This window comes from Actinomadura kijaniata NBRC 14229 (assembly GCF_001552175.1).
GTDB classification, from domain to species: domain Bacteria; phylum Actinomycetota; class Actinomycetes; order Streptosporangiales; family Streptosporangiaceae; genus Spirillospora; species Spirillospora kijaniata.
Genome location: NZ_BCQR01000016.1, coordinates 1 through 96,333, shown reverse-complemented (window position 1 = coordinate 96,333; position 96,333 = coordinate 1). Strand labels below are relative to the sequence as shown.

Genomic DNA, 96,333 nt, shown 5'->3' with positions numbered 1-96,333 from the left:
AAAGAAACGCGACGGGGACCAGAGGGTACGGCGGAGGGGTTGCGCGAGGCTGCCAACAGATGTCCTTCCGAGGGCTCGCGGCGGACTGACGGCACGCACGCCGGACGACATCGCAGCCGATGTGAAGGAGGGATGTCGAGGGCAAGCGCGAAAGGGCAGCATAAAGCAATGTGCAGACAAATGTCCACACCTATATTGATTGTCAACCTCGATCCCGTAGTCAGGATCGCATGCCCACATGTAAATCGTCAAGCCGCACCCACAAAAGTCACGTGAAGGAAGACCTGAACCTCTGCTCGGCGGGGAGCGCACCCATCCCGGAGAGCGAGTTCATCCAGCCAGAGCACTCCGGCGTGGGCACGCCGGAGTGCGGCTCGGAGGCCGCCCGGTGAGCTGTCGAAGGGGAATGAGGCGGTCAGGGCCGAGGTGGCGGTGTGGAGCGTGCGATACGGAATCCCACGTCGTCGATCCGGAAGGTCGGATGACTGCGTCGCCGCACCGATGCCCTGCAGCTCCAGTGCTCGTCGGCCCATCCACCACCGCGCAGCACCCGGTAGGTGCCGTACACCTCGGCGTCGTAGACGTCCCAGCACCAGTCCCACGTGTTGCCCAGCATGTCGTACAGGCCCCAGGCGTTGGGTCGCTTGCCGCCGACAGGGTGAATCCGTCCACCCGAGTTGCCCTGGTACCAGGCGATCTCATCGAGCTGGCCGTATCGCGGGCCGGTGGTGCCCGCACGACAGGCATGCTCCCATTCGGCCTCGGTCGGCAGCCGGTATCCGTCTGCGGAGGTGTCCCATTCGGGTATCTGGGCGTCAGCGTGAAGGCGGTATGCGGGCGTCACTCCCTCGCGCCGGGACAGCGCGTTGCAGAACTGGACCGCGTCCCACCATGAGACGCCCTCAACGGGCAGCCGGTCGCCCTGGGCGCTGCTCGGCCGCTGACCGGTCACCTGCGCGTACCATGACTGCGTGACCGGGAACGCCGACATCTGGAACGGCGCGACCTCCACCGACCAGCTGGTCTGCGTCCGCCGGTCCGAGAGGGTCACTCGTCCCGGCGGAACGGCGACCATTCCGCCTCCTGCCCCCGCGTCCACAACAGATCATCCTACCGGCGCTTCCACCGCTCTAACGATCTTCCGGAAGGGGCGGATGCAGCATGGCGTCGGTCTCGTGCCCGCCGAGGCGTTCGTCTCCAACGTCTCGGCCGGCACTGACGACGGCTCACGACACCGCTCGGCTCACCGGTCGAGGCCGCAGGCGCTTCAGGACGCGTTGTACTCGCCGGCGACGTCCACGACCCAGGTGATGCCGAACCGGTCCTTCAGCATCCCGTAGAGGGGCGCCCACCGCGCGGGCGCCAGCGGTTGCAGAACGGTCGCGTCCTCGGAGAGCTTGTGCCAGTACTCGGTGATCTCCTCGGCCGTTTCGCCGCGGAGCGAGAGGAAGAACGCGTTCTCGCCCTGGTTCCACGGCGTGTGCGAGGGCACGTCGTAGGCCATCACGCGAAAACCGTTTCCGGCGGCCACCTGGCCCCACATCACCTGGTCCGCTTCGGAGGGGTCCTCGACGTTTCCGGCTTCCTTGTACGTGACCGTGACCAGGTCCCCGCCGAACACGGACTGGTAGAACGTGAGCGCTTCGCGGGCGTCGCCTCGGAAGTTCAGGTGGGTCACGGCGTTGACGGACATGAGCGCTCCTTCTCTTGCGGTTCCTCTCGCCCGCGCGGTCCTCGCACGAGGCGTTCCGGCCGCGGGGCCGATGGCGATCGGCTCGCCCGGCCCTGCTTGGTGATCACAGTCGCAGGGGAAGCGGCCAGGTCGTGGCCGCTTCTCGGGGCAATATGGCGGTCATGCCGAAGACTTCCGCGCGGTTGCTGCTGTTGTTGTCGCTGCTTCAGGCGCGCCGGGACTGGCCGGGGGCTCTGCTGGCCGAACGGCTGGACGTCAGCCCGCGCACCGTGCGCCGCGATGTGGACCGCCTGCGCGAGCTCGGCTATCCCGTCGTGGCCTTCAAGGGACCTGACGGCGGGTATCGGCTCGACGCCGGCGCGGAACTGCCCCCGTTGCTGTTCGACGACGAGCAGGCCGTCGCCCTGGCCGTGGCGCTCCAGATCGCCGCCACCTCTGGTGCCGGCGTCGAGGAGGGCGCGGCGCGGGCGCTGAACACCGTCCGGCAGGTCATGCCCGCACGCCTGCGCCGTCGTATCGACGCGCTCCGGGTCACCGCCATCGAGCGGCCCGCGCCCCGGCCGGGCCCACACGTCGACAGACGCGTGCTCGTGGCGCTCGGTGCCGCCGTTCACGCCCGTGAAGTGCTGCGGTTCGATTACCGCGCATCCCCACCCGGGGCGGACGACGGTGACGTGCCGGTCCCGCCGCGCCGGGTGCAGCCGCACCACCTCGTCACCTGGGGCGGACGCTGGTATCTCGTCGCCTGGGACCTCGACCGCGAGGACTGGCGCACCTTCCGAGCCGATCGGATCATCCCGCGCTCCCCCACGGGCCCCCGCTTCGCCCCGCGCGCGTTGCCCGGAGGCGAGGTGGCGGCCTTCGTGACCGGCAGGTTCCGGGGCTCCGACGGCTCCGGCGACTGGCCCTGCCGCGGCGAGGTCGTCCTCGGACTCCCCGCCGCCGTCGTGTCCCCTCACATCCGCGACGGAGTCGTCGAGGAACTGGGGCCGGACCGCTGCCGGCTCGTCCTGGGCTCGTGGTCGTGGACCGGTCTGGCCGCCGCCATCGGAAGGTTCGACGCCGACATCGAGGTCGTGGGCCCGGCCGAGCTCAAGGACGCCTTCGCGTCCCTGGCCCGCCGCTACGCCAACGCCGCCAACGCCGCCACCGGCGCGCCCGGTCCAGCCGACGGGTAGCGCGAAGATCTGAGGCGGTGCGGCCGGAGCCGACGGAGCAGGAGTCTGCTCGCGCCGCACCCACCCCATTTCCCCGGGCGGCGAGAGCGTAGGGCGCTTCCCGACGTGCGCGCCGCCCGTCAGCGCGCGGGTGGCGACGAGGACGCCGGACGCGGCGGCCGGGCGGCGGGTTCTTCAGCCTGGTTCCGGCCGTCGCGTTCGGCGTCTCGGGATGTCATGGTCCCGCGCGGATGAGGGCGGCTTCCGAAAGCTCCGCGGTCCCCGGCGCCGCGTGAGGGACGCGCGTCGGGCTCGCGCCGCCGTCGGCCCCTTGTAAGGCCGCAGGTCAGCGAGAGAGCTTCCTACCCGCGTGGAGATGACCCCGAGGTCCTTCGTTCCTTCGCCGTGAAGACGAGCGCTCCCCGCACGCGGGGCTCCCGGACGGCCGGAGCCGCTGAGCGGTGGAGTCCCGCCGGTGAGGTTTCCGAAGGCAGTGGCTCAGAGGAACAGATCGAGGGCACGCTCGACCAGGCGGAGGATGTCCTCGTCCTCCTCGTCGGTGTCCTCCTCGTCGCCCAGTTCGGCGTCGCTGGCCTGGTCGCGAGTGGTGTCGTCCGGTTTGTGGCCGGTCTCGTCCGGGCCGTGGGAGGCCTTGCTCAGGTCGTGGTGGGGCGTGTCCAGGCCGCGGTCGGGGCCGCCCAGGCCGCGGTTGATCCCGTCCAGGGTCTGGTGCAGGGGCCTGTGCACCCCCTCCACCAGGGTGGACATGCACTTCACCTGGTTCTCGTCGACGGCGGGCAGGTCCACCTTCATCGTCCGGTGGAGGTCCTCGGGGAACGCGGAACAGAGCTCCAGCGAGGTGGATGGGTCGACGGAATCGGCGGCCGCCGGCGCGCTCAGCGCGCCGAGCGCCATGGCCGTCGCGGCCACCGTGATTCCTGCTGTCCTGGCGACCTGGCCCGTCAAGGCCGGTTTGATCACACTCATGGGTACCTCCGGTGATCGACGTTCGTGCCGCCACCATAGATGATCATGCGCGATCGGTTGATCACTCTCCGTGCCGACGGCGTGTTGTCGTCCGGTGAGCCGTTCGCGCCCCCGCGGCAACCTCACGACCAGGCCCTTTCGGGACGGGTTCCGCCTCTGGCGCGGACCCCGGACCCGGTCCGGCACCGCGGCGGACAGCATGCGGTCACCGCCATGTCGCGGGGCTTCCCGGATCTTGAGGCCGGGTTCACCGGCCCGCGGTGGGCCGACGTCACCGTGCTCGGCGGCGAAACCCGGGGACCCGCGCGAGGGCCTGAGTGGGGTCGCGGTCCTCACCGTCCCCCCAGGCCGTCCTGCTGAGCCTGCGATTGAGCGTGCGATGGGTCGGGGCGACGGCGCGTTCCGCGCGGTGGCCGATCACTGCCGGGTCAGCGAGTCCAGGAGCTCCCGGCCGTGCGGCCATGCGCCCAGGCCGCTGGCGGAGTTGAGGTGCCCGCACGCGCCGGCCAGGTGCCATCGCGCCGTCCACCGGGCCGCGAGGTCGCGGGCCGTCTCGGGTGTGCAGTACGGATCGTCGGCGCTGCCCACCACCAGGGCCGGGCACGGCAACGGTCGTGCCGACACCTCGGCGAACGTCGCGGCCGCCTCGCGCGGGAACGCCGGTCCTCGCGGATCGGGCGGCGCGACCAGGAACGCGCCCGCCGGGCTCGACGGGTTGGCGTTCAACCAGGTGGACGCCGCCCAGCAGCCCAGGCTGTGGGCCACCAGCACGACCTGGCCGTCCCGCCGGGAGGCATCGTCGTAGGCCCTCTGGACGGCGCCGACCCAGTCGTCCAGATCGGGGGCGGACCACGAGGCGGGAGCGATCCTGACCGCCGCGGCACCCCACCGCCGCTCCCACAGGGTCTGCCAGTGCTGTTCGCCGGAGCCGTCGATGCCGGGGATGATGACGTACGCGACCATGGACTGCCACCGTTTCATTCGCCGCCCCCTGCGGTTCCGGGGACGCCTGGAGCAGATTGTGCGGGAAGCGGCGGAACGGTGACAGCGGCGCAAGTGATCTCAAAGAAGACGGCGGGCACAACGATGGAATCACTCGACCGGATCGACCGGGACATCCTCGCCCTGCTCCAGGCCGAGGGACGGTTGACCGGTGCCGAGGTGGGCCGCCGTGTCGGGCTCTCGCAGCCCGCGGCCAGCGCGCGCATCCAACGGCTGGAGAAGAGCGGCGTCATCACCGGCTACAGGGCCGTCGTCGATCCGGTGGCGCTCGGTCTGAACATTCACGCGGTCGTCCGGCTGCGCACCACGCACGCCCAGCTCGCCCGCGCCCTGGACTTCGCTTCCCGGACCCCCGAGGTCGCCTCCGTCCTGCGTGTCACCGGGGAGGACTGCCTCATCTTCGAGGTCCACTGCCCGCAGGCGGGACGGCTTGAGGAGGTCGTCGACGCGCTGGCCCGTTACGGTCCGGTCACCACGTCGCTCGTGCTCCGCGCCTACCCCGGGAAGCCGCTGACCGGCACCACGACAGCGACGCGATGCCCCACGAGACCGGCCGGACGACCGACCTGAGCCGCACCGTCACCGCCCAGCGCCCCGCCGCCCCTCCCCCGCGGGTTCGGATCCGGTGCGCCACGATGGCCGCGGCTCCGGCCTGCGGCCGGTCCTCTGCGGCGGCCCGCGCCTTCGCGAGGGTGTCCTAGCTGATCGCGGTGTCGTCCAGTGACTCCAGGAGACCGCGCAGCAGGCCGGTCAGCAGGTCCCGTTCCCGTGGGGCCAGCGTGGCGAGCAGGCGCTTCTCGTTCGCCACGTGCGGCTCCAGGATCTCGTCGACCATCGCGCGGCCCTCGTCGGTCAGGCGGACGCGCACGGAACGCCGGTCCTCCTCGTCGGGCACGCGTTCGACGAGTCCCCGGGCCGCCAGCCGGTCGATCCGGTTGGTGATGGCGCCGGAGGTCACCATGGCGGCCCGGTTGAGCGCGCCCGCCGTCAGCTCGTAGGGCGGCCCGGACCGGCGGAGGGTGGCCAGAACGTCGAACTCCCAGCGTTCCAGGCCGTACCCGGCGAAGAAGTCCTTCAGCTCCCGGTCCAGCAGCCGGGCCAGCCGGGTGATCCGCCCGACGACGCCCATGGGCCAGACGTCGATGCCGGGGCGTTCCTTCTGCCACTGGGCGAGGATCTGGTCCACCGCGTCGCTCATCGGCGGCCTCTCTCAGCGTAAACAATCTCAACGTTGACCAACTTGACGATGAGCATACTCCCATGCTGTTATCTCAATGTTGAGATTCTTAATGAGGAGTGATCTGTTGGACGTCTTCAAGGCCCGGCGCGGCGGTTCCCCGCCGAACGTCCGTGACCTGGCCCTCACCGCGCTGGCCCCGCTCACGTGGGGTTCGACCTACGCCGTCACCACCGAGTTCCTGCCGCCGGGGCGTCCGCTGTTCACCGCGGTGATGCGGGTGCTGCCGGCCGGTCTGGCGCTGTTCGCCGTCACGCGGGTCCTCCCGCGCGGCGCGTGGCTGTGGCGCTCGGCGGTGCTCGGCGCGCTGAACATCGGGGCGTTCACCCCGCTGCTGTTCCTGGCCGCCTACCGGCTGCCCGGCGGGGTCGCGGCGGTGCTCGCCGCGGTCGGTCCGCTGTTCGCGCTGGCGTTCGCGGCCCTGCTGCTCGCCGAACGGCCGACCCCGCGCGGGCTGCTGGCCGGTCTCACGGGGCTGGCCGGGGTGGCGCTCGTGGTCCTGCGCGCCGACGCGCGGCTCGACACCGTCGGCGTGCTGGCCGGGCTGGCCGGGGCCGCGCTGCTGTCGGCGGGCACCGTGCTCACCAAGCGCTGGGGCCGTCCCGAGGGGGTGGGCCCGCTGGCCTTCACCGCCTGGCAGTTGACCGTCGGTGGGCTGCTGCTCGTCCCGGTCGCGCTGCTCGCCGAGGGCGCGCCCCCCGCCCTGGACGGACGCGCCGCCGGCGGCTACCTGTACCTCGGAGCGATCGGCACGGCCGCCGCGTACTGGCTGTGGTTCCGGGGCATCTCCCGCCTGCCCGCCACCTCGGTGGCCTTCCTGCTGCTGCTCAGCCCGCTGTCCGCGGCCGTCATCGGCTGGGCCGCGCTCGGCCAGGCCCTGACCCCGCTGCAGCTGCTCGGCATGGCCCTCGCCCTCGGCGGCACCCTGGCCGGCCAGCGCCCGGCCCGGCCGCGCCCCCGGCCGCCGGGCCCGGGGACCCCGACCACCGCGGACGCTCTCGTCACGACATCGAGGAGTTCATGATCATGCGTATCACCGTGTTCGGAGCGGCCGGCGGCGTCGGCGCCCGGGTGGTGGCCGAGGCGCTGTCGCGCGGCCACCAGGTCACCGCCGTCGTACGGGACCCGGCCCGGTTCCGGGAACTGCCCGCCGCGGCCCTCCACCGCACCGGAGACGCACGCGACCCCGAGCAGGTGGCCGCCCTCGCCGCCGGCCAGGACGTGGTGGTCACCGCGACCCGGCCGGTGCCGGGCCGGGAGCCCGAGCTGGCCATGGCCACCAAGGCGCTGCTGGCCGGGCTGGCCGGGACCGGCGTGCGGCTGCTCGTCGTCGGCGGCGCCGCGACCCTGACCGTCCCCGGCAGGGGCGGCATGACGGTGGTCGAGGACCCGGCGCTCCCGGCCGAGATCCGCGACATCGCGCTCGCGTGCGCCGACCAGCACGCGGTCTGCCGCGCCGAGACCGAGGTGGACTGGGCGTACCTGAGCCCCCCGGCGCTGCTGGAACCCGGCGAGCGCACCGGCGCGTACCGGCTGGGAGCCGACGAGCTGCTCGTCGACGCCCGGGGCGAGTCCCGGATCTCCATCGAGGACTTCGCGGTCGCCCTGCTGGACGAGGCCGAGCGGCCCCGGCACCACCGGACCCGTTTCACGGTCGCCTACTGACCCCCTGCTAACCCCCCTCCTAACCCCCTACGACCTCGCGGAGCAGAGGAGAACGCATCATGCGACGCCACAAGACGACGGCCGTGCTGGTGCTCGGGCTGGTCGCCACGATGAGCGCACCGGCGCGGGCGGACGCCGACCGCCCCGCCCCCGACCGGCACACCCCCGGCCCGCGCCCCGGCCCGGCGGTCGCGCCGACCACGATCCGGCTTCCGAACGGGTTCCGTCCCGAGGGCATCGCGATCGGGCCCGGCCCGGTGGCCTACTTCGGCTCCATGGCCGACGGCTCCCTCTACCGCGCCGACCTGCGCACCGGACGCGGCGCGATCTTCAGTCGCGGGCCCGGCACACCGTCCCTCGGGATGAAGACCGACGGGCGCGGGCGGCTGTTCGTGGCGGGCGGCACGGGCGGTGACGCGCGGGTCGTCGACGTCCGCACCGGCCGGGTGCTGGCCTCCTACCGGCTGGCCAGCGGCCCGGCGTTCGTCAACGACGTCATCATCGCCCGGGGCGCGGTGTGGATCACCGACTCCACCAACCCGGTGCTCTACAAGCTGCCGCTGCGCGGGGGGCGGCTGCCCGCCGCCGCGGTGCGGATCCCGCTGACCGGCGACCTGGTGTACGGGCCCGGCTTCAATGCCAACGGCATCACGCCGACCCCGGACGGCCGGGGCCTGCTCGTCGTGCAGTCCAACACCGGCGGGCTGTTTCGCGTCGACCCGGCGACCGGCGCGACCCGCCGGGTGGACCTGCGCGGCGAGTCGCTGCCGGAGGGCGACGGCCTGTTGCTGCGCGGCCGGACGCTGTTCGCGGTGCAGAACCGGCGCAACGTCGTGGCCGTCCTGCGGCTGAACGCGGCGGGGACCGAGGGACGCGTCGTCCGGCGGGTGGGCGATGACCGGTTCGACGTGCCGGCGACCGTGGCCGCGTTCGGCTCCCGGCTGTACCTCCCCAACGCCCGTTTCGACGCGCCGGACCCCCAGCGCACGTGGTACAACGCCGTCGCCATCCCCGACCCCGAGCGGTGACCGGTCCGCGGGGGTCTTCTCGGTCCCCGTCCGGCGGTGACGCGCGCCGCCCGCCCGCCACCGGTTTCACCGGCGGGTGAGGCGGTTTCGGATGGCGTAGAGGGCGGCACCGAGGGCGATGACCGCGGCGCCGGTGAGGATCGACGGCCAGGGCAGGGTGAGGGCCAGCAGCAGGCAGCCGAGGAGGCCGATGGCGGGGATCGCTCGCGGCGGCCGGTTCTCGGCGGGGGTCAGGGTCCAGGCCGAGGCGTTGGCGATGGCGTAGTAGAGCAGGACGCCGAAGGAGGAGAACCCGATCGCCGAACGCAGGTCGGCGGTCGCGGCGGCGACGGCGACGACCGCGCCGACGGCCAGTTCGGCGCGGTGGGGAACCTGGAAACGGGGGTGCACCGCGGCCAGCGCGTGCGGCAGGTGCCGGTCGCGGGCCATGGCCAGGGTCATGCGGGACACCCCGAGGATCAGCGCGAGCAGCGACCCCAGCGCGGCGACCGCCGCCGCGACGCGGACGGCCGGTTCGAGGGGGCCGAGGCCGGTGGCGTGCGCCAGGTCCGACAGCGGCGCCGTCGCCGCGGCCAGCCGTTGCGGGCCCAGCACGCTCAGCGCGGCCACCGCGACCGCGGCGTACACCACGAGGGTGATCCCCAGTGCGAGCGGGATCGCCCGGGGAAGGGTGCGTGCCGGGTCGCGGACCTCCTCGCCCAGGGTGGCGATGCGCGCGTATCCGGCGAAGGCGAAGAACAGCAGCCCGGCGGCCTGCAGGACGCCGGTGGCGGTGGTGCCGGCGCCGACCTCCAGGCGGGTCCAGTCGGCCCCGCCGGTGGTGAACGACGCGACGGCGACGGCGGCGAGGACCGCGAGGACCACGGCGACGATGGCCTGGGTCAGCCGGGCCGACTTCTGCACGCCGCTGTAGTTCACCGCGGTCAGCAGCGCCACCGCTCCCACCGCGACGGCGTGCGCGTGCTCGGGCCAGAGGTAGGTGCCGACGGTCAGCGCCATCGCGGCGCAGGAGGCGGTCTTGCCGACCACGAAGCTCCAGCCCGCCAGATAACCCCAGAACGGGCCCAGGCGTTCGCGGCCGTAGACGTAGGTTCCCCCCGAGGCGGGGTAGCGGGCCGCCAGCCGCGCCGAGGAGGTCGCGTTGCAGTAGGCGACCACCGCCGCGATCGCCAGCCCGAGCAGCAGTCCCGACCCGGCCGCGCGTGCGGCGGGCGCGAACGCGGCGAAGACCCCCGCGCCGATCATCGAGCCCAGCCCGATGACGACGGCGTCGGCGAGGCCGAGCCGCCGGCCCAGTGCGGGCGGAGCGCTCGCCGCCCCGTTCGGTCCGGCCGAGACGTTCTTGGTCAAAGGGGACTCCTCACAGCCTGCGTTCTCGGGGAGGACGGGCGCGCCCTCGCGGTGTTTCCCGGCGGCGTCGGACGCTGTCGGCGAACCGCGGGACCTGGTGTCGTGCCATCTGCGGTTGCAGGTCGGGCTCGGATGCTTGACCTGACGGGACCTTCGGCGCTGGATTCTTCGACGCCGAGACGAGCGCCGGGCAGCGAGCGGGAGCATGGCCACCGGGGCGGCGGTCGTCCTTCGGGCGGCTTGGCGGCATGGGGTTGTCAGCGGGGCGCGGGCTGGAACAGCTCGATGAGGTTGCCGGCGGGGTCGGCGAGCAGGATCTGGCGTCCGCCGGGGCCGGACACCGGCTCGCTTCGGAAGGTCAGCCCGGCGCCGCGGAGGCGGTCGATCTCGGCGTCGAGGTCGTCGACGACGAGGTGGATGCGGTTGCGGCCGGCGGTGGCGGCGTCGCCGGGCGTGGCGCGGGCGCCGGAGGAGGCCGGCCCGGACAGCAGCAGCCGCAGCGCGCCGCGCCTGACGTCGGCGAAGGCGGGCGTGGCGTCGAAGGCGAGGGTGAAGCCGAGGTGGGTGGTGTAGAAGTCGACGGCCGCCCGCACGTCCTCGGTGAGGTAGCGGACGCTGGCCGGTTCGCGCGTCGGGGTCGTCATGGTCAGCCCTCCTTGTCGCGGTCACAGGGGCAGGAATGCGATACGGGTGTCGAGTTCCTTGGCGACACGCTGGAACTCGGGGTAGGTCGCGCGGTCGGTGTCCCCGGCGGCGGACGGGTCGGGCAGGCTCCAGTGCGCCGTGGCGGCCGGTCCGTGGTCACGAGGGATCTCGCGGATCCTGTCGCACAAGGTGATCACGTGGTCGAAGCGCCGTCCGGCGAGCGCGTCCAGTGACCGCGGCCGCCGGGGCTGGAGGTCGATGCCGTAGTCCTCGCGCAGGACCCGCACCGCGTTCGGGTGCAGCCGCGGCGCGGGGTGGCTGCCCGCGCTGGTGACCCGGACGCCCTCGACGCGGTGCCGCAGCAGCGCCTCGGCCATCGGGGAACGCGCGCTGTTGCCGGTGCACAGGAACAGCACCGAGCCCTTCTTCGCCACCGCGCGGTTCGCGGGCGCCAGCGCCGGGTGCAGGGCGGTGGCCGCGTCGCCGAACGCGCTCGCGCAGCGGGCCAGGTCGAGGTGGTAGTAGGTGTCGCGGCCGTCGAAGTTGCTGCGGCGCGCGGTGACCAGCCCGGCCTTGCGCAGCAGCCGCAGGTGGTAGGAGACCAGGTTCTGTGGTTCGCCGACGGCGGCGACCAGCTCCCGTACCCGCCGGTCGCTGGACGCCAGCTCGGTCATCAGGGCCCAGCGCAGCGGGTGCGCCGCCATGCGCATCAGCAGCGGGATCGGCACTCGGTCGGGCGTCCTCACCTCCACCACATTACATCAAGCCAATTTGATTCAAAATAGTTTGATGTGTTTCCGGGCGGTGGCCGCCGGGGGCACTACGCTGCCGTGTCGTGGAGACGCGCCTCGACACCGCCCGGATCCGGGCGGCCCGCCAGATGATCGATCCGCTTTTCCTCGACACCCCGCTGTACCGCTGCGAGGCGCTGGAGCCCGACCTCGGGTGCGCGGTGAGCATCAAGCTGGAGACGGCGAACCCGGTCCGCAGTTTCAAGGCCCGCGGCACCGAGGTGGTCACGAGCCTGCTCGCCGGCAGCGGCTCGCGGGCCGCGGTGTGCGCCAGCGCGGGCAACCTCGGCCAGGCCCTCGCCTGGTCCGGCCGCCGCCGGGGTCTCGACATCACCGTCGTTGCGTCCCGCTCCGCGCCGACGGCCAAGCTCGAGCGCATCCGCGCGTTGGACGCCGGGTTGGAGCTGGTGGACGGCGACTTCGACATGGCCCGCGAGCGGGCGGCGGAAATCGCGCGGCACGAGGGCGTCCGGCTGGTCGAGGACAGCCTGGACATCGAGACCTGCGAGGGCGCGGCGACCATCGGCCTGGAACTGGTGGACGCCGCGCCCTCGTTCGACGCCGTCCTGATCGCTCTTGGCGGCGGGGCGCTGGCCACCGGCGTGGGGCATGTGGTGAAGGCCCTGGCCCCCAGGGTCGAGGTGATCTGCGTCCAGCCGCTGGGCGCACCGGCGATGACGCGCTCGTGGCGTCAACGGCGCGTCGTCACCACCGACTCGACCGACACCATCGCCGACGGTGTCGCCGGCCGGCGTCCCATCCCGGCCGTCCTGGACGACCTGCTGCTGGTCGCCGACGACGCCGTTCTGGTCCAGGAGGCGTCGATCATCGCCGGTATGCGGATGCTCCTCGACCGCGCGGGCCTCGTCGTCGAGCCGTCGGCCGCGCTCGGCGTCGCGGCGATCCTGGAGGACCGTGACCGCTTCGCCGGCCGGCACGTGGCCACCATCGTGTGCGGCGGCAACGTCGACATCGACGCCTATCACCGCTGGATCGGCGTGGCTCCCATCCGCGAGCCCTGAGGCCTGCCCCTCGTTGGCGCCGGGGCAGGGCCGGAGATCACCGCTGGCCGCCGCCTCCTGTCCCCCCCAAGAACGCCCGTGGGTTCTGCACTGGTATACCCATTCCGGATTCCAGGCGCTGGCCGCCGTCGGCCTGACCGTGGCCGCGGTCACCGACGTTCACGGAAACCCGGCCCCCGCCGACGCCGCCGACCTGTGCTTCCATCTCCGTCCCATCGCCTGAGCGCTTCCGCCTCCAAGGCGCAGACGTCGCGGTGGGCTGTACGACGAAGAGGAGCGACCCGGGTACGGCGAGTCAGGCGGGTGCTCCCCGCCCGTCGTGGTCCAGCAACCAGGCGATGATTTCGACGGGCTGGCTCTGGGCCGTGACCAACGTGCGGCCGTCGGGCGTGAAGGCGGCCGCCTGGACGTCCGGGTCCTCCGGCCGACGCCGCCACAGCGCCCTGCCTTGACGGTCGATCACCACGGCGGTCTCCCCCGAGGTGAACAGGGCGCGCGGACCGTCCGGTGACCAGACCACGGCCCGGCATCCGCCCTCGGCCGCCACGCGCCCGGCGGACCGCCCGAGGAGCTCGATGCCGCCGTCGCCGCCGACGGCGATCGTGTCGCCCTCGGGAGAGAGCGCGAGCGCCCCGACGCCGGGCAGGGTCGTGGGGTACCGCTCCACGATCTCCCCGCCGGGCAGCCCGCGCACCAGCACCTCGCCCTCGGGGCCGACAAGGACGAGCCGGGTGCCGGAACGATCCAGCGCAGCGCCCCTCCTGGCGGTCGTGACCGCCGTGGAGACGAGGTCGCCGGTTCGGGCGTCGGCCACCACGACGGTCCGTTCCGCCGGTCCGTCCCGGAAGGCAGCGGAGCCCACCGCCACGACCAGCCTCCCGTCCCCGCTGAAGCCGACATGGTCATACCCCTGCTCACCGGGGCCGTCCGGCCACGATCCCGCGGCCCACACCCGTTCCGTCCCCGGGAGACGCCGGACGACCACCTGCCGGTCGAAGTAGGGCTCCCACTCGCCCCGGCGGCGCCGTTCCCACCAGCGCAAGGGCATGGGGCGCCGTCCCGGCCAGCCGGCCAGGTCCTCGACCAGCGCCCGGACCTCGACCAGCGCCCGGACCTCGTCCCCCGGCAGGGTCTCGGCGTGACGCGTGATCTCCCGCCACGCCTCGAAGGCGCGATCGTCGCCGGCCATGGCCCGCCACTGCTCGATCACCGGCGATGTCTCCTGGGGTGCGCGGATCCGTCCGGCTCCCAGCCTTCCACGCAGATGATCCCCGGAGTTCCACCATCGCCCTCATCCGGAATGAACGTGCGGAGCGGGCCGCTTCGCGCCGAAGACGGTGGGGCCGAAGACGGTGGGCCGGGCGTCGAACGTGGCGATCGTGTCGCGCTCGCGAACCGGTCACCGGCGTGTGCTGGCTCTGCGGACGATGGACCAGGGCGCGGTCCGGGAGTCCGGTTCCTGCCCGAGCGCGGCGTGCGCGCACGCCGCGCCCTGGTCGCGCAGTGACTGCGCGACCGTCGTCAGCCCGAGCCGCGCCGCCACCGCCGCGTCGTCCCATCCGGTCACCGCCACCTCCTCCGGGATGGCGCGACCGGCGGCGCGGATCGCGTGGACGACCCCGGCCGCCTGCTGGTCGCTCATCGCGGCGATCGCGTCGGGCGGCTCGGCGGACGCCAGCAGGGCCGCCGCGGCCCGCTCGGCCTCGGCCGCGTCGTTGCGGGCGCACACCGCGACGGCCACGTCGCGCCAGGCGATGCCGGCGTCCTCGGCCGCCCGCCGGTAGCCCTCCAGCCGCTCCCGCGTCACCGGGAACCGCACCTGCGTGATGTCCGCGCCGCCGACGATCGCGCTGGTCCGGTCCCGGGACAGCGGGAAGCTCACTATCGCCGGGCGTTCGGCGCCCGCGAACGCGACGGCGCCCACCGCGTGCGCCGCGGCGCGGTTGTCGATGCCCACCAGCCCCATCCCGTGGACGGCCGGTCCGCCGTGGACCACCGCGGGACGCTTCATCGCCCGGACGGCCGCCAGGACCGGATCGTCGTCGGATGTGGTCCAGACGATGAACCCGTCGACGGCGGCGCTTTTGATCCGCTGGACGTCGTCGGCGGCGCCGGTGATCGGCAAGATGGTCATGCCGTAGCCGTGACCCGCGCAGACGTCGGCGATCCCGGCCAGGAAGGACACCGCCTCGGGGTCCTCGAACGCGTAGCTCAGGTGCTCGCCCATCACGACACCGAGCGTGCGGGTGCTGCCCCGGCGCAGCGACCGGGCGCTGGGGTCGGGGCCGGCGTATCCCAGCTGGGCGGCCGCGGCGAGCACCTTCGACCGGGCCTGGTCCGATACCCGGCTCGGCCGGTTGTAGGTGTAGGAGGCGGTCATGACCGACACGCCGGCCAGCTCGGCCACCTGCGCGAGGGTCACCCGCTTCGGGCCCGCGGACGATTCCATGAGGGCCAGCCTAGCGGGTTGTGTATCGTTACACACATGAAGTGGACTCCTGTCGGCCCGTCGCGCCGCATGGTCGTTTCGTCGGTGGTGGCCTTCGCCGCCTTCGGCGCGTTCTGGGGGGTGTGGGGCGCCTCCGTGCCGCGGGTCCAGCACCAGGCCGGCGTCGATGACGGCCGGCTCGGGCTGGCGCTGCTGTTCGTGGGCGCGGGGGCCCTTCCCGCGATGCTGCTGGTGGGCCGGGCGCTCGACCGGTGGGGGCTGCGGGTCACGGCCGTGGCCATCGCCGCCCTCGGCGGCGCCGGCGCCGCCTTGGCGCTGAGCGCGGTGAACCTGGTGGTCCTGTGCGCCGGGCTGGCCCTGGTCGGCGCCACCAGCGGAGCGGCGGACGTGGCCATGAACGCGGTCGCCGGACGGGCCGAGAAGGTCGCCGGCCGGCCCGTCATCACCCGCGCCCACGGCGTCTTCTCCAGCCTGGTGGTCCTGGCGAGCCTCGCCACCGGGCTGGCGTCGGCCGCGTCGCTGCCGTTGGCGGTCCCGTTCGCGGCCGTGGCGATCGTCTGCCTGGTGGCGGGCGTCCTCCTGGTCAAGGCGCTGCCCGCCGGTGCCACCGAGCCGGGACACGAGCGCGCTCCGGCGGCGGATCCGGCGCCGTCCGACCGGCGCAGGACCGTCCCGTTCCTGCTCATCGGGGCGCTGGGCGCGCTGGCGTTCGCCGGCGAGAACGCGCACCAGAGTTGGAGCGCGGTCTTCGCGCATGGCGAGCTGCGGTCCGGGACGGGGCTGAGCGCCGTCGCGCCCGCGGTGTTCGCCGGGACGGTGGCGTTCACGCGGTTCGCCCTCGGCGGTCTCCAGGCCGCCCACGCCCGCGCCGTCCTCCTGGCGGGTGCGGCGACCGCCGCGGCCGGGGCGGTCCTCATCGCCGTCTCCCCCACGCTGTTGGTCGCGGGCCTGGGTCTCGCGGTGGCCGCCGCCGGGACCGCGGTGCTGTTTCCGACCCTGCTCGGCATCGTCTCGCGCAACGTCGAGGAGTCCCGCCGTGGCCGCGCGACGTCGGTCGTCACGACCGTGTCCTACCTGGGGTTCCTCCTTGGCCCGGTCTATGTCGGGCTGTGGGCTGACGCCGTGGGACTGCGCGGGGCCATGGTCGCGGTCGCGGGCCTCGCGGTCGCCTTGTTCGTCCTCGCTCCGGTGCTGCTCCGCCTCAGCGGCTTCGGCGGTCCGGCTGAACGCGGAGCGGCGACCGACGACGAGGAGATCCGCCGGGCCGCCCTGCGCGGGTAGGCCGCTCCTCGTCAAGGCGTGGCGACGACGGTCTGCCCGTCGCTCGCGCAGCCCGCGCCGGCACGTTTTCGTCTGCTGCGCAGCAGGCTCGTGCGGAGCCGGGGTCCGCGTCCCGCCAGCCACCGAAGCGGCGGGTTCGGCGAGCCCCTCCCCTGGCCTTCCGCAGGGAGCCCACACCGCCCGCACGGTATGGTCCGCGGTCCCGTGGCGCGCGATCGCCAGCCGGTCTGCCCCCGGCGCCGTCGTGCGTCGTCCACCGGGGGCAGTGCGCTCACCTGCTAGGTCCCGTTTCCTCGGTACCGGGATCGTGGTCGTCCGGCACGTTGGTTCGGTTGTGCGCGGGGGCGCACGTCTGGGGTGCGTTCGCCCGCTTGGGGAGCAGGAACATGAGTGCGGCCGCGGCGATGTAGCAGGTGGCCTGCCAGGGCAGAATCGTGGTCAGGGCGTCGCCGTAGGCGATGCGGCTGGGGGCTCCACCGGCCATGGAGTCCTCCAGCCGGGTGAAGAACACGATGCCGAGCACGGCGACACCGAGCGCGTTGCCGATCTGGGTGACGGTGGTGAGGACCCCGCCCGAGGCACCGGCGTCCTTGGCGGGGACACCGGCGAGCACCACGTTGATCAGGGACGGGGCGGTGAGCCCCAGGCCCAGGCCTCCCAGGAACAGCGGCGCGGCCAGCGCCCAGTAGGAGGGGTCGGCGCCGGCGCGGACCACGAGGAGCAGGACGAGCTGGGACGCGGCCAGGACCAGCGCGCCGGACACCAGCAGCGCGCGGCCGACGCGGTGGGCGAGCTGGACGCCGATCCCCGAGGTGATGATCGAGCCGATGGCGTAGGGCAGGATCACCAGACCGGTGTCGAGCGCGGTGCGGGCGGTGCCGAGCTGGAGGTAGAGGGACAGCAGCAGGAAGTAGGAGCCGAGCGCCCCGAAGAACAGCAAAGAAGCGAGCAGGCCACCGGCGAAGGCCCGGACGCGAAGCAGGGCGGGGTCGAGGATGGGCTGCCCTCCGGCGGCGGCCAGCCGCCGTTCCCGGACCAGGAACAGCGCCGTCACCGGCACCACCAGCGCCAGGAGGGCGAAGCCCCACCAGGGCCAGCCCCACTCGCGCCCCTGCACCAGGGGCAGGAGCAGCAGCACCGCGGCGGTGGCGGCCAGGGCGGCGCCGGGCAGGTCCAGCCGGGCGCCGCCGGGCGCGCGGGACTCGGGCATGAAGCGGGCTCCCACGATCAGCCCGATGACCGCGATCGGCACGTTCACCCAGAAGATCGCCCGCCAGCCCAAGCCGAGCAGGTCGGCCTCGACCAGGACCCCGCCGAGCAGCGGCCCGGCCACCGAGGCCAGGCCGAGCACGGCGCCGTAGGCGCCGAGCGCCCTGGCGCGCGCGCCGGGTTCGAACGAAGCCCGGATGATGCCGAACACCTGCGGGATCATCAGCCCGCCGCCCAGTCCCTGCGCGACCCGCATGCCGATCAGCGCGCCGGGGTCGGGCGCCAGCCCGCAGCCTGCCGAGGCCAGCAGGAACGCGGCCAGCCCGAGCAGGAAGACGCGGCGGCGGCCGAACTGGTCGCCGATACGGCCGCCGGTGATCAGGCCGGCTCCGACGGCCAGCGTGTACCCGGCGACGATCCATTGCAGCGCGGCCTCGCCGGCGTGCAGGTCCGCGGCGATCGCCGCGGCCGCCACACTGACGATCGTGGCGTCGAGGAGCTCCATGAAGGCCGCGAGGAGGATCACGGCCAGGACGGCGGCCGCCGCGCGTCCCGACAGCGGGGCGGGGGCCGTCGCGTCGCGATGGAGTGGTGGGGAGGTGGGCATGCTGGGTCGCGCTCCTTGGAGGGAAGGGGATGCGGTAATATCGCTGCATCACACAGATGCTGCGCCACACAGAGAACATAGCGCAAAATCTCTGCGCGACGCAGCAAGTTGGAGAGGCGAGGGACCACCATGACGAAGCCGGACCCGACGAGGGAGACACTGCTCGCCGAACTGCTCACCGAAGCGGTGCCCGGCTGGGCGATCCGGGTCGTGCAGCTCAACAGCCTCGTCGCCGACCGGCTGGGCGTCACCGACACCGACGTGCAGTGCCTGCACGTCCTGGGACGTCACGGCCCGACGACCCCGGGCGTTCTGGCCAAGCACGTGAACCTCACGACCGGATCGGCCTCACGCATGATCGACCGGCTCGTCGCCGCAGGCTGCGTCCGACGGGTACCCGACCCCGACGACCGCCGCCGGGTCCTCATCGAACCGACCCGGGAAGGCCTTGAGCGAGTGACCGCCGCCTACTCCGGACTCATCTCCCGCACCCGGGACGACCTCGACGACTTCGACGAAGCGGCGCTCACCACCCTCCTGCGATTCATCAGAAGCGCCGAGCACAGCACCGCCGCCGAGATCCACCGCCTCCAATCCACGCCCGACCAAGATTCGAAGTAGCTGCGCGTCACGGCCTGCGGCTCGCGGCACCGGCGCCTGGAGAGCCCTCCAACGAGACCTCGACGCAGGCCAGACGGTGCGATGACGCACGCCGCACCCCGACTGCGGCCACCGGAACGGAGACATGCCCCTGCTGGCCGATAGGGCGAGTCTCCACCCCGATGTCGTGCGATGAACGGCATCAGATGAGACGCGCGCGTCCACGCCCAGAACGCCTACCGCTGGGGCTCATCTGCGTGAGATCGTCATGCAGAAGTGGATGCCGCGAGGTCGTTGAGGGCGGCGATGGCATGAAGGTCGTACTGGCGTCGGTGGTGATTGCGGCCTTCGCGATCCTTCACCTCCAGGACTACGACGACGACCGGTTGCCCATCGACTCAGTCACCGCCGGCGACCGCCCCTCACCCACCCTGTTTCCCGACGGACCAGGATTCACCTATCGGATGTCGGCCGGACAGGCGATCGATTCCACCTACAGGATGCCGCGCCTGAAACGGCGGTGGGCTGATCGGCTCAACGCCCGCTCCTACTACCTGTACGGCGCCGTGGAATTCCGCACCGACCGGCCCTGCGCGTCCAACGCCCGTATCGAGTGGCGGCTGAGCAGACAGCAGGATCGGCTACCGCTGACCCATCAGGTTCAGTTCACCGCCCTCAGCGTGGACCGGGAATCCCTGCGACTGACCGTGCGCCTGAACTCGCCCGACCCGTGCACCGGAACCCTGCGGTTCCGCCGCCCCATGGTGGCGAACGCCCCGCCCTACAGAGACGGCGAGACCCGACAATCCCCCACGCTCAAAACCGTTGACCTCAGCCGTTGGGGCGGACCCTCCGCATGACCTGCTCCAGTCAGCTTGCTCACCACTGGCGGCAGGGTGAGTTGGCGCAGGCAATCGACCCACACATGCGGAGACCGGGCGCTCATGGCGTTCATGAGGGACCCCTGCCAGCCAGAGATGGGATGTCCCAGAGCCCGTCCTCACAACCGGGTGAGCGACTATCCGCGTACTTTGGTCCTGCTCACGATGGCTGGCCCTTTCAGAGCAGCACAACGGGCTCCATGTCGCACAACCTGGACCAATGCGAAGATCAAGTCCATGAATCCGTTCGCCTGGGATCACAACGCGTACTACCAGCGGTTGCTGCTTCGTGAAGTTCCCGAGGGTGCAGCACGTGTGCTGGACGTCGGATGCGGTGCCGGCTCACTGGCCACCCGCCTGGCGCGTCATGCGAACCATGTGGACGCAATCGACTCCTCAGCCGAGATGATCAAGGCGGCCCGGCGGCAGACACCCGCCAACGTGCGATGCGAGCTCGCCGACGTCATGGAGCACCCTCTCCCAGAGGCCGAGTACGATGCGGTGCTCTCACTGACGGTGCTGCACCACCTACCACTGGAACAGGCACTGGAACGGCTCTCCCGAACAGTGCGGCCAGGCGGGATCCTTGCGGCTGTGGCGTCGCCGCGGACAGACCTCCCGCGAGACCTGCCGGTCGAGCTCCTGGCTGTCACCAGCCAGCAAGCTTTCGGCCTTGCGTTCACCACTCTGAGACGGCTCACCAGCCGCGAGTGGTACCGCTTCGAAGACACCCACGACCAGATGCCCAAGTGCTTCGGCCCCACCCTCTCAACGGCACAGGTTCGGTCGGTAGCCGCCAAGGTGCTACCCGGAAGCCAGGTACGCCGCCTGGTCTACTGGCGGTACCTGCTGCGGTGGCGACGGCCCCAACTCTGAAAAGCGCACCACGAATCCAGGAAATCGGTGCCGTACGGTTCATACTGTGGGGACCGCTACTTGGCGTTCAACACACCCTTGAGCCCTCCCCCTGGGCCAATCAACGGCTCCCTGAACTGACAGCGAGCCGGGCACGCCTCAGCCGATGAGGTCCGCGCGGCGCGCCGCTTGCGCGACCAGCGCACCGGCCAGGCCACCACGCCGAAACGGAAAGTTGTGCGCCCCCGGCACGGTGACGGACCAACCATCCGGAGCGGCCGCGGTGAGCTGATCAACCCACATCTGCGGCGCAAAACCGTCATGCTCACCACGAACCAGCAGGACCGGGCAGCCGACACTCGCTATGGTCCGCTCAGGCGCATCCTGCCACGCGGACCTCAGAAGCCGAGCCAACTGCCGATAACCACCACGCACGTAATACGGCACCGTGGCCGGCAGCAGCCTGGGCGTCTCATGACGAAGCGCACCAGCACATCCGCGCAGCACGCCCAGAACCCGCCGCTGTTCCGGTGGGAACGTCGGCCCCATCAGCACCAAAGCCTGCACCCGCTCCGCACGCCGAGCAGCCACCTGCAGCGCGACCTGGGCACCGGTGGAGTGACCGACGAGAACGACCGGCTCGTCCTCCGCCACCACCTCGAGCCACGCGGCCACCGTGCCGGCGATCGAGCCGATCTCGGCAGGACAGGGACGTGGCGGCCCATGCCCGAAGCCAGGCACATCCAGCAGAAACGAGCGAGCCCAGCCAGCGCAACCGGAGAGCGCGTCCAGCAAATAGCCCAGCGCGCCCAACCCCGGCACTATGACCACCAGCGGCCCGCCGGAATGCTCTCGACCGCTCTCCAGGCTACGAACGCCGCCATCCCACCGAACGCGATGCGGCCGCCGCCCCTCCCCCACCGATCGAGCTCCTTTCAACGATTCGCATGAGCTACCTCGGGCAAGCTCACTCAAACCTGCCGAGTGGTCAGCTCACGCTTTTGCCGGTCGTTGGAGAGGGCTGTGGTCAGGAAGCGATTTGGCTTTAGAAACAAGCACCTTGACATTGTAAGGTAGACACTGAAAGCCCAGTCACCTTCTCTCGCCGTGCTCGCCCACGCCTTCCTCACCCTGGGATCGCTTCGACAGGACAGATCGACCAGGCAGCCGCAGCCACTCAGGCTCCTCCCCTGGCCCGAACCGCCACCACAGTGGTGTCATGAACCGCCTCGTTCTGGTGCGGCTGCCCATGCCCCTCCCCTAACTCCTAGCCGTCGAGTTGGGGCGTCTCAGCGGTCGGCGACCTGCTTGACGTAGCGGTGGCTGGGGACGGAGATGGGGCCGGTTGGGCCGGGTGCCTTGTGGTCGAACAGGCCTTGGTCGGTCCACCCCTGCCGTTCGTAGAAGCGGCGGGCGCGCCCGTTGCCGGCCACGACCGCCAGCCACGCCTGGTCATGGCCGTTCTCGCGGACCAGCCGTTCGGCTTCGGCCAGCAGCACCGTTGCCACCCTCGACCCACGGTGGTGGCTCGCGACATAGACCTGTTCCACTTCGTCATCGACGACCATGACGAATCCGGCGACCTGGTCGTCGATGACCGCGACCACCGTGTCCTCAACGCGCTGGGCGGCGCGTGCAGAGAACGACTGCGGGGTACGCGCCGCGGTCAGCTCATCGGGGACATTGCCGAGATGGGCGTCGCGCCAGCCCTGTCGCCAGATGTCCGCCACCGCCTCGGCGTCGTTGGGAACCGCAGGACGGAGCGTGATGGGGTATTCGGGGATAGACATTGCTTCACCGTAGCCAGTTTCACAATGGCCCCACCGACCTGCGCGAAAGCGAACGGCGGGTCATGTGTCGGGCGAGTCGCCATCTGATGGCGGACGTGGCCGTCGCCGAGCGGTTCCGGTGCCGCAGGTGTGCCTGGGCCTTTGAGGCTCGGTGCTCGTCACGCTGGCTGCCGCGACGAGCACCGCGGTCACTGCTCGTCGTCCTGCCCCATGGAACCTGGACCGCTCGCGCCGGTCCCGTCGGCGTCGTCACCGCCTCCCCCGGCACCGCCCGCGCCGCCGTCGGGCTGGACGGTGTCACGGACGGGCGGCTGCGCCTCGCCACCGACGAGTCCCAGTTCGTTGTCGTCGGGCTCCTGCGGCCGCCGTTCCATCGCATGCTCCTTCGTCGGGCCGGCCCCTGGACGAGCCGGTCGCGGAGGCCATACCCGCGGCACCCCAAGGCAGGGCAGGGTGCGGGGATCGGTCCTGCCACCAGCGGGCAAACACCTCTGCCGGGTCGCGAGGCGGTGCTCAAGCGCCGACGGCACCCGGTTGGAGGAGAACGCGCCGCTCGCGACTCGTCTCAAAACCTTGTCTCAAAATCAAGTTTTGAGAATGCGGTAGGCAGTGGCGCGGGAGACACCGAAGCGGGCGGCGATCTCCTCGGCCGTGTGACCCGACGCGTGCAGGGCGCGCGCCTGCTCGATCTGGTCCTCGCTCAACGCCGCCGGCCGCCCCCCGCCGCGCCCTCGCGACCGGGGCGGCGGAGGCGGCGAGTCCAGCAGCGCCCACGCGCCGTCCAGAATGAGGCGCCGGAGCTTTTGCGCCGGCACATGGTGGAAGGCCACGATCGGATCCCCCAGGCCCGCCACCACCTGCGCGGCGCGGACGCGCTGCTCCAGCCGCCGGTCGGGTCCGCAGACCAGGTCGTTCGCCAGCAGCAGGATGGCCTTGAAGCGCTCGGCCACGGGGGCCTGGACCAGCAGCGTCATGTCCCGGACGAGCATGACCAGGGTGTGCCGGTGCCGGAGGCTGACGTCCACGTACCCCTCGATGGCCTTCCGGCGAACGGTCTCCGGATCCCCGTGCCGCTCCGCCTCGGCGAGCGTCGCCTCCAGCTCGTCCAGTACGGGGAGCGTGAGGTTCTGCAGGATCTCGTCCTTCGACGCGAAGTGGTAGTAGAGGGCGGCCTTGGTGATGCCGACCTTCTGCGCGATCGCCTGCATCGAGGTCGCGCGGTAACCGTGTTCGGCGAACAGCTCGCCCGCCGCGTCCAGGATCCGTCGTGGCGTCTCGTTCATCATCCTCCCTTACCGGGAGTCTAGCGAGCTGCTAGCCTGCTGACCGTCGGTAAGTGGATGAAGGGAGCGGTCATGGGCGATCGCGTAACGTTCGGTTCCGGATGCGTGGGACGCCTCTTCACCCCGGGAGACGGTATGCAGCGGGTTCCCTGCGTGGTCCTCTGCCACGGGTTCAGCGGAACGATGGACCGCCTCCTCCCCCACGCCGAGAGCTTCGCCGCCGCCGGGCTGGCGGCCCTGGTCTTCGACTACCGCAACTTCGGCGAGAGCGCCGGGGAGCCCCGGCAGCTCGTCGACATCGACGGCCAGCAGGAGGACATCCGTTCGGCGGTCGCGTTCATCCGCGGACACGGGCGGATCGACCCGGACCGCGTCCTGCTCTGGGGCAACTCGCTCGGAGGAGCACACGCCATCAACGTCGCCGCCGACGATCCGCGCATCGCCGCCGTGGTTGCGCAGATCCCGTTCAACGGTTTCCCCCGCAAGGTCGAGGGCCGGTCGGCCTGGTCCACGTTCCGGCTCCAGGCCGCCATCCTGTGGGACGCCCTGCGCGGCCGGCTCGGGTTGAGCCCGTACTACATTCCCATGATCGGCGCGCCCGGCGAGATGGCCGTGACCGCGACGGCCGAGGCCGAGCAGCACATCAGGACCCTCGCCGGGGAGAACGGGCAGACCCTCTGGCGCAACCGCGTCGCGCCCCGCGCGTTCCTGCGCATGGCGCGCTACCGCCCGGCGCCCGAACGTCTCCGCGCGCCGCTCCTCGTCTGCATCGCGGCCGAAGACCACGAGACGCCCGAGGAGACGACCCGCGTCCTCGCCGACCGTGCGCCCGCCGGTGAGCTGAGGCGTTACCCGGGAACGCATTTCAGCTTCTACAACGACCCCGCGATCAGGGACAAGGCCCTGGCTGACCAGATCGCGTTCTTCGTCGCTCAGACCGGCTGACGCGCCATGCCACGCGGAGAGCCGCGACACGGGTTTCTTGGGCCCGTCAAAGGCGGTCCGCGAACGCGCCACCACGGCCATTCAGGTCGGACAGCAAGTTTCCCCTGGTAGGTGGTCACCCGGAGACAGTGGCGCACGGCTGGTGGATCAACAAGCGGGTGCCGGGCGGCTCTACTCGCCGGTAGCTCCGTCGATCCGTTCGCGGAGCAGATCGGCGTGGCCGTTGTGGCGCGCGTACTCCTCGATCATGTGGGTGAGAACGTAGCGCAGCGAGAACCGCATATCGCGATAGCGCCCGACGGACTCCAACGATTCGGCGGCGTCCACGATCTCGCGGGACCTTTCACACGCCGCGTTCCACACCTCGAACGCTTGCGCCGGATCGGCCCCCTCCACATCGAACTCGGCGCCTTCGCCCTCGGCCCACCGCCCCCAGTAGCCGCCGGCGTCCTCGCCGTTCATCACGAGCTGGAACCAGCCGCGCTCGACCTCGGCCATATGCCGCACCAGTCCGAGCAGCGACAGGGCGGACGGCGCAACCGCCCGCTGCCTGAGCTGTTCGGCCGTCAGCCCCGAGCACTTCATCGCCAGTGTCTGCCGCTGGTACTCCAGGAAGCGGGTCAGCGAGGTGCGCTCATCAGCTCCTTCGTATGGAGGCGTGACTCTCTCAGGACCGTCCATCGCATTATCGTGCCAGGTTCCGAAGCCGCACTGCACCCGTTCCAGACGGACCTTACGACCATGGGACAAGAGGCTCACTCAGCCTGGTATGGCGGTAAGGGCCCTCACCTCATCGGTCGGTTGAGCTGCGCAGGCACCGAAGGCGATTTTGGTCGAGTCACAGCACGTGACGCCGTCGGAATGCGGGCGGGTCCGCGTTCCGACGGCGTCGGGGGGTGAGCGGTCAACGGGCGCGTGCTGCACGGGCACTTATGAGCGTCGTGATGCCCATCGCGAGCAGCCAGTAGCTGAGCACGGCGCCCATGAGAGCGGTGGTGCCCCATCCGTTGGCGGCGTAGAAGTTCGCGGGCGTGTTGCCGAAGAACAACGATGGGACGAACGCGATGTTGACCGCCGCCAGAACGTAGGCGGAACGTGAGGTCCAGCGCGGCAGCGCACCGGTGCGCGCGATCGCGTAGCCCAGCGCCGTCAGGAAGAGGGCCAGCAGCATTCGGCTGATCGACCCGTACAGGATGTAGGTGCCGTGAACGGTGATCGTCGGGTCGATCGGCTGTTCCGCCGCGATGACGTCGCCCGCTTCCAGGCCATGGGACACCAGCGTGATCGTGGTGTACGCCAGGCCGGCGGCGAACGCCAGCGTTCCGGCCCATTCGTACTCCGGATTCACCGTTTTGATGATCTCGCGGAATCCGGTCACGAAGACGAGCAGGAATCCCATCGAGAAGATGCCGATGAGGAGGCGGCTGAGGATGTTGGAGTCCGGTGGCGCACCCGAGTAGACGAAGTAGAGAGGCACCTCCAGGATCAGCGCGACGGCCGCCGCCACTCCGGCGGTTCCGGTGAAACGGCGGGCGAGGGGCTCGTTCACGGCGTTCTCCGTTCCTTGGTTGGCACCATCCTGTGCCGTGGAACGCCCCTGTTCAGGGGAGGTGAGGAGCTTCTCGCGGTGGGCCTAACACCACTGTGCGCCCGATTTCACCGAGGAACGAATAAGCGTGTCCTTTTCGCAAGGAACGGCACTTTCTTCCTTCTTGGCTGGTTCATGGAGATCAGAGGAAGACAACCGGCGCGCAGGTCAGAGGGCGAACAGTGACTTCGCCTGCGGCGGGTTCAACACATGTTCGGCGTGCTCAACGCCTCATCTGGTCCGCCCAGCAGGTTGGCGAAAACGAGCTGTGCTCTATCGCCGAACAGGCTGATCAGCGTAGAACGGCCACCACGACCGCGCCCACCACGCTCAGCACCAGAACGCCCTGCACCATGATCGCGGGCAGCGGAACGGTGCGGTGGACCGGCACCGGCCTACGGCTGCCGCCGGGCATGCGGCTGAGGTCGTTCAGAACGGCGTCGAAGCGCGGAGTGTGCACGAGCAGGCCGGTACGGGGCGCGGCCAGGCTGACGCGGGGGCCGCCGCGTTCCTCCAACTGCACGTAGCGGCCGAACAGGGTGCGAATGACCAGGAGGCGGTCGGCCTGCTCCCAGGTGGCTTCGGCGCGCTGTCCGGCGAGCTGGTTGACCAGCCCGTCGGGCCAGACCTCCAGCCGTCCCTGGTACAGGATCAGCAGGTTGCGCAGCGTGTAGATGGTCATCCCGAAGCCGAGCAGGGAGGCGGTGGCCGACGGCTGGGTCCAGCCGACCAGCAGCAGCGCTGGCCCCGTGACGAGCACCGGAACGACGATCAGGGGACTCCGCCCGTTCGGGCGCAGCCGCAACGCGCCGCTGGTTCCGCTCATCCCGTCTCCGCTCCGAACAGCATCACCGGATGAGCACATCGTCGCGAATGGCAAACCTTGCCACAAGGCGATCGGGGGCCCAGAAGACCGGATCCGAGCCCCACTACCAACAACGGTGAACGCGGCTCTCGCGCGGTGACCTCACGCGCTCGCCTCCATGAGCATTAAGAACAGCCGCACGTCCGGTGAAGTCACCCACAGACGACTCGAACGGCGTCATGGGCGCAGCGCTGACTACGTTCATCGACCCTACTGAAACGTCGATCGTTCCCCGGACCACTGGACTGAGAAGAAACGTGGGGATCGCGTGAGTGGCGATCCGGCTCGGGTGTGGCTCGTTTTCAGTGGGGCGTCCGCCCACACCCCGGGCACGGCACCGCCACAGACATCGCCGACCCGCGGATCGGGCAGAACCGTCCCATCCAGGCCCGTCACTGTTATCCCCGGCATCGCCGCCCGGCGCAGCGGAAGAGAAACCTTCCAACCGGAAGTCGTGAGGAACACCTATAGGCGACAGTGCCCCGATTCTCTAGCTTGAGGACAGTCCTCAACGGCCAAGAGAGCATCATGCACCTCGCCAGACGGCTCATCCTCACCCTTGCCGCAGCGGCGCTCGCGGGACCGCTGGCATCTGTCCCGGCGGCGCACGCGGCAGGCTCGTACACCTGTTTCTACGGCAATCGCACAGCCGCTCAAGACGGCTACCAGATCTCCGCCCAAAGCTGCGACGGCACAGGCTATGTCGATGTCGCAGTCACCGTACTGGGCGGCTCAGCCGCCGGCAGCCACCGCTGCCGCACGGCCTTCTCCTGGAACGGCTTCCTGACGGCGACCGGCTGCACGCAGCAATGACCACAAGCCAACGGCGCGGCTCACCCTCGACCAGCCCTCTGCCCAGCTCGGCAAGGTCCCTAGAGAGGAGCCGCACCCAACCTCGTCAGCGATGACGGGGCCGTCATACCGTTGCACCGGTTCTTCCTTGCTGGTCGAGGTCGATTGGTCGCACTTTCGAACCTGGCAGCAAGGAAGAACCGCCGCCAACCATCCCTACGGTGAGGAGGCGGTGCCAGTTCCCCGAACCCTGTTGGGTGAGCTGGTGTCGCACGCTCTTGACCAGCGTGAACATCCCCGGCTCGTCCTCAACCAGCCAACCGCGCTCGGTCAGCCGCTTGAGCTTGCCGCACAGCCCCTGGACCTTGGCCGCGGCCTCGCCCCGCCCCGCCCCGACGCCGGCGAGATCTTGCCCGCCCGCATCGCGCCGTCGGCATCGGCCAGCACTTCCCACACATCCCGACACGCCCGCGGCAACACCGACACCCCTCTCCCCGGCTCCCACCGCGGCACCAACATCACACCCGCCGTATCGCCTCGGCTTCCGGCCCGGCCCATGGAGCGTCCGCCGGAGGCTTTACGCTCCCCGGTTCCAGCTCGGCCACCTGGGACGCCTCACCCACAACCGTGTTCACCGTCTTGTGTGTGAGCTCCAGCGCCGACAACCAGCCTTCCTTAGCCTCCAACCACTCCTGCACCTGGGCAAACTGCCGGCGAAACTCCTCGATCTGCTGCCGGGCCTCCACTTGCCCTCGCGTCAACTCCTCCTGCCACAACACCACCCCCACCACCGCCTGCACCCATGGTGGAAGCCAATCCCGCGTTCAAACAGCCCAGGCACCAATCCCCAGCTCAGCAGCCCCTTAGAGGAGAGCCACACCCATCGGCGATAGCGACTGCGTTCCCAGTCCGCCTCGCACCCGCATCCCGGGCACGCCGCCGGGCCACCCCACGTCTGCGCGGCAACGACCACCACACCATCGGCCACGGCAACCGACTCGACCACCACCGCCTTCAACCGAGGTAGCAACAGGAACAGGTCCTCCTCACACACGACCCAGCATCCCGCCACACGACCACACCGTCACATCCCCGCAACAGACGATCAACGGCTACGAAAACCTTGTAAGAACCACGAGCCGCGCCCAACCGCGACAGCGACCCCAGTGTCGACTGGAGAGGCGCCTTGACCGATGAGTCGGACGGGTGAGTCCTCACGCTTGAGGGACGTCCTGCATGGCCGACAGCCGTTACGCGCTCGTCTCGACCTCCTGGAGGGGGTGTCCGCCTTCGCAGCAGTCGCCTTCCGGGAGCAGTACGATCAAGGTCCACGGTCGCCGGTGTGGAAGGGAAACATGTCCGAGCAGTATGAGCGGGTGTTCGCTCAGTACGACACCGATGGGGATGGGCAGCTCACCGTGGACGAGGTGACCGCGGCGATCGCGGGGATGTTCCCGGCCTCCGAGGTGAACGACCTGTCCGGGGTCGTCAAGGCGCTGTTCGTCGAGTACGACACTGATCAGGACGGGTTGCTGTCGGTGGCCGAGTTCGTGCCGCTGGCGAAGAACCTTCCCGAGCTCGGTACCGGAGACTGAACGCCGGGCCACCCGAACGGGCCTCATCACGGCCCCGCACACAGCTGCTGTCGCAAAAAACAGCCGAGCCTCTAGGAACATGCTGTGCCCATCCCAGGTGGGTGCGGCACGTTCGCGGGGAGCTGTTCATCGGCTCAGCGAAAACACTGCGGAAGAGTCGTACCCAACAGCTCGCGCCCGCTCAGTCGTCGAACTCGAAAGCCGCTGGCTGTCGCTGGCCCGGGCTTTGCTGTGCGCGCGGAACATGCAGGCTTCTGGATCGTATGCGTGGGTCGCCGGCGGTTCTTCCCGTTCGGTGTTCAGCTGCTCGGCAAGCTGATTCAGGCCGCTTCGCCCTCGGGGTCTGGGAGCATCCGGAACTCGTGCGGCGTTCGTGGCGCGACTTTGGTCTGTTCCGCCGAGGTTTCCGATCGCTGATGAGGCAAGCTCCCGTTGCGCTGCCGGGCGTAAGCGGGGCTCGTCGTGGTTGGGTTGTTGGTCACGCCCAGCTGGCGATGGCCCCAGGTCGTCGATGTCCCCGCCCTCACCGGCGTACATGAGCTCGCCCTCGGACAGCTGGTCCTCACGGCCCCGCTCGTTGTCGAGGTTCAGGGCGTTGGGGTCCCGCTCAGGCGTCATGAACCGGCGTTGACGAGGACCCACCCGCTGCCGCGACGCTCTGACACCACGCTGACCTGCGGTTTCTCCGGGTGTCTGCCCTAGCCTGGAGGCATGGGGGGACATCGGAGGCTGCCGCGTGCCGATCGCGGGGGCGAACTGCTGGAGTGGTTCGTCCTCGCCGGGATCAGCGCCGTCCTGCTGACCCGCGGCTATCTGGAGGTGACGGGCTACCCGCAGATCGGTGGTGGCGGGCTGCACATCTCGCACGTGCTGTGGGGCGGTCTGCTGATGCTGGTCGCGCTGGTGCTGACGCTGCTGTACGACGGCCGCCGCGCCCGCCGCTGGGTGGCGCTGCTCGGTGGCGTCGGCTACGGGCTGTTCGTGGACGAGGTCGGCAAGTTCATCACCAACGACAACGACTACTTCTACCAACCGGCCGGAGCGGTCATCTATCTGTCGTTCGTGGTGCTGGCGGTCGTGCGGCTGCTGGTGGCCCGGCGTTCCGGCGACGGCTCGCCCTCCTCCCCCGCTCACCACGAGGTCACCGCGCCGGTGCGGTGGGCCCGCCGTGCCTCTGATGCCGCCGCCCGGCTGCTCCAGCGCCGCTGGGTGGTGGCGCTGGCGGCGTTGGTGTTCGTCGCGCAGGCCGTGCCCGGCATCACTCTGGTGGTGGCCTACCTGGGGCGAGTCACTGATCCGCCCGCGCTGATCGCCTCGTTGGACACCGTCTCGGAGGTCACCTCGATCGGCACGGCGGTGTCGGCGCTGGTGTCGGCGGGCTTCGCGGCTGCGGCCGCGTTCGCGCCGCGCGGTCAGCCGCGGGTGCTGCTGGATCGGCTGCGCTGGGCGGTGCTGACGGATCTGCTGATCACCCGGATGTTCGGCTTCACGTACGGGCAGTTCGCCTCGACGGCGTGGCTGGCGTTCGACCTGGTCCTGTACGGCATGGTCGCGCGCGAGCTGCGACGTAGCCGGTAGTGGTCCAGGTGCGGGGCGATGTCACGGTCATCCACCCGCGGGAACCGAGCCCACGCCGGCAGCTGAACGACAGCAGCCCATCCATCCCTGCGCCCTGAACAATCCTCGACCAGCCCGGCAACGCCTGGCCGACGGTAGCGACAGCGACTGCCGACGACATGCCACCTTGCAAGGGTCTCCGCCCGGCTCAGCGAGTTCCTGCGAACGAGCCGTACCCGGGGGGAGGTCCTTCCCCGCTGCCAGACTCCGGCAGCATTCAGGCGCTGACGACCGGTACGAGAGTCAGATACGCGATGCCGAGGACGTTGCGGTAGCCGTCGGCCCAGGACGACCGCTGGCGGTCGACTCGTTCGCGGGTCTCGGCGGCGAGGGGGTGGTCGGGGTGAGTGGCGAGCCAGAGCTCTGTGTCATGGCGGTAGCCGGACTCGAACTCCTCCCACTCCTCACGGCTCGCCGACTCGATCCAGGCCGGCCGGAAGCCCGACTCGATAGCGAGGTCGACAAGCGGTCCGAGCCCCAGGTGGTCGCCTGCGTGCGCCCCGGGCCACATCGCCGCGAGTTCCTCGTCCGTCGGGGAACGTTCCCAGAAACCCTCGCCGAGGAGCACACGCCCGCCTGGACGGACCAGGCGGCGCAGCTCGCGCAGAACGACTCCGGGATCGTACGGCTGCTCCGGGTCGCACAGCGCTTGGCCGGACCCCAGGCAGAGCACCACGTCCACGGGGCCACGTAGCGTGCCGAGGGCCGACTCCTCGACGAACTCGACCCGTTCGGCGAGTCCGCGTTCCTTAGCGAGGTCCCTGCCCCTGGCGAGGTCTTCGGCGTTGATGTCGAGGCCCACGCCTGTCGACCCGGGAACGGCCTCCAGAACACGGAGCAGTAGTTCGCCCCAGCCGCAGCCGATGTCGAGGACGGTGGCGGGTGAGACGTCGGCGAGCCGCGCGACGATGCGCCGGGTGCGGTCTTCGGAGAACGGTCCGTGGAAGGTCAGACTGCCGAGACGCGGGGGAAGATCGGAAACTGTCATGGGGCGGACGCTAGTTGATCCTGAGTGATGCGCCGAACGATTTAGCTGCGGCTCGTCCGTTCCAGGCAGAGCCTCGAACGCCCTGGCTGGTTCTCCCACTCGACGTGTGATGCCGAGCGGCCCGGCCCGCATCTGGCAGGAGCGGCGCTCGCCATCAGGCGACCTCTCCGGCCTACGGGGTGGCGACTACTCAGGCTTCATTGCGTGCAGCTCGTCCTCAGCGAGCCATCTGCCCAGTTCAGCCGGTCACTACATTCGAGCCACACCCGGTCCCTGTCGTAGGCATGATCAACCCCTCCCCTCCTCCGGCCATGGTTCGGTCGCAACGCCTGCCTTGGCTGTGGCCGAGGAAGGGCTGCCCAGATGGTGAGCGATATGGGCTCTGTGCCGGGTCTGATGGGTATCGGGTCCTCGACTGCGTGTACGGGGAGGTGTGGGGGTGTCGACGTTCATCGATCTGGTCGTCATCGACCTGTACCCGGGGCCGGGCCGGGAACTGGTCCTAGCTGACTGTGAAAGCCGCAGGAACCAGCCTCGATCTGTGAGTCGCATGGAGATGGGGGCCGGGATCGGGTTGATCGAGCAGGTCTTCGCTGAGGCGGGCGCGCACGTCGCCCGGATCCTGGTGGAAAGCAACAGCGACGAGTACGGCGCTGAGCATGTGGTGCTGACCAACCGCGACGGCCTGCTGACACGGACCCAGCACATCAACGTCGACGCGCAGCGCACCGATGAAGGCGTCCCGTACGCCTTCATCGAACTCATCACCACCCCGCCTGCGGATCTGCCCGACGACCTGCTCGATGGCTACCCTGCCGAGATCCTCGCCGATCCGATCACCGTGGTCGACCTTCCTGAGTTCCACCACGTCCTGCGGTCTGGTGATGGGGCGTACGGGGCTTTCCCGTGGATGAGGGCCTGTTCAACGAGTCCGACGATTGGAACGCCGTGCTGGACGGACCGCAGGCCAGGCTGTGCTGCTGCTCAGCCTGTCAGGAACGCCCGCATTTCTTCCTGGAGTTTGCCGTCGGGCTCGACCGCCGCGATGGCGCTGACCCAGGCTCGCAGGTTGCTCGGATGATGCTCTGGCGGCCAGGTCGTCAGTATTCGGAAAGCACGGCGTCTCGTCGGCGCCACTCGAGCGGACAGGCAGAGTCGAAGCAGCTCAACGCCGGCCCCGGGATGCTCGTCCAGGTTATTGATGACGGCCGGCAGCACATGGTCGGATAGGTATTCGGGTCCGAAGCCCAGACTGGTAGTGGGGCCGTTGGTGAGCACGTCGATCGGGAGGACCCGCAGGGCCAGCTCGATCACAGAACCGATGGTCTCGCTGCCGGAGTGGCCGACCACCCAACTCCAAGCGTAGGCGTTGGACGGATCTCGTTCCAGACGGTGTAGCGCCAGGGGGAGCACCGGCATGTCGAGACGGCCGGCACAGGACAGCGCGATGGAGAAGTCATACGGGCCGGGGGCGTCCGGATCGCTCAGGTGTGCCAGCACCAGTTCCCGCCAGACGGGCCTGGCCAGCAGTTCTTCGTAGCGGCGTGTCAGATGTTCGAGCTCGCCCTGGGGCCAGGCGATGCCCGCGTCGGGCTGCAACGCGCACCGGCTGATGGTCAGCAGGTGATCCAGCATGTCCAACGTCGGTTCGGCCGCGCCGACGAGTTCCGCGTAGCGGTGCATGGCGGGCACGGCATCGTCGTAGTCGGTCATGTCCTTGGCCGGGCCGCCGATGAGGGCCAGCGTGGCCAGGATGTCCCCGGCGCCTTTCAGCAGGGCCTGGTCCACGTCGGGTTCAAGGAGGGCGGGGTAGAGGTCCCCGGTTGTTGCGGCCAGGTGTGCCAGGTACTCGCCCATGATGCCGTTGCGGAACCCCTCACGCAGCAGCCATGCCTTGATCTCGGGGTCATCGCTGCCCTCAAGGCGTTCCACCGCGTGGATCCGCCCCCAGTCCCTGACCCGCTGCGCCAGCTCATAGGCGGCGCGGTACCGGTCGGGTTGGGTTTTCACCAGGGCTACCACGGCATACAGGGTGAGCTCTTCGAGCGTGCCGAGCAGGAGCAGCAGTTCGCGGTCGCGTTCGTCGCCGCATTCCCCCAGCACCACGATGCCCAGCTTGACGGTGTTGCGCGCCCAGCCGTGCTCGGTCAGATACCGCGCCACCTCGTGCAGCGGTTTGCGGGGCAGGTTCCGTGACCTCAACTCGGTGACCAGGTCGTCGGCGAGGTCGACCGCGGGTTGCCTGGCGAGGACTTCATGCAGATGGGCCAACGACGCGGGGCAGGGCGGCGTGGACACAGCCGCTTGGAGGAGGTCGGCCACTTCCGCGACGGCCGTCGGCTTTGGCACGGTGCCGAAGTGGTGGATCCGGACGCCGTCGAGCACCACGCTGGTCATGACGGGCTCGTCCTCGCCGCTGCGAGGGGACGGTTCGTCGGGGAGCGGGAAGCCGCCGCCGGGCCAAGGGCCAGGGCCGTGCAGTGCGTTCAGAGCAAGAGCGTGGGCCAGGAAGGTGGTCCGGTCGCCGACGGGACCACAGTCCAGCTCCCACTGGCCGGGCTTCACCGGCTAGGGGGCAGGACGCCCTTTCCATGGAACATCATGCAACGATCATGGCATTGACCCGGCAGAGCCGCAAAGGGACCCGTCCTGCAGGACCTCATCCGACCAGTCCAAGGGATGTGAATGCAGCAGCTGCACTGGGTGGATCCCTGCGGACACACTGCGCCTATCAGGTATGGGCGCAGTGCGTTTGCAGGGGCCTGTGCGTCCAGTTCGGCGGATCCCTACGGGTGAGTGACGTCGGAAGGGCAACACGATTCTCCGCTTGCGTCCTCCCTCAACCCGGAGCAGTTCAGCCACCCGCCGTGTGTTCTCGCTGTGCACTGCATGCGCGCGGCACGGACCCGGTGTGAGGCCGCGATGGGGGCAGCGCGGCCTCGGACGGCGGGTCAGGGACGGCAGGTCGGGTTGGTGGTGGGGAGGGTTCCGGTGGCCAGGTAGGCGTTGACCTTGGCGTCCACGCAGGTGTTGCCGTAGGTGCCGTAGATCCCGTGCGCGGTGGTGCCGCGCAGGGTGAGCAGGCGCGAGCCGGTCAGCGCCCGGTGCATGGCCTTGCTGCCCTCGTAGGTGGTGGAGGTGTCGCCGGTGGCGGACACGATCAGCGCGGGGGTGGGGTTGCCGATGCGCGTGGGGTGCTCGCGCGGTGGGTTCGGCCAGGAGGCGCAGGGCCAGATGTTGTTCTTGAGGGGGCCGAAGAGGGAGTGGCGCGCGCGGCTGCGCTGGATGTCGTTCCAGTAGGTGTCAGGGTCGCGGGGCGCGGCGCGCTCGCCGCAGACGATCGCGGCGGCCGGGCTGGCCAGTGGGGAGCCGTCGCTGGTCAGGACGAACGTGAGGAGCCCGTTGAGCTTGGGGTCGGGGTCGGCCGGGCGGCGGTGCGCGGCCTCGTTCAGGGTCCGGACGGTGGTGGCGAACTCCGCGCGGCCCGCGGGGCGGTCGTCGCCGGAGCCGACGGAGACGATGTACGGGACCGCCTGCTCGTCCACCTCGTGGGGTCCGACGCGCAGCGGGCGCTTCTCCGCGGCGGCGACGATCGCGTTCACGGTGGCGAGCACGCGGGCGGGGGTGGCGCCGAGGCCGTAGGCGCCGTGACGTTTGGCGGCCCAGGCCGCCCAGCCGCGCAGCGCGCGTTCCGCCTCCTCCTCGGTGCCTTGCGTCGCCCTGGGGCCCCACGCGTGCGGGTCGCCCGCGCTGTCCAGGACGACACGGTCGGCGCGGCCGGGGAACATCTGGGTGTAGACCGCGCCCAGGTAGCTGCCGTAGGAGTAGCCGAGGAAGGAGATCCGGCGCTCCCCGAGGACGCGGCGCACGAGGTCGATGTCGCGGGCCGTGTCGCGCGTGTTCGCGTACGGGAGCACGTCGGCGTGGCGCCGGGCGCAGCGCTCGGCCAGGTCGCGCTGCACCGCCACCTGGTGGTCGAACCGGGCGCGGGTCGTGCCGGCCGAGCGGAGCCACAGGCCGATGGGCCAGCCGCAGTCGAGCGGCGTGCTGCGTCCGACGAAGCGCGGGTCCAGGCCGATGAGGTCGTAACGGCGGGCGACGTCCTTCATCGCCGCGCGCGTCTGGAGAGGCATTCCCAGCGTGCTCTCGCCGGGGCCGCCGCTGTTGAGGACCATGGTGCCGATGCGGTGGGCGCGGTCGGTGGCGGGCAGGCGGGACACCGCGAGCGTGATGGTGCGGCCGCCGGGCCTGGAGTGGTCGAGCGGGACGGTGAGCCGCGCGCACCGTGCGCCCGCCTCGTCGAGCTCCCTGCCGACGGCGTCGTCGGAGATCTGGACGCAGGGTTTCCAGTCGAGCGGTGGGCGCGGGCTCTCGTCGGCCCTGGTCAAAGGCGCGACGGCGGCGGACAGGGAGATCAGGGCGAGGGCCGGGACCAGGCGTCGGGTGGTCCACGCGAATGTCGGCTTCATGACCGAGGACGCTAGGGAGGCCGGACGTCCGGCACGATACAGCCGGCCGCACGCGCGTTGGTACAGCCCGCTGTAGTGCCCGGCGGGGACCGGCGGCGAATAATGATCTCCATGCCGATGTCGCGGGGAGTGCGCATGCGTGAACGGGCCTTCTCCGCCTCGGCCTATCTGCTGGGCACGCTGGCCACGGCCGTGGCCACGGCGCTCGCGTCGCCGGTGCTGCTCGTGCCGGCGGCGGCGCGGGGCTGGGCGGGCCGCCACCGTCAGCGGGCCGGAAGGCTGCTCGGTGTTCCGGTCGGCGGGCGGCCGGGCGGATGGCGCAGTCTCGCCTGGGCGCTCGCGCACGTCGCGGTCGGGTTCCCGCTCGGGCTGGCCGCCCTGATGTGCCTGGGCAACATCCTGGTCGCCGCGGTGGCGTTGTCCCTCTGGTGGGCGTTTCCCGCCGACGCGCGTCCCACCCTGTTCTCCTTTTTCGATGTCCATGTGGACGACTGGGCGACCGCGCTGGTCGGGGGCTCTGTGCAGATCGCCGTCCTCGGCGCGGTGGCCTGGTGGGTGCTCCCGATGCTGGCGCGGCTCCACGCGCGGCTGTGCCTGGCGGTGCTCGCGCCGTCGGCCCGCGAGCGGCTCACCGAGCGGGTCGACGTGCTGACCAGGAGCCGGGTGGGGGTCGTCGACGCCCATGGCGCGGAGCTCCAGCGCATCGAACGCGACCTGCACGACGGGACGCAGGCGCGCCTGGTGGCCATCGCCATGCAGGTGGGTCTCGCCCGGGAGTCGCTCGCCGACGACCCGGACACGGTGGCGACGCTGCTCCGGCAGGCGCACGAGACGGCGGAGGAGGCGATGGTCGAGCTCCGCACGGTACTCCAGACGATCTATCCGCCGATCCTCGCCGACCGCGGGCTCGACGGGGCGCTGGCGGCGCTGGCCGCCCGGTCGGGGGTGCCGGTCCGCATCGAGCTCGCCGAGCTGGGCGCGCTCCCGGCGGCCGTGGAGGCGGTGGCCTACTACGTGATCGCCGAGGCGCTGACGAACGTGACCAAGCACGCCGCCGCCGCCCGGGCGGCCCTCCGGGTCGAACGCGCCGACGACGTGCTGTCCATCGAGGTCACCGACGACGGAAGAGGCGGCGTCGACGAGACGCGCGGCACCGGGATCGCCGGGATACGCCGGCGGGTCGCCGCCCTGGACGGGGCGGTCCGCCTCGACAGCCCGGCGGGCGGGCCCACCACGCTCACGGTCCGGGTGCCGTGCGCCAAGTGATCGTTCAGGAGGTTCCGTGCGGGTCGTGATCGCCGAGGACAACGTCCTGCTGTCCAGCGGCCTGGAGCTGCTGCTGGCGGCGAAGGGCTGCGAGGTCGTGGCCGTCGTCGGCGACGGCGAGGCGTTCCTCGACGCCGTCGCCGAACACCGCCCCGACATCGCCATCGTCGACGTGCGGCTGCCGCCGTCGTTCCGCGACGAGGGGATCCACGCCGCGCTGCGGGCCCGCCGCGAGCACGGCGCGCTGCCGATCCTGGTGCTGTCGCAGTACGTCGAGCGCGAGTACGCCGGTGAGCTCCTCTCCGACGGCCGCGGCGGCATCGGTTACCTCCTCAAGGACCGCATCGGCCGGGTGGCCGAATTCGTCGACGCCCTGCGGCGCGTCGCGGCCGGCGGCACCGCCATGGACCCCGAGGTGGTCGCCCAGCTCCTCGCGCGCCGCACCGGCGATCCGCTGGACGCCCTCACGCCCCGCGAACGGGAGTCCCTCGCCCTCATGGCGCAGGGGCACGACAACGCCACCATCGCCGAGCGGATGCGCATCTCCGACAACGCCGTCCACAAGCACGTCGGCAACATCTTCGCCAAGCTCGGCCTGGCACCGGACGACTCCGGCCACCGTCGCGTGCGGGCGGTGCTCGCCTACCTGGACGGCGCGCCCCGGGCGGCCGAGCGGGGCCCCGGGCGCGGGGACCCGCGCTGATCCGCGTCCAGACCTCCTCCGCCGTCCGCGGAGGGGCCGGGGTCAGCCGCCGCAGCCGCAGCCGCCCCCGTCGCCGCAGCTCGCATCGCGGCTCCCGTCTTCGCAGCCGCCGCCCGGACCGAAGGGGTCGGGACGGCTCGCGGACGAACCGCCCCCGACGGCGGGGTTGCCGCCGCTGGAGAACAGCGACGCGACCCCCGCGAAGACGACCCCGATGACGAGCAGGGCGCCGATGACGGCGGCGATGGACCCGAAGATGACGAGCAGGAACAGCAGGGGGCCTGGCATGTGAGCTCCTCTCGGTCTGTCACCGCGAACTGGATCGGGCTCGGCTCCGCCGCTCCCGGGACCGTCCCGGACCACCGCCGTGAGCGCGGCGCTAGCAGGTCTCGCGGTAGTCGACGTCCTGGACGTGGACCGCCCACTCCCGTTCGGTCAGCGGCCCGGAGATCTTGCACAGCTTCTGCTTGAGCAGGTCGGGAGCGACGAGGTGGCTGAGGAGCCTTCCGTCGTCCCTGCCCACGCTGTGAACGCGGGAGCCGTCGGCGCTGAACGCCAGCGAGCCGATCAGCATGCTGCTTCCGGAGTCGTAGGTGTGGCCGGTGAGCGGGAGCCCGACGCGGCGTTGCCTCTCGACGTCCCAGATGTCGATCCTTCCTTGGGCGTCGGTGGTGGCGGCCAGCCGGCCGTCCGGCGAGAACGCGGTGATCGGGGTGCCGCCGGCCGGAAGCCAGATGGGGTTGCCCTTCTGTCGGAGGGTGCGGGCGTCCCAGAAGACCAGGGCGCGCTGGTCGATGGTGGCGAGAACGCCGTCCGCGCTGAGGGCCTGCACGGACCGCAGCACCGTGGATCCCAGGGCGCCGGGCGGGACCAGCGTCCTCCCGGACGGGAACTCCACCACGCCGAGTTCGGTGGCGGAGATGACCCGGCGGCCGTCCTGGCTCCAGACGGTGCGGATCTCGGAGCCGCCGTAACCGGCGGCCTCCGGCGTGCTCCGGGCCTGGCCGAGGGATCGTCCGGAGGCGGTGTCCCAGAACGTCAGCACGGTCGGGATGTTGTTCTTCTGGCCGGGAGCGAGAACGGCCACCGCCTTGCCGTCCGGGGAGAACGACGGTGTCGGCGCGATGCTCGATGGCCGCAGCCCCGGGTTCAGGGTGAGGCGTCTGGTGCGCGCCTTCACGTCCCAGATCTCGACCGAGCCGTTCTGGCGGGCCACACCGAGCAACCGCCCGTTGGGCGACAGGAACATCGTGGGGTTCTCCGGGGCCCCGAGTTTGTAGGGAAGCGTGATCGTCTCGCGGCGGGCCCCGGTCGCGGTGTCCCAGATCTGGACGGTGCCGGAGCCGGTGTCGCCGGTGGCCAGAGTGGTCCCGTCGAGGCTGATCGCCGACTGGTTGAAGAGGTCGGCGACCTTCCGCGGGCGGACGAACGCGGCCACGTCGATCGTCTGGAACCGTCTCCAGCCGTCGAAACAGGACAGGCTCGTCCCGCTGGCGGTGAAGCGGGTGCCGCTGCATGGGATGTCGGTCCGGTGGCGCAGGTAGGGCCGCGAGAGGCCGCTGGGCTCGGTGCTCCACAACGTCATGTTGGAGGCGAGGTACTCGCCGTCGCGGCTGAACGTCATGGACTGGTCGGAGCTCGACCGGTCCGCTCGGGGGATCTCCAGCGTCGTTCGGATCTCATGGGTGTGGGCGTTGAAGACGGCGATCTGATCGCCGTAGCGGGTCGCGACGAACCGTCCGTCGGGGCTGAACGTCGTGTTGGTGAACACCTTCGGCTTCCGCGGGATCCCCCGGGGCATGCGCGGTGTCCTCAGTTCCCTGCCGGTGGTCAGGTCCCACCAGGCCAGCCGCTGCTTGTCCTTGCCGTCGGCGACGGGTACGAGCATGAAGCGGTCGTCGGGGGACAACGCCAGGCCGTCCGGCTCGTGGTCGACCTTGATGCTGCTCAGTTCCCTGCCGGTGGCGGTCTCCAGCACCCTGATCGTCCCCTTGCCGCCGGTCACCAGTTTCGCGCCGGTCGGGCTGAGCCAGAAGTGGTCCGCCCGCTCGGGGGACAGCTTGTGGGGCAGGGGGCCGGGGGCGCCGGAGGCGACGTCCCACAGCACCAGGGTCCCGTCCTGCTGGCGGGTGAGGATCCGCCTGCCGTCCAAGGTCAGGTCCATCCCCGTCAGCTTGGGGCCGGTGACGGTGATCGTGCGTCCCCTCCGCCGGGCCTCGGGGTCGATCAGGGTGAGGGTGTTGCCCTTCAGGAAGATCTGCGGACCGGCGCCGCCGGGCGGGACGGTGAACCACGAACCGTCGATGCCGGGGGCCGGCCAGATGTCCTGCTCCCACTGCGACGACACGGTGAGCAGCGCATGGTGGGTGTCGTGGGTGTCCCCGGCCAGCGCCGCGGCGGCCACCGCCAGGCGGCGGGCCAGGCCCGGGTCGGTGCGCCGCACCTGCAGGGCCTGGGCCGCCAGCTGCCTGCTGATGGCGGCGTCGCGTTGCCGGGCGACGGTCCGGCTCTGCAGGAGGATCAGGGTTCCGGCGCCCATCGACGCCACCAGCAGCAGCGCCATCCCGCCGAGGACGGCCCTGCGGCGGGTGGAGCGGCGGCGGGCGGCGGCGTCGAGGAAGGCGCGCTCGGCCGTGTTGACGGTGAGGTGGCGGCGGCCTTCGGCGACCCAGGCCGTGGCGCGGTCGAGCCGGGTGCCCTGGAACAGGTCGCCGCTCTTGCGTCCGTGGGCGTCCCACAGCCGGGCCCCGTCCGCGAGCTCCCGGTGGGTGGCCAGGCCGGCGCGTTCGGCTTCGGCCCAGTCACGCAGCCGGGGCCAGGCCCGCAGCAGCGCGGCCGTGGCGATCGTGAAGTGCCGGCCGTCCCAGGTCAGCACGCCCGCGCGGGTGAACGAGGACAGCACGGTCTCGATCGCGTTCTCCGGTGTCCGGCCGTCGGTGAACTCGGCGCGCGCCGCGGGCCGCAGAAGGTCGGCCCCGTCCGACACCATGCGCAGCAGCACCGGCGGGACGGCCGCCTGCGCGGCCGCGTCCAGCCGCCGGAACGCGGCCTCGGCGCGTTCACCGAGCGTCGGCGCGACCGCGCCCCGCGGGCGGACCGCCGCGGCCGCCCGCACGCCTTCCTGGAGCAGGTCGGTGTCCGGGGTGGCCATCAGCAGGTCCATCAGCAACCGCTGCGCGGTCGGCCGCTGGGCGGGGTCCTTGGCCAGCGCCGCGGTGACGACGGGTTCCAGCACGTCGGGCAGCACGGAGGTGTCGGGTTCGGAGTTCCGCACCGCGTGCATCAGCTGGGGCAGGGTCTCGCCCTCGAACGGGTACCGTCCGGTCGCGGCGAAGAACACGGTCGCGCCCCACGCCCAGACGTCGACGGCGAAGGTGGGCTTGTGGCCGCCGAAGACCTCCGGCGCCATGTACCGGAGCGTTCCCTTCACCCCGGTCGTGCTGCGCGAGGTGTCGTCGGTGCGGGCGACCCCGAAGTCGATCACGCGCGGTCCGTCCGGCCCCAGCAGCACGTTGGCCGGCTTGAGGTCGCGGTGGACCACCCCGGCCCGGTGGATCGCGGTCAGCGCCGTGGCGATCCCGATCGCCAGCCGGTACAGCTCACCTGCCTGGCAGGGGCCGTTCGCCTCCACCGCCTGCTTGAGGGTCGGTCCCGGGATGTACTCGCTGACGATGAACGGCGGCGTCGACTCCAGATCGACCGCCAGCACCCGGGCCGTGCAGAACTGCGCCACCCGCTGCAACGCCTGCACTTCCCGGGCGAACAACTCGCGGTGCACGGCGGAGTGGTCGGCGTGCAGGGCCTTGACCGCGACCCGTTCCCCGTTCGGCCCGTATCCCTCGTACACCACCCCCTGTCCGCCCGCGCCCAGCCGTCCGGCCAGCCAGTAGTCGCCCAGCCGCGACGGCTCGCCGGGCACCAGGGGTTCGATCGCCACCGAGACGCTCCCTACTCCAAAAAGACATGATCGTCTCTATTGGATGTGCCGGACGCGCCATCGGTTGGTGGCCGATCCCCGATCCCGGCGACGGGCCGGCGCCGACCTCGGACTCGTCCAGCACGGTGTGGGAGACGACACAGCCCGCCTGCGCGCCGGGCGGAGCGTCCTTCACGACGGCCACGGCACGCGGATTCCAGGGGGTGACCGGCGGCAACGCCGCTGACCGCACCATCTTCACCGTGGTGCGGGACCTGGGGGCGAGGCGTCCTCACGGGGTGAAGGCCCACCGGCTTTCGACGCGGAGCGCTCCACGCCGCAACGCGGTGGAACGCCGCTCCAGCCAGCTCACGCGCTGGCGCGGTGTCGCCACCCGCCACGGCAAGCTCGCCCTATCGCTGTGTCCGTGAGTTTCGACGACAGACCCTGGACGTGGTGCTTCGAGTTCATCGCCGTGGCATCTGCGAACGCAGGCGGTCGGCGTGCCGGGTCTGGTTGTCCAGCGCGCGATGCAGGAACGTCTCGATGACGTCCAGCTCGGCGAGGGTGAACCTGTGCAACTCGGCCAGGGCGTCGGTCACGATCGGCCCCCAGATCTCCCGGCTGACCGCGTGGGCCTGATCGGTCAGGTGGACCAGGACGCGCCGCCGGTCCGCCGCATCACGGACGCGCCGGGCCAGACCGGCCCGTTCCAGCCGGTCGATGGCCGTGGTGGTCGCGCCTCCGGTCAGTCCGGCGGCGGCCGCCAGCTCGCTCGCGGTCAACGGGCCGCGGGCGGTCAGCCGGCTCAGGCACCGCAGATCGGTGCGGTTGACGCCCAGGCGCCGGGCCGCCAGTTCGTCGATCAGGTCGGTAGCGTCCTGAAGCTCCTGAACCGCCCTGGTGATGGCGCCGACCCGGGTTTCCTTTGACAATCTAATCCTTAGAAAGTTGAATCAATCGGGTTGGTCCACTCTATCCCCCGGGAGGCCGCCATGCCGAAGCACCCGCTGCGCCTGCGGCAGGCGACAACGGGCGATGTCCCGGCCCTGCTGGCGCTGATGGACTCCGTTCTGAAGTGGCTGGTGGCCCAAGGCCGACCCCGGCAGTGGGGAACGGTGCCGTTCTCGCAACAGCCGGGGTTCGCCGACCGGGTCGCCGGCTGGACCTCCCAGGGCGTCATCACCGTCGCCGAACGACACGGCAGATGCGTCGGGCTCCTGGCCGCGGCATTCGTGCTCCCGCCGCGCGTCCCCGTCGGCGTGGTCCCCGACGGCTCGATGTTCATCCACACCGTCATGACCGACCGCGGCCCCGACGGCCGCGGCGTGGGTTCGGCCCTGCTGGCCCACGCCGAGCGCCTCGCCCGCACGCACAACGCTCCCGCCCTGGCCCTGGACCACTGGGCGGACAGCCCCGAACTCGGACGCATCTACCACGAGCACGGCTACGTCCCGGTCGCCGAATACACCGACCAGCACGACGGGAACACCGTCCGCAACCTGGTGCGCGTTCGGCGCCTCTCCGGTGAGCACGCGGGATCCGAGGACGGGCGCTGAGCGGGGCCGTTCCCGGCCGCCACGGTCGCGCCGCCATGACGGCACGCCGTGATGTGCCGTCGATCCGCACGAGAGCCGGTCGGAGATGAGCCGGGCCCGCGATCACCGGGTTGCGGACCCGGGGCCGGCGCGAGCCGGATCGTGGCGTCAAGGCGCCGTTCGCCCACCCCGATATGCCGCCGAGCAACCGATCGTTCTGTCGGTCCCATGCATGATCATCATGGAACGCTCTCCGTGCAGGCCCTCGTCAGAGAAGAGTTCCGCGATGCAAGACCCGCACACCGTGTACGACTCCCCCGCGTTCGAGCCCGACGGCTTCCCGATCCCGCTCCCGGCCGATCCGGTGCCCCCGGTGCCGGAAGAGGTAGAAAGCGCGCTGGAGCCGTTCCGGGCCGGTGACGCCGCCGCGTCGCTCGCGGCGCTGCGCCCGCTCGCCGCGTCGGGCCGCACCGCCCTGGCGGGCCACGCCGCCGCGGCCCTGGCGGGCGTCGCGATCAGCCTCGACGAGCCGTTCCGGGCTCCCCTGCGGCAGGTGATGGAGGGAGAGGACCCGTGGCTGGGCCCGCTGGCCGCCGTGCTGGAGCCGCGGGGGCTGTCCGACGTTCTGGACCGCCGTCCACCCGCCGCGGATCCGCTGCTGACCGGGATCACCGCCCGGCTGACCGGGGCCCGGGAGACCGCCCGGGAACGCCTCGCCCAGGCCATGACGGACGCCGACCGGACGGTGCAGCGCGATCTCGCCGCCGCGCTCCTGGGCGACCTGCTCCTGGCCGACGGCGAGCCCGACGCGGCGGAGAAGCCGCTGCGCAGGGCGTTGCGGGCGAGGAACCCGCTGTACGTCGCGTACGCCGGTCACCTGCTCGGCCACCTTCTCATCGTGCGCGGCGAACTGGACGAGGCCGCCGACACGCTGCTCAAGGCGTGCATCACCGCCCACCCGCGTGAAACCGGGACCGGCGCGCTGATGCCATGGGCGCATCTTCGGCTCGGTGAACTCCTCGCGGGCACGTTCAGGCTCCGCGTGGTCGAGGAGTGGATGGAGAACAACGGCATGGACGAGCTGTACTGGACCCGCGACGTCTTCGAGACCGGGGCGCACTTCCACGACGTCAGCCGTCCCTCGCTCAACGAGATCGGCCTGCACGTGTTCCCGGGGGACGTCGCGAAAGTGCGGGCCGCGCTGGACCGGCTGAAGCAGTGGAGCGACGAGCGCCACGCCCGGGGCCGCCGACTGTGCCTCATGCTCGGCACGCGCACCGACACACGCCCCTGGGACGAGGATTACGGGCCACTCCGAGAGCTGCTGGCCGAACTGAACGCCTCCGCCTAGATCGTTGATGGGGAAGGTTGGTGCCGGTCAGTGGTCGTGGGCGATCAGTGAGCGTTTGATGGGCTGGCTGATGCGGGCCCACAGCCCGTCGGTGGTGCGGGCGTGGTGGCGTTCCAGACCCGGCTGGTCCTTCGGCGTCCAGATGACCGCCTCGATGCGTTGCCGCAGCCAGGACGGGAACGCCTGGCCAGGGGCGGGCTTGGGTTCGTCGTGGCGGCGCGGGCGGATCAGCATCAGCTTGGGCGAGGCGGACGGGCTCGGAGTCCGTCAACCGCGGTCGGCGGCCCATCCTCCGATCTCGCCGTCGATCTTCATGTACAGGGCGGTGAGCAGGGCGTTCAGGTCATTCGTCACAGGCCGATCTTGGACGTCCCGCCTGCGTTCCCGGACGCACCGTCGGCATCCGTAGTGACCCGTATAGGTTGGGCGCGCACATGCGGAGCACAGGGGGTACGGGTCATGAGCTGGTACGTGCTGGTGGAGGCCAACGAGTCGCACGGCGGCGACAACACATGGAACCTGGTGGCCAAGGTCCCCGTCGAAGGCGGAAAGGAAGCGGCCATCGCCCGGGCCGAGGAGATAAGCCGCACCTCGTTGAGTGGCAGCTTGCCCAAGGACGAGGGGCGCCTCGTGTTCCGTACGTCTCCGACGAGCTGGCTCGTGGAGAAGTCCCGCCTGGTGCGTGAACGCTCCGCCGACCCGATCAAGCACACCCAGCACCTGCGCGTCTGCGTCGCCGAGCTGGTGTTCGCGCGGGAGCCTGCCGATCCCCCCAAGAAGGGTCGGCTGCGCAGGTGACCGGCCGTCGTCGAGGGTGTCGCCATCCGCGTCGCGCGGCGCGTGTGTCGGCCGCGCCGATCTGACACGACCGGTTCACCGGCCAGCCCGTCAAACGCCCACTGAACGATCCAGGTCAGCGGACGTCAAGGGCCCAGTGCCGTGGCCGTTCGCCGGGCCAGCGATCCGTGCGCGGCTCCGCGCTGGTCCCGGCCGGGGTCGGGCGGGTGTCGCGGGAGACACCCGCCCCCGTCATCCCCGTCAGGTGTGTCCAAGGACCGGGTGCGGCCGGTACGGCGCATCCAGCCGCCGGACCTCCTCCTCGGTCAGCCTCAGTTCCGTCGCCGCGACGGCGTCGTCCACGTGCCGGTGCGAGGTCGCGCCGATGATCGGTGCGGTCACGCCCGGGCGGCCCAGCAGCCAGGCCAGCGCGATCCGGGCGGGCGGAACGTCACGTTCGGCCGCGACCGCCCGCACGGCGTCGACCACATCGAAGTCGGCGTCCTGATACAGGTCGTCGGCGATGGAGTCGCTGTCCGCGCGCACCGTGCGGCGGCCGCCGCCGCGCTCGCGGTTGCCCGCGAGCAGCCCCCGCGCCAGCGGGCTCCATGGGATGACGCCGACCCCTTGGTCCAGGCAGAGCGGGATCATCTCCCGTTCCTCCTCCCGGTAGACCAGGTTGTAGTGGTTCTGCATGGACACGAACCTGGTCGGCGCGCAGTGCTGCGCCTTGGCGAACTGCCAGGCGTACATGCTCGACGCTCCGATATAGCGGGCCTTGCCCGCTTTAACCACCTCGTCCAGCGCCTGCATGGTCTCCTCGATCGGCGTCTCGTAGTCCCAGCGGTGGATCTGGTAGAGATCCACGTAGTCGGTGCCCAGGCGGCGCAGGGAGGCGTCGATGGCCGACAGCACGTGCTTGCGGGACAGACCTCCGTCGTTGGGGCCCGGTCCCATCGGGAAATAGACCTTGGTGGCCAGCACGTAGTCCTCGCGGTGCGGGAACAACCCGGCCAGCAGCCGCCCAGTGATCTCTTCGGTGCGTCCGAGCGAGTACATGTCGGCGGTGTCGAAGAAGGTCACGCCGGCCTCGACGGCCCGGCGGACGATCGGTCCGGCCTGCTCCTCGTCCAGGTACCAGCTCTGGCTGCCGCGATCCCCGTAGCTCATCATGCCCAGGCAGACCCGCGAGACCTTCAGTCCCGACGATCCGAGCCGCACGTGTTCCATGTTCCCTCCTTCTGACCGGACCCGCGGTGCAGCGCGACCCCAGCGATCACCAATCCCACCCCGGCGGCCTCGACGGGCTCCGGGAACTGCCCCAGCACCAGCGCGCCCACCACCGTGGCGATCGCCGGCAACAGGGAGGTCATCAGCGCATAGGTGGCCCTGGCCAGGCGCTCCATGGCGAGCTGGTCGAGGACGTAGGGGACCACCGACGAGCAGATCCCCACGCCCACCCCGGCGGCCAACACCACCGGGTCCGACACGGCCGGCGCCACCTGCGCCGCTCCGAACGGCACCACCAGCACCGCGGCCGCCACCATCGCCGCCGCCAGCCCGTCCACCCCGCCGCCCGGCCGGCGGGCCACCCGGTGTGCGAGCACGATGTAGGCGGCGAACAGCCCCGCGTTGGCGAACGCGAACACCAGGCCCACCGGTTCTCCTGCGAACTCGGCGTCGGTCAGCAGAGCCACTCCACCGACCGCGACGGCCAGAGCGAGCAGGTTACGGACCGTGCGCGCCCCGAGCGCCGCCAGGGCGACGACCGGAAGGAACTCGATCGCCGCGACGGTGCCCAGCGGCAGCCGGTCGATAGCCAGGTAGAACGTCACGTTCATGGCCGCCAGGACCGCGCCCCAGGCCAGCACCGTCCGGTCGATCCTCCACAGAACGGGACGGCGCCACAGCGCGAAGACCAGGGCCGCGCTCCAGATCCGCAGCCCCGCCGCTCCCAGAGGTTCCAGGCGGCTGAACAGCAGCACCGCCAACGCCGGTCCCACGTAGTGGAAAACGGCGCTTCCGGCGAACAGCCCCCAGGGCGGAAATCCCATGGCCCTATCGTTGGGCAGTCCCTAACTTGGCAGAATGGCGAACAGAAGGAGTAGGTCCGGCCGCGCCTACGAATCCAAGGAACTCGACGGCACCGACCTTCGCATCCTCACCGAGCTCCAGCGGAACGCCCGGACGAGCCTCGCCGAGCTGGGCCGCCGCGTCGGCCTGTCGGCCCCCGCCGTGGCCGAACGGGTCCAGCGACTGGAGGACACCGGCGTGATCGTCGGCTACCACGCCGCGGTCGACCCGCGGGCGCTGGGCTTTCCCATCAGCGTGCTCGTCCGGGTCCGGCCCGCCCTGCGCGAGCTGCATCTGATCCCCAAGATCGCCGATGAGATCCCGCAGATCGTCGAATGCCACCGCATCACCGGTGACGACTGCTTCTTCTTCGTCGCCCACCTGCGCTCGGTCGACGAACTCGAACCCATCCTCGACCGCTTCACCCCGCACGGCCGCACCACCACCTCCATCCTCCAGTCCGCTCCCGTGCCACGCCGCCCCCTCCCTCTGGGGGAACCGGAAGTCGACATGTGACCAGAAGCCGGTCCGCAGGGCTATGAACCGCGCGAACGTGGCGAGGTTGGGAGCGGCGGCTTCGACGCGATGAACGTTCCGCCCCTGCGGCGTCCGGACGATCGGAAGAGTCCTGTGAGGGACAGAACGGCCGTCGGCAGGGTCACACCGCGGTCGAGGGACGCCACCTCGGCGCGCTGCGAAGCGTCCCATCAACGATCCAGGGCGCTTCCGATGGATCCGAGTGGGTGGTGGTCGAGCCGTTGTCGCCGGTCAACGGCAAGCCGGGCGGCCGGTGGTCCGCGCCACGGCGCTGCGAGTGGCGCGTGCGCAAGTGGAAGCGGTGCCGGGCGGTTGCGGTGCGGCCAGCAAGATGGCACTGAGCGCGAGGGAGCGCCCTGGTCTCCGAAGAAGGCCAGGTGACCATGGGGCTTGCGCCTGATCATCTCGCAGAGTCGCAGGATCCAGGGAGGTGGCGCGAGGCCGGGAAGCCTGGTGAGCACGGCCTGCCCACCGGGGCCTTTCTGCGCTGATGGGGCAGACATCACCTGCGGCCTGTCCCGTAACGGTCGGTCCTCGCTCTCAGCGGCGTGGCCGCCGTTCGACGACCTTCGCGTGCAGGAGCGTGCCGGCGAGCTCGACGTGGAGACGGGCGTCGGCGGCGAAGTCCCTGGAGCGGATCTTGAGCTTGGAGAAGGTGAGGTTGAGCCCGCTGGTGTCGATCACCATGCCCGGCGAGCTGACGATGAACAGCTTGCCGTGCACCATGTCCGCGTCGATGCGCAGGACGTTCGAGGTGATCACCGCCTGGGTGAAGTCGAGGGTGACCCGGCACAGCTGCGTGCGGAGCTCGATGCGCGAAGGCACCGGCCAGCGCCCGTCCTGTACGTACTTGCCGCCTCCCTGCCTGATCACGAGCACCTCTTTGGTCCCGGGCGCGGTCGGCAGGTCGGTGGTGAGCGCGGCCAGCTCGCCGAGCGTCCGGGCGTTCAGGGCGCTCTCCACCCGGGTCTCGAGCTCCTCGGCGCTGAGTCGGCCATCTCCCCCGGCGACCCGCAGAGCCTCCACGACGCGGTCGCGATCCTCGTGCGAAGCTCGCATGTCGGGCAGATCGTTCGGCATGCCGCCCACGCTAGCAAGGCGAGCCGTGCCGGTCCGCCGGGTCAGCCGATCATGGTGAGTTCGCCCGGGACGTTCCAACGCTTCAGGTGCGCGAATGCGTGCTCGGTCCGGGTGGCGGATCGAGGTCGACCGGCCTCCGGCGGTGTCGTTGAGGCGGCCGACCGGCCTGGCCTCCCCGGCACCCGTGGGAGCTTGGCCGGAGCCGGAGCGGGCTTGGGACTTCGTGCGGATCGCCGGCCCGTCACCTCGCAAACGACCGCGAGCTCGCCGTGGTCTGGATCCGCTCTCCGAGAAGGTCCCGGCCGGTGGTCACTTGGCGTCGTCGTCCGCACTCCTGACGAGTACCGCGGCCATCTCCCGCAGCCTTTCCATCTCGTCGGTTCGGGCGATCGCCATGAGCTGCGGTTGGAGCTGCGGGTACTGCGCCATCGACGCCGCCCATATCCCGCCCTCGCGAACGCGCGCGTCGTCGTGCCGCAGGGCGTCGTCGATCACGGTGAAAAAGCGTTCGTCGAACTCCGTCGGAGCGCCGTACGCGGCCCGCTCCACCGCCTTGGCCACCTCGTCGGGATCAGAGGCGTTGCGCGCCTCGGCGAGAAGCTCGTCCAGCGACCAGGTGTCCAACCGCGCCTCGGCGCTCTCGAACGCCTCCCGCACCTCCCCGGCGTCGGCTCCGGTGAAGATCAGATACGACAGCCGGACATCCCAGTCGTCGTAGTGGGTCATCACGAGCCGCTGCCCGTCGCCCCACCACGAGACGCTGGAGGGCTCCTCGAACGGGTCGGGAGCCGAGACCGACACCTCACGCTGCGGCCAGCCCCACGCCGCCGCCAGCCGTTCCACCTGGCCGATGGCACGCCAGCCCCGCAGCAGCAACCGTCGCGAGCTCTTCAGGTCCACAGCCGTCGCCGTTCTCTTCGCCTTGGCAGCCCAGACGCATCACGCTATCGCGGGGCGCCGGCCGTTCACGCCCAGCCGGGATTCTGCCCGGGCCGGAAGGGTCCGTCGAGGTCGAGACGCCAGTCGTTGCTGCGTATCAGCCTGCCGCTGCCCCGCGGGTATTCGAAGTCGCAGACGCCGACGAGAGTGAAACCGAGACGGCGGCACAGGGCGTTCGACGGGGCGTTGTCGACCGAGGAGAACGCGTGCAGACGGCGAGGGGCACCGGGCGCGTGGGCGGCCTCGCGCACGATGTCGATCAGTGCGGTTCCGGCTGCGGCGGCGACGCCCCTGCCCCGGTAGGGCGGCAGGACGTTCCAGCCTGTCTCGTAGATCTCTTCGCCCTGCCAGTCGCGCCTGTGGTAGTTGATGCTGCCGACCGTCTCGTCACCGAGCCGCACGACGAACGCGCGGCCGAGACCGGCCTCGGGCATGGCGAGGTAGCGGCGGTGCCGGGCCAGCAGTTCGTCCTCTGACTCCGGTCCGCCGAGGTTGGTCCGCCTCAGGAGAGCGAGTGCGGACTCCGACCAGGGTTCAAGGCGCACGTCCATCCGGCACAGGCTGGCAGACCCCTCGGCGGCGAGCATCTCCTTATTTTGGGGGGCGCGGTCCGTACCGCGGGCGCCGCGTGTTCCACGCCTGCGGGATCGGGTGGTCGTACGGCTGGCGCAACGGGCGGAAGAAGTCCCGGATGTCGGTGACCAGCAGGTCCGGGGCCTCCATGGCGGCGAAGTGGCCGCCGCGGTCGAACTCCGACCAGTGCACGACGTCGTCGTTCCGTTCGGCGACGCGGCGGATGCCGGCGTCGCCGGGGAAGACCGCCACTCCGGTGGGGACGCGCGAGGGGCCCATCGGTTGTGACCAGTCCATCGCGCCGTCCTTGTACAGGCGCGCGGCCGAGCCGGCGGTGCCGGTGAACCAGTACACCGAGACGTTGGTGAGCATCTGGTCCCGGTCGACGGCGTCTTCGGGCAGGTCGGCGGCCGGGTCGGTCCATTCCTTGAACTTCTCGGCGATCCAGGCGAGCTGGCCGGCGGGTGAGTCGTGCAGGCCGTAGGCCAGGGTCTGGGGCCGGGTGGACTGGATGGCCGAGTATCCCGAACGGTCGGCGGTGTCGGTGTAGAGGCGCAGCCGGGCCCGCTCGGCCGGGGTCAGGCCGGTGAGGGCGCCGGGGTCTCCTTCGGGGAAGCCGAGTGCCCCGTTGACGTGGACGCCCACGACGCGGTCGGGGGCGATCCGGCCCAGCATGGGTGAGATCAGCGAGCCGGTGTCACCGCCCTGCGCGCCGTAGCGCTCGTAGCCGAGTCGGCGCATCCATTCGGCCCAGGCCCGCGCGATCCGTTCCAGCGTCCAGCCGGTGGTGCGGGTGGGGCCGGAGAACGCGAACCCCGGCAGGGACGGTGCCACCACGTGGAAGGCGTCGGCGGGGTCGCCGCCGTGGGCGCGCGGGTCGGTCAGCGGGCCGATGACCTTCATGAACTCCACGATCGAGCCCGGCCAGCCGTGGCTGAGGACCAGCGGCAGGGCGTCGGGTTCGGGCGAGCGCACGTGCAGGGCGTGCAGGTGCTCTCCGTCGATCACGGTCGTCACCTGGGGGAAGCGGTTGAGGGCCGCCTCGTGGACGCGCCAGTCGTATCCGGTCCGCCAGTACTCGGCCAGGTCCTTGAGGTAGTCGACCGGAACGCCGTGCGACCAGGCGGGGGCCGGGGCGTCGGCGGGCCAGCGGGTCCGGGCGAGCCGTGTGCGCAGGTCGTCCAGGTCGGCCTGCGGGACCGCGATGCGAAACGGCCTGAGCGTGGTGTCCTCTGCCATCGCTGCTCCTCGCGTAGGGGTGGTTCTCTAGTGGCGTTCGGCCCAGGCGGTCAGACCGGTCCCGGTGAGGAAAAGGTCCAGGGCGACGGCCGCGGCGCCGTGCAGGGCGCCGTCGTCGCCGCGCGCGGCCGCCAGCACCTTGGGCGGGGCCGCCCGGCGGAAGCGCATGAGTCCGCCGGTGAACGCCGAGTCGAACTCCGCTCCGGCCGCCGTCCGCAGCGGCCAGGCCAGGCCGCCGAGCGTGACCACGTCCGGGTCCAGGGCGTTGACGAGCCCGGCCAGGCCCCGGCCGAAGTCGGCGGCCGCGCGGGCGACCGCCGCCCGCACCCCGGTGTCGGGGGATGACAGGGCCGTCAGCAGGTAGGTGCGGGGGTCGGCGGGTTCGGGGTCGCCGAGGCGCCGGGCGATGGCCCGCCCGTCCACGTTCAGTTCCCAGCAGCCGGTCGCGCCGCACGGGCAGCGCAGCCCGGGATCGCCGAACGGGAGGTGGCCGAACTCGCCGCCCGCCCCGGTCGCGCCGTCGACCGGGCGGCCGGCGACCACCAGGCTGCCGCCGAGTCCGCCCTCGATCGTGACGTGCAGGGCGGTGGCGGCTCCGGCGGCGGCGCCGCCCCGCGCTTCGGCGACGCCCTCCAGGGTGGCGTCGTTGCCGATCACCAGCGGCAGGTCCCGGGCGAGCACGCCGAGGTCCACCGCGTCCCAGCCGAGGGTGGACGCCTGGACGACCTCGCCGTGCTGCACGGTCGCCGTGACCGCCGCCCCGACCGCGCGGACCCGGTCGCCGTACCGGTCGAGGACGCCGCGCACCCCCTCGGCGACCGCGCCGACCACGTCGGCGGGCGCGCGGCTGGCGTGCACGTCGGCCGCGACGATGCGGGGGGCGCCGTCGAGCGCGGCGACGGCGCAGCGCCAGTCCTCCAGCCGCAGGTCGACCACGGCGACGAGGGGGCCGTTCGGGTGGGGGGTGAGCACGGTGGTGGGGCGGCCCCGTCCCGTCGCGGGCGCCGGTGTCTCGGCGAGCAGTTCCAGGTCCCGCAGGCGCGCGGTGATGTCGGTGGCCGAGCCGCTGCTCAGGCCGAGCCGCTGGGCGACCGCCGCCCGGGTGACGCCGGGCGTGCGGCGCATCTCCCCCAGGACGGCGAGCGCGCCGCGCCAGCGCGCGTCCTCGGTCCGCAGGTGCTCGGGTCTTGCGGTCGGCGGCATGCCCCCTTTTATACTCGATGATCGAGTTTAATGGGAGGCGACATGCACGAGCGCGTGGATCTCCGCGCCATCCGGGCGGTGCTGCTGGACATGGACGGCACCCTCGTCGACTCCGACGCCTCCGTCGAACGCGCCTGGACCACCTGGGCCCGCGAGCACGGACTGCCCGCGGCGCCGGTCCTGGCGGTCGCCCACGGCAACCCGTCGGACCGCACGGTGCGGCACGTGCTGCCGCACCTGGACGAGGAGGCGGTCGCGGTCGCGGCGCAGCGGCAGCTCACCCTGCAGTACGACGACCTGTCCGACGTCGTCGCCGCCCGCGGCGCGGCCGACCTGCTCGCCGCGCTGGAGGAGCTGGAGCTGCCCTGGGCCGTGGTGACCGGCGCCGACCGGCGGCTGGCCGAGGTGCGGCTGGCGGCCGCCGGGATCGACCCGCCGCTGCTGGTCACGACCGACGACGTGCCCGAGAGCAAGCCGGCGCCCGACGGCTACCTTCAGGCCGCGGCCAAGCTCGGCGTCGATCCCGCGTCCTGCCTGGTGGTGGAGGACTCCGAACCGGGACTGGCCGCCGGGCGGGCGGCCGGGATGCCCGTCGCGGCGTTGCGCGGGTTGGAGGCGGGGCTGCTGCTGCCCGATCTGGGGCACCTGGCGCACCTGCTGCGCCGCGCGCGCGTGCGGCCGTGGTGGCGCGACGCCGTCGGCTACCAGGTGTACCTGCCGTCCTTCGCCGACGGCACCGGCGACGGCTGGGGCGACCTGCCCGGGGTCGGCGAGCGCCTGGACCACCTGGTGGACCTGGGCGTCGATGTGCTCTGGCTGACGCCGTTCTTCCGCTCGCCGATGCGCGACCACGGCTACGACATCGCCGACCACCGCGCCGTCGACGCCTCCTTCGGCGGCGACGGCGCCCTGGACGACCTGCTGGACCGGGCGCACCGCCGGGGCCTGCGCGTGCTGGGCGACCTGGTGGTGAACCACACCAGCGACGCCCATCCCTGGTTCGTCGCGGCCTCCTCCGGCCGCGACCACCCGTTGCGCGGCCACTACATCTGGCGCGACCCCGGCCCGGACGGCGGGCCGCCCAACAACTGGCTGTCGCACTTCGGCGGCCCGGCCTGGACGTTCAGCCCGGCCACCGGGCAGTGCTACCTGCACCTGTTCCGGCCCGAGCAGCCCGACCTCAACTGGCGCGACCCCTCCCTGGTCGCGCGGATCGACGAGGTCGTCGAGTACTGGCTCGCCCGGGGTCTGGACGGGTTCCGCATCGACACCGCCGCCTACCTGGTCAAGGACGCCGAACTGCGCGACAACCCGCCGCTGCCCGCCGACCGTCCGGGGCAGATGGGCGGGGTGACCGACGAGTGGCTCCGCCAGGACCACCGCCACGACATCCACCAGCCCGACGTGCACGCCATCCACGAACGCTGGCGGCGCATCGCCGACCGGCACGACGCGTTCCTGGTCGGCGAGGTCTACGAACTGGACCCCGTCGCGCTGGCGCGTTTCGTGGAGGGGGAACGGCTGCACTCCTCCTTCTGGTTCGGGCTGGTGGAGTCGGGCTGGGACGCCGAACGCGTCGACGCGATGCTCGCCGCCGCGGCGGCCGCCTCGCCCCGGCTGTCCTGGGTGCAGGGCAACCACGACAGGCCCAGGGCCGCCACCAGGTTCGGCGGCGGGCGGCGGGGCCGGCGCAGGTCGCTGGCGCTGCACGTGCTGATGATGGCGTTGCCCGGCACCGTCTGGCTCTACCAGGGCGAGGAGCTGGGCCTGAGCGACGGGCACGTCCCGCCCGGGCAGGGGACCGATCCGCTCGGCGCCGCGCAGCCCGAACGCAGCCGGGACGTCGCCCGCACCCCCATGCCGTGGCGGCCCGGCCCGGGCCTCGGCTTCACCGCCGGGACGCCGTGGCTGCCGGAGGGCGGGCGCACCGAGGCCGACACCGTCGCCGGGCAGGACGCCGACCCGGCCTCCCACCTGAACACCGTGCGCAGGCTGGTGGCGACGCGGCGGCGCCTGGCCGGCCTGCCGGCCGCCGCGCAGGAGGTGGACAGGGTCGACCTCGGCGCGGGCCTGTCGGCCTACCGGCGCGGCGGGCTCTGGGCGGTGGCGAACCTGCGCGACGCGCCGTCGGCCGAGATCGAGCTGCCCGCGCCCGCGGTGTTCGACAGCGACGACCCGGCCGTCTCCCCCGACCGGCCGCGCGACGGCCGGATGCGCCTGGCCCCGCAGCAGGCGCTGTTGCTGGCGGCGCGATGACCGGGGATCGCGTCGTCCGGCAGGTCGCCCTCGCGCAGGCGTCGCTCGGTTTCACCGTCAACAGCCTGGGCGCCTGCCTGGCGCTGCTCGCCGCCGACCTGGGCCGCCCGGCGGGGGAACTGGCGTGGCTGTCGTCGTCGTTCGGCGCCGGGCTGCTGGTGGCCGGCGCCGTGGGGCGGCGGCTCCTGCGGGTGGGGACGCAGCCGGTGCTGCTCGGATCCGCGCTGCTCGCCGCGGCCGGCACCGTCCTGCTGGGGACCGGGCGCGGCGCGGGCGCGGCGGCCGTCGGCGCGCTGCTGCTCGGCCTGGGAGCGGCCGGATTCGTCCTGGTCACGCCCGCGCTGCTGAGCGGCCCGGACGCCGCCGCGGCGCTGGCGCGCGCCAACGCCACCGCGAGCGCCTGCGCGCTGCTGGGACCGCCGGCCATCGGCATGCTCGCCATCGCGGGGATCAGCGGGCGCCTCGCGCTGCTGCTGGCCGTCCCGCCGCTGCTGGTCCTGGCCTTCGACGCCCGGCCCCGCGGCGGCGCGGTACCCGCGGCACCCGCGGACCCCACGCCGCCGGACGGTGATGTGGCGCGCGGCGCGGCGGCGTCCCGCCGGCGGATCGCGGCGGCCTGGGCCGCGATCGTGCTGGCGGTGTCGATCGAGTTCTGCTTCACGATCTGGTCGACGGCGCGGCTCCAGGCCGCCGGGCTGTCGGTGGGCGCCGCCGCCGCGGCGGCGACCGTCTTCCTGGTGGGGATGGCGGTCGGCCGGGCGGCGGCGGCGCGACCGGCCGCCCGGAACGTCCCGGTCGTCCGGCTGGGCTGCGGGCTGGCGGTGGCGGGCACGCTGGGCGTCGTGCTCGGCACCCACCCGGTTCCGGTCATCGCGGGGCTGGCGCTGGCGGGCCTGGGCGTCGCCGCGCTCTACCCGGTCACCCTCGCCCGCCTCGTCCGGACGCCCGGGCTGCTGCCGGAGCGTTCCGCCGCCTACGGGGCGCTCGCCTCGGGCACCGCCGTCCTGGGGGCGCCCGCGGCCCTCGCCGCGATCGACACCGCGCTCGGCCTGCGGTCGGCCTTCCTCCTGGCGGTGCTCCCCCTGGCGGCCGTGCTGGCCCTGTCGACCCCACGCCCGGCGCGCGAGACGGGATGAGGGGCTGTTCAGCTGAGCGTCAGGTGCGCGCCGTACGGCCCGACGGCGCGGCGGGCGGGGCGGTCGCACCGCCGGTGACCCGTGCCCGCGGCCGGTCGCGCCATCCGCCGCCGTTGTCGCCCCGCGCGCGTCTTCGGGTTTCGGCGGCGGGCGCGCGCAGGGTGGCGGAGCGCTCCCCCGCGTCGCCCGTCGCGGCCGGGGCCGGTTCCGCGGTGGTCACTCATGGTCGGCACGGTCGACATTCCCCGCCGCGCACGGTAATGATCATGACTGGATTGTCCGAAAGGTCATCGTTCGACTCCGACGGAGAGGCCATCCGATGGCGATTCCCAGGTCCACGCACCGGCTCCCGCTGGCGGTCGCCGCGGTCGGCGTGGCCGGTGCGGTCGGCGCCGCGGCGTTCGGGCCGCTCGCGCCCGCCGCCACCGCCGACACCCGGTACGAACCCGGCGCGGCCGGACTCGGCGACCCCTACTTCCCCGATCTCGGCAACGGCGGATACGACGTCGGGCACTACCACCTGAAGACCGCCTACGACCCCGACACCGACCGGCTCACCGGCACGGCCACCATCACGGCCACCGCCACCCGGAACCTGTCCCGGTTCAACCTCGACCTGTACAAGATGAACGTGCGGTCGGTGCACGTGAACGGTGCCGACGCCTCCTTCGCCCGCACCGGCGAGCGCGAGCTGGAGATCACGCCGCGCCGGGGTCTCCGGGAGCGGACCCCGTTCACGGTGGTCGTCCGGTACGACGGCGTGCCCCAGACACTGGGCGGCCCGATCGTGTTCGACCTGCCCTACGGGTTCCTGCACACCAGGGACGGCGCCACGGTCGTCTCCGAACCCAACGCCGCCTCCACCTGGTTCCCGGCCAACGACCACCCGCGCGACAAGGCGCTGTTCACGATCGAGACGACCGTGCCGCGCGGCCTGAAGGTGATCGCCAACGGACATCTGGTCAAGCGGTGGAGCGCCCGCGGCAAGGACACCTTCCTGTGGCGGGAGGACCGGCCGATGGCGCCCTACCTGGCGACCGCCTCGATCGGGCGGTTCAACGTCTCCACGACCACCACCGGCAAGGGCGTCCCGCAGCTCGACGCGGTCGACCCGGAGGTGGCGTCGGACCCCGACTCGTTCAGCACCCCGCGCCACACCACGCGGGCGACCGACGAGCTGGCCGACTACTTCGGCGCCTACCCCTTCACCAGCACCGGCTCCATCATCGAGAACAACGCCGTCCCGCCGCTCAACATCGACAACGCGCTGGAGACCCAGACCCGTCCCACCTACCAGAAGCAGCCCATCGAGAAGGGCGTGGTGCACGAGATCAGCCACCAGTGGTTCGGCAACAGCGTCTCGGTCCACCGCTGGAAGGACGTGTGGCTGAACGAGGGCTACGCGCTCTGGACGGAGAAGTACTGGGCCGAAAGGCACGGCGGCCCGTCCGCGCGGGCGGCGTTCCAGCAGTTCTACGACAACCCGCCGCCCATTCCGCCGGGGCGGCCCCCGTTCTGGGACATCGTGGTCGCCGACCCGACCCGCGACCAGATGTTCCACCGCGCGGTCTACTTCCGCGGCGGGATGGCCCTGCAGGCGCTCCGGGAGAGGATCGGCGACGAGCGGTTCCTGCGGCTGACCCGCACCTGGCTGGCGGACAACAAGTACGGCACCGGCTCCACCGAGGAGTTCGAGGCGCTCGCCGAGAAGGTCTCCGGACAGGATCTCGACCGGTTCTTCACGGTGTGGCTCCACACCCCGGGCAAACCCGCTGCCTGGTGACCACCGGCATCCTGCGACCGGCGCGCGGCCCGATGACGGAAGGGTCCGTGCGGCCCGGCTGAACGAGCAGCTCCAGGCCCCGACCGCCACGGCGGTCGGGGGCTTCGCCGTTCATCTCGATGGCCGACGAACGCAGCCCTCTGGTCGGCCTTGTCAGGGATGCGCGTCGGGGCGGGTGCGGTAGGCGGCCATGCCCGACAGCACCGTCACGACTGCGGTCAGGGCGCACCAGGGCAGTAGCTCTGCGGGCCTCTGGTCGTATCGGACGCTGCTCGCCGGCCGTTCGGGGTCGTAGACGACGCCCACCTCGGTTCCCACCTCGGCCCCTGACTCGAAGTAGCGCTTCTTCTCAGAGGCCCGGACCCTGCGGCCGTCGCCCGTGGTGAACTCGAAGACGACGGACGCGCTCCTGGCGTTGCCGTCCTCGACCTCCAGGACCCGCGCCGTCGCCCGCGCCATCCCCAGGTCCCGCACCCAGCCCGAGACGGAGGCGCCACCCCAGATGACGGCGAACATCCCGGTGGTGCAGGCGACGACGACGCACAGGACATAGACGGGGCGGTAACGCGGTGAACGGGTTGCGGGCACGCCCCTACGACGATTAGTGCCGGCCTTTGGTTCCGCCGACAAAGGACCGGTGTCGCCGCAGGTCAGTGAGGCCGAGCACACCAGAGGGGCGGGCCCGGCGCGTCACGTTCGTCAGCGCGGCGCCACCACTCCGGCGTCGGTGCGGACGCAAAGCATCCGGTCCCCCACCACGACGGCCGCGCCGCCTTCGTCGTAGCCGTCGGACGGCTCCTCGACGAACGCGTGGGGATGAGAGATCGCCGCACCCGCCTCGGCGGTCCACACGACGCCTCCTGTGGCGGCGTCGAGCGCGTGGACCTCACCCAGGCCGGTGGCGGCGTACACCATGCCCCCGCTCACCGGGGACGTCGACGGTGTGCAGGACCAGGTCCGCGTCCGCTTCCATGGACGCGGCCGGCTCGCCGCACAGCGCGGGGTCGAGCCGATGGCACCAGCGGTCCTCGCCCGTGCGGGGATCCAGGCCGACGATCTCCAGCGCGTTCCAGGGCCCCGGGCCGTGGCCCTCGTCCAGGTGGCCCCGGTCGCGGGGCAGCCACACCAGCCCCTCGACCAGACGGGCGTCAGTTCCGGCAGGCGGAACGCCCTGACCTCGGCGTTGAGCCCGTGCGCCAGGAACAGGTCGCCGACCACGGTCGGGCAGCCGTGGTCGAGCTTCTGGATGAGGTCTCCCGAGCGCGCGTCGCGTACGTGGAGCCCGCCCACCGCCTCGACGAAGACCCGGCCGTTCCAGGTCGCCGGGGTGAGGGAGAACGCCGCGCCGTGCTCCCTCCGGTCCTCCGCCAATGTTCGGCACCGGTCCGCGCGTCGAAGGAGTACACGTTGCCGCCCGCATCGGCCACGATCAGGGCGTCGTCCACCGGCAGTGGTGACGCGACCACCGGGGCCGCCGTGGGGTCGTCCATGCCTTCCTCATCGCGGTGCGACCTCCCGGTGCTGGTGTGGGCCGTGCGTCGACCCCGGAATCCCGTGCCGCCCACGCAAGGTCATCATGGCCGACCAGGCGGGCGGCCGGGCCCGCCAGCTGCACCCCCTTGCCTCGTCTATCGAATATCGATAGATTTCAATCGTTGTTCGATGGAAGGAGAGGCGATGGGAAAGCTGACGGTGCTGGCGCTGCGCGCCGTGCTCGTGGCGTTGCTCGCCGGCTCGGTGTTCGTGCAGACGGTGATGGTGTCGCTGCTGGCCGTCGACCTGAGGCAGCTCGACGCGGACATGGCGCACCTGCGCACCCCGTTCCTTGTGATCACGGTTCTGGGGATCGTGACGATCCAGGTCGTCCTCGTCTGCGTGTGGCGGCTGGTGACGATGGTCCGGCGCGGAACGGTGTTCTCCCCCACCGCCTTCCGGTACGTGGACGTCGTGATCGGCGCGTTCGTGGCGGCGTCCCTGCTGGTGTTCACGCTCGGGGTGCTCCTGGCGCCGGGTGAGGCCGTGGCCCCGGGCGTCGTGCTGCTGTTGGGCGGGTTCGCCGTGGGGGTGCTGGGGGTCGCGCTCATCGTGCTCGTGCTGCGGATGCTGCTCGCCCAGGCCATCGCGCGCGATGCCGAGGCGGCGCGGATGCAGGCCGAGCTGGACGAGGTGATCTGATGCCGATCGTCGTCGACATCGATGTGATGCTGGCCAAGCGGAAGATGTCGGTGGGCGAGCTCGCGGACCGCGTCGGGATCACCCCCGCCAACCTGGCGGTGCTCAAGAACGGCCGCGCCAAGGCGGTGCGCTTCACGACGCTCGCCGCGCTCTGCGAGGTGCTGGAATGCCAGCCGGGAGACCTGCTGCGCTGGGAGGCCGATGGCGCCGAGGAGGGGTGACGCCTGCCGCCGGTGATGGGGGACGCGGCAGGAGCGGCCCGTCCCTCAAGGCCGGGCCGCCCCGCCCACCAGGCAGATCAGGGAGCGTTCGCGGCGGTGGCCGGCGCCTCCGCCGAGGGAGCCTCCTCCGGCTCCTGGCCGCTGGGCGGTATGTGGCGGAGCAGCACGATCGCGGTGACGGCCAGCGCCGTGACCATGACCGCCGCCATGCCGCTCGCGACGTTCAGCCCGCTGGTGAACGCCTCCCGCGCCGACCCCAGGACATGGGCGGGCAGGTCCCCGGCGCCGGCGAGCGTGTCGCGGACGGTGTCGGCGACCGGCGCGGGAAGGTCCCCGGGCAGGGCCTCGCCGATCTCATCGCGGTACACGGCGGTGACGACGCTGCCCAGTCCCGCGACACCCAGCGCGATGCCGAACTCCATGCCCGTCTCCGACATCGCCGCGGCCGCCCCCGCCTTCTCCGGCGGCGCCGACCCGACGACCAGGTCCGTGCCCAGCGCCATCATCGGGCCGATGCCGGTGTAGATCAGCACGAAACCGGTCAGCAGCAGCGGCAGCCCGCCGACGCTGGTCACCTGGGTGACCAGGGCGTATCCCAGCGCCGACAGCAGCAGCGCGCCACCCACGACGTGACCGGGACGCACCCGCCGCGTGAGCGCGGGCGTCAGCGAGGACGCCACGATCAGCGTCGCGGCGGCGGGCAGCAGCCACAGCCCCGCCCGGATCGGGGACAGGCCCGCCACCAGCTGGAGGTACTGCGTGATGAACAGGTACAGGCCGCCCATCAGGCCAAGGCCCAGCAGCAGCACCAGCAGCGCGGCGCTGAACGCCCGGTCGGCGAACAGCCGCAGGTCCAGCAGCGGTTCGGCCAGCCTGCGCTGGCGCAGCACGAACACCGCTCCGAACACCGCGCCGACCAGCAGCGCCGCCACCGCGGGGACGTCCGCGCCGCGTTCGGCCAGCCGCTTGATCCCGTAGATCACCGGCAGCACCGTCACCAGCGACAGCACCACGCTGGCCAGGTCGATCCGGCCCGCCTCCGCGTCCCGGTACTCGGGCAGCAGCAGCGGCGCCGCCACCAGGAGCACCACCATCACCGGCACCGCGAGCAGGAACACCGACCCCCACCAGAACCACTGCAGCAGCGCGCCGCCCACCACCGGACCGACGGCCACGCCCATCGAGAAGCAGGTCACCCAGATACTGATGGCGACCCCGCGCTGCCGGGCGTCCTGGAACATGTTGCTGATCAGCGCCAGGGTCGAGGGCATCAGCGTGGCGCCGGTGACCCCCAGCAGCGCGCGGGCCGCGATCAGCATCTCCGGACCGGTGGACCACGCGGCCAGGGCCGAGGCGAGACCGAAGCCGAACGCCCCGGCCATCAGCAGCCGGCGGCGGCCGACGCGGTCGCCCAGCGACCCCATGATCACCAGAAAGCCCGCGATCATGAAGCCGTAGATGTCCACGATCCACAGCAGCTCGGTGCCGCTGGGCCCAAGGTCGGCGCTGATGCGCGGGACCGCCAGGTTCAGCACGGTCGCGTCGAGGGCCAGCAGGATCGTGGGCAGCGTGAGCACGAAGAGCCCGAGCCACTCCCGGGGCCCGGCCCTGCGCTCCGCCGGGGCCTGGGGTCGTATCGTCATGCCAAACCTTCCCGAGTTCGTGAACCGCCCACCACGGGGACAGCCGGAACGGAACGGCATGGCGCCGCCCCTCCGGCGGATGGGCACACCCCAGCCTGCGACGGGACACTCACGCGCCACTCACACCGCACTCACCAGGCACTCTCGGCCGGCTCCCGACGCGTCCCAGGGCTGCGTTACCGTGACGGCCATGCGATTCGGGGTGCTGGGGCCGCTGGCCGTGTGGAGGTCGGACGGCGGCACCGTCCCCGTCCCCGGGCCCAGGACCCGCACGCTGCTCGCCGCCCTGCTGGCACACGAGGGACACCCCGTATCCGCAGACCGCCTGGTCGACGCCCTGTGGGAGGGGACCGGACTCCCGAGCAACCCCGCCGCCGCCCTGCAAACCCGAATCTGGCAACTGCGGAAACTGCTGGAAGACGCCGAACCGGGCGGCCGCGCGCTGCTGACACTGCAAGACGGCGGCTACCTGCTACGCACCATCCCCGACAGCGTCGACATGGGCCGGTTCGAGGCGCTGACGGCACGGGCCCGCGCCACCGACGACCCCGAAACCCGCGTGACGCTCCTGACCGACGCGCTGGCGCTGTGGCGGGGCGAGGCCTTCACCGGGTTCGAGGACACCGCGTTCGCGCTCCCGATCATCAACCGGCTCAACGAGGCCCGCCTGACCGCCCTCGAAGCACGCGCCGAAGCCCAGATCACCCTCGGCGACCACCTCGACGCGGCGGCGCGACTCCACGAACTCGCCGTCCGCCACCCGCTGCGCGAACGCCTCCACGTCCTCCATATGCGCGCGCTCCACGCCGCGGGCCGGACCAGCGAAGCGCTGGACCGCTACCGGGAACTGCGCAACCGGCTCGCCGACGAACTCGGCCTGGACCCCGGCCCCGAGATCACCGCCCTGCACCAGGCCATCCTGACGCAGGACCCCGCACTGAACCCGGCGCCGACCCCAGCCCCGAACCCGCCACCGAGCCCGGTCCCGGACACCACCGCCCCCACGCCCCCGCGCCGCCCCGCCACGAACCTGCCCGCCCCGCTGACCGGACTGATCGGCCGCAACGACGCCGTGACCGAAGTGACGGCACTGCTCGCCACCACACGACACGTGACACTGACCGGCCCCGGCGGAGTCGGCAAGACCCGACTCGCCCTGGAAACGGCGACCCGCCTCGCCGGCGACTTCCCCGACGGCACCTGGCTGGTGGAACTGGCCGCACTGGGCCGCACCCACAGCACCGACACGGTCGACGCCGCCGCCGAAGCCGTCATGACGACGCTCGGCCTCCGCGAGGAAACCCCCGCCACCTCCCCCGCCGACAACCTCGCCACGGCACTCGCCGGCAAACGGCTCCTGCTGGTGCTCGACAACTGCGAACACCTCCTCGACCCGATCGCCGAACTCGCCACCCTCCTCCTGCGACGCGTCCCCGCCCTGCGCATCCTGGCCACCAGCCAGGAACCGGTCGGCATCCCCGGCGAGACGACCTGGACCGTACCGCCGCTGGAAACCCCCGACACCACCCACGACACCGACCCCACGACCATCGCGCGTTCCAGCGCCGTCGAACTGTTCGTCACCCGCGCCGCCGCCACGACCCCCGGATTCACCCTCAACACCGGCAACGCCCATGACATCGCGGTGATCTGCCGCCGCCTCGACGGGATCCCCCTCGCCCTGGAACTGGCCGCCACCCGCGTCCGGACGCTCGGCGTACGCGGGCTGGTCACCCGCCTGGACGACCGCTTCCGGCTCCTGGCCACCGGCTACCGGAGCGCACCACCCCGACAGCGAACCCTGCGCGCGACGATCGACTGGAGCTGGGACCTGCTCACCGGCCCCGAACGCGCCGTCCTCCGCCGCCTCGCCGTCCACGCCGAAGGCTGCACGCTCGACGCCGCCGAAACCCTCTGCGCCGGACCCGAAGTCCACCCCCAGGACGTCCTGGACCTGCTCTCCCACCTGGTGGACCGCTCACTGGTCGTCATGACCGACAGCACCGGCGAACCCCGCTACCGGCTCCTGGAATCGGTCGCCGACTACAGCCTGGCCCGGCTCCACGAAGCGAACGAAACCGCGGACACCCGCCGACGGCACCGCCACTACTACACCGACCTCGCCGAACGCACCGCACCACTACTCCACGGCCCCCACCAACACCACCACCTGCGCCTCCTGGACCTGGAAGCCGCCAACCTCCGCCGCGCACTCGACGACGCCGTCCAGAACGACGCCACCGAAGACGCCCTCAGACTGGTCAACGCACTCGCCTGGTACTGGTTCCTCCGCGGCCGGCTACGAGAAGCCGGCCGCTCCATCGAAGCGGCACTCGCCACAGCCCGACGCAACCCACCCCGCACGCCATCACCACAGGCCCGCGCCCGCGCCTGGCAGGCGGCGTTCACCATCCTCGTCGGCGACACCACCAGACAGGCCCACCACCACACCACCCTCGACCTGCTGCCGGACATCACAGACCCGCGCGAACGAGCCAGAGCACGATGGTTCCTCGGCTTCGCCCTCTTCGGCGTCGGCGACCAGGCCACCAGCGAAGAACTCATCGACCAGGCCCTGACCGAATTCCAGGCCCTCGACGACACCTGGGGCACCGCCGCCGCGCTGAGCGTCCGCGCCAACCAAGCCCACGTACGCGGCGACCTGCACCGGCTCGCCCACGACGGACAGCGCAGCGCCGACCTGTTCACCGAACTCGCCGACGCCTGGGGACGGCTGCAGACCATCGAACCACTCGCCTCACTCGCCGAGATGGCGGGCGACTACCCCCACGCGACCCGACTCCACCAGGAAGGACTGCAAGCAGCCGAAGACCTCGGACTGTGGCCGGAAGCCGCCGAACGACTCACCAGCCTGGGCACCATCGCGATGCTCACCGGAGACCACACCCGAGCACGGGAACTCCACCAGCGGGCGATGCGCCTGGCCGCCGAACACAGCTACCGCTCCGGCGAGATCCACGCCGAGATCGGCCTCAGCCTCGGCGCCCGCCGGGAAGGGGAACTCGACACCGCCGAGACCCACCTCCGCCGCGCGCTGCGATGGCAGACCACGATGGCCTTCGCCCCCGGCCTGGCACTCGTGTCGGCCGAACTCGGCTTCATCGCCGAAATACGCGGCGACGCAGACGAAGCCCTACGCCTCCACACGGACGGATGGGCCGCGGCCAGCACCACAGGGGACCCCCGGGCCATGGCACTGGCCCTGGAAGGACTGGCGGGAGCACACGCCCTCGCGGGACGCCACACATACGCCGCCGTACTGCTAGGAGCCGCCCACGCGGCCAGGGAGTCGGTGGGGATGCCACTCCCCCCTGCCGAACGGGTCGACGTCGACCGCATCACCAAGGCGATACACCGGCATCTCAGCGAAGACGCCTACCAGGCCGCCTTCCGCCACGGCCACACGCTGACCCCCGAGGAAGCACTCTCGGACTCTTCACCGACATCCACACAGCCGGGGAACGGCTGAGCGCGTTCCGGTGGCGAGATCGTGTGGTCCCGGGAGGATTTCATGATCAAAAAGCCGACTACCTTTACATTGTAGATCATTAACGGACGTAAACTGCCCCGGTCGTGTCGCGCATGCCCACGGAACCGAGCTCCGGCGCGCCACGGGGGCACCGCGGGTCCGGGCGGCAGGTGGACCGTCATGATCAGGTGGCAGGTCCCGGTGCCCGCGCCCCGGTAGGCCCGTCGTGGCCGCAGCGGTGTGGAGCCGCGCCTTATCCCTGGTGGTTCCGGGGCTGGGCCAGCAGTTGGTCGTAGGTGGCCAGGTCCGGGGGCGGACGGTCGGCGGGCAGGCGCTGGAGCGCCTGCGTCAAGGCGACATCCCCGGCGCCGGAGTCCTCAGCTTCGTCGGCCGCACGCGCAGGGGTGAGCGGGATCAGGTCCACCCGGCCGTCGACCAGCCGCGCGAACCGGTAGACCGCCCGCGCCGGGTCGGCGACCTCGGGCGTGGTGGGGTCGGTGGGCCAGGCCGCCGCGCTGTGCACGATCAGGCGGCCGAACGGGCTGTAGCCGTAGCCGACGCCGACGGTGTGTTCGTCGTGGAATAGGCATTTCAGGACGGTGGTGACGCCAGCGTCGGCTGGCTGGGGGCCACGTCAATGCGACGGGCGGGGCGAAAAGGTTCTCGGCCTGTCACGACAGGAGGTGGCTGATGACCTGGAGGACGCCGAGGGCGGTGCCACCCATCCCCCAGTACTGGATCGGCACGAACCACAGCTGGTGCTGGTTCCGGTCTTCGGGGGGCAGGTCGTACACGTTCGTGAAGTATCCGATGACCCAGGTGAGGAGGGCGCCCAGCAGCACGCCCAGCCACAGTCCGAGCTTGTCCCCGATCCAGAAGCCGAGCCCTCCGAACACGCCGAAATAGGCGAGCGCGGCGGCGCCATCGCCCTTCCAGATGATCATTGCGGTGTCCTTCCGCCTCCCTGGAAGCCGTGATGCTAACACCGTCGCTCTGGACGCCCTCAGCGCGAGCGCAACAACAGTGGTGGCGAGGCCGCCGAGGATAGCGGCGAGCAGGCGGCCCGGCTCGATGCCGCTGGCGCCCTGGCGCCGTTCGGCATGCTCCCGAACCCCACCGGGTCGTGGATCGCTGCGGGATGAGCCACTTCCCGCAGCGGCACCGGGCCGATTCCGTCGCCGAAACCGGCGAGGATGGACCGCTCACAACGTGACGGTAACGCACCCGATCCTGGTCAGGGGCTGGCCGGTCGGGCGGGACGGCACGTTGCGCGTCGCGCGCAGCCCTGCCTGCCTCATCGGCCGATTCTGCGAGCTTGCGCACCAGCGTGTGGACACTGACCCGGCGATCACCAGCGGTGGTTGCGGCGGCGGTCTGGCATCTGGAGGTAAAGGCCCTCCGCGCACGACCGACCGGGCGGCCCGCCGCACAAGCGCGGTTTGCGTGGTGGCCGACCGGTCGGTCATGATGCCGGGCTGCTCCGAGCAGGGCAACGCGGCCAATCCGTGGCGCGTTCGTCTTCGTCTACGCGTCGCCCCGAACGTGCTCAGAGCACCGCGCTGATTTGGCGAACGGGCGACCGTTCAGGTGGCGTCGAGGAACGCGGCGATGTCGGAGGCGACCTCGTCGGGGTGCTCGCCGTTGATCGCGTGCGAGGCGTTCGGGTAGACCTTCACCGTCCCGTTCTGGAGCACGCGCTCGGCGACCTTGCGGGAGGCGGCGGCGTCGTGCATCACCGACTCGCCGGCCAGGATCGCCAGCACCGGCATCCTGAGGCGACGCAGCGGCTCCTCACCGATGAGGGTGGGCTGTGGCAGGTGCAGCGTGTAGTTCTTCATCCCGGCCTCGATCATGTCCGCCACCGGCACGTCCTGCACGGGAGCGCCGCCGGCGGTGTAGGAGTTGAACGAGTCGCGCCAGGACTTGGGCAGCCACGGCACCGAGGCGGGGATGGCGCGGATCGCCGTGCCGGCCGGGATGTTCGAGAACGTGTACACGGGGTCGAGCAGTGTCAGCGTGGCGACGTGCCGCGGCTTGTGGACGGCGAGGTTGGCGGCCGTCCAGCCGCCGATCGACAGCCCGACCACGTGGAAGGACTCCTCCGGTAGATGCGCGAGCACCTGGTCCAGCCACGCCGCCTGGTCGGTGCCGGAGGTGATCGGCGCCTCCTGCACGCTCTTGCCCGGCTCGCCCAGCAGATCGATCGTGTAGACGTCACCGATCTTGAGCAGATGCGGCAGGTTGTCCGCCCACACCGGCGAGGCGGACGCCCTGCCGGGCAGCAGCACCAGCGGCTCGGCCCGGTCGGCGGCGCCCTGGTACCGGTAGGCCCGCACGAATCCGAAGTCGGTGCGCACGTCGATCGTCTCGGCGGCCCGCGGCATGTTCGCCATCGCCTTGTCGTAGGCGGCCATGAAGTCCGCGCGGGACTCGGCGCTGTTCCAGTGTCCCACCGGTGACGGCTTGCGCAGGGCGAAGGCCAGGGCCACGACCGCCACGGCGACGATGCCGCCCGTGATCTTCAACGCCCGGCGACGGCGGCGCTTGCCGGCCGCTCGCGCGGCCGGCCGCGCCGCTTCGACGGCCTGCCCGTCCTGGGTCTGCTCGCCTTGCTCAACGTCGTCCATCGACCCTCCATGCTGAACATCGGTCAATTTTTTGACCGCATGGTCAGAGAATACGCGGAGATGGGGTACCGTCGTTGCATGGCAGTAAGGCGCACGGCGCCAGGCACCCAGGAGCCGGGCACCAAGGACAGGCCGCTGAGCTTCATCGAGCGGACGCGGCGGCACCAGCTCATCGAGGTCACGATCAACCTGGTGGCCGAGCACGGATACGCCGCCACCTCGCTGGCGCGGATCGCGCAGGCCGCGGGGATCACCAAGGGCGCGGTGCTCTACCACTTCGACTCCAAGGACGCGGTCGTGGCGGCAGCTCACGCGCACGTGCTGGGCGCGCTGGTGGACGACGTCGGCGCGGCGGTCGACGCGGCGCCGGCCGACCAGGCTCCGGCCGCCTACGTGCGGCGGATGGTCGGGCACCTGGCTGAGCGCCCGGGCCACGCCCGCATGATCATCGAGGTGATGATCAATGGCGGCCGTCCCGATTCGGCAGCCCGCTGGAAGCCGCTGGCCGCCCTCCTGCAGGATGCCCGCCAGGCCCGCGGTCTGGGTCCGGGGACGGATCTGCGCACGCTCGCGCTCATCGCCGGCGGGGCGATCGACGCGATCATCGGCGAGCGACTGCAGGACGCCGACTATGACGCTGAGGCCGCGGCCGAATCACTCATCACGATGCTGGAAGCCGCGGCCTTCGCCTGAGACCTGTGCGCGGGGCGCCCGCACCGAGATCTGCCGCATCGCGATCTCGTCCCGTCCTGTGACCGGCGCCCGCATGGAAGTCACCAACGGGTCCGTCTACCTGGGCCCACCGGGTCATGGAGTAAGAGGTCATCTCATTTGGTGAGTCGGCGGTGGCAGATGAGCGCGGCGGCGATGCCGACGAAGGCCAGGAAGTGCCCGGGTTTGCGTTCATAGCGCCGGTGTAGCCGGCGGAAGCCGTTGAACCACGACACCGTCCGCTCGACCACCCAGCGGTGTCGGCCCAGCCGGTCCAAGCGCTCGACGCCGCGGCGCGCGATGCGCGGGATGATGCGCGGGATGATGCGCGGGATGATGCCCCGGCTGCGCAGCCAGCGCCGCAGGTCGGCATGGTCATAGCCCTTATCGGCGTGCAGCTTGCTTGGGCGGCGCCGACGCGGCCCGCGCCGCGAGCGGATCGGCGCAATGCCTCGCGCCAGCGGCTGCAGGGCGGGCTTGTCGTGGGTGTTGGCGGCTGAAATCCCGACGGACAAGGGCAGTCCGGCACGATCGACCAGCATATGAATCTTCGACCCGGGCTTGCCGCGGTCGAGCCGGTTCGGGCCGGTCAGCTCCCCCCTTTGCCCGCCCGGACACCGACCGCGTCAATGGCGCACCGCGACCAGTCCAGTTCCCCACGCGCGCCCGGCTCCTCCAGCACCAGGCGGTGCAGCTTGGCCCAGACGCGCGCCGCGCTCCACTCGCTGAAGCGGCGGTGCGCGGCGCGGCCGCAGGGACCGAACACCGGCGGCAGTCGCTGCCAGGCGCAGCCGGTGGTGGCCACGAAGATGATCGCGGCCAGCACCTCCCGGTCCCCATACCGGCACCGGCCGCCGCCCTGCGGCCGGACCGGAGCAGGCGGTACCACCCGCTGGAACAGCTCCCACAACTCCTCGGGCACCAGCCGTTCGACCATCTCCGCGAACGGCAGGCTACCGCCGAACCACCAAATGAGATGACGTCCAAGGCCGCCGCCATCGACGCCGGACAGCCACCCGAGGTCGTGGAGCAGCTGGCCGCGCACTCGCTGCGTGCCGGGATCGCCACCGCCGCGCACCGCCGGCGTCGACGAAGCCCGCGTCGGACGCCTGCTCGGTCACGCCGGGACCATGACCAGCCGCTATGACCGGCCGTTGTGGGACGGGATCCTGCATCAGGCCGTCTACGCCTGGATGCATGACCACCCCGTGCTGAAGCCGACAGCGTGAGCCGACACGCGTGCGTGATCGTCCAGTGGAGGTCATCGGTTCGGTCCCGCCGGCGTCCGCCCCAGGCTTGCGGTTCGGGCCGTCCCTGGCCTGGGATCGCGGCTTTGGGTCGTTCGGTGACGGGTGCTCACTTCGGGAGGAACACGTTGAAGCTGAGCTGGTCGTGCCGGTAGAAGTGCGAGGGGTTGCGCTGTGAGCAGAGCAGTTCGATCTGGTCGGGGGCCGACAGGTAGACGCCGGCCCCGAAGCGGAAGTGCAGCCAAGCGGTGGTGCCGCCGCTGACGGTCGTCTTGGGGTACTCCTGCTTCTTGGTGAGGGTACGGGCAGTCAGGTCGACTTCGTAGCGGTAGAGGACGTCGGCGTAACTCCCCACGTCCTCGGTCGAGGTGAGCGACAGCAGGTGGACCGCTCCGGAGGTGTCGGTCAGCAGTGCCATGCTGTCCGGGCCCGGTGAGCCGGTGTCGGCCCGGAAACGTTCGGTGAACCGGCAGTCGGGAGACCACAGCGGCGCGCGGGTGGATTCCAGGAACGTGACCTTGCCGCCGTCGTAGATGCCGAGCAGATAGCGCCGGTCTGTGCCCGTCCCGATCGTGGTCATCCCGGCGACCCCGGCCCGCTTCGGTGCCCTGATCGGTGCGCCCACCTGGATCGGTAGGGCGCCAGAGGCGGTCGGCCGCAGGTCGTAGCAGAGCACGACGCCCCGGTCGTCGTTCTCGGCGGCCAGTACCAGGTAGTCGCCGAGCACCTGACAGCCACCGGGGTGGTTGAGGTCGTTCTCCGGCATCGGGAAGGAGTAGGGCAGCGGACCTTCGAAGTCCAACGGTGTGAGGTGCACCCAGCCGGGCCGCCCGGCGGAGGCGGAGCGTGGCAGGACATAACGATCGCGGTAGCGTGCCATCGACTGCACGTGGTTCGGCACGCTGCTGGTGAAGTTGTCGAACAGCGTGACCCGGTATTCCCCCGTCTCCCGAATCCGGTCCAGTGCCCCCGGCACGTCCTGGACCGGGAAGCCCCAGGGGTCGGGGGCCAGCACGTCCCTGGTGTGGATCGCCTGGTCCGGGTCCTGGTGGGCCAGCGTCGCATGGTACCCGCGGGGTAGGACGGCGGGTGGTGATGCGGCGGCCGAGACGACGCTCTGGCCGATCTCGTACCGCCAGGTGGTTCCGTCGGTCGTACCGGCGATCCTGTAGACCTGCTGGTGGCTGAGACTGCGGGCCACCACCGCCAGGCGGTCGGGCAGCACCATCGGGACGGCGGGCCCGCTCAGTGGTTGCGGCAACGTGACCGGAGCCGACCACGGGCCGTCGGGCCGCTTCCGCACGGCGACGGCCAGCCGTTCGCGGCCCGCTTCCTGGCCGTCGGTCACGAAGGCGTACAGCGAGGACCCGTGCACCGCCGCCGTCGGCGGCATCAGGGAAGCGCCCTCACCGAGCAACCCGAAGTCCGACCAGTCCCACCCGTTCCCCGTGCTGAGGTACCAGGGACGGCTGTCGGAGGGACGGTGAGCCAGCACGTGCAGGCGATCCTCGAAGACCACCGGGAACGGGGTCGCCTTGGTGCGGCAGCGGTCGTCGATGGCGGTGATGTTCTCCTGGGGACGCTGCCATCGCTCACCGTCGCCGACGAGGACGTACACCGTGCCGGCGGCGGAGGCACCTCGATAGAACAGGTACAGCTCCTCCAGGAAGACCACGGGCGCCGGCTGGTGGGAAGTCAGAGCCGGAACCTGGGACCGCTCGGTCCAGGCGTCCCCGTCGAGGGTGGAGCAGAGCCACATCGACTGCGACTCCTCCTTGGGCGTTCCCCGGACGATCACGGCGAGCCGCTCGCCGACGACCACGGGCACGGGTGTGTCGATGCCCGTCAGGCCGGTCTTCGCGGTCAGCGACTGCGACGCGGACCAGAGCATGCCGTCGGTCGAGGTGCAGTAGCGAAGCTCATCCGATCCCGCCTGCCGGTAGAACAGGTACACAGCGTCGCGGAACCACACCAGAGCGGGCCGGTCCATCGATTTCACCATGGGGTCGTCGCTAACGTCGACGACCCAGCTGGTTACCAGCTCCGGCGGCTCGGTCACGGGACTACCTCCTGAACCGTTCTCAGCATGTGCAGAACCCCGGACCACTGGCGGCACGAACGCCTTCGGCGTCGGCCGACAGCCCGATTCGTCTGCGGGACACGAACCGACCATGCCCCGCGAAACCCGCGACCACCAGGCAAAATCGTACTGCCGGGTAGAGCTCTGATGGGTAAGCCGATGGACATGAGACGGCCATCGCTCGGTTTCTGACGCGTCCCACCCCGCCATCGACCTCTGCGGAGGCGAGAGTTCGGGGCGGTGGCCTCGACGGCTTTCTGCTCGTGTGGCTCCACCTTCCGAGTCGAGGAGTCGGTCGCGGTGGAAGGCCCGCACCGGATGACCGGGCCGAGGCGCAAAGGGTGGACGTGGCTCAATCCCTGGCGACGGGGCGAGCGTGGTGGCCAGACGCTGCGGGACAAGCGTAGGTTCCGCGTGATGCTTCCGGCGCGGGCGTGGCCAAGAGCCACGCGCAGAACCAGGGCGTGGCCCGGCGGATCGTCTCGGGCTTGCCGTTCAGCTGTGCACGCTGCCGTGGCTGGGTTGGTGCCCGACGATGTGAGGTCGGCGGCGCGGGCGGCGGTGGCGCGGTTGAGCGTGGACCCTGATGTGCTGGCCGCTTACGGGCGCCCACTGCGCTCGCAGGACACCGGTCTGCTCTGGACCTGACCCGCCGCCCATCGCTTCTGAGACAAGATCATCGTTCATGACGCGCGGCAAGGTGGTCGCGGCGCGGGTCGCCCGCACTGCCGGTAGTCCATCACCCGTCCTTAACCCGGTAACGATTACCGATCCGCGCCCACGGCTCCCCAGGCGAAGCTTCCTGACGTCAACACAACGAACAAGCCGGGAGCACCCAAATTGCGCAAGCGTCTCGCCCTCACCGCGACGGCCGCCATGGCCGCCGCCCTCACCTCCGCCCTCACCTCCGCGGCCCCGGCCCAGGCGACACCGCAGGCGGCCGCCGCCGCGCCAGGCCCCTTCTACTGGATCGTCAACAACGACACCGGCAAAGCGCTCCTGCCCTACCAGCACTCCAAGGACAGCGGGCAACCTCTCATCCAGAGCAACGAGTTCAACGGTGGCGCCACCCACTGGAAGATCCGCACGACGCCCAACGACACCATGCTCGAGAACCGTCACTCGCACCTGTGCGCCAACGCCCTGGTCGCAGGCGGCCTCATGCGCCAGGAGTACTGCGGGTCCCCCGGCACCAAGTGGTGGGTGTCCAGCACCAGCGACATGTGGGCCGGCAGGCCGGTCACCTTCCGCAACCTCCAGCTGAACAACCAGTGCATGACCGCGTTCGGCGCCGCCACCAAGGCCACCACCTGCATTGGCGCCACCACCCAGTACTTCAAGCTCGTCCACGTCCCCGGCACCTGACCACCGGGCGCCATGACGGCCCCTCTCCGCACTCCGGAGGGGGCCATCGGCGTTCCGGCCGCGACCACGTCCTGGCCGACCCGCACGCCATCACCACCGCCGTCCGCCGCCACTCACGATGCGTCGTGCGGAGCCGGACGCACGGTGCGTTCACGGTGCTGTCGCAGACAGGGGGCGCTGACCCCGTCCACGCTGTGCCAGGCCGAGGTCGACCTCGGCGACGACCACCGCCTCCTGAAGTCTGTCTTCGATCAGGAGGATGGAAGGCAGCTTCTCGGCCACGAACGTGATGTGACAGGGGATGGCCCGTTCCCTGTCACGACCGCATCCGGACGCGGCCGACACATCCGTTCTCACCGGGGACGCAGTCAGTGGCCCGTACGGTCGAAAGTGACATGTTCCCTGTCATATCGCCCTCCAGCTCCGGGTCTTCCGCGCACGCGAGCCGCACTGAGGGAGGTTCCTCTCGATGAGCTCACCGAGTGATCCCGACGGCTCCTCTGCGGAGTCCTCATCGGATCGGTCCCCAGCCCACCCTCCGCCCGCTCGTATCGCTGAACCCACCCAGGAAGAGCTGGACGGGCTGCCGGTCGACAGGCGTTTGGAGTTGCTGGAGCTGCAACGGCAACGTGACGACCAAGAACGTGAACGCCGACGGCACAACCGCCACCAGTGGTTCAACAACGTCGGGATCTTGTTCGGCGTACTGTTCGCCGCCAGCGGACTGATCGCGACGGTCATGACGGTGCGAGCTGGTCAAGAGGAACTCGGCAACAGTCGCGAGGGTTGCGGACCGCGCAAGAAGGCCAGGTCACCGACCGGTACACCAAGGCGGTGAAACAGCTGGGCTCGAGCAAGCGAGAGGTCCGTACCGCCGCGGTCTACGCCCCGGAACGCATCGCCCACGATTCTCACCGCGACGCTGTCAGTATCCGCGATGTCCTGGCAGCATTCGTCCGCGAACACGATCCCCGGCCCACCATCAGTAAGGACAAGCTGCCCACTGAGCCCGACGCCGACATGGCCGCCGCGCTCACCGTCCTGACCCGCTGGCCCGAGGACCCGCCCGGGTTCCCGTCTTCCCCTTTGGACCTGCACAACATCCGCGCCCCCCCGTCTGTCCGTCTCACACCTGACCGGGGGGAACCTGCACCACGCGGATCTGCACGGCGCGGACCTCCAGAACGCCGACCTTTCCAGCACCGACATGACCAAGGCGAACCTGCGCGGCGCCGACCTGACCGGCGCGGACCTGCGAGGAACGTTCTTGTCCGATACGGACCTGCGCGGTATCAAGGGCAAGACCGAGGTGGAGATCCGAAGGTTCGCCTACGTCGACCAGTACACCAAGTTCGGATCGCTCCCGCCGGAGAGGCGAGGGAGCCGCTCATGACCGCCTCGGTGAGTATCGCCCCGCTGGTCGACGTCACTCTGGCGGAGGCGACCACCAACTTCCTGGCCCGCCGGGATTTGGACGCCGACACACTGCGCTCCTACGCCCAGACCACGCGGCAGTTACGCCGCGCGGCCGGCGACACCGTCCTGCTGGGACGGTTGACCGCCGAGCAGACCGCTGCGGTGTTCACCGCCGCATGGGACAGGGCGGCACCGCGGACCTGGAACCGGCACCGCGCGGCACTGCGATCGTTCAGCACCTGGGCCGCCAGTCCCGGACGCAGCTGGGTCACCACCGACCTGACCGCCCTCATCGCTCGGCGGCCCGAACCCCGGGACCGAACCCGCGCCATCGACCGGACCACCATCGCCGCGCTCCTCGACGACCGGGGCGTTCCGCTGCGGGACAAGACCCTACGCAAACTGCTGTACGAATCAGCGGCCCGCGCCGATGAGGTCTTGTCCCTCAACATCGAAGACCTCGACCTGGACAACAAGCGCGGCCGCGTCACAGGCAAGGGCGGCACCCTCCGGTGGATCCACTGGCGGTCCAGCACCACCCGACTACTCCCACGGCTGATCGGAGAACGCACCTCAGGTCCGCTGCTCCTGGCAGACCGCCGTCCCGCGCCGGCTCGCACACCCGCGGCCGCCGACCTGTGCCCGCACACCGGCCGCGGCCGCCTGTCCTACGAGCGCGCCGAGTACCTGTTCAAGCAGGACACCAAACAGCACGACCCACGCCGACGCGGCTACGCCCTCCACCAGCTGCGCCACTCGCGGCTCACTCACCTGGCCGAGGATGGCTGGTCAGCTCCCGTGCTCATGGCCCTGTCCGGCCACGAGAACATCCGCAACCTGGCCATCTACACCAGCGTCACCGCCGAAGCAGTCGGCGCTGCGCTCGCTGCGCAAGACCCCGGACGCCGACACCGCTGATCCCATCTACCTTGCGGCTCGGGTCACGTTCGGGAGAAGGACGCCCCTCCAGAACGACGACGGGCTGGGCCCCGAACCAGGCGACCTGTTCTCACCCACCCGGCAGGACCCGACCGGGAGTGCCGGGTGAGCGTCGTCCCGCTGCACCGCCACCGCCGCCTGGCGCACCAGCAGCCACTCCACCTCGTGTGAGTGCGTCGAGGTCGCCCACTGTCCGGAGCGGCCGTGGGCGTGCGCGCCAGCAAGCACACCACCGGGCCGGTCCTGACCGTCACCTGCGGCCAGTGGCAGCACCTGCTGCACGCCCTGCGGAACCGCCCCACCGGCTGATCGGACCACTCCTCGACATCATCTTGATGAGCCACAGCAGTTGGTTGCGGTAGAAGCTGGCGGTGTCCCTACCCGCCGCCCTCCTGACCCCGCCACCCTCCTGTTCGCCGGGGCGACGGCATCGAGCAGCGCGTTTCCTGGATAGAACCGTGCGCTGGGCCGCTGCCCCGGCCCGCATCGGCTCGGGGACGGGTAGCGTGCAAGGTGCTGTGGTCGCGTGGCCGTGTGGTCGCGCGGTGTCCCGAGAAGCCTGGCGGCTTTTCCCGCCCCTGGTTGAACGCCTAGCCCTGCGCAGTGATCGATCGTCGCAAACGGCGAGCACATCCATGCGCTTGGCGCGGGCCATACAGTAACCGATGGTGGTGCGCGGGCGCCTGAGCGCGAAGGGCTGAGCCCATGCCCGACACCAACCCCCACACGCCCGCCGAACCCGCCGCCGAACCCGCCGCCGGAGCCGCTGCGGTGCCCCAGTTGCGGGTCCAGGTCGCCGCCTGGGACGGTCTTGCGGTGGTGACCGCGGCCGGGTCGGTGGAGTTGACCACCGGTCAGGTACTGGAGGAGCAGCTGCGGCAGGCGGCCGAGCTGACGCGCGCGGCGGTGCTGGTGGACCTGGCGGCGGTGGAATTCCTGGACGCCAGAGGCCTGAAGGTGTTGGTGCGCTGGCACCTGACCCTGACCCGTCGGGGGCTGCCCCTGGTGCTGTGTGGGGCCACCGGCCGCGCCGCTCGCGCGATGCAGATCACCGGCCTGGACCAGGTCCTGTATGTGCGCCCCGACATCGAAGATGCCATGCACTGGCTCGCCCACGGCTGACCGCCCCGGTGACCCGGGCGGCGACATGGTCCGTCCGGCCTCGAGGGGTTCGCCGCGATCGTCACCGGCCCCACCGGCCGCCCGGCCGCCGCTGCGGTGGCCGACACCGTCGCCGAGGCGATGGCCCGGCTGACCCGCACCACCCCCCCGGGGCGTTCAGCGTTCAGTCGGCGCAAGGCGCTTTGGTTTTGATCCCGGTTGCGGTGGCTTCACGGGCTCCCGGCGGCGGTCCCTGAGACGACCAGTAGGTGGCTTTGCACATGCCTTCGGGGTCGCCTGGGTGGGAGCGGGCGGACCCGCGGTGTCCGTTCGCCGCTGTTGCGCTCGCGCGGCCCGGCGCTGAAGCGGCACCTTGCTTACCCGCCTCACCGGTATCCCGAAGGTCGTGGACAGGTCGGTTGTGCGGCGGCGACAATCAGGCGACCTCATCGCCCGCCTGCCATGGGCTCCCGATCACGGCTTTGACATGGAACACCCGGACCCTCACGACGACCCCCGCGATGGTGCCCGCGGCGGTCGTCGGGATGCCCGTGATCACATCGGCGGTGGGTTCGGCGGACGTGACCGCGCCGGGGGCCATACCGGGGGCCGCGCCGGCGACCGGGGTGATCATCGGGGTGGCGATGACCACGGGTCTGATGATCGTGTGCCGGATGACCGGACGCTGGCCGAGGCGCGGCAGTGGGCGCGCGAGGCACTGGCGGAGATCCGCGCTGAGTTCTGGCGCACCCAGGGGGTGCGGGCCGCTGAGCAGATGGTGGCCCGGCAGTGGGTGGCCTATCTACAGGGGCGCTGCCAGCTGGCCGCCGATCAAAGGACCCAGGCCCAGCAGGACTGTGCTTTGGCGCGGCGGCTGCTGACACTGGCCGAGCAGGACGGTGACCTGGCCCAGATCGCCGCCCAGCGGGCGCAGCTGGATCAGTCGTTGCAGACCGAGCACCGTGCCCGCCGGCGCTACCGCGAGGTGCTGGTGGTGGTCAACCGGGAACTGCACCGGGTCAACCGCGCCCTGGTGGCTGGCAACCGGCAGCAGATGGACCAGCTGGGCCAGGTGCGGACGGCGATGGACGCCACCTTGGCCCCGGCCATCGACCTGCTGCTGTCCACCGCCCCCACCGACGGTCCGTGAGTGCCTGTTCCACGTCCTCCGGCCTTGATCAGCAGGTGCGGCGACGGGGCGTTGTGCCTGCTCAGGACATAGCCGAGGAAGCTCGGCCGGGTCGTGATGGGTTCATGGGGTTTGGTGGGCGTCGGTCGTGTCCGCGATCCCGAGCAGCGTCGGCCGCCCCGGTCACCGCAGTGCTGCGGCCCGCCTGACCGCACCCGGCCAGACCGCCGCCCCTTCACTGTCACCGGTCCCACCCATGCCGCCCCTGTCGCCCATGCCTCTTGAGCAGCACTCTGAACCTCCCGCGCACCACCGGCTCCAGCCGAAGTAGAACACGTTCTGACGCCTCTCGCGTGCCCTGCGGCACATGGACACCAAAACCTCTTTCTGTAATTTTCAGAAAGAAGGATCTGCTTCTGCAAGAAACCGACTGCTGGGAGAGACCATGTCCCGATTCCTTCGCCCCTTCGCGTCGGCCGTCGCCCTGGCCGCCGCGATCCTGGCCCTGCTCGCACCCGCTACCAGCGCGCACGCTGAAAGCGTCCCGACCTGCGTGAACTACAGCCAGAGCTGGCGTTACGCCACCGCCACCAACACCTGCTCCCACGGCGTCACCTTCAAGACCGTCTACCAGGACGGCCATCAGGAGAGCTGCCAGTACCTCGCGCCGGGCCAGACCCGCACCATCGGATCCGGGTACACCGGTCCGCACGGCTCCCTCGCCCGCCTGGAGCAGTGCACCGGCACCACCACCATCTGGGGCCACCACGACGCAGGCTGGGGCAACCAGATCACCATCCGCGGCAACACCGCCCCACTGACCTGGAGCGCCGGCCACGACTGCGCCAACCGCTCCGCCGGGTTGTGGGAGTGCGCCGTCGTGGGCATCCCCGCCGGGCAGCCGTTTGAGTTCAAGGTCCTCATCAACGACAAGACCTGGTCGGCCGGGGCCAACTACACCGGCGCCGGGACCTGGACCCAGGACGTTCACCCCTCCTTCTGACGGCGGCGGCCAGCCGTTCACGAGATCCCGGCGGCCGGCCCCGCGCCACACCCCGCCGCCCCCGGCGCCGTCACCACGGCGCCGGGGGCGGCCGGTCAGCGCGTGCGAGCGACCCCCGCCGCAACGGCGCCCAGCACGGGCAGCGTCTCCCCGGAGAGTCTGTTCCTGAACTCGGGCAATGACAGTTCGGTCTTGCTGTGGATGCGGCTGAAAGGCGTCTGGTCGGTGGGGATATCAGGCGTGTGAGCCAAGCGCGCAGGTGCGCGGCGGGTGGGAGGAAGCCTTCGGAGGGAGGAACGTCTCGGCGAAAGCACTGTTCGTCGGAGTGTCCGATGAGGGATGCGCGGTCACGGTGGCAGGCGGCCCGGCAGGCGTGCCTTCCCCAAGGCGCACGTCACGAACGCGCGGGCGCGCCGTGGCGGGATACGGCGGGAGATGGTGTGAGGTGACACGGGCACAAGGGGCATGTTCGTCGGGGCCGACCAGGGCAAACGGGTGTCATGCCATGACAGGTGACATCAGCGACAACAGGGAGGCCCTGGCGGGCTTGACCGATGTCTGGCCGGTCATGATGGAGGCGATGCACACCCAGCCACCAGGCGAGCCCGGCCCCGAGGGATTCGCCGCGATCGTCACCGAGCGGGCGGCGCAGTTGCGTCTTGCTAGGCGTTCGCCGTGTCTGTGGGGTGCTTACCGCCGCCGCGGACTGAGGCAGAACGGGTGCCCGGCCGGGTCGGTCATGACGCGCCACCGTCCCGGGTTGGGCTGAAAGCTCGGCTTTGCGCCGCCCAGTTCGCAGACGATGGCCTCGGCCTCCTCAAGGTCATCAACGTCGAAATCCAGGTGAAACTGCTGGGGCCGGTCGCCCTCTGGCCAGGTTGGTGGCAGGTAACCAGCGACACGCAGGAAAATGATCCGTGCGCCGCCCGGCAGCACGACCGCGGACGCCTCCGGAGCGTCATGGGTGATCTTCCCGCCTGTCAGCGCGGCGTAGAACGCAGCAAGCGCCGACGGGTCGGGGCAGTCGAGACTGACGGCGGCCAACTCCGCGATACCAGACTGCACGAACGGGCTCCCCTCTGCCACAGACAACACCGTCGCCTCACGCACCGCCCAGCGGTCCCGGCCGCAGGCCACGATCAACGATGGCGCAGACAATAGGCCGTTATCTACGCCAAGACCTCAAGATTCTTTCCGGGCCGCACCCCCACCCCCGCCCCCACCCCCCGCTTGAGCAGGCACGACAGGGCTCAGCACACGATCTCGCAGAGATGCCCGGCACCCATCGTCGACCGCCTGAAGCAGCCGGTCAGCGAGCCGAACCACTCATGCGCCCAAGGGCCCCAACGCCTGACCAGGCGCTGCCGAGCATCACCAGCCCTCCGATGACCAACGCCACCTTTGCGCCGGTGGAATTGCTGGACTTCTGCTCGTCCAGGTCCTTGCTTTCGGCCGGTTCGCCGCCCGAGTATCTGACGCAGGGGTCGCCCGCAGCCATCGTCTGGCCGCCGCAGTCGGCAGATGAGCCCTGACCTGGAATCCGACCAAGACGATCGGCGCGCCGATGGCAAGGAAGACCAGACTCGCCAAGAGATCCTGCCCGGGGGTGTTCTGTCTTGAGCCCATGATCGCCAGCCTTCCAGGAACACCGTCAAAAGAACACGGGTGTTTCTGAATGGTCGAACTGATCACACAGAGCTGCGACATGGCCGGACAAAGGGTGCGCAGTGGCCCCATTGTCCGCGACGACCTGCCTGGCGCACGCTCTCGCATCGCTGTTCCTCACACCCCAAGCCCATGACCGAGCGGCCCGCGATCATCCAAACAACCGCGCCGACCTGCCGGTTGCCCCTGATGACTCGTTGGGAGGCCAGACCAACCGGCAGAACCCCAGCCTGAACAGCCACGGGCAGGCGAGCACCCGTTGCCCCGGGACCCGGATTCTCTGAACTTAATTGATCTTGCCGGGTCGACGGCTTGCCGTGGCTCAGAGGTAGTCGAAGAACCGGGTGAACCAGGTGGGTGGCTGGTCTGAGGGGTAGTAGTTCGCGAGGTCGCTTCGGCCGTTGTAGCGGGTGTTGAGGAGATCTTCGGGGACGACGCGGTAGTCGAGGCCGGTCAGTGTGTCCTCGATTCGGTCGAGGTCTTCAGCGGGTAGGAGCTGTCGTTTCTCGGCGTCGGTGTAGCTGCGGATGTTCTCCGGCGAGTAGACCGCGAGATTCCCGAAGTTGCTGATGCGAATGGTGATCCTTTCGCCCCCTGCTGTGTGGGTGGCGGGGACACCGATGTCGCCGTGGAAGCTGGCGTCCTGGATATTCCGATCGACATGGCACCGGCATCCGAAGGCGGTGTCCAGCTTCGCGACGACCTTGTTGAATCGGGCTCTGACCTCGGTGTGATCGTAGATTGCCGGGAACTCCATGTGGTCGGGGTCATCTAGTTCGTGGAGCAGCTCCCACCAGGCGTCATCACTGACCGTCATGACCGTAAGGCTACTTCAGCGGAGCGGGCCGGGCTGGCCGACGGGGATCTCTCGGAAGGTGGGGATGCCAAGGTCGGTGAGGCTGGGCGTGGGGCTTCGCCGGTCGATCTGGGCGAGCTTGTCGTCAGCCCCGGCGAGGCTGACTTTGAGCCCTTCGACCTCGCCGAGCCAGCCTTCGCGTTCGGCTTCAGTGATCCGGGCGATGAGGTTGTCGCGGACCTCGATGAGCCGGGCGCGTTGGGCGGGGTCGGGCCAGGGCATCGGGCAGCGGACGCAGGCGTGTTCGTGGATGCAGGGTGTGGAGAAGGCGCGGCCGCAGGTGCCGCCATCGCCCTGCAACTGGTCTTCCTGCACCAGGCCCCCGCCGACAGCGGGGTGGCCCCGCTGCTGGCGGGCCGCACAGTCTCCTCGGCCATCACCCTCACCGCGGCCGCGGTGATGTTCCGCAGGCTGGGGTCCGAACGGCCCGCCTACGCGATGTCGGCGGCCGGCGGCGTGCTGGACTCGTTGGCGAACCTGCTTGCCCGCAGCGGTGACCTCACCGTCGTCGCGGTGATCACCGCTCTCTACCCGGCCGGTACCGTCCTGCTGGCCCGCGGTGTGCTGGCCGGGCTGGGCGCCGCCGTCGTCGCCGTCAGCCTCCTGGCCCTGACCTGAACCGCGCCGACCCCCGCCACCCCGGGCAACCCCGACCTCCACACGGCCCGGGTCCACTTCACCGTCGGCCGCTCCCCCGGCCACGCGAGGAGAACCGCATGCGGGTCCAGTCCTGGGGCGCCGGCCTCCGGCTCCTGCGCGCGGAACGGCGTCCGGCGCCGACAGTCTGAGCGAGCCCGCCGGCCGGGCAGGCACGGCCCAGACCGAAAGCGGGGCGGGGCCCTGCCCGTGGTCATGTGGGAGGTTGAGGCGGCCCCTCAGTGATCTGCCGCGCTGGACGCATCGGTGAAATGGCCGACTCCTACAGCGTCGTCGCTTTCGCCGTGTCGGCAGTTGCCTCTGGGCGGCGTCAGGGTCGTTCGAGGCTCGTCGGCAGGAGGGCGCGGATCGTGGTGCGGACGGCGTCGAGGTCCACCGCCTCGGGGGCGACCCGCCACTGGGCGTGAACGCCGATGACCGCCCCCACCAGCACGACCGTGAACGCCTCCGGAGTGGTCCCCGCGGGCAGCGCCTCCGCCGGGATCTGGGACCGGACCCCCTGCCGGAGCGCCGCGTGCAGTTGCGCGTAGTGCTCGCGGATCGGCGAGTCGACCTCCACGGCCTCGGCGAGCAGGGTGATGAACAGGCGTGTGACCGGCATGCGGATGAAGCCCATGACCTGGTCCAGCGGGTCACCGGAAGGCCGCTCCCCCGGGGTCGGCGCGAACCTGGTCAGCACGGCCTGGATCTGGTCGTCGATCACCGCCTCCAGCAGGCCCAGCTTGTTACCGAAGTGCCAGGGGATGGAGCCGCGGCTGATCCCGGCCTTCTCGGCGATGTCGAGGAAGCTCGTCTGCCGGTACCCCTTCTCGGCGAAGAGCTCCGCGGCGGCCGTCACCAGCAGTCGGCGGCTCTCCTGGGTCCTCTCGGTACGTCGCGTGGCCATGAAGGCCATCTAAGCAGGTATGTCAAACGACAGATTCTGTGTTAGCTGATATAACCTGTGTTGACCAACATAGAAGTGAGGAGGTTCTCCCATGCGCTGGGTGACCTACGCGACCGACACCGGGGACCGCGTCGGAGTGATCGGCGGGGACCGGATCCATCCGCTCGCGCCGGACGTCCGCCTGGTCGACCTCATCGGCCGGGGCGCCGAGGAGCTGCGGGCGGCCGGAGAGGCAGCTCTGGCTTCGGCGGAGCCGACCGTTCCGCTGGCCGGGGCCAGGCTGCGCGCGCCGGTTCCCCGTCCGCCCTCGATCCGCGACTGCCTGTGCTTCCTGGACCACATGCGCAACTGCCAGCAGGCGACCGGATCGCCACGCACGCTCAACGACGCCTGGTACCGGGTCCCGGCCTTCTACTTCGCCTGCCCCTCGACGGTCGTCGGCCCGTACGACGAGGTGACGGTCTCGCCCGGCAGCGCCTGGTTCGACTTCGAACTGGAGATCGCCGCGGTCATCGGCCCCGGCGGCCGCGACCTCACGCCGGAGCAGGCCGAGGAACACATCATCGGTTACACCATCTACAACGACTGGTCGGCGCGCGACCTGCAGATGCGCGAGGCGCCGATGGCGATCGGCCAGGCCAAGGGCAAGGACGGCGCGACCACGCTCGGCCCGTTCCTGGTCACCCCGGACGAGCTCGCCCCCCACCGCCGCGACGGCCGGCTCGCCCTGCGGGTCGAGGCGAAGGTCAACGGCACGACCATCGGCTCGGGCGACACCGGCGCCATGGACTGGAGCTTCGGCGAGGTGATCTCCTACGCCTCGCGCGGTGTGGACCTGGTGCCCGGCGACGTGTTCGGGTCGGGCACGGTGCCCGGCTGCTGCCTCGTCGAGCACCTGTCGCTCTCCGACCCGGCCGCGTTCCCCGGCTGGCTGCGGGACGGCGACGTCGTCGAGCTGACCGTCGAGGGGCTGGGGCACACCCGCCAGGCCGTCCGCGCGTCCGCCGCGCCGCACCCGCTGGCGCCCCGGCACGACCCCGACCGGCGGCCGCCGCGCCCGCGCGTCAACCGCGCCCCTTCGAAGCTGCCCTACACGCGCGGACTGCACGAGGTGGGCCCGGACGTGTGGGCCTGGCTGCTGCCCGACGGCGGCTACGGCTGGAGCAACGCCGGACTGGTCGCGGGCGAGGACGCCTCCCTCCTGGTGGACACCCTGTTCGACCTGCGGCTGACCGCCGAGATGCTCGACGCCATGCGCCCGGTCACCGGACGCCGGCCGATCACCCGCGCCGTCATCACCCACGCCAACGGCGACCACACCCACGGCAACCAGCTGCTGGACGAACGGGTCCAGATCATCGCCGCCGAGGCCACCTGCGCGGAGATGCGGCACGAGATGCCGCCGGAGATGCTGACCGCCACCCAGGTGGTGGACATCGGACCGGCGACCCCCTACTTCCGCGAACGCTTCGGCGCCTTCGACTTCGGCGGCATCCGCCTGCGGCTGCCCGACCTGACCTTCGACGGGGAGCTGACGCTGGACGTCGGCGGCCGCGAGGTGCGGGTGATGGACCTCGGCCCCGCCCACACCGCCGCCGACTCGGTCGTGCACGTGCCGGACGCGGGCGTGCTCTTCGCCGGCGACCTGCTGTTCGTGGGCTGCACCCCGATCGTGTGGAGCGGCCCGGTCTCCCACTGGATCGCCGCCTGCGACCGGATGATCGCCACCGGCGCCGACACGATCGTCCCCGGTCACGGCCCGGTCACCGACCCCGACGGGATCCGCGCGGTGCGCGGCTACCTCACCCACGTGGTCGAGCAGGCGGACGCCGCGCACGCCCGCGGGCTGTCCTTCGGCGAGGCGGTCAAGGCGGTGGACCTGGGCGAGTACGCCACCTGGCTGGACGCGGAGCGGATCGTGGTCAACCTCCACCGCCGCTACCGCGAGCTCGACCCCGCCACCGCACCCGAGCTGGACCAGATGACGCTGATGACGATGATGGCCGAAAGGGCGCTCTCATGACCCGGATCCCCGTGACGCTCCGACCGGACCGCGCGCCCGTCTCCGCCCGAGCGAAGGACATGAACGTGACCACGACGACGGCTCGGAACGACGCCGAACCCGCGACCCTGACGAGATGGGGCGGCTGGAGCTGCGTGGCGATCGGCCTCGGCCACAGCGCCCTCGGCGCGAGCATGACCTGGCGGCACTGGGCGGGCTGGATGGCCGGGGACCTCCACTGGGGTCTGGGGTCGCCGGAGATGCCGGAGTCCAAGCTCGCCTTCTGGGCCGTGCCCGGCAGCTTCGCGCTCCCGCTGGTCCTCCTCGGGCTGATGGCCGTCGCCCATGCCCGCGAAGGCCGAACGCTCCCCCGCCATGTCGGGCTGGCCCTGCTGGCCTGGGCGGTCTTCGGCGCCTACGTGTGCTTCCCGACGTTCGGCTTCTTCCTGGTCTTCGTTCCCGTGGCGCTCTTCCTGCTCGACGCGCGCCGGTCCCGCCGGGCCGCCGCCACCGCACCCTGACGCGCGGCCCGGGCGGTCGTCGGCCTCGCGCTCCCGGCCCGCCCCGCCGCGTGGGGGAACCGGCTCCCCCACGCGGGGGAATCTGGCCCCCCGCCGAACCGCCATACTGGGCCCACCCCGGTGATCTTCACCGCGTCCGCGTGTCTTCGAGGAGCCCCCCATGTCGTCCGGCCTGCCGCTGCTGTCCCTTGCCCTGCTGACGGGCGTCCTGCTGGTGGGCGGGCTGGTCTGGGCGAGCCGGCGGCTGCTCGGGCGGCCGGTGGGAACGGTGCGGACCGGCGTCGGGGCCCTGCTCGCCTTCTCGCTCAGCAGCGTCCTCGCCGAACAGATGCGGCGGGAGAGTCCCGGCCTGTACCTGGCGCTGACCGTGGCCTGCGCCGTGCTGATCACGATGACGTTCATCGTGATCGCCGAGGCGCTGGTGCCGACCGGCTCGCTGCCGCATCCGAGTGAGATCGTGCGGTCGGCGATCCGCCGCGTGTCGCGCAGCCGCCGCTACTACCAGATCACCCGGATCGCGGTCCGGCACGGCCTCGGCCCGGCGCTGCGCGGGCGCCGGGGCCGCACCCCGCACGCCCGGTCGCTGCGCCTGGCCCTCCAGGAAGCCGGGGTCACGTTCGTGAAGTTCGGTCAGGTGCTGTCGACGCGCCGGGACCTGCTGTCCCCGGCGTTCCTGGACGAGCTCTCCCACCTCCAGGACAAGGTGGAGCCCGCCTCCTCCGCCGAGATCGAGCAGGTGCTGACCGAGGAACTGGGCGGCTCCCCCCATGCCGTGTTCGCCGAGTTCGACCGGACGCCGCTGGCGGCGGCGTCCATCGGCCAGGTGCACCGGGCCCGGCTGCACTCGGGCGCCGAGGTCGTGGTGAAGGTGCAGCGGCCCGGCATCCGGCCGCTGGTCGAACGCGACCTGGACATCGTCGAGCGGCTCGCCGCCACCCTCCAGCAGCGCACCCGCTGGGGCCGCGCCTTCGGCGCCGTCGAACTGGCCCGCGGCTTCGCCGCCGCGCTGCTGGAGGAGCTCGACTTCCGGGTCGAGGCGCGCAACATGACCACGGTCGCCGCCGCGCAGCCCGCGCTGCGCGTCCCGGGCCTGCACGAGGAACTCACCACCGAACGCGTCCTCGTCCAGGAGTGGCTGGACGGCGTGCCGCTGAGCAAGGCCGAACCCATCATCGCCGAGCACGGCCTCGACCGCGCCAAGCTGGCCCGCGACCTGCTGGCGGGCCTGCTGACCCAGATCATGCGGGACGGCACCTTCCACGCCGACCCGCACCCCGGCAACATCCTGCTGCTGCGCGACGGCACCCTGGCCCTGCTGGACTTCGGCTCGGTCGGCCGCCTGGACGGCCAGCTGCGCGCCTCGCTGGAACACCTGCTGGTCGCCGTCGGCCGCAACGACCCGGCCGCCATGTCCGACGCCCTGCTGGAGATCGTCACCCACCCCGAGCAGCTCGACCGGCCGAGCCTGGAACGGGCGCTCGGCCAGTTCACCGCCCGCCACCTGAACGCCGGCCCCGCCCCCGCCATGGACATGTTCACCGACCTGTTCCGGCTGGTAGCGGCCTACGACCTGGCCGTCCACCCGGAGATCGCGGCGGTGTTCCGGGCGCTGGCCACCCTGGAGGGGACGCTGACGCGGCTGGACCCGTCGTTCGACCTGTTCGCCGAGGCCCAGGAGCATGCCTCCGGCCAGTTCACCGAGCGCCTCCACCCCTCCTCCCTCCGGGAGGCCCTGGCCGACGAGACCCTGAACCTGCTGCCGGTCCTGCGCCGCCTGCCCCGCCGCCTCGACCGGATCACCCACTCGCTGGAACGCGGCCGGCTCAGCGTGAACGTGCGCCTGTTCGCCGACGACCGCGACCGTCACCTGGTGACGACCCTGCTGCACCAGACCCTGCTGACGGTGCTCGGCGCGACCGCCGCCGTGGTCGCCGCGCTCCTGCTGGGCACGGCCGGAGGTCCCCAGGTGACACCGTCGGTGAGCCTGTTCCAGCTGATGGGCTACGCCCTGTTCGGCATCGGCTCGGTGCTGATCCTGCGCGTGCTGTTCACGATCTTCCGCCATCCCTGACCGGCGCCGCACGACCGGGTGACGGCTTTCGGCCGGTCGCCGGCGCGCGCACTCCCCTGCCGTGACAGAGATCGTGGAGCTCCTGGAGCCCGGCCCGGACCGGGGAGTCGTGGGCGATCGCCGTTCCTTCCCGGGCGGAGAAGGGAGCCCAGGCGAAGCTGAAGCCCTCGCGCATCATCCGCCACGCGTCCATGATCAGTTGTAGCGGGAACTCGACGTTCTGGGGCACGAAAGCGGGGTCGTGCAGGCACTCCAGTGAGCCGGACAGGCTCCGGTCCTCGTGACCGTCGATCGTGACCTCGAACAGATCGGTCATGGCGAGGACTCCTCTTCCGTTTCACGGATGACGGGATCGGGCTCCGCCGTCGCCTCGGCGGGCACGCCGAATGAAGATCATGGCGGCGGCATACGACCTCCCGCCGCCAGATGCCGCCAACGGCTTTTCAGCCGTTTCACCGAGCCCGAAAGGCGCCGGACCGCGCCCTCTCAGTCCCCGGGCATCGCGCGCAGCAGCCGTTCGGCCTCCACGACCACCTCGTGGGAGTGCCCTTCGGCGATGTACCGCTGAGCCCGTTGCCGATCAGAGGCCTGATTGCCCGGAATGAGATGCATGACCTGGCCGTCCACCTCGACCAGCAGATGACCGTCCTGAGGGCATACGCCTCTGACCACGACAGCGGGTCGACCGAACGGCACCGATTTCGCCGACATGTCCTCGCTCATAGGGCCAGAGTGCCGGAAGGGTCTGACACCGAGCGTTATTCAGGTGCGGGTGGCGGGGTGTCAGACGCTGCGGAGCACGGAGACGACGACGCCCAGGATGACCGCGTTGTCGCCGTCGATGACGTCGTAGGCCGGGTTGCGCGGTTCGAGGTGAACGTGGCCGTTGCGGCGCCGGTACACCTTGACGGTGGCCTCATCGTCGATCATCGCGGCGACGATCTGCCCGGAGTGAGCCTCGGGCTGCTGCCGGACCACGACGATGTCGCCGTCGCGGATCGCGGCGTCGACCATCGAGTCACCACGGACCCGCAGGCCGAAGACGGTGCCGCGTCCGGTGAACTCGCGGGGCAGCGACAGCGTGTCGTCGACGTGCTCTTCGGCGGCGATGGGCGTGCCGGCGGCGATGCGTCCGACGACGGGCACGGGCACCAGGGTCTCGGCGGGCTCCTGGCCCCGGTGCTCGCGCAGGAACATCCGCACGTCGATCGGCCGGGTCACCGAGGCCCCCCGGGTCAGGAAGCCCCGCTCCTCCAGGACGGCCAGATGCCGCGACACCGACGAGGTGGACCGCAGGCCGACGGCATCGCCGATCTGGCGGGTGCTCGGGGGATATCCGTACCTGACCACCCAGTCCCGGATCGTGACCAGGATCTGCTGCTGGCGTGGGGACAGGATCGAGACGTCCAGGCCCTCGAACGCGTCATGATCATCGTAGGTGGTCACCCACGGAATTGTAGAGGTCCCACGGGGCCGGACCGGGTCACCGCCGGGCCCGGTTCACATTCCGGCGGCCAGGGGCGGTACCAGCAGGGCGGCGGGGAGCACGAGCGCGGCGCGAGCGGCCGCGTTCTCGGCCACAGCGTGCCCGGCGAGATGGGCGGCCCGCTGCGCGCGGGCGACGGCCACCGCCTCACCGGCCACAAGGTGTTCAGCACGGCCTGGCCGTTCGCCGACTTCGCCATCCTTATCAGCACGCGGGGCCGTCTTCGGTCCCCGTTCAGCGGGTTGGGGGCAGCTTCCCGGCAGTGCACGCGGTGCTGCGGCCGGGGCCGCGTCCGGGCGTTGCACAACCAGGCCGGAGTTGCCATGGGCCAGGGCCACAGGCGATGGGCCGACTGTGGTCACGAAGGGTGATTGAGCGGGTACAGACGATTCCGTACCGTTCGTGGCATGCCACTCCCCACTGAACCCATCGGAAGCGTTCCTCGCCCCTCCGACCTGCTTGAGGCCACCCCGTCCGAGCTTCCCGCCGCCCAGGACTGGGCGGTCCGGGACACGATCCGCCGCATGGAGGAGCTCGGGTCACCGGTGGTGACCGACGGCGAGCAGTCCAAACCGAGTTTCGCCACCTACCCGATCGCGGGTCTGCCGGGCCTGGCGCCCGAAGGCGTCGTGATCCCGTTCGCCGACGGGCACCAGCGGCGCCTTCCCCGGCTGACGGCCGGGCCGTTCCGCTACACCCACCACGCCGTGGACTACCTGCGCGCCGCCCAGCGTCATGCCAGCGTGCCGGTCAAGCAGGCGGTGATCGCACCATCGGCGCTCAGCCTGCTGTACCCCGCCGAGGGCATCGACGGTTACCCGCGCCAGGCGTTCCTGAACGACCTGGTCGACGCGGCCGAAGCCGACATCCGCACCTGCCTGGAGGCCGGGGCCCACCTGGTCCAGCTCGACTTCACCGAGGCGCGGCTGTCCCTCAAGCTCGATCCCGGCGGGGGTGTGCTGGACGATTTCATCGCCCTCAACAACCGGGTGCTGGAACGCTTCTCGGCCGACGAACGCGCCCGCATCGGGGTGCACACCTGCCCGGGCGGCGACCTCGACTCCACCCACAGCCTGGACATCGACTACGCCGGGCTGCTGCCCCGGCTGTTCCAGCTCAAGGCGGGGGCGTTCTACGTCCAGATGGCCAGCGAGCCCGACCCGGACAAGGCACTGGCCATCGTCGCCGAGCACCTGCCCGCCCAGGCGCGGATCTTCGTCGGGGTGACCGACCCGATCGACCCGGTGGTGGAGACCCCCGAGCAGGTGCGCGACCGGGTGCTGGCCGCGGCCCGCCACCTGCCCGTCGAGCGTCTCGGTACCTGCGACGACTGCGGCTTCTCCCCGTTCGCCGACGACACCTCCACCTCCCGCGACATCGCGTTCGCCAAGATCGCCGCCCGCGTCCGGGGCACCGGGCTGGCCTCGTCCGCCCTGGGCGTCTGACCACGCTTCCCGGCCGGGACGGTCGGCTTCGGGCCGGGAGCCGGGTGCGGCACGAACGCGGTGGCCTGAGCGGCCAGGCGTTGAGGGCGGACGGGCCCCGGAGGACGGCGGGTCGGCGCCGGCAGGCGGGGCCGGTCGCCGGTGGCCCCGCCTGTCGGCGCGCCGGGGTCAGGCGTGCGGGGTCCGGCGGAGCAGCCACACCAGGTACGGCGCGCCGATCAGCGCGGTCACCACGCCCACGGGGATCTCGGACGGCGCGAGCAGCGACCGGCCGATCGTGTCGGCGACCACCACGAGCACGGCGCCCAGGACCGCCGCCATCGGGGCGACCCGGGCCGTCCCGTTGCCCGCGATCCGGCGCGCGAGGTGCGGGGCGACCAGTCCCACGAACCCGATGGCGCCCACGGCCGCGGCCGTTCCGGCGGCGAGCGCCGCGCCGGCCGCCAGCAGCAGGAGCCGGGCGCGGCCCACCGACAGGCCGAGTGAACGCGGCAGGTCGTCGCCGAGTTCGAGCAGGTCGACCGAGCGGGCGGACGCCGTGACGGCGATCGCCGCGAGCACGGGCAGGACGAGCCAGGCGAGCGAGTCGAAGCCGCGCGCGTAGGTGCTCCCGGCGAGCCAGGTCAGCGCCGAGGCGACGTTCATCTGCGCGCTGCTGACCATGACGTAGGTGAGGGCCATCGTGGTGGCCGCCATGCCGATGCCGACGAGCACCACGCGGGTGGGGTCCAGGCCTCCGCCGCCGCGCGCGACGAGGACCACCAGGGCGAGGGCCAGCGCGCCGCCGGCCGCGGCGGCGACCGGCAGCATGACCGCGGGAGCCGCCGGGATCGCCAGGATGACCAGCACCGCGCCGGCCGAGGCCCCGCCGGTCACCCCGACCAGGGACGGTTCGGCCAGGGGGTTGCGCACGACGGACTGGACGGCCACCCCGGCGACGGCCAGGCAGGCGCCGACGACGGCGGCCACCACGATGCGGGGGAACCGGTAGGACACCACGGACTCCGCCATCGTGTCGCCGGACCCGGTCAGGACGGCGGCCAGCTGGTTCCAGCCGATGCCGACGTCGCCCACCCGCAGTCCGACGAGGATCGCGGCGGCCAGGGCCGCCAGGCCGAGGCCGAGGACCGCCGGGAAGCGCAGGCGTCCCGGTGAGGCGGCGGCGACGGCGGCTCCGGTGTCGGCGTCGCCGGTGGCCACGCGACGGGCCAGCAGGATGAACACCGGTCCGCCCACCAGCGCCGTGATCACGCCGACCGGCAGCTCGCCGTACCCCGCCGACGGCGGCCGGACGATCTGCGCGGCGGCGTCGGCGGCCAGCAGCAGCGCGGCGCCCAGCAGCCCGGCCAGCGGCAGCAGCACCGCGTGCGTCCGGACGCCGAGCAGCCGGACCGTCACCGGGGCGACCAGGCCGACGAAGCCGATCGGGCCCGCGACCGTCACCGCCGCCGCGGCGAGCAGCACCGCCAGCGTCAGCGCGGCCGGGCGGACCCGCGCCACGCGCACGCCCAGCGCCTCGGCGGTCTGGTCGCCCAGCGCCATCAGGTCGAGCGGCCTGGCCAGCAGCGGCGCCGCCAGCACGGCGGCGGCGACCACGGCGCCGACCACAAGCGGCCGGTCCAGGCCCGCCTGGAGCAGCGTGCCGTTCCCCCAGAAGAAGACCCCCTGCGTCCGCCTCTCGTCGAGCATCTGCAGGAACTCGGCGACGGAGGTCGCGGCCAGCTGGACGGTCGCGCCCGCGAGCAGGACCTTGCCGGGCGTGGCCACGCTTCCCGCGATGAGCAGGTACACGATCCCCACGGCGAGCAGCGCCCCGGCGAACGCGGCGGCGCCGGTGCCCACCAGCCCGGCGCTCGCCCCCGTGAACAGCAGCGCGGTCACCGCGAGGTACGCGCCCGCGTTGGCGCCCAGGGTCTCGGGCGCGGCGAGGGGGTTACGCGTGGCGCCCTGGATCAACGCCCCCGAGACGCCGAGGGCGACGCCCGCGACGAGCCCGGCGAGCGTTCGCGGGATGCGGCTCCCGACGAGCACCGCTCTGGTGTGCTCGTCGGCGTCACCCGTGAGGGCGTTCAGTACGTCGCCCACTCCCACTCCGGCGGCGCCCAGGCCGAGGTGGACGACGGCCACCCCGAACAGGGCGAGCGCCGCCGCGCCGCTCACCAGCAGTGCCGGTGAGCGGCGGGCGCGGGCGGGAACGGCCGCGGCCTCCGTTGCCATGGAAGACGAAATACCTGGAGGCGTCAGGCCTTGAAGGCCCTGGCCGCCTCTTCCAGCAGCTGCGCTGCCGACAGGGGGCCGCCGAAGTACCAGGTGCCCGGGTTGATCGGCACGACCTTGCCGCCCTTGACGAAGCCGAGGTCCTTCCAGACGGCGTTGTCCTTCAGCTCACCGGTGAACGGGTCGTCCTTGGGGTGGGCGGTGTAGAGGAACGTGGCGGACGCGGGGACCTGGGTGAGGCCCTCCACGCCGACGGTGGTCATGCCCCAGGCGTCGGGCTTGCCCTTCCAGCCGTTCTTCAGCCCGGCCAGGTTGAGGACCTGGGCGGCCAGCGCGTCGTCGCCGAGGAGGCGGACGGTCGGCGTGCCGTTGACGCTGAATCCCATGGCCAGGGCGTACTCGGAGCCCGCCTTGCCGGCCTTCTCCAGGCGCGTCTTCACGGCGGCCGCCGTCGTGTCGATCCTGGAGAACACCTCGGCGGCCCGGTCCTGCCTGCCGACGGCCTTGGCCAGCTCGGTGAAGGTGGCCTTGAGGTGCTGGAGCTGCGGCTTGTCGGTGTAGGTGAAGGACACCACCGGCGCGATGGCCTTGAGCTGGTCGTAGCTGGCCTTGGAACGGGCCTCGTCCACGACGATCAGGTCGGGCGACAGCGCGCGGATCTTCTCCAGGCTGGGCTCCGACCGGGTCCCGACGTCGGTGACGCCCGCCGGAAGCTTGGCGCCGGGCGCGGTGACCCACTCGCCGTAGGTCTTGCTGTCGGCGTTGCCGACGGGGGTGACGCCGAGGGCGAGGAGCTCCTCGGTGTGCACCCACTCGAGCGACACCACCTTGGTGGCGGGCTTGCCGAGCGTGACCGGACCGCGGGCGGTGGCGATGGTGATCCCCCCGTTGCCGCCCTTGTCGCCGCCGCCCTGGCCGCCCTTGTTCTGGTCGCCGACGCTGCCGCCGCAGGCGGCGGTGCTCAGCGTGACGACGGCGGCGCAGCCGATCGCGAGCGCGCGGAACAAGCTCTGCATGGGGGAACTCCTAGTGATGCGTGTACTGCGTTATGCGGGAGGTGGTGCTGCGGGGCTCATCGCGCGGCGGCCGCCGGCCGCCGCGGGAAACACGCCAGATGCCCGGTCTCGGCGTCGCGGACGACGCTGACGTCGAGCCCGAAGGCACGGCCGATGGTCTCCGGGGTGAGCACCTCGTCGGGCGGGCCCGTCGCGGTGACCGCGCCGTCGGCGATGACCAGGATCTGGTCGCCGTACGCGGCGGCCTGCATGAGGTCGTGCAGCACGACCCCGCAGGCGATGCCGTGCTCGTCCGCCAGCCGGGCCACCACGTCGAGGACCTCGAACTGATGGCGCAGGTCGAGGTAGGTCGTGGGCTCGTCCAGGAGCAGGATGTCGGCCCGCTGCGCCAGCACGGTCGCCAGCCACGCCCGCTGGCGTTCACCGCCCGACAGCTCGTCCAGCCGCTTGCCCTCCAGCGGGGCCGCGTCGGTGACGGCGAGAGCCCAGTCGATGGCCTCGGCGTCCTCCCGGGTGTGCCGGGCGAACGCGCCGCGGTGGGCGTACCGGCCGTGCCGGACCAGTTCGCGGACCGTCACCCCGGCGGGGACGAGCGGGGTCTGCGGCAGGAACGCCAGGCGGCGCGAGAGGGTCCGGCGGGACAGGGAACGCAGCGGTTCGCCGTCGACGTGGACCTCGCCCGCGAGCGCCGGCTGCAGTCCGGCCACGGTGCGCAGCAGCGTGGACTTGCCGCAGCCGTTGGGCCCGGCGAGCACGGTCACCTCACCCGCGCGCAGCGTCAGGTCCACGGAACCGAGCACGCGCCTTCCCGCGTGACCGACGTCGAGACCACGCGCGACGAGCCGCGCCTCTCCCCCGCTCAACGGACGACCTTCCCGGTCAAACCGACCCTCCTGGTTGAAGTCGCCTCACCCTACACCGCCGAGGTAAGGCCTACCTAACCTAAGTCGACGCGCCGAAACGCTGACCGAACGAGGCGACGCATCGCCGTGTCAGCTGATTCCCCGAGTTCCTGCCGGGGACCGAAGCGTCCGAGGCGACAGGCGGCATGCCGGGCATGATGTGTCCGGAGGGCAGGCTGCGGCGGATCGCGCACCGGAATCTGTCCTCGACGGCCGAGCCGTGGATCCGTCCAAGGCCATCGGCCGGTACAGCACATGGGCGCGGCGTTCCGGCACTGCCGCCGCAGCCCATGGCCGCTCAGCCAGCGCCGGGGTGACGGCATGCGCTACCGGTCCAGGCGCGGCCGAGAGGCAAGCCGCCCACACCCCCGTGCCCTCTGGCGAGATCACCCCCGTACATGGCGATCCAGCCCATCGCCTCGCGCACGCGCCTCAGGCCACGCTGTCACCATGATCGCCTCCAACCACAGCCTCGATGACCGACCCGTCCCACCGGCTGTGGCGGCGTACGGCGTTCGACCGACGCGACAGGAGCAAGCCGGGGCGGCCAGGAGACCGTCCGCCGTGCGGCTCTCCGGTTCGCGCCTCAACCAGGATCACCATCTGGATTGGAGACAGAGGATGACCCGATCGACGACCCGCCGGGCGGGCGCCGGGCTGGCCTGCGCGGCCGCCGGCGGCCTGCTCGCGCTGGCGGCGCC

General features: G+C 71.3%; 98 protein-coding genes and 1 pseudogene. 44 read left to right on the top strand and 55 right to left on the bottom strand.

What is annotated here, in order from left to right; all coding sequences use genetic code 11:
• Window positions 1-415: 415 nt before the first annotated feature.
• Entirely contained in the window at window positions 416-1,075 is a 660-nt protein-coding gene (locus AKI01S_RS07055; RefSeq protein WP_067813058.1) for a formylglycine-generating enzyme family protein, read from the bottom strand.
• A 192-nt stretch (window positions 1,076-1,267) separates the two neighbouring features.
• Window positions 1,268-1,678, bottom strand: coding sequence for a VOC family protein (locus AKI01S_RS07050; protein ID WP_439951659.1), 411 nt, complete (start codon window positions 1,676-1,678; stop codon window positions 1,268-1,270).
• Between the two features lie 176 nt (window positions 1,679-1,854).
• Here AKI01S_RS07050 and AKI01S_RS07045 point away from each other — a divergent pair, with 176 nt between their 5' ends.
• Entirely contained in the window at window positions 1,855-2,871 is a 1,017-nt protein-coding gene (locus AKI01S_RS07045) for a helix-turn-helix transcriptional regulator (RefSeq protein ID WP_067813078.1), read from the top strand.
• 477 nt (window positions 2,872-3,348) lie between these two features.
• On the opposite strand, the gene AKI01S_RS07040 is transcribed toward AKI01S_RS07045, so the two are convergent.
• Both AKI01S_RS07040 and AKI01S_RS07035 read right to left on the bottom strand, forming a co-directional pair.
• Window positions 3,349-3,780: a hypothetical protein gene (locus AKI01S_RS07040; RefSeq protein WP_067813051.1), complete on the bottom strand. Its 432-nt coding sequence runs from the start codon at window positions 3,778-3,780 to the stop codon at window positions 3,349-3,351.
• Between the two features lie 474 nt (window positions 3,781-4,254).
• The gene (locus tag AKI01S_RS07035; RefSeq protein WP_067813050.1) at window positions 4,255-4,800 is read right to left on the bottom strand and encodes an RBBP9/YdeN family alpha/beta hydrolase; all 546 of its coding nucleotides are present in this window, start codon (window positions 4,798-4,800) and stop codon (window positions 4,255-4,257) included.
• Window positions 4,801-4,923: 123 nt separating this feature from the next.
• On the opposite strand from AKI01S_RS07035, the gene AKI01S_RS07030 reads away from it, so the two are divergent.
• Window positions 4,924-5,409: an Lrp/AsnC family transcriptional regulator gene (locus AKI01S_RS07030; protein WP_067813047.1), complete on the top strand. Its 486-nt coding sequence runs from the start codon at window positions 4,924-4,926 to the stop codon at window positions 5,407-5,409.
• 127 nt (window positions 5,410-5,536) lie between these two features.
• Here the strand turns inward: AKI01S_RS07030 and AKI01S_RS07025 are convergent, their stop codons facing one another.
• A complete protein-coding gene (locus AKI01S_RS07025) occupies window positions 5,537-6,037 on the bottom strand; it encodes a MarR family winged helix-turn-helix transcriptional regulator (protein WP_067813044.1) in 501 nt (166 codons plus the stop codon).
• Between the two features lie 106 nt (window positions 6,038-6,143).
• Here AKI01S_RS07025 and AKI01S_RS07020 point away from each other — a divergent pair, with 106 nt between their 5' ends.
• The 3 genes from AKI01S_RS07020 to AKI01S_RS07010 are packed head-to-tail and all read left to right on the top strand — an operon-like array spanning window position 6,144 to window position 8,769.
• On the top strand, window positions 6,144-7,100 hold the full coding sequence (locus tag AKI01S_RS07020; protein ID WP_245681508.1) for an EamA family transporter: 957 nt from the start codon (window positions 6,144-6,146) through the stop codon (window positions 7,098-7,100).
• A gap of 2 nt (window positions 7,101-7,102) precedes the next feature.
• Window positions 7,103-7,741 carry an NAD(P)-dependent oxidoreductase gene (locus AKI01S_RS07015; RefSeq protein WP_067813076.1) on the top strand — a complete coding sequence of 213 codons (639 nt, stop codon included), beginning with the start codon at window positions 7,103-7,105 and terminating at the stop codon, window positions 7,739-7,741.
• 59 nt (window positions 7,742-7,800) lie between these two features.
• Complete coding sequence (locus AKI01S_RS07010) at window positions 7,801-8,769, top strand: NHL repeat-containing protein (protein WP_067813041.1); 969 nt, start codon at window positions 7,801-7,803, stop codon at window positions 8,767-8,769.
• Window positions 8,770-8,835: 66 nt separating this feature from the next.
• Here the strand turns inward: AKI01S_RS07010 and AKI01S_RS07005 are convergent, their stop codons facing one another.
• The 3 genes from AKI01S_RS07005 to AKI01S_RS06995 form a co-directional block, all read right to left on the bottom strand.
• Window positions 8,836-10,119 carry an APC family permease gene (locus tag AKI01S_RS07005; RefSeq protein ID WP_067813034.1) on the bottom strand — a complete coding sequence of 428 codons (1,284 nt, stop codon included), beginning with the start codon at window positions 10,117-10,119 and terminating at the stop codon, window positions 8,836-8,838.
• A 257-nt stretch (window positions 10,120-10,376) separates the two neighbouring features.
• Entirely contained in the window at window positions 10,377-10,763 is a 387-nt protein-coding gene (locus AKI01S_RS07000) for a VOC family protein (protein WP_067813032.1), read from the bottom strand.
• A gap of 21 nt (window positions 10,764-10,784) precedes the next feature.
• The gene (locus tag AKI01S_RS06995; protein WP_245681507.1) at window positions 10,785-11,510 is read right to left on the bottom strand and encodes an arsenate reductase/protein-tyrosine-phosphatase family protein; all 726 of its coding nucleotides are present in this window, start codon (window positions 11,508-11,510) and stop codon (window positions 10,785-10,787) included.
• Window positions 11,511-11,599: 89 nt separating this feature from the next.
• Here AKI01S_RS06995 and AKI01S_RS06990 point away from each other — a divergent pair, with 89 nt between their 5' ends.
• Window positions 11,600-12,577, top strand: a complete 978-nt coding sequence (locus AKI01S_RS06990; RefSeq protein ID WP_218009582.1) for a threonine ammonia-lyase — start codon at window positions 11,600-11,602, stop codon at window positions 12,575-12,577.
• Between the two features lie 295 nt (window positions 12,578-12,872).
• Here the strand turns inward: AKI01S_RS06990 and AKI01S_RS06985 are convergent, their stop codons facing one another.
• A complete protein-coding gene (locus AKI01S_RS06985) occupies window positions 12,873-13,787 on the bottom strand; it encodes a WD40 repeat domain-containing protein (protein WP_067813028.1) in 915 nt (304 codons plus the stop codon).
• 189 nt (window positions 13,788-13,976) lie between these two features.
• A complete protein-coding gene (locus AKI01S_RS06980; protein ID WP_067813026.1) occupies window positions 13,977-15,026 on the bottom strand; it encodes a LacI family DNA-binding transcriptional regulator in 1,050 nt (349 codons plus the stop codon).
• 36 nt (window positions 15,027-15,062) lie between these two features.
• Between AKI01S_RS06980 and AKI01S_RS06975 the strand changes: the two genes are divergently transcribed.
• A complete protein-coding gene (locus AKI01S_RS06975) occupies window positions 15,063-16,307 on the top strand; it encodes an MFS transporter (RefSeq protein WP_083999068.1) in 1,245 nt (414 codons plus the stop codon).
• A gap of 271 nt (window positions 16,308-16,578) precedes the next feature.
• Here the strand turns inward: AKI01S_RS06975 and AKI01S_RS06970 are convergent, their stop codons facing one another.
• Window positions 16,579-18,123, bottom strand: a complete 1,545-nt coding sequence (locus AKI01S_RS06970; RefSeq protein WP_083999066.1) for an MFS transporter — start codon at window positions 18,121-18,123, stop codon at window positions 16,579-16,581.
• A 129-nt stretch (window positions 18,124-18,252) separates the two neighbouring features.
• Between AKI01S_RS06970 and AKI01S_RS06965 the strand changes: the two genes are divergently transcribed.
• From AKI01S_RS06965 to AKI01S_RS06955, 3 genes are all read left to right on the top strand, one after another.
• Window positions 18,253-18,744 carry a MarR family winged helix-turn-helix transcriptional regulator gene (locus tag AKI01S_RS06965; RefSeq protein WP_067813024.1) on the top strand — a complete coding sequence of 164 codons (492 nt, stop codon included), beginning with the start codon at window positions 18,253-18,255 and terminating at the stop codon, window positions 18,742-18,744.
• A gap of 290 nt (window positions 18,745-19,034) precedes the next feature.
• Window positions 19,035-19,583 carry a hypothetical protein gene (locus AKI01S_RS06960; RefSeq protein WP_067813023.1) on the top strand — a complete coding sequence of 183 codons (549 nt, stop codon included), beginning with the start codon at window positions 19,035-19,037 and terminating at the stop codon, window positions 19,581-19,583.
• Between the two features lie 258 nt (window positions 19,584-19,841).
• Window positions 19,842-20,480: a class I SAM-dependent methyltransferase gene (locus tag AKI01S_RS06955; RefSeq protein WP_067813022.1), complete on the top strand. Its 639-nt coding sequence runs from the start codon at window positions 19,842-19,844 to the stop codon at window positions 20,478-20,480.
• Window positions 20,481-20,618: 138 nt separating this feature from the next.
• Here AKI01S_RS06955 and AKI01S_RS06950 read toward each other — a convergent pair whose 3' ends face one another.
• From AKI01S_RS06950 to AKI01S_RS54185, 4 genes are all read right to left on the bottom strand, one after another.
• Window positions 20,619-21,290 carry an alpha/beta fold hydrolase gene (locus tag AKI01S_RS06950; protein WP_067813021.1) on the bottom strand — a complete coding sequence of 224 codons (672 nt, stop codon included), beginning with the start codon at window positions 21,288-21,290 and terminating at the stop codon, window positions 20,619-20,621.
• 458 nt (window positions 21,291-21,748) lie between these two features.
• Entirely contained in the window at window positions 21,749-22,249 is a 501-nt protein-coding gene (locus AKI01S_RS06945) for a GNAT family N-acetyltransferase (RefSeq protein WP_067813019.1), read from the bottom strand.
• A gap of 188 nt (window positions 22,250-22,437) precedes the next feature.
• Window positions 22,438-22,623 carry a hypothetical protein gene (locus AKI01S_RS06940; RefSeq protein WP_067813018.1) on the bottom strand — a complete coding sequence of 62 codons (186 nt, stop codon included), beginning with the start codon at window positions 22,621-22,623 and terminating at the stop codon, window positions 22,438-22,440.
• A gap of 210 nt (window positions 22,624-22,833) precedes the next feature.
• A complete protein-coding gene (locus AKI01S_RS54185; protein ID WP_169813919.1) occupies window positions 22,834-23,532 on the bottom strand; it encodes a TetR family transcriptional regulator in 699 nt (232 codons plus the stop codon).
• A gap of 57 nt (window positions 23,533-23,589) precedes the next feature.
• Here AKI01S_RS54185 and AKI01S_RS06930 point away from each other — a divergent pair, with 57 nt between their 5' ends.
• Complete coding sequence (locus AKI01S_RS06930; protein WP_369688706.1) at window positions 23,590-24,477, top strand: alpha/beta hydrolase; 888 nt, start codon at window positions 23,590-23,592, stop codon at window positions 24,475-24,477.
• A gap of 171 nt (window positions 24,478-24,648) precedes the next feature.
• Here the strand turns inward: AKI01S_RS06930 and AKI01S_RS06925 are convergent, their stop codons facing one another.
• The 3 genes from AKI01S_RS06925 to AKI01S_RS06915 form a co-directional block, all read right to left on the bottom strand.
• Window positions 24,649-25,158 carry a DinB family protein gene (locus AKI01S_RS06925; RefSeq protein WP_067813013.1) on the bottom strand — a complete coding sequence of 170 codons (510 nt, stop codon included), beginning with the start codon at window positions 25,156-25,158 and terminating at the stop codon, window positions 24,649-24,651.
• Between the two features lie 223 nt (window positions 25,159-25,381).
• Window positions 25,382-26,026 (bottom strand): hypothetical protein, encoded by a 645-nt coding sequence (locus tag AKI01S_RS06920; RefSeq protein ID WP_067813008.1) that lies wholly within the window; start codon window positions 26,024-26,026, stop codon window positions 25,382-25,384.
• Window positions 26,027-26,357: 331 nt separating this feature from the next.
• Window positions 26,358-26,891 carry a hypothetical protein gene (locus tag AKI01S_RS06915; RefSeq protein ID WP_067813006.1) on the bottom strand — a complete coding sequence of 178 codons (534 nt, stop codon included), beginning with the start codon at window positions 26,889-26,891 and terminating at the stop codon, window positions 26,358-26,360.
• 567 nt (window positions 26,892-27,458) lie between these two features.
• On the opposite strand from AKI01S_RS06915, the gene AKI01S_RS06910 reads away from it, so the two are divergent.
• Entirely contained in the window at window positions 27,459-27,743 is a 285-nt protein-coding gene (locus AKI01S_RS06910) for a hypothetical protein (protein ID WP_157419706.1), read from the top strand.
• 497 nt (window positions 27,744-28,240) lie between these two features.
• On the opposite strand, the gene AKI01S_RS06905 is transcribed toward AKI01S_RS06910, so the two are convergent.
• Window positions 28,241-28,522, bottom strand: coding sequence for a hypothetical protein (locus AKI01S_RS06905; protein WP_067813001.1), 282 nt, complete (start codon window positions 28,520-28,522; stop codon window positions 28,241-28,243).
• Window positions 28,523-29,077: 555 nt separating this feature from the next.
• Here AKI01S_RS06905 and AKI01S_RS51610 point away from each other — a divergent pair.
• Window positions 29,078-29,317 carry an EF-hand domain-containing protein gene (locus tag AKI01S_RS51610; protein ID WP_067812999.1) on the top strand — a complete coding sequence of 80 codons (240 nt, stop codon included), beginning with the start codon at window positions 29,078-29,080 and terminating at the stop codon, window positions 29,315-29,317.
• 711 nt (window positions 29,318-30,028) lie between these two features.
• The gene (locus AKI01S_RS06895; RefSeq protein WP_067812994.1) at window positions 30,029-30,895 is read left to right on the top strand and encodes a hypothetical protein; all 867 of its coding nucleotides are present in this window, start codon (window positions 30,029-30,031) and stop codon (window positions 30,893-30,895) included.
• Between the two features lie 256 nt (window positions 30,896-31,151).
• Here the strand turns inward: AKI01S_RS06895 and AKI01S_RS06890 are convergent, their stop codons facing one another.
• On the bottom strand, window positions 31,152-31,922 hold the full coding sequence (locus AKI01S_RS06890) for an SAM-dependent methyltransferase (RefSeq protein ID WP_067812992.1): 771 nt from the start codon (window positions 31,920-31,922) through the stop codon (window positions 31,152-31,154).
• Window positions 31,923-32,361: 439 nt separating this feature from the next.
• On the opposite strand from AKI01S_RS06890, the gene AKI01S_RS50275 reads away from it, so the two are divergent.
• On the top strand, window positions 32,362-33,003 hold the full coding sequence (locus AKI01S_RS50275; protein ID WP_157419705.1) for a hypothetical protein: 642 nt from the start codon (window positions 32,362-32,364) through the stop codon (window positions 33,001-33,003).
• Here the strand turns inward: AKI01S_RS50275 and AKI01S_RS06880 are convergent.
• Entirely contained in the window at window positions 32,907-34,319 is a 1,413-nt protein-coding gene (locus tag AKI01S_RS06880; RefSeq protein WP_157419704.1) for a hypothetical protein, read from the bottom strand. The two genes, AKI01S_RS50275 and AKI01S_RS06880, sit on opposite strands and share 97 nt — an antisense overlap.
• Window positions 34,320-34,873: 554 nt before the next feature.
• Entirely contained in the window at window positions 34,874-36,391 is a 1,518-nt protein-coding gene (locus tag AKI01S_RS06875; protein ID WP_067812988.1) for an alpha/beta hydrolase, read from the bottom strand.
• Between the two features lie 135 nt (window positions 36,392-36,526).
• Here AKI01S_RS06875 and AKI01S_RS06870 point away from each other — a divergent pair, with 135 nt between their 5' ends.
• Both AKI01S_RS06870 and AKI01S_RS06865 read left to right on the top strand, forming a co-directional pair.
• Entirely contained in the window at window positions 36,527-37,657 is a 1,131-nt protein-coding gene (locus tag AKI01S_RS06870; protein ID WP_218009580.1) for a sensor histidine kinase, read from the top strand.
• 16 nt (window positions 37,658-37,673) lie between these two features.
• The gene (locus AKI01S_RS06865; RefSeq protein ID WP_067812987.1) at window positions 37,674-38,360 is read left to right on the top strand and encodes a response regulator transcription factor; all 687 of its coding nucleotides are present in this window, start codon (window positions 37,674-37,676) and stop codon (window positions 38,358-38,360) included.
• A gap of 42 nt (window positions 38,361-38,402) precedes the next feature.
• On the opposite strand, the gene AKI01S_RS06860 is transcribed toward AKI01S_RS06865, so the two are convergent.
• The 3 genes from AKI01S_RS06860 to AKI01S_RS06850 all read right to left on the bottom strand — a co-directional run bounded on the left by AKI01S_RS06860 (window position 38,403) and on the right by AKI01S_RS06850 (window position 43,211).
• Window positions 38,403-38,648 (bottom strand): hypothetical protein, encoded by a 246-nt coding sequence (locus AKI01S_RS06860; RefSeq protein ID WP_067812986.1) that lies wholly within the window; start codon window positions 38,646-38,648, stop codon window positions 38,403-38,405.
• Window positions 38,649-38,739: 91 nt separating this feature from the next.
• Window positions 38,740-42,297 carry a WD40 repeat domain-containing serine/threonine-protein kinase gene (locus AKI01S_RS06855; protein ID WP_067812980.1) on the bottom strand — a complete coding sequence of 1,186 codons (3,558 nt, stop codon included), beginning with the start codon at window positions 42,295-42,297 and terminating at the stop codon, window positions 38,740-38,742.
• Window positions 42,298-42,743: 446 nt separating this feature from the next.
• Window positions 42,744-43,211 carry a MarR family transcriptional regulator gene (locus tag AKI01S_RS06850; protein WP_067812978.1) on the bottom strand — a complete coding sequence of 156 codons (468 nt, stop codon included), beginning with the start codon at window positions 43,209-43,211 and terminating at the stop codon, window positions 42,744-42,746.
• A gap of 60 nt (window positions 43,212-43,271) precedes the next feature.
• On the opposite strand from AKI01S_RS06850, the gene AKI01S_RS06845 reads away from it, so the two are divergent.
• Window positions 43,272-43,835 (top strand): GNAT family N-acetyltransferase, encoded by a 564-nt coding sequence (locus AKI01S_RS06845; protein ID WP_067812977.1) that lies wholly within the window; start codon window positions 43,272-43,274, stop codon window positions 43,833-43,835.
• Between the two features lie 265 nt (window positions 43,836-44,100).
• Window positions 44,101-45,165 (top strand): hypothetical protein, encoded by a 1,065-nt coding sequence (locus tag AKI01S_RS06840; RefSeq protein ID WP_067812974.1) that lies wholly within the window; start codon window positions 44,101-44,103, stop codon window positions 45,163-45,165.
• Window positions 45,166-45,192: 27 nt separating this feature from the next.
• Here the strand turns inward: AKI01S_RS06840 and AKI01S_RS06835 are convergent.
• A pseudogene (locus AKI01S_RS06835) lies at window positions 45,193-45,399 on the bottom strand (IS982 family transposase); the annotation flags it as partial.
• A gap of 225 nt (window positions 45,400-45,624) precedes the next feature.
• On the opposite strand from AKI01S_RS06835, the gene AKI01S_RS06830 reads away from it, so the two are divergent.
• Window positions 45,625-45,963 (top strand): hypothetical protein, encoded by a 339-nt coding sequence (locus tag AKI01S_RS06830; RefSeq protein ID WP_067812971.1) that lies wholly within the window; start codon window positions 45,625-45,627, stop codon window positions 45,961-45,963.
• Window positions 45,964-46,203: 240 nt separating this feature from the next.
• Here the strand turns inward: AKI01S_RS06830 and AKI01S_RS06825 are convergent, their stop codons facing one another.
• Together AKI01S_RS06825 and AKI01S_RS06820 are read right to left on the bottom strand one after the other, a co-directional pair.
• On the bottom strand, window positions 46,204-47,172 hold the full coding sequence (locus AKI01S_RS06825; protein ID WP_067812970.1) for an aldo/keto reductase: 969 nt from the start codon (window positions 47,170-47,172) through the stop codon (window positions 46,204-46,206).
• Window positions 47,139-47,996, bottom strand: coding sequence for an EamA family transporter (locus AKI01S_RS06820; protein WP_067812968.1), 858 nt, complete (start codon window positions 47,994-47,996; stop codon window positions 47,139-47,141). Before AKI01S_RS06820 ends, AKI01S_RS06825 begins: the two co-directional genes overlap by 34 nt.
• A gap of 34 nt (window positions 47,997-48,030) precedes the next feature.
• On the opposite strand from AKI01S_RS06820, the gene AKI01S_RS06815 reads away from it, so the two are divergent.
• Window positions 48,031-48,531, top strand: a complete 501-nt coding sequence (locus AKI01S_RS06815; protein WP_067812966.1) for an Lrp/AsnC family transcriptional regulator — start codon at window positions 48,031-48,033, stop codon at window positions 48,529-48,531.
• A gap of 561 nt (window positions 48,532-49,092) precedes the next feature.
• On the opposite strand, the gene AKI01S_RS06810 is transcribed toward AKI01S_RS06815, so the two are convergent.
• The 5 genes from AKI01S_RS06810 to AKI01S_RS06790 all read right to left on the bottom strand — a co-directional run bounded on the left by AKI01S_RS06810 (window position 49,093) and on the right by AKI01S_RS06790 (window position 53,586).
• A complete protein-coding gene (locus tag AKI01S_RS06810) occupies window positions 49,093-49,632 on the bottom strand; it encodes a DUF1707 SHOCT-like domain-containing protein (protein ID WP_067812964.1) in 540 nt (179 codons plus the stop codon).
• A gap of 309 nt (window positions 49,633-49,941) precedes the next feature.
• Entirely contained in the window at window positions 49,942-50,532 is a 591-nt protein-coding gene (locus AKI01S_RS06805) for a hypothetical protein (protein ID WP_067812958.1), read from the bottom strand.
• A 65-nt stretch (window positions 50,533-50,597) separates the two neighbouring features.
• On the bottom strand, window positions 50,598-51,158 hold the full coding sequence (locus AKI01S_RS06800; RefSeq protein ID WP_169813918.1) for a GNAT family N-acetyltransferase: 561 nt from the start codon (window positions 51,156-51,158) through the stop codon (window positions 50,598-50,600).
• A 4-nt stretch (window positions 51,159-51,162) separates the two neighbouring features.
• Complete coding sequence (locus tag AKI01S_RS06795; protein ID WP_083999056.1) at window positions 51,163-52,383, bottom strand: epoxide hydrolase family protein; 1,221 nt, start codon at window positions 52,381-52,383, stop codon at window positions 51,163-51,165.
• 27 nt (window positions 52,384-52,410) lie between these two features.
• Window positions 52,411-53,586, bottom strand: coding sequence for an ROK family transcriptional regulator (locus AKI01S_RS06790; protein ID WP_067812957.1), 1,176 nt, complete (start codon window positions 53,584-53,586; stop codon window positions 52,411-52,413).
• 42 nt (window positions 53,587-53,628) lie between these two features.
• Between AKI01S_RS06790 and AKI01S_RS06785 the strand changes: the two genes are divergently transcribed.
• A complete protein-coding gene (locus AKI01S_RS06785; RefSeq protein ID WP_169813917.1) occupies window positions 53,629-55,842 on the top strand; it encodes an HAD-IA family hydrolase in 2,214 nt (737 codons plus the stop codon).
• A complete protein-coding gene (locus tag AKI01S_RS06780; protein WP_067812956.1) occupies window positions 55,839-56,978 on the top strand; it encodes an MFS transporter in 1,140 nt (379 codons plus the stop codon). Before AKI01S_RS06785 ends, AKI01S_RS06780 begins: the two co-directional genes overlap by 4 nt.
• Window positions 56,979-56,997: 19 nt before the next feature.
• Here the strand turns inward: AKI01S_RS06780 and AKI01S_RS06775 are convergent, their stop codons facing one another.
• Complete coding sequence (locus AKI01S_RS06775; protein WP_067812955.1) at window positions 56,998-57,198, bottom strand: hypothetical protein; 201 nt, start codon at window positions 57,196-57,198, stop codon at window positions 56,998-57,000.
• A 99-nt stretch (window positions 57,199-57,297) separates the two neighbouring features.
• Between AKI01S_RS06775 and AKI01S_RS06770 the strand changes: the two genes are divergently transcribed.
• Window positions 57,298-58,761 carry a M1 family metallopeptidase gene (locus tag AKI01S_RS06770; RefSeq protein WP_067812951.1) on the top strand — a complete coding sequence of 488 codons (1,464 nt, stop codon included), beginning with the start codon at window positions 57,298-57,300 and terminating at the stop codon, window positions 58,759-58,761.
• Between the two features lie 153 nt (window positions 58,762-58,914).
• On the opposite strand, the gene AKI01S_RS06765 is transcribed toward AKI01S_RS06770, so the two are convergent.
• Both AKI01S_RS06765 and AKI01S_RS50270 read right to left on the bottom strand, forming a co-directional pair.
• Window positions 58,915-59,349: a DUF3592 domain-containing protein gene (locus tag AKI01S_RS06765; protein WP_067812946.1), complete on the bottom strand. Its 435-nt coding sequence runs from the start codon at window positions 59,347-59,349 to the stop codon at window positions 58,915-58,917.
• A 111-nt stretch (window positions 59,350-59,460) separates the two neighbouring features.
• The gene (locus AKI01S_RS50270) at window positions 59,461-60,132 is read right to left on the bottom strand and encodes an outer membrane protein assembly factor BamB family protein (RefSeq protein WP_157419703.1); all 672 of its coding nucleotides are present in this window, start codon (window positions 60,130-60,132) and stop codon (window positions 59,461-59,463) included.
• Between the two features lie 306 nt (window positions 60,133-60,438).
• On the opposite strand from AKI01S_RS50270, the gene AKI01S_RS06750 reads away from it, so the two are divergent.
• The gene (locus AKI01S_RS06750) at window positions 60,439-60,936 is read left to right on the top strand and encodes a DUF2975 domain-containing protein (RefSeq protein ID WP_067812940.1); all 498 of its coding nucleotides are present in this window, start codon (window positions 60,439-60,441) and stop codon (window positions 60,934-60,936) included.
• Entirely contained in the window at window positions 60,936-61,157 is a 222-nt protein-coding gene (locus AKI01S_RS06745; protein ID WP_067812938.1) for a helix-turn-helix domain-containing protein, read from the top strand. Before AKI01S_RS06750 ends, AKI01S_RS06745 begins: the two co-directional genes overlap by 1 nt.
• A 77-nt stretch (window positions 61,158-61,234) precedes the next feature.
• Here the strand turns inward: AKI01S_RS06745 and AKI01S_RS06740 are convergent, their stop codons facing one another.
• Entirely contained in the window at window positions 61,235-62,800 is a 1,566-nt protein-coding gene (locus AKI01S_RS06740; protein ID WP_067812936.1) for an MFS transporter, read from the bottom strand.
• Between the two features lie 190 nt (window positions 62,801-62,990).
• Here AKI01S_RS06740 and AKI01S_RS06735 point away from each other — a divergent pair, with 190 nt between their 5' ends.
• Window positions 62,991-66,290: an ATP-binding protein gene (locus tag AKI01S_RS06735; RefSeq protein WP_067812934.1), complete on the top strand. Its 3,300-nt coding sequence runs from the start codon at window positions 62,991-62,993 to the stop codon at window positions 66,288-66,290.
• 253 nt (window positions 66,291-66,543) lie between these two features.
• Here AKI01S_RS06735 and AKI01S_RS06730 read toward each other — a convergent pair whose 3' ends face one another.
• From AKI01S_RS06730 to AKI01S_RS06720, 3 genes are all read right to left on the bottom strand, one after another.
• Window positions 66,544-66,813, bottom strand: coding sequence for a hypothetical protein (locus AKI01S_RS06730; protein WP_067812932.1), 270 nt, complete (start codon window positions 66,811-66,813; stop codon window positions 66,544-66,546).
• Between the two features lie 148 nt (window positions 66,814-66,961).
• Complete coding sequence (locus tag AKI01S_RS06725; protein WP_067812921.1) at window positions 66,962-67,234, bottom strand: hypothetical protein; 273 nt, start codon at window positions 67,232-67,234, stop codon at window positions 66,962-66,964.
• Window positions 67,235-67,873: 639 nt separating this feature from the next.
• Window positions 67,874-68,917: an alpha/beta fold hydrolase gene (locus AKI01S_RS06720; RefSeq protein WP_083999050.1), complete on the bottom strand. Its 1,044-nt coding sequence runs from the start codon at window positions 68,915-68,917 to the stop codon at window positions 67,874-67,876.
• 9 nt (window positions 68,918-68,926) lie between these two features.
• On the opposite strand from AKI01S_RS06720, the gene AKI01S_RS06715 reads away from it, so the two are divergent.
• The gene (locus AKI01S_RS06715) at window positions 68,927-69,610 is read left to right on the top strand and encodes a TetR/AcrR family transcriptional regulator (protein WP_245681506.1); all 684 of its coding nucleotides are present in this window, start codon (window positions 68,927-68,929) and stop codon (window positions 69,608-69,610) included.
• A gap of 134 nt (window positions 69,611-69,744) precedes the next feature.
• On the opposite strand, the gene AKI01S_RS50260 is transcribed toward AKI01S_RS06715, so the two are convergent.
• A protein-coding gene (locus tag AKI01S_RS50260) for an IS5 family transposase (RefSeq protein WP_157419708.1) occupies window positions 69,745-70,565 on the bottom strand; the annotation gives its coding sequence in 2 pieces (ribosomal slippage) (window positions 69,745-70,223 and window positions 70,223-70,565; 822 coding nt in all).
• Between the two features lie 115 nt (window positions 70,566-70,680).
• Here AKI01S_RS50260 and AKI01S_RS50255 point away from each other — a divergent pair.
• Window positions 70,681-70,857, top strand: a complete 177-nt coding sequence (locus AKI01S_RS50255) for a hypothetical protein (protein ID WP_157419702.1) — start codon at window positions 70,681-70,683, stop codon at window positions 70,855-70,857.
• Window positions 70,858-70,984: 127 nt separating this feature from the next.
• On the opposite strand, the gene AKI01S_RS06700 is transcribed toward AKI01S_RS50255, so the two are convergent.
• A complete protein-coding gene (locus AKI01S_RS06700; protein WP_157419701.1) occupies window positions 70,985-72,865 on the bottom strand; it encodes a hypothetical protein in 1,881 nt (626 codons plus the stop codon).
• A gap of 930 nt (window positions 72,866-73,795) precedes the next feature.
• Between AKI01S_RS06700 and AKI01S_RS06695 the strand changes: the two genes are divergently transcribed.
• Complete coding sequence (locus AKI01S_RS06695; protein ID WP_067812917.1) at window positions 73,796-74,320, top strand: RICIN domain-containing protein; 525 nt, start codon at window positions 73,796-73,798, stop codon at window positions 74,318-74,320.
• Between the two features lie 150 nt (window positions 74,321-74,470).
• Here AKI01S_RS06695 and AKI01S_RS54180 read toward each other — a convergent pair whose 3' ends face one another.
• Complete coding sequence (locus AKI01S_RS54180) at window positions 74,471-74,602, bottom strand: hypothetical protein (RefSeq protein WP_281185925.1); 132 nt, start codon at window positions 74,600-74,602, stop codon at window positions 74,471-74,473.
• Between the two features lie 187 nt (window positions 74,603-74,789).
• Between AKI01S_RS54180 and AKI01S_RS50250 the strand changes: the two genes are divergently transcribed.
• The 5 genes from AKI01S_RS50250 (at window position 74,790) to AKI01S_RS06680 (ending at window position 77,797) form a co-directional block, all read left to right on the top strand.
• The gene (locus tag AKI01S_RS50250; protein ID WP_157419700.1) at window positions 74,790-75,158 is read left to right on the top strand and encodes a hypothetical protein; all 369 of its coding nucleotides are present in this window, start codon (window positions 74,790-74,792) and stop codon (window positions 75,156-75,158) included.
• Between the two features lie 279 nt (window positions 75,159-75,437).
• Window positions 75,438-75,713, top strand: a complete 276-nt coding sequence (locus AKI01S_RS06690) for a pentapeptide repeat-containing protein (RefSeq protein WP_083999048.1) — start codon at window positions 75,438-75,440, stop codon at window positions 75,711-75,713.
• Window positions 75,710-76,654: a tyrosine-type recombinase/integrase gene (locus AKI01S_RS06685; protein ID WP_067812915.1), complete on the top strand. Its 945-nt coding sequence runs from the start codon at window positions 75,710-75,712 to the stop codon at window positions 76,652-76,654. The genes AKI01S_RS06690 and AKI01S_RS06685 overlap by 4 nt, the downstream gene beginning before the upstream one ends.
• Before the next feature lie 225 nt (window positions 76,655-76,879).
• Window positions 76,880-76,984, top strand: a complete 105-nt coding sequence (locus AKI01S_RS48905; RefSeq protein ID WP_218009579.1) for a DUF397 domain-containing protein — start codon at window positions 76,880-76,882, stop codon at window positions 76,982-76,984.
• Window positions 76,985-77,380: 396 nt separating this feature from the next.
• A complete protein-coding gene (locus AKI01S_RS06680; RefSeq protein WP_083999044.1) occupies window positions 77,381-77,797 on the top strand; it encodes an STAS domain-containing protein in 417 nt (138 codons plus the stop codon).
• 415 nt (window positions 77,798-78,212) lie between these two features.
• Here the strand turns inward: AKI01S_RS06680 and AKI01S_RS06675 are convergent, their stop codons facing one another.
• The gene (locus tag AKI01S_RS06675; protein WP_067812914.1) at window positions 78,213-78,428 is read right to left on the bottom strand and encodes a hypothetical protein; all 216 of its coding nucleotides are present in this window, start codon (window positions 78,426-78,428) and stop codon (window positions 78,213-78,215) included.
• A gap of 15 nt (window positions 78,429-78,443) precedes the next feature.
• On the opposite strand from AKI01S_RS06675, the gene AKI01S_RS06670 reads away from it, so the two are divergent.
• Window positions 78,444-78,926 carry a hypothetical protein gene (locus tag AKI01S_RS06670; protein WP_067812913.1) on the top strand — a complete coding sequence of 161 codons (483 nt, stop codon included), beginning with the start codon at window positions 78,444-78,446 and terminating at the stop codon, window positions 78,924-78,926.
• Between the two features lie 424 nt (window positions 78,927-79,350).
• Window positions 79,351-79,908: an alpha-amylase inhibitor gene (locus AKI01S_RS06665; RefSeq protein ID WP_067812911.1), complete on the top strand. Its 558-nt coding sequence runs from the start codon at window positions 79,351-79,353 to the stop codon at window positions 79,906-79,908.
• A gap of 690 nt (window positions 79,909-80,598) precedes the next feature.
• Here the strand turns inward: AKI01S_RS06665 and AKI01S_RS06660 are convergent.
• On the bottom strand, window positions 80,599-80,973 hold the full coding sequence (locus AKI01S_RS06660) for a VOC family protein (RefSeq protein WP_245681505.1): 375 nt from the start codon (window positions 80,971-80,973) through the stop codon (window positions 80,599-80,601).
• Window positions 80,974-81,293: 320 nt separating this feature from the next.
• Between AKI01S_RS06660 and AKI01S_RS50245 the strand changes: the two genes are divergently transcribed.
• The gene (locus AKI01S_RS50245) at window positions 81,294-81,440 is read left to right on the top strand and encodes a hypothetical protein (RefSeq protein WP_157419699.1); all 147 of its coding nucleotides are present in this window, start codon (window positions 81,294-81,296) and stop codon (window positions 81,438-81,440) included.
• Between the two features lie 455 nt (window positions 81,441-81,895).
• Here the strand turns inward: AKI01S_RS50245 and AKI01S_RS06655 are convergent, their stop codons facing one another.
• Window positions 81,896-82,390: a hypothetical protein gene (locus tag AKI01S_RS06655; protein ID WP_067812907.1), complete on the bottom strand. Its 495-nt coding sequence runs from the start codon at window positions 82,388-82,390 to the stop codon at window positions 81,896-81,898.
• A 15-nt stretch (window positions 82,391-82,405) separates the two neighbouring features.
• Window positions 82,406-82,651 carry a hypothetical protein gene (locus AKI01S_RS52730; RefSeq protein WP_067812905.1) on the bottom strand — a complete coding sequence of 82 codons (246 nt, stop codon included), beginning with the start codon at window positions 82,649-82,651 and terminating at the stop codon, window positions 82,406-82,408.
• Between the two features lie 18 nt (window positions 82,652-82,669).
• On the opposite strand from AKI01S_RS52730, the gene AKI01S_RS52495 reads away from it, so the two are divergent.
• The gene (locus AKI01S_RS52495; protein WP_218009578.1) at window positions 82,670-83,047 is read left to right on the top strand and encodes a hypothetical protein; all 378 of its coding nucleotides are present in this window, start codon (window positions 82,670-82,672) and stop codon (window positions 83,045-83,047) included.
• A gap of 349 nt (window positions 83,048-83,396) precedes the next feature.
• On the opposite strand, the gene AKI01S_RS06640 is transcribed toward AKI01S_RS52495, so the two are convergent.
• Window positions 83,397-83,972, bottom strand: a complete 576-nt coding sequence (locus tag AKI01S_RS06640) for a TetR/AcrR family transcriptional regulator (RefSeq protein WP_067813061.1) — start codon at window positions 83,970-83,972, stop codon at window positions 83,397-83,399.
• Between the two features lie 91 nt (window positions 83,973-84,063).
• Between AKI01S_RS06640 and AKI01S_RS06635 the strand changes: the two genes are divergently transcribed.
• The 3 genes from AKI01S_RS06635 (at window position 84,064) to AKI01S_RS06625 (ending at window position 88,566) form a co-directional block, all read left to right on the top strand.
• The gene (locus AKI01S_RS06635) at window positions 84,064-85,995 is read left to right on the top strand and encodes a fumarylacetoacetate hydrolase family protein (protein WP_067812903.1); all 1,932 of its coding nucleotides are present in this window, start codon (window positions 84,064-84,066) and stop codon (window positions 85,993-85,995) included.
• Between the two features lie 65 nt (window positions 85,996-86,060).
• Window positions 86,061-86,495, top strand: coding sequence for a DUF6463 family protein (locus AKI01S_RS48890; RefSeq protein WP_157419698.1), 435 nt, complete (start codon window positions 86,061-86,063; stop codon window positions 86,493-86,495).
• Window positions 86,496-86,655: 160 nt separating this feature from the next.
• Window positions 86,656-88,566: an ABC1 kinase family protein gene (locus AKI01S_RS06625; protein WP_067812901.1), complete on the top strand. Its 1,911-nt coding sequence runs from the start codon at window positions 86,656-86,658 to the stop codon at window positions 88,564-88,566.
• On the opposite strand, the gene AKI01S_RS06620 is transcribed toward AKI01S_RS06625, so the two are convergent.
• The 4 genes from AKI01S_RS06620 to AKI01S_RS50235 all read right to left on the bottom strand — a co-directional run bounded on the left by AKI01S_RS06620 (window position 88,544) and on the right by AKI01S_RS50235 (window position 90,210).
• On the bottom strand, window positions 88,544-88,882 hold the full coding sequence (locus AKI01S_RS06620) for a hypothetical protein (RefSeq protein ID WP_067812899.1): 339 nt from the start codon (window positions 88,880-88,882) through the stop codon (window positions 88,544-88,546). The two genes, AKI01S_RS06625 and AKI01S_RS06620, sit on opposite strands and share 23 nt — an antisense overlap.
• 170 nt (window positions 88,883-89,052) lie before the next feature.
• Window positions 89,053-89,289: a hypothetical protein gene (locus AKI01S_RS06615; protein WP_157419697.1), complete on the bottom strand. Its 237-nt coding sequence runs from the start codon at window positions 89,287-89,289 to the stop codon at window positions 89,053-89,055.
• A 60-nt stretch (window positions 89,290-89,349) separates the two neighbouring features.
• Entirely contained in the window at window positions 89,350-90,021 is a 672-nt protein-coding gene (lexA, locus tag AKI01S_RS06610) for a transcriptional repressor LexA (RefSeq protein ID WP_218009583.1), read from the bottom strand.
• A 45-nt stretch (window positions 90,022-90,066) separates the two neighbouring features.
• Window positions 90,067-90,210 carry a hypothetical protein gene (locus AKI01S_RS50235; RefSeq protein ID WP_157419696.1) on the bottom strand — a complete coding sequence of 48 codons (144 nt, stop codon included), beginning with the start codon at window positions 90,208-90,210 and terminating at the stop codon, window positions 90,067-90,069.
• A gap of 249 nt (window positions 90,211-90,459) precedes the next feature.
• On the opposite strand from AKI01S_RS50235, the gene AKI01S_RS06605 reads away from it, so the two are divergent.
• Window positions 90,460-91,497 carry a cobalamin-independent methionine synthase II family protein gene (locus AKI01S_RS06605; RefSeq protein WP_067812894.1) on the top strand — a complete coding sequence of 346 codons (1,038 nt, stop codon included), beginning with the start codon at window positions 90,460-90,462 and terminating at the stop codon, window positions 91,495-91,497.
• Between the two features lie 168 nt (window positions 91,498-91,665).
• Here AKI01S_RS06605 and AKI01S_RS06600 read toward each other — a convergent pair whose 3' ends face one another.
• From AKI01S_RS06600 to AKI01S_RS06590, 3 genes are read right to left on the bottom strand one after another with little or no spacing between them, the layout of a single operon-like run.
• Window positions 91,666-93,714 (bottom strand): iron ABC transporter permease, encoded by a 2,049-nt coding sequence (locus AKI01S_RS06600; protein WP_067812892.1) that lies wholly within the window; start codon window positions 93,712-93,714, stop codon window positions 91,666-91,668.
• A 23-nt stretch (window positions 93,715-93,737) separates the two neighbouring features.
• Window positions 93,738-94,730, bottom strand: a complete 993-nt coding sequence (locus AKI01S_RS06595) for an ABC transporter substrate-binding protein (protein WP_067812887.1) — start codon at window positions 94,728-94,730, stop codon at window positions 93,738-93,740.
• Window positions 94,731-94,786: 56 nt separating this feature from the next.
• Window positions 94,787-95,530 carry an ABC transporter ATP-binding protein gene (locus tag AKI01S_RS06590; protein ID WP_218009577.1) on the bottom strand — a complete coding sequence of 248 codons (744 nt, stop codon included), beginning with the start codon at window positions 95,528-95,530 and terminating at the stop codon, window positions 94,787-94,789.
• A gap of 552 nt (window positions 95,531-96,082) precedes the next feature.
• Between AKI01S_RS06590 and AKI01S_RS52725 the strand changes: the two genes are divergently transcribed.
• Window positions 96,083-96,333 (top strand): hypothetical protein (locus tag AKI01S_RS52725; RefSeq protein ID WP_218009576.1); only part of this gene is annotated, 251 nt, incomplete at its 3' end.

Excerpts from the sequence above, each read along its gene's own strand:
- AKI01S_RS06740 (WP_067812936.1), bottom strand. The coding sequence starts at position 62,800 with ATGACGATACGACCCCAGGCCCCGGCGGAGCGCAGGGCCGGGCCCCGG.
- AKI01S_RS06830 (WP_067812971.1), top strand. The coding sequence starts at position 45,625 with ATGAGCTGGTACGTGCTGGTGGAGGCCAACGAGTCGCACGGCGGCGAC.
- AKI01S_RS07055 (WP_067813058.1), bottom strand. The coding sequence starts at position 1,075 with ATGGTCGCCGTTCCGCCGGGACGAGTGACCCTCTCGGACCGGCGGACG.
- AKI01S_RS06980 (WP_067813026.1), bottom strand. The coding sequence starts at position 15,026 with ATGGAATCGTCCGCGGGCCCGAAGCGGGTGACCCTCGCGCAGGTGGCC.
- AKI01S_RS06975 (WP_083999068.1), top strand. The coding sequence starts at position 15,063 with ATGAAGTGGACTCCTGTCGGCCCGTCGCGCCGCATGGTCGTTTCGTCG.
- AKI01S_RS06945 (WP_067813019.1), bottom strand. The coding sequence starts at position 22,249 with ATGTCTATCCCCGAATACCCCATCACGCTCCGTCCTGCGGTTCCCAAC.
- AKI01S_RS07035 (WP_067813050.1), bottom strand. The coding sequence starts at position 4,800 with ATGGTCGCGTACGTCATCATCCCCGGCATCGACGGCTCCGGCGAACAG.
- AKI01S_RS06715 (WP_245681506.1), top strand. The coding sequence starts at position 68,927 with ATGCTGAACATCGGTCAATTTTTTGACCGCATGGTCAGAGAATACGCG.
- AKI01S_RS07010 (WP_067813041.1), top strand. The coding sequence starts at position 7,801 with ATGCGACGCCACAAGACGACGGCCGTGCTGGTGCTCGGGCTGGTCGCC.
- AKI01S_RS07045 (WP_067813078.1), top strand. The coding sequence starts at position 1,855 with ATGCCGAAGACTTCCGCGCGGTTGCTGCTGTTGTTGTCGCTGCTTCAG.
- AKI01S_RS06800 (WP_169813918.1), bottom strand. The coding sequence starts at position 51,158 with ATGCTCGCCGCCGAGGGGTCTGCCAGCCTGTGCCGGATGGACGTGCGC.
- AKI01S_RS06845 (WP_067812977.1), top strand. The coding sequence starts at position 43,272 with ATGCCGAAGCACCCGCTGCGCCTGCGGCAGGCGACAACGGGCGATGTC.
- AKI01S_RS06720 (WP_083999050.1), bottom strand. The coding sequence starts at position 68,917 with ATGGACGACGTTGAGCAAGGCGAGCAGACCCAGGACGGGCAGGCCGTC.
- AKI01S_RS06915 (WP_067813006.1), bottom strand. The coding sequence starts at position 26,891 with ATGAGCGGAACCAGCGGCGCGTTGCGGCTGCGCCCGAACGGGCGGAGT.
- AKI01S_RS06700 (WP_157419701.1), bottom strand. The coding sequence starts at position 72,865 with ATGGACCGGCCCGCTCTGGTGTGGTTCCGCGACGCTGTGTACCTGTTC.
- AKI01S_RS06665 (WP_067812911.1), top strand. The coding sequence starts at position 79,351 with ATGTCCCGATTCCTTCGCCCCTTCGCGTCGGCCGTCGCCCTGGCCGCC.
- AKI01S_RS06930 (WP_369688706.1), top strand. The coding sequence starts at position 23,590 with ATGAAGGGAGCGGTCATGGGCGATCGCGTAACGTTCGGTTCCGGATGC.
- AKI01S_RS06605 (WP_067812894.1), top strand. The coding sequence starts at position 90,460 with ATGCCACTCCCCACTGAACCCATCGGAAGCGTTCCTCGCCCCTCCGAC.
- AKI01S_RS06785 (WP_169813917.1), top strand. The coding sequence starts at position 53,629 with ATGCACGAGCGCGTGGATCTCCGCGCCATCCGGGCGGTGCTGCTGGAC.
- AKI01S_RS06745 (WP_067812938.1), top strand. The coding sequence starts at position 60,936 with ATGCCGATCGTCGTCGACATCGATGTGATGCTGGCCAAGCGGAAGATG.
- AKI01S_RS06875 (WP_067812988.1), bottom strand. The coding sequence starts at position 36,391 with ATGAAGCCGACATTCGCGTGGACCACCCGACGCCTGGTCCCGGCCCTC.
- AKI01S_RS06685 (WP_067812915.1), top strand. The coding sequence starts at position 75,710 with ATGACCGCCTCGGTGAGTATCGCCCCGCTGGTCGACGTCACTCTGGCG.
- AKI01S_RS06780 (WP_067812956.1), top strand. The coding sequence starts at position 55,839 with ATGACCGGGGATCGCGTCGTCCGGCAGGTCGCCCTCGCGCAGGCGTCG.
- AKI01S_RS06620 (WP_067812899.1), bottom strand. The coding sequence starts at position 88,882 with ATGACCGATCTGTTCGAGGTCACGATCGACGGTCACGAGGACCGGAGC.
- AKI01S_RS52730 (WP_067812905.1), bottom strand. The coding sequence starts at position 82,651 with ATGCCCTGGCCCGACCCCGCCCAACGCGCCCGGCTCATCGAGGTCCGC.
- AKI01S_RS06965 (WP_067813024.1), top strand. The coding sequence starts at position 18,253 with ATGACGAAGCCGGACCCGACGAGGGAGACACTGCTCGCCGAACTGCTC.
- AKI01S_RS06635 (WP_067812903.1), top strand. The coding sequence starts at position 84,064 with ATGCGCTGGGTGACCTACGCGACCGACACCGGGGACCGCGTCGGAGTG.
- AKI01S_RS06725 (WP_067812921.1), bottom strand. The coding sequence starts at position 67,234 with ATGATCATCTGGAAGGGCGATGGCGCCGCCGCGCTCGCCTATTTCGGC.
- AKI01S_RS06625 (WP_067812901.1), top strand. The coding sequence starts at position 86,656 with ATGTCGTCCGGCCTGCCGCTGCTGTCCCTTGCCCTGCTGACGGGCGTC.
- AKI01S_RS50245 (WP_157419699.1), top strand. The coding sequence starts at position 81,294 with ATGACCAACGCCACCTTTGCGCCGGTGGAATTGCTGGACTTCTGCTCG.
- AKI01S_RS06820 (WP_067812968.1), bottom strand. The coding sequence starts at position 47,996 with ATGGGATTTCCGCCCTGGGGGCTGTTCGCCGGAAGCGCCGTTTTCCAC.
- AKI01S_RS06870 (WP_218009580.1), top strand. The coding sequence starts at position 36,527 with ATGCGTGAACGGGCCTTCTCCGCCTCGGCCTATCTGCTGGGCACGCTG.
- AKI01S_RS06770 (WP_067812951.1), top strand. The coding sequence starts at position 57,298 with ATGGCGATTCCCAGGTCCACGCACCGGCTCCCGCTGGCGGTCGCCGCG.
- AKI01S_RS06860 (WP_067812986.1), bottom strand. The coding sequence starts at position 38,648 with ATGCCAGGCCCCCTGCTGTTCCTGCTCGTCATCTTCGGGTCCATCGCC.
- AKI01S_RS54185 (WP_169813919.1), bottom strand. The coding sequence starts at position 23,532 with ATGAACGAGACGCCACGACGGATCCTGGACGCGGCGGGCGAGCTGTTC.
- AKI01S_RS06840 (WP_067812974.1), top strand. The coding sequence starts at position 44,101 with ATGCAAGACCCGCACACCGTGTACGACTCCCCCGCGTTCGAGCCCGAC.
- AKI01S_RS07025 (WP_067813044.1), bottom strand. The coding sequence starts at position 6,037 with ATGAGCGACGCGGTGGACCAGATCCTCGCCCAGTGGCAGAAGGAACGC.
- AKI01S_RS06735 (WP_067812934.1), top strand. The coding sequence starts at position 62,991 with ATGCGATTCGGGGTGCTGGGGCCGCTGGCCGTGTGGAGGTCGGACGGC.
- AKI01S_RS07015 (WP_067813076.1), top strand. The coding sequence starts at position 7,103 with ATGCGTATCACCGTGTTCGGAGCGGCCGGCGGCGTCGGCGCCCGGGTG.
- AKI01S_RS50250 (WP_157419700.1), top strand. The coding sequence starts at position 74,790 with ATGAGCTCACCGAGTGATCCCGACGGCTCCTCTGCGGAGTCCTCATCG.
- AKI01S_RS06880 (WP_157419704.1), bottom strand. The coding sequence starts at position 34,319 with ATGACCAGCGTGGTGCTCGACGGCGTCCGGATCCACCACTTCGGCACC.
- AKI01S_RS06595 (WP_067812887.1), bottom strand. The coding sequence starts at position 94,730 with ATGCAGAGCTTGTTCCGCGCGCTCGCGATCGGCTGCGCCGCCGTCGTC.
- AKI01S_RS06750 (WP_067812940.1), top strand. The coding sequence starts at position 60,439 with ATGGGAAAGCTGACGGTGCTGGCGCTGCGCGCCGTGCTCGTGGCGTTG.
- AKI01S_RS06925 (WP_067813013.1), bottom strand. The coding sequence starts at position 25,158 with ATGGACGGTCCTGAGAGAGTCACGCCTCCATACGAAGGAGCTGATGAG.
- AKI01S_RS06960 (WP_067813023.1), top strand. The coding sequence starts at position 19,035 with ATGAAGGTCGTACTGGCGTCGGTGGTGATTGCGGCCTTCGCGATCCTT.
- AKI01S_RS06940 (WP_067813018.1), bottom strand. The coding sequence starts at position 22,623 with ATGGAACGGCGGCCGCAGGAGCCCGACGACAACGAACTGGGACTCGTC.
- AKI01S_RS07000 (WP_067813032.1), bottom strand. The coding sequence starts at position 10,763 with ATGACGACCCCGACGCGCGAACCGGCCAGCGTCCGCTACCTCACCGAG.
- AKI01S_RS06600 (WP_067812892.1), bottom strand. The coding sequence starts at position 93,714 with ATGGCAACGGAGGCCGCGGCCGTTCCCGCCCGCGCCCGCCGCTCACCG.
- AKI01S_RS06615 (WP_157419697.1), bottom strand. The coding sequence starts at position 89,289 with ATGAGCGAGGACATGTCGGCGAAATCGGTGCCGTTCGGTCGACCCGCT.
- AKI01S_RS06680 (WP_083999044.1), top strand. The coding sequence starts at position 77,381 with ATGCCCGACACCAACCCCCACACGCCCGCCGAACCCGCCGCCGAACCC.
- AKI01S_RS06815 (WP_067812966.1), top strand. The coding sequence starts at position 48,031 with ATGGCGAACAGAAGGAGTAGGTCCGGCCGCGCCTACGAATCCAAGGAA.
- AKI01S_RS07030 (WP_067813047.1), top strand. The coding sequence starts at position 4,924 with ATGGAATCACTCGACCGGATCGACCGGGACATCCTCGCCCTGCTCCAG.
- AKI01S_RS06790 (WP_067812957.1), bottom strand. The coding sequence starts at position 53,586 with ATGCCGCCGACCGCAAGACCCGAGCACCTGCGGACCGAGGACGCGCGC.
- AKI01S_RS06810 (WP_067812964.1), bottom strand. The coding sequence starts at position 49,632 with ATGCCGAACGATCTGCCCGACATGCGAGCTTCGCACGAGGATCGCGAC.
- AKI01S_RS06910 (WP_157419706.1), top strand. The coding sequence starts at position 27,459 with ATGCACCTCGCCAGACGGCTCATCCTCACCCTTGCCGCAGCGGCGCTC.
- AKI01S_RS06970 (WP_083999066.1), bottom strand. The coding sequence starts at position 18,123 with ATGCCCACCTCCCCACCACTCCATCGCGACGCGACGGCCCCCGCCCCG.
- AKI01S_RS06955 (WP_067813022.1), top strand. The coding sequence starts at position 19,842 with ATGAATCCGTTCGCCTGGGATCACAACGCGTACTACCAGCGGTTGCTG.
- AKI01S_RS06890 (WP_067812992.1), bottom strand. The coding sequence starts at position 31,922 with ATGACAGTTTCCGATCTTCCCCCGCGTCTCGGCAGTCTGACCTTCCAC.
- AKI01S_RS06895 (WP_067812994.1), top strand. The coding sequence starts at position 30,029 with ATGGGGGGACATCGGAGGCTGCCGCGTGCCGATCGCGGGGGCGAACTG.
- AKI01S_RS06655 (WP_067812907.1), bottom strand. The coding sequence starts at position 82,390 with ATGACGGTCAGTGATGACGCCTGGTGGGAGCTGCTCCACGAACTAGAT.
- AKI01S_RS06795 (WP_083999056.1), bottom strand. The coding sequence starts at position 52,383 with ATGGCAGAGGACACCACGCTCAGGCCGTTTCGCATCGCGGTCCCGCAG.
- AKI01S_RS06825 (WP_067812970.1), bottom strand. The coding sequence starts at position 47,172 with ATGGAACACGTGCGGCTCGGATCGTCGGGACTGAAGGTCTCGCGGGTC.
- AKI01S_RS51610 (WP_067812999.1), top strand. The coding sequence starts at position 29,078 with ATGTCCGAGCAGTATGAGCGGGTGTTCGCTCAGTACGACACCGATGGG.
- AKI01S_RS06640 (WP_067813061.1), bottom strand. The coding sequence starts at position 83,972 with ATGGCCACGCGACGTACCGAGAGGACCCAGGAGAGCCGCCGACTGCTG.